At 50.4% G+C, this 115,343-nt stretch carries 93 protein-coding genes, 4 tRNA genes and 2 pseudogenes (1 of these 99 only partly in view); 47 read left to right on the top strand and 52 right to left on the bottom strand.

Annotated features, from left to right (window positions below; translation table 11 throughout):
* Nucleotides 1–616 precede the first annotated feature (616 nt).
* Complete coding sequence (locus tag C7W93_RS14080; RefSeq protein ID WP_108440835.1) at nucleotides 617–1,762, bottom strand: branched-chain amino acid ABC transporter substrate-binding protein; 1,146 nt, start codon at nucleotides 1,760–1,762, stop codon at nucleotides 617–619.
* A 742-nt stretch (nucleotides 1,763–2,504) separates the two neighbouring features.
* On the opposite strand from C7W93_RS14080, the gene C7W93_RS14075 reads away from it, so the two are divergent.
* Nucleotides 2,505–2,999, top strand: coding sequence for a prepilin-type N-terminal cleavage/methylation domain-containing protein (locus C7W93_RS14075; RefSeq protein WP_108440834.1), 495 nt, complete (start codon nucleotides 2,505–2,507; stop codon nucleotides 2,997–2,999).
* A 165-nt stretch (nucleotides 3,000–3,164) separates the two neighbouring features.
* Here the strand turns inward: C7W93_RS14075 and C7W93_RS14070 are convergent, their stop codons facing one another.
* Together C7W93_RS14070 and C7W93_RS14065 are read right to left on the bottom strand one after the other, a co-directional pair.
* Complete coding sequence (locus tag C7W93_RS14070; protein ID WP_108440833.1) at nucleotides 3,165–4,328, bottom strand: branched-chain amino acid ABC transporter substrate-binding protein; 1,164 nt, start codon at nucleotides 4,326–4,328, stop codon at nucleotides 3,165–3,167.
* Nucleotides 4,329–4,642: 314 nt separating this feature from the next.
* Nucleotides 4,643–5,788 (bottom strand): branched-chain amino acid ABC transporter substrate-binding protein, encoded by a 1,146-nt coding sequence (locus tag C7W93_RS14065; protein WP_108440832.1) that lies wholly within the window; start codon nucleotides 5,786–5,788, stop codon nucleotides 4,643–4,645.
* Between the two features lie 203 nt (nucleotides 5,789–5,991).
* On the opposite strand from C7W93_RS14065, the gene C7W93_RS14060 reads away from it, so the two are divergent.
* Nucleotides 5,992–6,501 carry an Lrp/AsnC family transcriptional regulator gene (locus tag C7W93_RS14060; RefSeq protein ID WP_108440831.1) on the top strand — a complete coding sequence of 170 codons (510 nt, stop codon included), beginning with the start codon at nucleotides 5,992–5,994 and terminating at the stop codon, nucleotides 6,499–6,501.
* A gap of 240 nt (nucleotides 6,502–6,741) precedes the next feature.
* Here the strand turns inward: C7W93_RS14060 and C7W93_RS14055 are convergent, their stop codons facing one another.
* The 6 genes from C7W93_RS14055 to folD all read right to left on the bottom strand — a co-directional run bounded on the left by C7W93_RS14055 (nucleotide 6,742) and on the right by folD (nucleotide 13,060).
* Nucleotides 6,742–8,061 carry a D-amino acid dehydrogenase gene (locus C7W93_RS14055; protein WP_108440830.1) on the bottom strand — a complete coding sequence of 440 codons (1,320 nt, stop codon included), beginning with the start codon at nucleotides 8,059–8,061 and terminating at the stop codon, nucleotides 6,742–6,744.
* Between the two features lie 251 nt (nucleotides 8,062–8,312).
* Nucleotides 8,313–8,747 carry a hypothetical protein gene (locus C7W93_RS14050; RefSeq protein WP_108440829.1) on the bottom strand — a complete coding sequence of 145 codons (435 nt, stop codon included), beginning with the start codon at nucleotides 8,745–8,747 and terminating at the stop codon, nucleotides 8,313–8,315.
* A gap of 46 nt (nucleotides 8,748–8,793) precedes the next feature.
* Entirely contained in the window at nucleotides 8,794–9,219 is a 426-nt protein-coding gene (locus C7W93_RS14045; RefSeq protein ID WP_108440828.1) for a DNA polymerase III subunit chi, read from the bottom strand.
* A gap of 20 nt (nucleotides 9,220–9,239) precedes the next feature.
* Complete coding sequence (locus C7W93_RS14040; protein ID WP_108440827.1) at nucleotides 9,240–9,881, bottom strand: glutaredoxin family protein; 642 nt, start codon at nucleotides 9,879–9,881, stop codon at nucleotides 9,240–9,242.
* Between the two features lie 220 nt (nucleotides 9,882–10,101).
* Entirely contained in the window at nucleotides 10,102–12,192 is a 2,091-nt protein-coding gene (locus C7W93_RS14035) for a M3 family metallopeptidase (RefSeq protein WP_108440826.1), read from the bottom strand.
* Between the two features lie 4 nt (nucleotides 12,193–12,196).
* Nucleotides 12,197–13,060: a bifunctional methylenetetrahydrofolate dehydrogenase/methenyltetrahydrofolate cyclohydrolase FolD gene (gene folD, locus C7W93_RS14030; protein WP_108440825.1), complete on the bottom strand. Its 864-nt coding sequence runs from the start codon at nucleotides 13,058–13,060 to the stop codon at nucleotides 12,197–12,199.
* 442 nt (nucleotides 13,061–13,502) lie between these two features.
* Here folD and gshA point away from each other — a divergent pair, with 442 nt between their 5' ends.
* The 3 genes from gshA (at nucleotide 13,503) to C7W93_RS14015 (ending at nucleotide 16,392) form a co-directional block, all read left to right on the top strand.
* Nucleotides 13,503–15,089, top strand: a complete 1,587-nt coding sequence (gene gshA / locus C7W93_RS14025; RefSeq protein WP_108440824.1) for a glutamate--cysteine ligase — start codon at nucleotides 13,503–13,505, stop codon at nucleotides 15,087–15,089.
* Nucleotides 15,090–15,263: 174 nt separating this feature from the next.
* Nucleotides 15,264–15,755, top strand: a complete 492-nt coding sequence (locus tag C7W93_RS14020) for a MarR family winged helix-turn-helix transcriptional regulator (RefSeq protein ID WP_108442119.1) — start codon at nucleotides 15,264–15,266, stop codon at nucleotides 15,753–15,755.
* 211 nt (nucleotides 15,756–15,966) lie between these two features.
* Entirely contained in the window at nucleotides 15,967–16,392 is a 426-nt protein-coding gene (locus C7W93_RS14015; RefSeq protein WP_108440823.1) for an organic hydroperoxide resistance protein, read from the top strand.
* A 211-nt stretch (nucleotides 16,393–16,603) separates the two neighbouring features.
* On the opposite strand, the gene C7W93_RS14010 is transcribed toward C7W93_RS14015, so the two are convergent.
* The 10 genes from C7W93_RS14010 to ybiB form a co-directional block, all read right to left on the bottom strand.
* Nucleotides 16,604–16,682: transfer RNA gene (locus C7W93_RS14010), tRNA-Ile, on the bottom strand.
* A gap of 146 nt (nucleotides 16,683–16,828) precedes the next feature.
* On the bottom strand, nucleotides 16,829–19,072 hold the full coding sequence (gene rpoD / locus C7W93_RS14005) for an RNA polymerase sigma factor RpoD (protein ID WP_370446497.1): 2,244 nt from the start codon (nucleotides 19,070–19,072) through the stop codon (nucleotides 16,829–16,831).
* Between the two features lie 672 nt (nucleotides 19,073–19,744).
* A complete protein-coding gene (gene dnaG, locus C7W93_RS14000) occupies nucleotides 19,745–21,541 on the bottom strand; it encodes a DNA primase (RefSeq protein ID WP_108440821.1) in 1,797 nt (598 codons plus the stop codon).
* Between the two features lie 11 nt (nucleotides 21,542–21,552).
* A complete protein-coding gene (locus tag C7W93_RS13995; RefSeq protein WP_108440820.1) occupies nucleotides 21,553–22,005 on the bottom strand; it encodes a GatB/YqeY domain-containing protein in 453 nt (150 codons plus the stop codon).
* A gap of 227 nt (nucleotides 22,006–22,232) precedes the next feature.
* Nucleotides 22,233–22,445, bottom strand: coding sequence for a 30S ribosomal protein S21 (rpsU, locus tag C7W93_RS13990; RefSeq protein WP_005665410.1), 213 nt, complete (start codon nucleotides 22,443–22,445; stop codon nucleotides 22,233–22,235).
* Between the two features lie 112 nt (nucleotides 22,446–22,557).
* Nucleotides 22,558–23,469, bottom strand: a complete 912-nt coding sequence (locus C7W93_RS13985) for a Wzz/FepE/Etk N-terminal domain-containing protein (RefSeq protein WP_108440819.1) — start codon at nucleotides 23,467–23,469, stop codon at nucleotides 22,558–22,560.
* 92 nt (nucleotides 23,470–23,561) lie between these two features.
* On the bottom strand, nucleotides 23,562–24,758 hold the full coding sequence (locus tag C7W93_RS13980) for an NAD(P)/FAD-dependent oxidoreductase (RefSeq protein ID WP_108440818.1): 1,197 nt from the start codon (nucleotides 24,756–24,758) through the stop codon (nucleotides 23,562–23,564).
* A 53-nt stretch (nucleotides 24,759–24,811) separates the two neighbouring features.
* The gene (locus C7W93_RS13975; RefSeq protein ID WP_108440817.1) at nucleotides 24,812–25,999 is read right to left on the bottom strand and encodes a YbdK family carboxylate-amine ligase; all 1,188 of its coding nucleotides are present in this window, start codon (nucleotides 25,997–25,999) and stop codon (nucleotides 24,812–24,814) included.
* 102 nt (nucleotides 26,000–26,101) lie between these two features.
* A complete protein-coding gene (locus C7W93_RS13970) occupies nucleotides 26,102–27,313 on the bottom strand; it encodes a cation:proton antiporter (protein ID WP_108440816.1) in 1,212 nt (403 codons plus the stop codon).
* A gap of 329 nt (nucleotides 27,314–27,642) precedes the next feature.
* Nucleotides 27,643–28,641 carry a DNA-binding protein YbiB gene (gene ybiB, locus C7W93_RS13965; protein WP_108440815.1) on the bottom strand — a complete coding sequence of 333 codons (999 nt, stop codon included), beginning with the start codon at nucleotides 28,639–28,641 and terminating at the stop codon, nucleotides 27,643–27,645.
* A 251-nt stretch (nucleotides 28,642–28,892) separates the two neighbouring features.
* On the opposite strand from ybiB, the gene C7W93_RS13960 reads away from it, so the two are divergent.
* From C7W93_RS13960 to C7W93_RS13945, 4 genes are all read left to right on the top strand, one after another.
* The gene (locus C7W93_RS13960; protein WP_108440814.1) at nucleotides 28,893–29,462 is read left to right on the top strand and encodes a sigma-70 family RNA polymerase sigma factor; all 570 of its coding nucleotides are present in this window, start codon (nucleotides 28,893–28,895) and stop codon (nucleotides 29,460–29,462) included.
* 106 nt (nucleotides 29,463–29,568) lie between these two features.
* Entirely contained in the window at nucleotides 29,569–29,760 is a 192-nt protein-coding gene (locus C7W93_RS13955) for a zf-HC2 domain-containing protein (protein WP_108440813.1), read from the top strand.
* A 51-nt stretch (nucleotides 29,761–29,811) separates the two neighbouring features.
* Nucleotides 29,812–30,837 carry a tRNA (adenosine(37)-N6)-threonylcarbamoyltransferase complex transferase subunit TsaD gene (gene tsaD / locus C7W93_RS13950; protein WP_108440812.1) on the top strand — a complete coding sequence of 342 codons (1,026 nt, stop codon included), beginning with the start codon at nucleotides 29,812–29,814 and terminating at the stop codon, nucleotides 30,835–30,837.
* 245 nt (nucleotides 30,838–31,082) lie between these two features.
* On the top strand, nucleotides 31,083–32,594 hold the full coding sequence (locus C7W93_RS13945; protein ID WP_108440811.1) for a DEAD/DEAH box helicase: 1,512 nt from the start codon (nucleotides 31,083–31,085) through the stop codon (nucleotides 32,592–32,594).
* Between the two features lie 110 nt (nucleotides 32,595–32,704).
* Here the strand turns inward: C7W93_RS13945 and gluQRS are convergent, their stop codons facing one another.
* The 9 genes from gluQRS to C7W93_RS13900 form a co-directional block, all read right to left on the bottom strand.
* Entirely contained in the window at nucleotides 32,705–33,622 is a 918-nt protein-coding gene (gene gluQRS / locus C7W93_RS13940; RefSeq protein ID WP_108440810.1) for a tRNA glutamyl-Q(34) synthetase GluQRS, read from the bottom strand.
* Nucleotides 33,623–33,702: 80 nt separating this feature from the next.
* Nucleotides 33,703–34,617, bottom strand: a complete 915-nt coding sequence (locus C7W93_RS13935) for a LysR family transcriptional regulator (RefSeq protein ID WP_108440809.1) — start codon at nucleotides 34,615–34,617, stop codon at nucleotides 33,703–33,705.
* A gap of 303 nt (nucleotides 34,618–34,920) precedes the next feature.
* On the bottom strand, nucleotides 34,921–35,709 hold the full coding sequence (cobA, locus tag C7W93_RS13930) for a uroporphyrinogen-III C-methyltransferase (RefSeq protein ID WP_108440808.1): 789 nt from the start codon (nucleotides 35,707–35,709) through the stop codon (nucleotides 34,921–34,923).
* 20 nt (nucleotides 35,710–35,729) lie between these two features.
* Entirely contained in the window at nucleotides 35,730–37,067 is a 1,338-nt protein-coding gene (locus C7W93_RS13925) for a sulfate adenylyltransferase subunit 1 (RefSeq protein ID WP_108440807.1), read from the bottom strand.
* On the bottom strand, nucleotides 37,067–38,002 hold the full coding sequence (cysD, locus tag C7W93_RS13920) for a sulfate adenylyltransferase subunit CysD (RefSeq protein WP_108440806.1): 936 nt from the start codon (nucleotides 38,000–38,002) through the stop codon (nucleotides 37,067–37,069). The genes C7W93_RS13925 and cysD overlap by 1 nt, the downstream gene beginning before the upstream one ends.
* Nucleotides 38,003–38,087: 85 nt before the next feature.
* Nucleotides 38,088–38,828: a phosphoadenylyl-sulfate reductase gene (locus tag C7W93_RS13915; protein WP_108440805.1), complete on the bottom strand. Its 741-nt coding sequence runs from the start codon at nucleotides 38,826–38,828 to the stop codon at nucleotides 38,088–38,090.
* 5 nt (nucleotides 38,829–38,833) lie between these two features.
* A complete protein-coding gene (locus C7W93_RS13910; RefSeq protein ID WP_108440804.1) occupies nucleotides 38,834–39,373 on the bottom strand; it encodes a DUF934 domain-containing protein in 540 nt (179 codons plus the stop codon).
* A complete protein-coding gene (locus C7W93_RS13905) occupies nucleotides 39,360–41,054 on the bottom strand; it encodes a nitrite/sulfite reductase (RefSeq protein WP_108440803.1) in 1,695 nt (564 codons plus the stop codon). Before C7W93_RS13905 ends, C7W93_RS13910 begins: the two co-directional genes overlap by 14 nt.
* Nucleotides 41,055–41,111: 57 nt before the next feature.
* Nucleotides 41,112–41,885 (bottom strand): sulfite exporter TauE/SafE family protein, encoded by a 774-nt coding sequence (locus C7W93_RS13900; RefSeq protein WP_108440802.1) that lies wholly within the window; start codon nucleotides 41,883–41,885, stop codon nucleotides 41,112–41,114.
* Nucleotides 41,886–42,255: 370 nt separating this feature from the next.
* Between C7W93_RS13900 and C7W93_RS13895 the strand changes: the two genes are divergently transcribed.
* Nucleotides 42,256–43,197: a CysB family HTH-type transcriptional regulator gene (locus tag C7W93_RS13895; protein ID WP_108440801.1), complete on the top strand. Its 942-nt coding sequence runs from the start codon at nucleotides 42,256–42,258 to the stop codon at nucleotides 43,195–43,197.
* A gap of 56 nt (nucleotides 43,198–43,253) precedes the next feature.
* On the opposite strand, the gene C7W93_RS25275 is transcribed toward C7W93_RS13895, so the two are convergent.
* Complete coding sequence (locus C7W93_RS25275) at nucleotides 43,254–43,376, bottom strand: hypothetical protein (protein ID WP_255419168.1); 123 nt, start codon at nucleotides 43,374–43,376, stop codon at nucleotides 43,254–43,256.
* A gap of 215 nt (nucleotides 43,377–43,591) precedes the next feature.
* On the bottom strand, nucleotides 43,592–45,187 hold the full coding sequence (locus C7W93_RS13890) for an MFS transporter (protein WP_108440800.1): 1,596 nt from the start codon (nucleotides 45,185–45,187) through the stop codon (nucleotides 43,592–43,594).
* Nucleotides 45,188–45,485: 298 nt separating this feature from the next.
* Between C7W93_RS13890 and C7W93_RS13885 the strand changes: the two genes are divergently transcribed.
* Together C7W93_RS13885 and C7W93_RS13880 are read left to right on the top strand one after the other, a co-directional pair.
* Nucleotides 45,486–46,829, top strand: coding sequence for a chloride channel protein (locus C7W93_RS13885; protein ID WP_108440799.1), 1,344 nt, complete (start codon nucleotides 45,486–45,488; stop codon nucleotides 46,827–46,829).
* The gene (locus C7W93_RS13880; RefSeq protein WP_108440798.1) at nucleotides 46,822–47,478 is read left to right on the top strand and encodes a class I SAM-dependent methyltransferase; all 657 of its coding nucleotides are present in this window, start codon (nucleotides 46,822–46,824) and stop codon (nucleotides 47,476–47,478) included. The genes C7W93_RS13885 and C7W93_RS13880 overlap by 8 nt, the downstream gene beginning before the upstream one ends.
* Before the next feature lie 29 nt (nucleotides 47,479–47,507).
* Here C7W93_RS13880 and C7W93_RS13875 read toward each other — a convergent pair whose 3' ends face one another.
* On the bottom strand, nucleotides 47,508–49,757 hold the full coding sequence (locus tag C7W93_RS13875) for a mechanosensitive ion channel family protein (RefSeq protein WP_108440797.1): 2,250 nt from the start codon (nucleotides 49,755–49,757) through the stop codon (nucleotides 47,508–47,510).
* A gap of 138 nt (nucleotides 49,758–49,895) precedes the next feature.
* On the opposite strand from C7W93_RS13875, the gene C7W93_RS13870 reads away from it, so the two are divergent.
* A complete protein-coding gene (locus C7W93_RS13870) occupies nucleotides 49,896–51,074 on the top strand; it encodes an ABC transporter substrate-binding protein (RefSeq protein WP_108440796.1) in 1,179 nt (392 codons plus the stop codon).
* 197 nt (nucleotides 51,075–51,271) lie between these two features.
* Here C7W93_RS13870 and panC read toward each other — a convergent pair whose 3' ends face one another.
* The 4 genes from panC to metG form a co-directional block, all read right to left on the bottom strand.
* Entirely contained in the window at nucleotides 51,272–52,111 is an 840-nt protein-coding gene (panC, locus tag C7W93_RS13865) for a pantoate--beta-alanine ligase (protein WP_108440795.1), read from the bottom strand.
* A 137-nt stretch (nucleotides 52,112–52,248) separates the two neighbouring features.
* Nucleotides 52,249–53,100 carry a ScpA family protein gene (locus C7W93_RS13860; protein ID WP_108440794.1) on the bottom strand — a complete coding sequence of 284 codons (852 nt, stop codon included), beginning with the start codon at nucleotides 53,098–53,100 and terminating at the stop codon, nucleotides 52,249–52,251.
* A 44-nt stretch (nucleotides 53,101–53,144) separates the two neighbouring features.
* Nucleotides 53,145–53,354, bottom strand: a complete 210-nt coding sequence (locus C7W93_RS13855) for a DUF3460 family protein (RefSeq protein WP_108440793.1) — start codon at nucleotides 53,352–53,354, stop codon at nucleotides 53,145–53,147.
* A 138-nt stretch (nucleotides 53,355–53,492) separates the two neighbouring features.
* Nucleotides 53,493–55,598 carry a methionine--tRNA ligase gene (gene metG, locus C7W93_RS13850; protein WP_108440792.1) on the bottom strand — a complete coding sequence of 702 codons (2,106 nt, stop codon included), beginning with the start codon at nucleotides 55,596–55,598 and terminating at the stop codon, nucleotides 53,493–53,495.
* A 218-nt stretch (nucleotides 55,599–55,816) separates the two neighbouring features.
* On the opposite strand from metG, the gene apbC reads away from it, so the two are divergent.
* The 6 genes from apbC to C7W93_RS13820 all read left to right on the top strand — a co-directional run bounded on the left by apbC (nucleotide 55,817) and on the right by C7W93_RS13820 (nucleotide 59,605).
* Nucleotides 55,817–56,908, top strand: coding sequence for an iron-sulfur cluster carrier protein ApbC (apbC, locus tag C7W93_RS13845; RefSeq protein ID WP_108440791.1), 1,092 nt, complete (start codon nucleotides 55,817–55,819; stop codon nucleotides 56,906–56,908).
* Between the two features lie 165 nt (nucleotides 56,909–57,073).
* Nucleotides 57,074–57,481: a DUF4399 domain-containing protein gene (locus tag C7W93_RS13840; protein ID WP_108440790.1), complete on the top strand. Its 408-nt coding sequence runs from the start codon at nucleotides 57,074–57,076 to the stop codon at nucleotides 57,479–57,481.
* 157 nt (nucleotides 57,482–57,638) lie between these two features.
* The gene (gltX, locus tag C7W93_RS13835) at nucleotides 57,639–59,093 is read left to right on the top strand and encodes a glutamate--tRNA ligase (protein ID WP_108440789.1); all 1,455 of its coding nucleotides are present in this window, start codon (nucleotides 57,639–57,641) and stop codon (nucleotides 59,091–59,093) included.
* Nucleotides 59,094–59,156: 63 nt separating this feature from the next.
* Nucleotides 59,157–59,232: transfer RNA gene (locus C7W93_RS13830), tRNA-Ala, on the top strand.
* Nucleotides 59,233–59,298: 66 nt separating this feature from the next.
* Nucleotides 59,299–59,374: transfer RNA gene (locus C7W93_RS13825), tRNA-Glu, on the top strand.
* Nucleotides 59,375–59,529: 155 nt separating this feature from the next.
* Nucleotides 59,530–59,605: transfer RNA gene (locus C7W93_RS13820), tRNA-Glu, on the top strand.
* A 166-nt stretch (nucleotides 59,606–59,771) separates the two neighbouring features.
* Here C7W93_RS13820 and C7W93_RS13815 read toward each other — a convergent pair.
* From C7W93_RS13815 to C7W93_RS13805, 3 genes are all read right to left on the bottom strand, one after another.
* Nucleotides 59,772–60,098: a hypothetical protein gene (locus C7W93_RS13815; protein WP_108440788.1), complete on the bottom strand. Its 327-nt coding sequence runs from the start codon at nucleotides 60,096–60,098 to the stop codon at nucleotides 59,772–59,774.
* A 102-nt stretch (nucleotides 60,099–60,200) separates the two neighbouring features.
* Entirely contained in the window at nucleotides 60,201–60,353 is a 153-nt protein-coding gene (locus tag C7W93_RS13810) for a DUF3309 family protein (protein ID WP_108440787.1), read from the bottom strand.
* 179 nt (nucleotides 60,354–60,532) lie between these two features.
* Nucleotides 60,533–61,048, bottom strand: a complete 516-nt coding sequence (locus C7W93_RS13805; protein ID WP_108440786.1) for a glycine zipper 2TM domain-containing protein — start codon at nucleotides 61,046–61,048, stop codon at nucleotides 60,533–60,535.
* Between the two features lie 635 nt (nucleotides 61,049–61,683).
* On the opposite strand from C7W93_RS13805, the gene C7W93_RS13800 reads away from it, so the two are divergent.
* On the top strand, nucleotides 61,684–61,863 hold the full coding sequence (locus C7W93_RS13800; protein WP_108440785.1) for a hypothetical protein: 180 nt from the start codon (nucleotides 61,684–61,686) through the stop codon (nucleotides 61,861–61,863).
* A 191-nt stretch (nucleotides 61,864–62,054) separates the two neighbouring features.
* Here C7W93_RS13800 and C7W93_RS13795 read toward each other — a convergent pair whose 3' ends face one another.
* The 3 genes and pseudogenes from C7W93_RS13795 to C7W93_RS13785 all read right to left on the bottom strand — a co-directional run bounded on the left by C7W93_RS13795 (nucleotide 62,055) and on the right by C7W93_RS13785 (nucleotide 65,762).
* A complete protein-coding gene (locus C7W93_RS13795; protein WP_108440784.1) occupies nucleotides 62,055–64,289 on the bottom strand; it encodes an NADP-dependent isocitrate dehydrogenase in 2,235 nt (744 codons plus the stop codon).
* A 303-nt stretch (nucleotides 64,290–64,592) separates the two neighbouring features.
* A pseudogene (locus C7W93_RS25110) lies at nucleotides 64,593–64,814 on the bottom strand (trans-aconitate 2-methyltransferase); the annotation flags it as partial.
* Nucleotides 64,815–64,850: 36 nt separating this feature from the next.
* Nucleotides 64,851–65,762, bottom strand: a complete 912-nt coding sequence (locus tag C7W93_RS13785) for a LysR family transcriptional regulator (RefSeq protein ID WP_108440783.1) — start codon at nucleotides 65,760–65,762, stop codon at nucleotides 64,851–64,853.
* Nucleotides 65,763–65,974: 212 nt separating this feature from the next.
* Here C7W93_RS13785 and gcl point away from each other — a divergent pair, with 212 nt between their 5' ends.
* The 5 genes and pseudogenes from gcl (at nucleotide 65,975) to pyk (ending at nucleotide 73,052) form a co-directional block, all read left to right on the top strand.
* Nucleotides 65,975–67,750 (top strand): glyoxylate carboligase, encoded by a 1,776-nt coding sequence (gene gcl / locus C7W93_RS13780; RefSeq protein ID WP_108440782.1) that lies wholly within the window; start codon nucleotides 65,975–65,977, stop codon nucleotides 67,748–67,750.
* A 57-nt stretch (nucleotides 67,751–67,807) separates the two neighbouring features.
* Nucleotides 67,808–68,587 (top strand): hydroxypyruvate isomerase, encoded by a 780-nt coding sequence (hyi, locus tag C7W93_RS13775; RefSeq protein WP_108440781.1) that lies wholly within the window; start codon nucleotides 67,808–67,810, stop codon nucleotides 68,585–68,587.
* Between the two features lie 58 nt (nucleotides 68,588–68,645).
* Nucleotides 68,646–69,551, top strand: a pseudogene (locus tag C7W93_RS13770) (2-hydroxy-3-oxopropionate reductase); the annotation flags it as partial.
* Nucleotides 69,552–69,842: 291 nt separating this feature from the next.
* Nucleotides 69,843–71,123 carry a glycerate kinase gene (locus C7W93_RS13765; RefSeq protein WP_108440779.1) on the top strand — a complete coding sequence of 427 codons (1,281 nt, stop codon included), beginning with the start codon at nucleotides 69,843–69,845 and terminating at the stop codon, nucleotides 71,121–71,123.
* Nucleotides 71,124–71,630: 507 nt separating this feature from the next.
* Nucleotides 71,631–73,052, top strand: a complete 1,422-nt coding sequence (pyk, locus tag C7W93_RS13760) for a pyruvate kinase (RefSeq protein ID WP_108440778.1) — start codon at nucleotides 71,631–71,633, stop codon at nucleotides 73,050–73,052.
* Between the two features lie 126 nt (nucleotides 73,053–73,178).
* Here pyk and C7W93_RS25105 read toward each other — a convergent pair whose 3' ends face one another.
* The 8 genes from C7W93_RS25105 to C7W93_RS13720 form a co-directional block, all read right to left on the bottom strand.
* A complete protein-coding gene (locus tag C7W93_RS25105; RefSeq protein ID WP_225869886.1) occupies nucleotides 73,179–74,312 on the bottom strand; it encodes a hypothetical protein in 1,134 nt (377 codons plus the stop codon).
* Entirely contained in the window at nucleotides 74,309–77,929 is a 3,621-nt protein-coding gene (locus C7W93_RS13750; RefSeq protein ID WP_108440777.1) for an ATP-binding protein, read from the bottom strand. Before C7W93_RS13750 ends, C7W93_RS25105 begins: the two co-directional genes overlap by 4 nt.
* Nucleotides 77,930–77,934: 5 nt before the next feature.
* Nucleotides 77,935–78,732, bottom strand: a complete 798-nt coding sequence (locus C7W93_RS13745) for a DUF4194 domain-containing protein (protein WP_108440776.1) — start codon at nucleotides 78,730–78,732, stop codon at nucleotides 77,935–77,937.
* A complete protein-coding gene (locus C7W93_RS13740) occupies nucleotides 78,729–80,171 on the bottom strand; it encodes a Wadjet anti-phage system protein JetA family protein (RefSeq protein ID WP_108440775.1) in 1,443 nt (480 codons plus the stop codon). Before C7W93_RS13740 ends, C7W93_RS13745 begins: the two co-directional genes overlap by 4 nt.
* Nucleotides 80,172–80,358: 187 nt before the next feature.
* A complete protein-coding gene (locus tag C7W93_RS13735; protein ID WP_108440774.1) occupies nucleotides 80,359–81,720 on the bottom strand; it encodes an 8-oxoguanine deaminase in 1,362 nt (453 codons plus the stop codon).
* Nucleotides 81,721–81,795: 75 nt separating this feature from the next.
* Nucleotides 81,796–83,556 (bottom strand): allantoate amidohydrolase, encoded by a 1,761-nt coding sequence (locus C7W93_RS13730; RefSeq protein ID WP_108440773.1) that lies wholly within the window; start codon nucleotides 83,554–83,556, stop codon nucleotides 81,796–81,798.
* Between the two features lie 87 nt (nucleotides 83,557–83,643).
* Nucleotides 83,644–85,038: a nucleobase:cation symporter-2 family protein gene (locus C7W93_RS13725; protein WP_108440772.1), complete on the bottom strand. Its 1,395-nt coding sequence runs from the start codon at nucleotides 85,036–85,038 to the stop codon at nucleotides 83,644–83,646.
* 429 nt (nucleotides 85,039–85,467) lie between these two features.
* Entirely contained in the window at nucleotides 85,468–86,406 is a 939-nt protein-coding gene (locus tag C7W93_RS13720) for a LysR substrate-binding domain-containing protein (RefSeq protein WP_108440771.1), read from the bottom strand.
* 539 nt (nucleotides 86,407–86,945) lie between these two features.
* On the opposite strand from C7W93_RS13720, the gene C7W93_RS13715 reads away from it, so the two are divergent.
* Both C7W93_RS13715 and hutH read left to right on the top strand, forming a co-directional pair.
* Entirely contained in the window at nucleotides 86,946–88,220 is a 1,275-nt protein-coding gene (locus C7W93_RS13715; protein ID WP_108440770.1) for a urate hydroxylase PuuD, read from the top strand.
* A 173-nt stretch (nucleotides 88,221–88,393) separates the two neighbouring features.
* Nucleotides 88,394–90,019 carry a histidine ammonia-lyase gene (gene hutH, locus C7W93_RS13710; RefSeq protein ID WP_108440769.1) on the top strand — a complete coding sequence of 542 codons (1,626 nt, stop codon included), beginning with the start codon at nucleotides 88,394–88,396 and terminating at the stop codon, nucleotides 90,017–90,019.
* 48 nt (nucleotides 90,020–90,067) lie between these two features.
* Here hutH and C7W93_RS13705 read toward each other — a convergent pair whose 3' ends face one another.
* The 3 genes from C7W93_RS13705 to puuE all read right to left on the bottom strand — a co-directional run bounded on the left by C7W93_RS13705 (nucleotide 90,068) and on the right by puuE (nucleotide 92,333).
* Complete coding sequence (locus C7W93_RS13705) at nucleotides 90,068–90,250, bottom strand: 4-oxalocrotonate tautomerase (RefSeq protein ID WP_108440768.1); 183 nt, start codon at nucleotides 90,248–90,250, stop codon at nucleotides 90,068–90,070.
* A 44-nt stretch (nucleotides 90,251–90,294) separates the two neighbouring features.
* Nucleotides 90,295–91,083 (bottom strand): class II aldolase/adducin family protein, encoded by a 789-nt coding sequence (locus C7W93_RS13700; protein ID WP_108440767.1) that lies wholly within the window; start codon nucleotides 91,081–91,083, stop codon nucleotides 90,295–90,297.
* A gap of 302 nt (nucleotides 91,084–91,385) precedes the next feature.
* Entirely contained in the window at nucleotides 91,386–92,333 is a 948-nt protein-coding gene (puuE, locus tag C7W93_RS13695) for an allantoinase PuuE (protein ID WP_108440766.1), read from the bottom strand.
* A gap of 246 nt (nucleotides 92,334–92,579) precedes the next feature.
* On the opposite strand from puuE, the gene uraH reads away from it, so the two are divergent.
* The 20 genes from uraH to C7W93_RS13595 form a co-directional block, all read left to right on the top strand.
* Complete coding sequence (uraH, locus tag C7W93_RS13690) at nucleotides 92,580–92,933, top strand: hydroxyisourate hydrolase (RefSeq protein WP_108440765.1); 354 nt, start codon at nucleotides 92,580–92,582, stop codon at nucleotides 92,931–92,933.
* Between the two features lie 444 nt (nucleotides 92,934–93,377).
* Nucleotides 93,378–94,367: an SMC-Scp complex subunit ScpB gene (scpB, locus tag C7W93_RS13685; protein ID WP_108442117.1), complete on the top strand. Its 990-nt coding sequence runs from the start codon at nucleotides 93,378–93,380 to the stop codon at nucleotides 94,365–94,367.
* Nucleotides 94,354–96,378, top strand: coding sequence for a 23S rRNA pseudouridine(2605) synthase RluB (gene rluB, locus C7W93_RS13680; RefSeq protein ID WP_108440764.1), 2,025 nt, complete (start codon nucleotides 94,354–94,356; stop codon nucleotides 96,376–96,378). The genes scpB and rluB overlap by 14 nt, the downstream gene beginning before the upstream one ends.
* Nucleotides 96,379–96,711: 333 nt before the next feature.
* A complete protein-coding gene (gene rimP, locus C7W93_RS13675) occupies nucleotides 96,712–97,200 on the top strand; it encodes a ribosome maturation factor RimP (RefSeq protein ID WP_108440763.1) in 489 nt (162 codons plus the stop codon).
* Nucleotides 97,197–98,756: a transcription termination factor NusA gene (gene nusA, locus C7W93_RS13670; protein ID WP_108440762.1), complete on the top strand. Its 1,560-nt coding sequence runs from the start codon at nucleotides 97,197–97,199 to the stop codon at nucleotides 98,754–98,756. The genes rimP and nusA overlap by 4 nt, the downstream gene beginning before the upstream one ends.
* A gap of 50 nt (nucleotides 98,757–98,806) precedes the next feature.
* Nucleotides 98,807–101,680, top strand: coding sequence for a translation initiation factor IF-2 (gene infB / locus C7W93_RS13665; RefSeq protein WP_108440761.1), 2,874 nt, complete (start codon nucleotides 98,807–98,809; stop codon nucleotides 101,678–101,680).
* Between the two features lie 261 nt (nucleotides 101,681–101,941).
* The gene (gene rbfA / locus C7W93_RS13660; protein WP_108440760.1) at nucleotides 101,942–102,331 is read left to right on the top strand and encodes a 30S ribosome-binding factor RbfA; all 390 of its coding nucleotides are present in this window, start codon (nucleotides 101,942–101,944) and stop codon (nucleotides 102,329–102,331) included.
* 155 nt (nucleotides 102,332–102,486) lie between these two features.
* Nucleotides 102,487–103,455: a tRNA pseudouridine(55) synthase TruB gene (gene truB / locus C7W93_RS13655; protein ID WP_108440759.1), complete on the top strand. Its 969-nt coding sequence runs from the start codon at nucleotides 102,487–102,489 to the stop codon at nucleotides 103,453–103,455.
* Between the two features lie 254 nt (nucleotides 103,456–103,709).
* Nucleotides 103,710–105,545, top strand: a complete 1,836-nt coding sequence (gene typA, locus C7W93_RS13650; RefSeq protein WP_108440758.1) for a translational GTPase TypA — start codon at nucleotides 103,710–103,712, stop codon at nucleotides 105,543–105,545.
* Nucleotides 105,546–105,768: 223 nt separating this feature from the next.
* Nucleotides 105,769–106,722 carry an aldo/keto reductase gene (locus C7W93_RS13645; RefSeq protein WP_108442116.1) on the top strand — a complete coding sequence of 318 codons (954 nt, stop codon included), beginning with the start codon at nucleotides 105,769–105,771 and terminating at the stop codon, nucleotides 106,720–106,722.
* Nucleotides 106,723–106,958: 236 nt separating this feature from the next.
* A complete protein-coding gene (locus C7W93_RS13640) occupies nucleotides 106,959–107,366 on the top strand; it encodes a hypothetical protein (protein WP_108440757.1) in 408 nt (135 codons plus the stop codon).
* Nucleotides 107,367–107,540: 174 nt separating this feature from the next.
* On the top strand, nucleotides 107,541–107,885 hold the full coding sequence (locus tag C7W93_RS13635) for a cupin domain-containing protein (RefSeq protein ID WP_370446458.1): 345 nt from the start codon (nucleotides 107,541–107,543) through the stop codon (nucleotides 107,883–107,885).
* 496 nt (nucleotides 107,886–108,381) lie between these two features.
* Nucleotides 108,382–109,380 carry a tRNA dihydrouridine(20/20a) synthase DusA gene (gene dusA / locus C7W93_RS13630; RefSeq protein ID WP_255419205.1) on the top strand — a complete coding sequence of 333 codons (999 nt, stop codon included), beginning with the start codon at nucleotides 108,382–108,384 and terminating at the stop codon, nucleotides 109,378–109,380.
* 135 nt (nucleotides 109,381–109,515) lie between these two features.
* Nucleotides 109,516–110,634, top strand: a complete 1,119-nt coding sequence (gene ribBA, locus C7W93_RS13625) for a bifunctional 3,4-dihydroxy-2-butanone-4-phosphate synthase/GTP cyclohydrolase II (RefSeq protein ID WP_108440754.1) — start codon at nucleotides 109,516–109,518, stop codon at nucleotides 110,632–110,634.
* Between the two features lie 160 nt (nucleotides 110,635–110,794).
* Entirely contained in the window at nucleotides 110,795–111,283 is a 489-nt protein-coding gene (ribH, locus tag C7W93_RS13620; protein ID WP_108440753.1) for a 6,7-dimethyl-8-ribityllumazine synthase, read from the top strand.
* Nucleotides 111,284–111,473: 190 nt separating this feature from the next.
* Nucleotides 111,474–111,956 (top strand): transcription antitermination factor NusB, encoded by a 483-nt coding sequence (nusB, locus tag C7W93_RS13615; protein WP_108440752.1) that lies wholly within the window; start codon nucleotides 111,474–111,476, stop codon nucleotides 111,954–111,956.
* Nucleotides 111,957–112,208: 252 nt separating this feature from the next.
* Entirely contained in the window at nucleotides 112,209–113,375 is a 1,167-nt protein-coding gene (locus tag C7W93_RS13610; protein ID WP_108442115.1) for a pyridoxal phosphate-dependent aminotransferase, read from the top strand.
* A gap of 110 nt (nucleotides 113,376–113,485) precedes the next feature.
* Nucleotides 113,486–114,178 carry a fumarylacetoacetate hydrolase family protein gene (locus C7W93_RS13605; RefSeq protein WP_108440751.1) on the top strand — a complete coding sequence of 231 codons (693 nt, stop codon included), beginning with the start codon at nucleotides 113,486–113,488 and terminating at the stop codon, nucleotides 114,176–114,178.
* Nucleotides 114,179–114,317: 139 nt separating this feature from the next.
* Complete coding sequence (maiA, locus tag C7W93_RS13600; RefSeq protein WP_108440750.1) at nucleotides 114,318–114,980, top strand: maleylacetoacetate isomerase; 663 nt, start codon at nucleotides 114,318–114,320, stop codon at nucleotides 114,978–114,980.
* A 188-nt stretch (nucleotides 114,981–115,168) separates the two neighbouring features.
* A protein-coding gene (locus C7W93_RS13595; protein WP_108440749.1) for an ABC transporter ATP-binding protein crosses the window boundary here: on the top strand, nucleotides 115,169–115,343 show its 5' end (the start). Its footprint extends 1,682 nt past the window's final position; the window shows 175 of its 1,857 coding nt (coding positions 1–175); it begins with the start codon at nucleotides 115,169–115,171; its stop codon lies beyond the right edge, outside the window.

Below are 115,343 nucleotides of genomic sequence, written 5' to 3'. Positions count from 1 at the left end.
TTTAGAAAAGGGGATTTACTAAATGTAGATCCCCTTTTTTTAATTATCAAACATGCAGAGCCGAAGTGCAGAAAAAGGTCGCAAGAGCCTAGAGAGATCGGCACATGTTTGCGCCACTTAGCCTTACGTTGGGACAGTTTACATCGTCATTTATACGATTGTATTTATCGCTAAATGGCGACTATAAACTCATACTACTTTGCCATCATGTGATCTTTCGATAAGAATTGCAACGATCTTTTTGCGTTGTCGGCGACCAGATCGCCCATAGCATTTATAGTTTCTTCCTTACCTAGTCGGACAACATGGCATCCCATTGCGACAGGATCGCTGTAGCAGAGGACGTTTAAAATATAGTACGTGTAGAGATATCGGGAAGAGAGCGGGGTAGTTGTGCGCGACAGAGAGTGACGTATCAAGTGCGTAGTGCAGAGAAACTGACCGAGGCAAGTGCGACGCTAAATATTACTCTCTGCAAAGATATAGGGGCAGAATAAATTGTAAATCTTATGAGACATTCTGACGTGATTTTAATCGTTCCAGCCCTTGAGCTGAGACGATTAAAAACCACTATAAAACTATGTGCAAAGATGATTGTGATTAATCATCTTTGCATTTATTTTGTCACGCCAATGATGGTGCGTTGTCCTGCTTTGTAAGTGTACAAAGTTAACGTCGCATTTTTCATGTCGCCTTTAGTATCGAAAGAAATGGTGCCGGTAACGCCTTTGTGGCTGATCTTTGCCAATGCAGGCAGATACTTTTTAGGATCGGTTGAATTCGCTTTTTGCATCGCATCGACCAACGTCATCAAAGCATCATAAGCATACGGTGCATAAATAATGACCTCATGGCCGTAACGTTTTTTGAACGCTGCTTTATATGCGTCAAGCGCCGGTTTGCCAGCTTCTTGAATCCCGCCAGCCTCAGCACAAACGACCTGATCGTCTGAAAGCGCATCGCCAGCTAGCTTCGGCAATTCGGTCGTACAAATTGCATCGCCGCCCATCAGTTTTGCAGTAATCCCCAACTGTTTCATTTGACGCAGCATCGGGCCAGCGCCAGCGTCCAGACCGCCGAAGAAAATCACATCAGGCTTCTTGGCTTTGATGGCCGTCAGGATCGCGCTGAAGTCGGTTGCCTTGTCATTGGTGTATTGCGTCGCCACGATATTCGCGCCTGCCGCCTTGGCACCTTTAGTGAACTCTTGCGCCAGGCCTTGACCGTAGGCGGTGCGATCATCGATCACCGCGATGTTTTTAGCATGCAGCGTAGCAACCGCATAACGTCCTAAAGCGCCACCCAATTGGCCATCATTTGCGACCACACGGAAAGCCGTATTAAAACCTTGTTGTGTGTATTTTGGATTGGTCGAAGCCGGTGAAATTTGCGGAATGCCGGCATCGTAATAAATCTTGGATGCAGGGATCGTTGTACCCGATTGCAAATGCCCCACCACCCCTTGTACTTTCGCATCAACCAGCTTTTGCGCAACCGCAGTACCTTGCTTAGGATCGCCCGCATCATCTTCTGTCAGCAACTCAAATTTAATTTTCTTGCCACCGATGATAATGCCCTTAGCATTTAATTCTTCCACCGCCATTCTGGTGCCGTTTTCAGTGTCCTTGCCGATGTGCGCTATAGGACCTGTGATAGGGCCAACGTGCGCCAGCTTGACGACCTCTTCCTGCGCAAATGCGCTGCTGGAAAATACCAGTGCAATTACGGCGGACAAAGGAATTAAGTGTGTTTTAAATGACATGCGGTTCCTCCTAAGGATTTTAAATTTAAGGTAAATGATTTCAACGCTGTCGTAGCCGCTTATGGGTTATCTCGGTCGTAATAACAGTCGTTCGACTTTATTGAGCACGCCATAGCGTACAACAATTTGCTTGCGAAGGGGATTGTAAATGACTACGGAATTAATTTCGAATTTTGCTTTTAGTCGGCATAAAAAATTTCGTGAATTGTTGATAGTCGCCATCAGAGAGCCCCGGCTAGATTGGCTGTGCGCGTTGTTTGTATTCATTTTCATAGTGATAAAAATTTTATTATTCGCGCTCATTTTTTGAATATTTTAGCCTGATAAAGATACGAATTTTACTTAAGATAAATTTAATAATTAATCTCGATGAGTATTTTTAGATAGCGTAACACTACCAAAATGAGAGAACAAAATGGCGATTAATGCGCGAGTAAGTAATTACCCTAATAAATTCTTAATACCGCGATTTGGCGATTAGTTGCGTATATAGTTCGCCGACGTTAAAGCGTGGCGACTCAAATGTCGTCTCAACAGTTCGGCTCTTATAGCTTGAGATTGGTTGTGAGATTTTTGTTGTTATACAACGGATTGCCGTCGGTTTGAGGGTGCGGCGTCTAACCAGACAAGAATCTGAATTTAGTATTTTTCTGCTTTTTTTATTTATCGTCTATTAGCTGCAGGTGCGCAATTCTTTTTAAGAATAGCGACTTTTTTCTGATGGAAAAACAAGGGATTATGTATGAAATTTGCGCACTTTAAACGGCAGGTAGAAAAGGGCTTTACCCTGATTGAATTGATGATCGTCGTGGCGATTATTGGGATTCTGGCTGCTATCGCATTGCCTGCTTATCAGGATTACACCGCAAGGGCTAGATTTGCAGAAGTCTATGCCGTTGTCGGTCCGTATAAAACTGCCGTAGCTTTATGTCAGCAAATGCGGGGAACTGTGACAGGATGCAGTTCTGGTCTCCTAGGTATTCCGGCGAGAACCGATGTGGCTACTACACATGTCAGCTCTGTGACTGTTACTGATGGAGTAATTACAGCAACGCCAACCCCCACAACTAATAAGCTGTCTACGCTGATACTGACCCCACTATTTGTGCCAGGAGCCGTTACATGGAATAATAATGGTACGACTAAGTCGGGATGCCTAAGTCCTCAAGCAGCCTCTGATGACGAGGGTGTCAAGGTTCCGGCTCTTTGTGTGGCAGACGTCGCACCGGCTCCATAGCGCCGGCAATAAGCCTACAGTCCTTCATTGAGCAATACTGATGTTATCTTAGGCGGCTTTATTTGCGTTGCATTCTTGGACGTGGGTATTGACACTGATTAGCTTAGATTTGTATCAAGCTTTTAAACGAATTCTCTTGATTCAAATTTGAGCTATTTTAAGATTCTATTTAGTAACCATCACCACTGTGCGTTGACCATTTCTAAAAGTATAGACGGTCAACGCACCATCTTTAATATCGCCATTAGCATCAAACGCAATTTCTCCTGTCACACCTTTGTGATGGATTTTGGCTAGTTGCGGTAAATATTTTTTTGGATCGGCTGAATTTGCTTTTTGCATTGCATCCGCGATTGTCATCACAGCATCGTAAGTGTAAGGCGCATATTGTTTTATCTCGTTGTTGTAGCGTTGCTTGTAGGCGGCTTTGAATGCATCTAATTTTTTCTGTCCCGATTTTTCTACACCACCGGCTTCGGCGCATATTACTTGATCGTCGCGCAGGCTAGCTCCCGCTAATAGGGGTAGTTGATTGGTACAAATTGCATCGCCGCCCATCAATGGTGATGTCATTCCAAGTAGCTGCATTTGATGCAGCATCGGACCGGCGCTTGCATCTATGCCGCCGAAGAAAATCAGATCTGGCTTTTTGCTTTTAATGGTGGTCAGGATCGCATTGAAGTCGGTGGTTTTGTCGCTGATGTATTGCGTAGTCACTATGGTGAGGCCAGCAGCTTTGGCGCTTTTGATAAATTCATCCGCCAGACCTTGTCCATATGCGGTGCGATCATCAATCACCGCAACATTTTTTGCGTGGAGATTTTTTGCCGCATAGCGCCCCAGCATGCCGCCAAGCTGTCCATCGTTGGCGACTACTCTGAATGTTGTATTGAATCCCTGTTGCGTATATTTGCGGCTGGTAGCGGAGGGCGAAATTTGCGGGATTCCTGCATCGTAATAAATTTTGGAGGCCGGGATCGAGGTTCCTGATTGCAGGTGGCCGATGACGGCTTTAACTTTTGCATCGACAAGTTTTTGTGCAGCGGATGTGGCCATTTTTGGATCGCTGCCATCATCTTCCGATTGCAGCGAAAATTGTATTTTTTGTCCGGCGAGGAAGATGCCTTTGGCATTCAATTCTTCAATTGCCATCCTTGCGCCGTTTTCATTGTCCTTACCCATGTGGGCGACAGGGCCGGTCAGTGGCCCGACGTGGCCTATTTTTACGAGTTGTGTCGATTGTTCCTGCGCTGAGTTGTTGCCGGATGCAGTAATGAGCGCAACCGCGATTGTGGTCATTGATGGTAATAATTTGAACTTCGTATGCATGTATTTTTCTTTCAGGATAGAGGTGGGCGCGATGAATATAATGACAAAGGGGCTAGCGCTGTGCATCCTAAAGGTTGCAAATAAGGGGTAATCAGCTGTTAACGGTACGCTTTGTCGCAGCAGCGTTATTGGACTTGTTGCTTCAGTCTGTTGCAGCCAATGTATGTGATTCGTCAGCTTTTAAATAAGCTTTAGCGCGGTGTTTATAAGATGCGCTGAGGAAGAAATAGATCGAGAAATAGAAAAGCGCTCCGACAATAAAGTCGGAGCGCTTTTATTTTTCCAGCTGTAATTTTGCTGGATTTTGCGGCTAATTACTTAGTCACTGTCAACAAAGTACGGACGCCTTTTTTGTATGTGTACAAAGTCAACGAACCATCTTTAATGTCGCCTTTAGGATCGAAAGCGATATTACCTGTTACACCTTTGTGGCTAATTTTAGCCAAGAAAGGCAGGTATTTTTTTGGATTGGTTGATTTGGCTTCTTGCATAGCCTGTACCATCGTCATCAATGCATCGTAGACATACGGTGCGTAAATGACGACGTCTTGATTGAACTTCTGTTTGTAAGCGACTTTGAAATCTTCTAGCGTTTTTTTACCTGCATCTGGCACACCGCCCGCTTCGGCGCAGACAACGTCATCGTCTTTCAGGCCATCGCCAGCCAATTTAGCCAACTCTGTAGTACACAGGCCATCACCGCCCATGAACTTGGCATTGATGCCGAGTTGATTCATTTGACGCAACATCGGGCCACCAACCGCATCCATACCGCCGAAGAAAACCAGATCAGGTTTTTTGGCTTTGATCGATGTCAGGATGGCGTTGAAGTCAGTTGCTTTGTCTGTTGTGAATTGCGTTGCGACAATGGTTGCACCATTTTTCTTAGCGCTCTTGGTGAACTCTTCAGCAACACCTTGGCCATAGGCTGTGCGATCATCGATCACAGCGATATTTTTGGCTTTAAGTGTTGATACTGCGTATTTACCGAGTGTGCCGCCCAATTGGCCATCATTGGCAACCACGCGGAATGCGGTGTTAAAGCCTTGTTGGGTGTATTTCGGGTTGGTTGCAGAAGGTGAAATTTGTGGGATGCCAGCATCGAAGTAAATCTTGGATGCAGGGATCGTTGTACCAGAGTTCATGTGGCCGATTACGCCATTAACGTGGGCATCGACTAGCTTCTGGGCAACAGTGGTGGCTAGTTTAGGATCGGATGCATCATCTTCGCCATCTAGTTCAAATTTTACTTTTTTTCCGCCAATCATGGTGCCTTTGGCATTCAACTCGTCAATCGCCATTTTGGCGCCGTTCTCGTTGTCTTTACCAATGTGCGCGTTCGGGCCAGTAAGTGGACCAACGTGGCCGATCTTGACGACTTCTTCTTGTGCGAATACCGAACCAGCCAGGGCAAGTGCAATAGCGCCGACTAATGGAATCAATTTGGTCTTGATCTGCATGAAATTCTCTCCTGAGGATTTAAAATAAAACTAAATATTACAAAGTCACACACAATATGTGTCTGAACCTTATCCCTCCGTTTGCAGCTTATTAGGTTGCTGCGAACATGCAAACGGTACATCATAAAAAACAGTTCGCAAAGAGGTTTTATGCGTTTTTTCAATCCCTTACCCTCCCTTTATGAGCAAACAACACCAACTATATGAGCAAACAACACAACCTTGATAAGGTAGATCGCAAGCTACTCAATATGCTGCAGCGCGACAATCAAATTCCCACCCGCACACTCGCCGATAAAGCCCATATTTCCCAGCCAACTTGCCTGCGACGTATCCGCGATTTGCGTGAGGCAGGAATCATAAATGCCGATGTCGCTTTAGTTGATCCATTTGCACTCGGTTACGGGATGCTGGCTTTTCTCGAAATATCACTAAATAATCAATCCGATGAACACATGCAGGAATTCGAATTACGCATGAATAAAGAGGTTGAGGTTATGCAATGCTATTTCGTTTCAGGTGATTATGATTATTTCCTGGTGGCGCACGTGATTGATATGGAGGCGTATTATCAGTTCGTCAGAAGGGTCATTTCAGGGTCTGGCAATGTTCGTCACTTTCAATCTCGATTTCCTATGAAGCGGGCTAAATTTGTCACTCGCGTAGCGTTTGATGAAAAAGCCGCGACGATTCAAGTACGTGCAGAAAAATAAGCCGGTGCTCGCTGACGCCCATTAACTGGGCGTTCCATGTTGAAAACAGCACCATCTATGCGCTTATCCGTATTTAAACAATATTAAAGCAATATCTGGACCATGATTCGGTGCCGGAAAATGGATACAAAAAAAGACTACGGCTGAGATATCAACTGTAGTCTTTTTTGTTTTTGTCAGGCCTGAAAAAGGTATCCAGTGCCAGCGCTGTTGTGCTGACATTGGAATGCCTTGCGTTGCTTAGGCGGCTTGCGTTTCACGTGGTTGTATCACCGTTGCAGGCCTTTGACTCGGCACGCCGGTAAAGGCGAAATCGACCTCCGGCTGGCGTCCAGCCATGATTTCGGCAATCGCCCGACCAGATCCGCAGCCCATGGTCCAGCCGAGCGTGCCGTGGCCGGTATTGAGGAATAGGTTGGCAATTTTGGTCTTGCCAATATAGGGCACATTCGACGGCGTTAATGGCCGTAAACCGGTCCAGTAGGTCGGATTGTCGTAATCGCAGGCGTCTGGGAATAATTCACGCGTACGACGCGTAATTGCCTCGCAGCGGGTGGTGTTCAGTTCGCGGGTATATCCGTTCAATTCGCAAGTTCCGGCGACGCGCAGGCGGTCGCCAAGGCGCGATACCACTAACTTGTAACCATCGTCAGTCAATGAAACCGTCGGGGCAGCGTCGGGGTTAATTATTTTATAGGTGGCTGAATAACCTTTGCCCGGATAAACCATTAAGTTGATGCCGAGCGGCTTCAGTAGTTGCTCTGAAAAACTTCCCATGGCAACGACAAAAGCATCGGCGTGCAAGACTTGGTGGCGACCATCAGCACCAATAATTTCGACGCCGGTAATTTTGGCGTTGGCGCCGCTGCCTTCAGTGATCAGCCGGGTAATCGTGGTGTTGTATTGAAACTTCACGCCTGCTTCTTCTGCTTTGCTGGCTAGTCCGGTGGTGAATTTATAGACATCGCCGGATTCGTCATTGTCGGTATAATCGCCGCCGACAATTTTGTTGCGGATGCTGGCCAGAGAAGGTTCGATTCTAACCACTTCGTCGGCGCTGATGGAGTTGCGCGGGCAACCTAAGTCGCGCATCAGTTTAGCCGCAGGCAGCGAGTCGTCGAATTCTTTTTGGTTTGTATAAAAGTGCAGAATGCCGCGTACCAGATGATCGTATTCGATCCCGGTTTCAGCGCGCACGGATTGCAACGTCTGGCGGCTGTATTCGCAAATGGCGACGATTTGGCGAATGTTATAAGCGGTACGCGAGGGCGTGCACTCGCGCAGAAAATTCAAGGCCCATTTCCATTGCAGCCATTCCGGGCGAAAGCGATAGAGTAACGGAGCGTCTTCTTTGCCTAGCCATTTCAATACTTTTAATGGTGCCTGAGGATTGGCCCACGGCTCAGCATGGGATACCGAAATCTGACCGCCATTTGCAAAACTGGTTTCTTGGGCAGCACCTGATTGACGCTCAATCACTGTGACGTCGTTGCCTTCCTTGTTGAGGAACCATGCTGATGCAGTGCCGATAATGCCGGCTCCCAATACGATTACTTTCATGCTAAATCTCCGAATGTTAGGGCTTACGCAAAAGTGCTCCGAAAGGCCATATTTGCTAGCTATTCCTTCGCGATGACCGCTCTTACCGATACTCAGGCGCGTTGCAAGTACACTTTTGCGTAAATCCTAGTCCTTACGAAGTAGCGTTATTGTAAGAAGTTCTGGATTGTTTATGTACTCAATATTGCTATAAAATTTTTCTAAAAAAATCATATTTATTGATATTTTGTTTAATAAACAAAGTATTTTAATTATTTTGTTGTATTTTGAAATTTCGACAATTCCAGTGAGATTGCTTCGGAAATGACGTCATTCAGGGTGTCTTGCAGAGTGTTTTTGATCTGCTGGGCCATTCCGTCGACCACCGATTGCAAAATGCCGGAAATACTCTCGCGCAACCGTTGTTCGATGATCAAATTGATTCTTTCTTGCAATTGTTCCAACACTTTTCCATGCATTTCACGTTGCAGTTTTTCCCAATCCTGAGGACTTAATGTGCTCGTGGACGCTAACGCTGGCGGCATCGTTTGGGCGCTGTTATCGATCTCTACAAACGATTGAGTATGGACGTCATCATCCATGTCCGCGACATCGCTTGCCTGCCAAACTTCGTCTACGGTAGGGATTTCTACTGTCGCAATGACTTCGGTGAGTAGAGGAATGCCAGCGTCGAGCTTGTGATCCATAGACTGTTCTCCTGCGGTCTGGGTGTCTGTTTCTTGGCCTAAGCGGCTAGGCATTGTTTGCAACGAAGTGGGTTAGTGGATATCCACGTTGCTGATAAAAACGGTAGCGATCGCGACTATCTTTCTTGTCAGTCTCATCGAGCGAGACGATTTCAAACATGCGTTCGAAGCGGGCGAAATGGGTGGGGGTGGTGCCGGACAAATTAATTAACACCTGGTGATGCGGCAATTCGACGGTGTTGTTGTCGGTCAGAATGATGGGCGTCTGTATGGCGGCTGGATCTTCTGCTTTTACGTGTGGCAAAAAATCGTGCTCGGAGAACGTCCATAGCATTTGATCCAGTTTGGCCAGGTCATTGGCGCTGCTGGTAAATATGACGATTTGATTTTTTGCTGCGCGGGCTTTGCGTACAAGCCGACAGGTGTATAAAAACTTGTCAGGAATATTCGTATGAAAATCGATATGCGTCATAGTGTGCTGAGGTCTGCTGCTTAAAATTGAAAGCCAGGCGGCGCGTTCCCGGTGGCGGGTAATTGTTGGCCGCTAACGGTATTAGCTTTGTTTTTAGAGGGACTGCCGGTGGCGGGGCTGCCTTTTGTCGTTGCGGCAACGGGTGCTGCCGCCGCGGCCTGTCCGTTGCGGTACGAAGGAGGTAGCTGATTGCTTGCCGGATAGCCGGCTGTGCTTAAGGCTTTGTTCCATACGCTTGCTTCATAGCCATTTTCATTACTACGCCCTATGCGTAGTAATGGAAGTTGGTTTTCGCCGCTGATGGCTTTTAAACGCGCAAGATCTTCATTGGTGCTGATTGTTTTTTCGCTAAATGGAATGCCGCGACTTATAAGAAGGTTTCGTCCGTCGTCGCAGGGCAGACATTTTGCTGATGTGTATAACGTGACCGGGTTGTTCTTGGTGGTCTGCGCCAATTCGTAGGGAAAACCGCTTGCGTCGGCATCACTTTTGGTGATCAGTGATATTTTTTCTACGATTTTTCCTGATGGCGGAGGGCTATCGCTATAAGTAATCTGGCCGTTTGGGCCGATCGATTTATAGAGTTCCGCTTGCGCGCTTGGTGCGATTAACAGGCAGAATGCCAAGCTGGTGATTGAAAATACAGATGCAGCCAGTTTCATCTAATTTTCCTTATATGAAGAGTTGCCGACCAGTTATTCGCTGCGTATTCACCACGGAGCAAGGATTGCGCACGTTGTTAGCATGGTCACTAAAATGCTGCTAATAATCAAGATATCGGCGGGGTGCAAACAGGATACGCCGTGCGATCTTATTTGTGGCCGCACGGCATACTCTTATTTACCTAAATATCCCCTTTGGCGTTACCAATTACCCTCGTGATCAGGCTGCCATACCGCTGTGGCGCAGCAATGCATCAATATTAGGCTCGCGTCCACGGAAAGCTTTGAATGATTCCAATGCCGGGCGTGAGCCGCCAACTGCCAGGATTTCGCGTTGAAATTTGCTGCCAGTCTCGGCCGATACTACATTACCGCCATCGGCGATCTCTTCGAAGGCGCTATAGGCATCGGCAGACAATACTTCGGCCCATTTATAGCTGTAATAGCCTGCCGCGTAACCGCCCGCAAAAATATGCGAGAAGGAATGCTGAAAGCGATTGAATGGCGGCGGCGTCAAGACGGAGATTTGGGCGCGAACCTGATTGATCAGTTCTTGCACTGTTTGCGTGCCATACGCATCGTATTTGTCGTGCAGATGCATATCTACGAGCGAAAACTCTACTTGACGCAGAGTTTGCAGGCCAGACTGAAAGTTTTTGGCAGCCGTCATTTTATCGAACAGTGCACGCGGTAAAGGCTGACCGGATGTCGCTTCGGCGGTCATGTTTTGCAGCACATCCCACTCCCAGCAGAAATTTTCCATGAATTGTGAGGGTAATTCAACCGCATCCCATTCGACGCCAGAAATGCCGGATACGCCGATTTCATCGACTTGCGTCAACATGTGATGCAGGCCATGGCCAAATTCGTGGAAGAGTGTGATGACTTCGTCGTGCGTAAATAACGCAGGTTTGACTTTTCCATCGACAAGGGCAGGGGCCGAGAAATTACAGGTCAGATAGGCAATCGGCGTTTGAATAGCATCGCTATTTTCCAGACGTCGACGAGCGCGTGCATCGTCCATCCATGCGCCGCCGCGTTTGCCTTTGCGCGCATACAGATCGAGATAAAACTGACCTAATAGTTTGCCTTCTTTTTCAATCTTAAAAAACTTTACATCAGGATGCCAGACAGGGGCCGCATCAATGCTGATGTCGACTGAAAATAACTTCTGCACCAGCGCAAATAAACCCTGGACGACTTTTGGCTCAGGAAAATATTGTTTTACTTCTTGCTCAGAAAAAGCATAGCGTTGCTCGCGTAATTTTTCAGATGCGTATGTGCTATCCCAGGCTTCCAATGATGCAATACCCAACTGGTCTTTGGCGAAGCTGCGCAATTCGGTTAAATCTTTTTCGGCGAAGGGACGCGCGCGCTGGCCCAGATCTTCCAGAAAGTCGATGACTTCTTGTGGGGTTTGCGCCATTTTCGGTACTAACGACAGTTCTGCGTAATTCTTCAAGCCTAACAATCTAGCTTCTTCGTTCCGCAGTTTCAGGATATCGACAATATTTTGCGTGTTATCCCAATCTGCTTTGCTGCCAAGTTCAGATGCTTTGGTAGCATTGGCGCGATAGATTTTCTCACGCAGGTCGCGATTGTCGGCGTATTGCAGAATGGGGAAATAGGATGGGAAATGCAGCGTAAATTTATAGCCTTCTTTGGCATCTTGCTGTGCCGCTGCCCGAGCGACCTGTTTGGCGTCATCCGGTAAGCCTGCCAGTTCGGCTTCGTCGGTAATGAATAAAGCGTAGTCGTTAGTAGCGTCCAGCACGTTTTCAGAAAATTTGGTGGTCAGCGCGCCGTATTTTTCTTGAATATTGGCGAAACGAGCTTTGTCTGCGTCGGCCAATTCAGCGCCGCCTAGACGGAAGTCGCGCACGGCGTTGTTGATAATTTTCTGACGCGCTGGCGATAAATCGGCAAATTCGGCGCCAGACTTAAGGGCTTTGTATTTTTCGAATAGTGCTAGATTTTGGGACAGCGAGGTCCAGAATTCGATCAATTTTGGCTGATTTTCATTGTAAGCAGCGCGCAATTCCGGGCTATCCATTACCGCGTTCAGATGCCCCACAATGCCCCATGCACGTCCGAGTTTTTCAGTGGCGTTTTCGAGCGGCGTCACAAAAGAAGCCCAGGTCACCGCGGCGTCCGGCGCTTCCAGCTGCTTCACGACGACGGTCGCCTGCTCAAGCAAATAGGCAATCGCGGGCGTGACGTGTTGCGGCTGAATTTTGTCAAAACAGGCTAGGCCGGAAAAATCCAATAGAGGATTATCTTGTGGAAGCAATGTTGCGGAAATGGAGGTCATGAATTTAGGTTCTTTCTGCGGCTTCAATCGTATTGACCAGAAGCATGGTGATGGTCATCGGCCCGACGCCGCCTGGCACCGGGGTGATATAACCCGCAACTTCTTTGACGTTGGCAAAGTCCACGTCGCCACACAGTTTGCCTTCGTCATCGCGATTCATGCCGACATCGATGACGACAGCGCCCGGTTTGACCATGTCAGCGGTGACAATATTGCGCTTGCCAGTGGCAACGACCAGAATGTCTGCTTGACGCGTGTGGTGACCGAGATCGCGGGTCTTGGAATTACAGATGGTGACTGTCGCGCCAGCTTGCAAGAGCAACATGGATTGCGGTTTGCCGACAATGTTCGATGCACCGACCACCACTGCATGCGCGCCACGCACTGGAAAATTGATCGACTCAAGCATTTTCATCACGCCGTAGGGTGTGCAAGGGCGGAATAGCGGTTGCCCGGTCATCAGCAGACCGGCATTGCTGATATGGAAGCCGTCTACGTCTTTTTCGGCGGCAATCGCTTCAATGACTTTATTAGCGTCAATATGCGCAGGCAAAGGCAATTGCACCAATATTCCGTTGATTTTTGGATCGTGATTCAGGGCGTCAATGCGGGCTAGCAAGTCTGACTCAGTCAGATCGGCATCGTATTTTTCTAATACTGAATAGAGACCGTTATCTTCGCAAGCCTTGACCTTATTGCGGACGTAAACCTGCGATGCCGGGCTGTCTCCGACCAGAATTACGGCCAGGCCAGGACGCTTACCTTGCGCGGTGAGCGCAGCGGCGCGGATGGCGACATCGGCGCGTAATTGTTGCGAGAGAAGATTGCCGTTAATGAGTTGTGCTGATGAAGTTGATTGAGCTGACATAGTGGGGAAGGGTGCAAAAGCAAATTAAAACAAGATTATAAAGCTTCGACAGGCTTGAAAGTCTGTTGGACTGCGATTCCTTGTCCTTGGCAGCCCTCTAAATAGAGGTTGTACTGCGATTTTGTTGTCATATAGTTTTGATTAGGTGCATATCAAAAAACGATCAAATGCATCGAATAAACGACATTTTGGCGGTTATTTATAAAAATAAATTCTGCGTTTAAACCTGAAATACCTATCCTACCTAATCAATCTTTGCTTTTGAGGAGCGCTATGGATGGTTTGATTCGTTTGGGGGTTTGTTGATGGATGACGATGGCGTTCTGTCCGCCGACGCACTTTTGTATTTTCGGCTATTCTCGCGTACTACAGCAGTACCTGCATCCTATCGACGCGAAAAAAAACAATAGGCACGAGGGACAAAATTGAAAGGAATATCGAATTGACTGATTATTACACCCGTCGTCTGGCGCTACTCGGACAAGATGAGCATCGTGCTTTATTGACTAAAGGCTTGCGTGGAATCGAGCGTGAAACATTACGTGTCAAGCCTGACGGTAAATTGGCGTTAACGCCCCATCCGCCGTCCTTAGGTTCCGCATTGATGCAGCCGCAGATCACGACTGATTACTCGGAATCGTTGCTAGAGTTCATCACACCGGCCGAAAACGACATCGCGACCGTGATGACTGAACTTGATACCATCCATCGCTTTGTGTATACCCAGTTGGGCGATGAAATGCTGTGGAGTGATTCGATGCCATGCGAATTGCCAGACGAGGAACAGATTCCGATTGCCTGGTACGGCACGTCGCACATTGGCACCTTAAAGCACGTTTATCGGCGCGGTCTAGCCTTGCGCTACGGCAAGCGGATGCAGTGCATCGCTGGCATTCATTACAATTTTTCTCTGTCTGAAGCCGTTTGGCCGCTGTTACAACAAGTGGCGGGCGATCCTTGCACGGCAAGATCTTTTCAGTCCGATGGCTATATTGCGCTAATCCGCAATTTTCGTCGGTACAGCTGGTTGCTAATGTATTTGTTTGGAGCTTCCCCGGCACTTTCTAAAAACTTTTTGGCTGGGCGTCCACATAGTCTGGAAACGTTAGACGATGACACGCTTTATCTGCCGTATGCCACCAGTTTGCGGATGAGCGATTTGGGCTATCAGAGCAAAGCGCAGGCAAATCTGACGCCGCATTACAACAATCTTGACAGCTACATCAAGAGTTTGTCGCGCGCAGTTAGCCAATCGTATCCTCCCTACGAAGAAATCGGCACTCACCGCGATGGTGAATGGATCCAAATTAACACTAATATTCTGCAGATCGAAAATGAGTATTACTCCACTATTCGACCTAAGCGCGTCATTAATAGTGGCGAACGACCGATACAGGCCTTGTCCGCGCGTGGAGTGCAGTACATTGAAGTCCGTTGCATGGATATCGATCCATTTGAGCCGACTGGGATCAGCCTCGAAACTGGCCGCTTTCTGGATGCCTTCTTGCTCTTTTGCGCGCTTGAAGAAAGCCCGTGTACGACCGATGACGAAAGTATCGAAAATGGAGAAAATTTCTCCAAAGTGGTAAAAGAGGGCCGACGCCCTGGATTGGAATTGCAGCATAACGGTGCCCCGATTACCTTGCAGGCATGGGGATTGGCGCTACTTAAAAAAATCGGCGCCGCAGCAGTATTGCTAGATGCTCAGCGTGACGATAATCAACACGCAGATGCACTGGAGCAGCAACGCCGCAAGTTGCAAGCACCTGAACTGACACCATCCGCACGCGTATTGGCCGCAATGCAGGAGCATCAGGAAACATTTGCGCAATTTGCGTTGCGTCAGAGTAACGTACATGCCCAGCAGTTTCGCGCGCGTCCACCTAGCCCGGAGGAGCATGCCTACTTCACCGAAATGGCCGCAAAATCATTAGACGAGCAAGCTCAGATTGAGCGCACCCAAATAGGGGATTTTGATACGTTTGTCGCAGCCTATCGTGCCAGTACTCTGGGAAATATGAGCGTTTGACGTTTGGTAAGGAACGCCCTTCGCGCGATTGATGTAAGAATCGCCTGAGGGGCATTTTATTAGTGTGGTTTTACAAGCTAATTTACGCAGGGTTTGATGAGGGACGATTTTAATTTTTAATACTTGCAATTAAATTGTTTGCAATTTAATTTTGTGCAGTATATTATTCAGGCTATGGAAACGCACAACGCAAATATCATTGATAACGATCTGTCTGACGCGGTATTCGGTCCAGATAGTTTGTTGTTAGATAATCAATTATGTTTTGCGCTATATTCTGCTTCGTTAACCATGACCAAGATTTATAAGCCGTTGTTGCAACAGTTGGGCATTACTTATCCACAGTATTTGGTAATGCTGACATTATGGGAGCGTGATGCAGTCACGGTTTCGGAAGTGGGTGAGCGTTTGTATTTGGATTCGGGCACACTCACGCCGTTGCTAAAGCGGCTTGAGATTGCCGGTTTGGTCCGACGTCAACGGGCCGCCAAGGACGAGCGTCAGGTGATCGTTAGTCTGACTGCAATGGGTGATAGTTTGCGGCACCAAGCGCAAACTATTCCGCAGCAGGTCAGCTGCAGCGCGCAATGTTCGCTGGACGAATTAAAAGCGCTAACAGGCCAGTTGCAGCGTTTGCGTAGAGCAATGGCTAGCAATATTACTTAATTGTGTGAGGTAAGGCAGTAGAGCAATTTGATATTTTTTCTATTAAATTGTGTGCAATTTTATTGTGTAATTTATGACGAATAATCTGCTCAAATATGCGTTGCAGTGTAAGGTAGTTGTTAGTATCCGTATTCTCAGTAAAGCCAGCTGACGAGTTTTAACGGATTTTCTCAAGCGGCCATTTAATGTAATTTATCTAAAGGAAATTATTATGTCAGTCGAAAAAATTCTATTTACAGCTACAGCCACAGCAACTGGTGGACGTGATGGTCGTGCTGTTTCACCAGACGGCATCGTTGACCTAAAATTAACCACTCCGAAAGAACTCGGCGGTGGTGGCGGTAATGGTACTAACCCTGAACAACTGTTTGCAGCAGGCTATTCAGCTTGTTTTATCGGCGCAATGAAATTTGTGGCATCACAAGACAAAATCGCGCTGCCAGCTGACACTTCCATCACTGGCCTAGTAGGTATCGGCCAAATACCGGGTGGCTTTGGTATTGAAGTCGAATTGAAGATTTCGATTCCAGGTATGGATAAAGCCGCGGCACAAACATTGGTCGATAAAGCGCATCATGTATGTCCTTATTCAAACGCAACCCGTGGCAATGTCGACGTCACGCTGACATTGGTTTAAGTTAGATCGAGACTAACTCCCGTCTATTTTCTGAGGCTATGAAGCGATTTGTATTTGGATTGACGGCGGGGCTAAATAAGCAAAAAGCGCGTTACTGTGAAGTAACGCGCTTTTTTTATGGGTACCTACCTAATTTAGGATTAGTAGGTCGCTGACGAAAAAAGAGTTACACGCCTCAGGCCTGTAACTCTTTAAATGTATTACTTAATTCTGGTGGCCCCCCGCAGAGTCGAACTGCGCACCAACGGATTATGAGTCCGCTGCTCTAACCAAGCATGAGCTAGGGGGCCGATTTCCTACTTAAACCGTTTTTGCCACCGGGATTGATCGGCACCATAGTTCTTAAGCGGATCAGCATTGTAGAAGAAATTCCGCTTTGAAAGCAACTATTGTTATAGTTGCTTTGTAATAATATGGTGCAGAAGCAGTCGCTAGCTTAGTTGCCTTCCAGGAAGCTTTTTAGCTTATCGGAGCGCGAAGGATGACGCAGTTTGCGTAATGCCTTAGCTTCTATTTGACGAATACGCTCCCGCGTTACGTCAAACTGCTTACCGACTTCTTCCAGCGTGTGATCAGTCGACATTTCGATGCCGAAACGCATGCGCAGCACTTTAGCTTCGCGTGGCGTCAGGGAATCAAGAATATCTTTGACTACGCCGCGCATGGATGCATGCAATGCTGCGTCAGCCGGTGCCAGTGTATTGTTATCCTCGATGAAATCGCCCAGATGTGAATCGTCATCGTCACCAATCGGTGTTTCCATCGAAATTGGCTCTTTGGCGATCTTCATGATCTTGCGGATCTTGTCTTCAGGCATTTCCATTTTGATCGCCAATGTTGCCGGATCAGGCTCTGCACCTGTTTCCTGCAAAATTTGACGAGAAATACGATTCATTTTATTGATCGTTTCGATCATGTGAACCGGAATTCGGATAGTCCGGGCCTGATCCGCGATTGAGCGGGTGATAGCCTGGCGTATCCACCATGTTGCATAGGTCGAGAATTTATAGCCGCGACGGTATTCAAATTTATCTACCGCCTTCATCAAACCGATGTTGCCTTCTTGAATCAGATCCAGGAATTGCAGGCCACGGTTGGTATATTTCTTGGCGATCGAAATAACCAGACGTAAATTGGCCTCGGTCATTTCACGCTTCGCCATACGTGCTTTTTTCTCGCCAGCACCCATCTTCTTGTTAATGCCGCGTAGATCAGGCAATGGCAAGACGACCCGTAATTGTAGGTCGATCAGACGTTGTTGCAATTCTTTTACTGCAGGTACATTACGGCTCAATACAATGCTGTACGGATGGTTTCCGTTGACTTCGCCGTCAACCCAGTCCAGATTGGTTTCATTGCCAGGAAATACCTTAATGAAATGCAAGCGCGGCATGTCACATTTGTTGACTGCAACGTCCAGAATTTGGCGCTCAATTTTGCGAACTTCATCTACTTGACCGCGCAATGTGTCGCATAATTTCTCAACTACCTTTGCGGTAAAGCGAATGCCGAGCAGTTCGTTTGAGATAATTTCTTGTGCCTTGACGTAAGGCTTAGAGTTATAGCCGTCCTTTTCAAAGGCTTTACGCATTTTGTCGAATTGCGTCGAGATGGTTTCGAACTTGGCCAGCGCATCGCGCTTGAGTTGCTCAAGTTGTTCTGCCGAGAAGCCAGCTGCGCCGGAATTGCTGTTGGCTTCTTCCTCTTCGGCTTCTTCCTCGTCGTCTTCTTCGTCTTCGTCTTCGCTATCGTCGTCAGAACTTGCCGCAACTGTAGTCGCAGTTAAGGCCTCATCCGTTGCGTTTAAATCAACTAAGCCATCAACGATTTCATCAATCTTGATTTCATCTTTTGCGATTTTTTCCGCCGCCAGAATGATTTCGGCGATTGTTGTCGGGCACGCGGAAATCGCCTGGATCATATCCTTCAGGCCATCTTCGATACGCTTCGCAATTTCGATTTCGCCTTCGCGTGTCAGCAACTCGACCGAACCCATTTCACGCATGTACATGCGGACCGGGTCGGTAGTACGGCCGAAGTCGGAATCAACAGTTGACAGTGCGGCTTCAGCGGCAGCTTCAGCTTCATCATCGCTGGTAACAGTTGCCACGTTATCTGACAAAAGCAGCGTTTCTGCATCAGGAGCATGCTCAGAAACCGCAATACCCATGTCGCTAAACGTACCGATGATGCCTTCGATCGCTTCTGGATCGATGATGTTTTCGGGGAGATGATCGTTGATTTCTGAATAAGTAAGGAAACCACGTTCCTTACCCATTTTAATCAGCGTTTTGAGCTTTTGACGGCGCGCCTCAAGTTCTTCCTCAGACGCTTCCGTGTCTGAAGAAAATGCATCTTTCAGCAATGCTTTTTCTTTTGCTTTCCGATCTTTGGCCTTAGCCTTGTCGACAGCTTTAAGCTCAGCACGCTCAACTGCATTCAATGCAGCGATTTCGTCGTTCTCTGGTTGAAATTCTTTTGGCTTGCGACCACGACGGCCCGGCACCTTGACCGAAGGCAAGATGTAGCTGGAGGTGTCAATCGCCGCGAGCGTAGCGGCATCGGTCGTCTGGCTAACGCCTGATCCGATCATCACGCTCATGTCCTTTGGGACAATTGCTTCAGGAACGATGTTTTTAGGCGACTTGACGACTTTGAGTACGGGTTTCTTGTTTGTCACAGGGGCTTTCGATTTCTCAGATACTGGCTTCGCAACAGTTCTTGATGCACTTTTTTTCGTGGGCGTTGCAGCCGCCTTGGAAACTGCCTTGGGAGCAGCGTTGACGGCTACTTTAGGCGCTAGTTTTTTGGTGCCAGACCGAATAATGCTTTGGCCCGGCGATTTTCCTGCCGTATTACTAAGCGACTTGGTAACGGTCGTTTTGGTGGGTTTTACAGTTGAAGAGTGCGCGGCTAACTTTGTCGCTATCGGCTTCACTGTTTTGGTGGAAATTATCAGGGGTTTCGCGGGTTTCTTCATTTGCGTTCGCCATGGAATCATTTACCAAACTGGTTACACTAATCTGCGCAATACCTTATGATGCTTTCGTGACTCTCAATTAAATCGCAACTTACACTCAGACATTTCTCTTGAGCTTCAGTTGCCATCGAGTTGCCAATGGAGCGACCTGCGCGCCATTCCTCAATTTTGTTAATAACACTTCAAAACATTCCAAACTCTACAATTTAGCCCCTATTACATGGGGTTAAGATGTTGAATCTAAAGCCTTTAATTGTAGCATATGGAGATGCTTTTCTCCAATGCAAGAGCCCATCCTCTAGGATGATTTTTGCTGGCTTTTGTTGCTTTTAATGTCAATATTGTGGCGTTCCGACTTGTTCTATCGCACTATTAACGTTGCGCCAACTCCGACTCAGCCTGTCGTCGCAACTGCTCTTGCTGCACGGTTATCTCACGATAGCGATTGCGCGCCTCATCGGTCCCTAATCCTTTTGCTGCCAATTGGGCTAATTCTGCCTTTAATGTCTGCATCTTAGTCTGTCGAATCGCGTCAGCCAATTCCATTCTGGCAGTTTCGATTTCGGATTCTGCTTCTGCTGCAATTTCAGCAATAAGGGACTCGAATTCCGGGCCGCCTTCCCGCAGATGTTCGGCCAAGGAGGCAAAGCTAGCCTGAGCGCCCATGCTTTGACTTGCTTCGATTAACTGCGCCAGCATTTCGGCGCGGTCTGGTGCAAAGTTAGCTACGGCAGCCAATGCGGCTTCGTCCAATTCCGATGTCAGTGCCGGATGGGCAACCATCAGGCGAATAATTTGCCGTTCTAGTCCGACTGGCGCCGGGCGATTGCTGCGTGGCGGTGCTTGTCGAGCGCGTGCAATCGGCTTTGCCAGATCAAACAATGATTCAATTTCTGCCGCCGTTGATTGAGTTAGTTGCGCTAATCCACGCACAATCTGCAATCGTAGCGATGATGGTGGCATGATTTGCAACATTGGCTTGGCATCGAATTGTGCGCGTGCACGGCCTTCCGACGTATTTAAATCGACCTCTGCGGTGACTTCGTTGAGCAAAAATTGTGATAATGGCATCGCATCATGAATTTGACGTTCGAATGCTTCTGCGCCCAATTCGCGAACATAGCTGTCGGGATCATGCTCTTTAGGTAAAAACAAAAATTTGATAATTTTGTTGTCGCTGGCGTGGGGCAGGCAGGCATCTAGCGCTCTTCGCGCAGCCCGTCGTCCCGCGCCGTCGCCATCGAAACTAAAGATAACTTGATCGGTTTGGCGCAATAGTTTGTTTACATGCGTTGGCGTACAAGCAGTGCCCAAAGTGGCCACCGCCTGCGGAAACCCTAATTGCGCCAACGCTACTACGTCCATATAGCCTTCTGTCACCAATACATAACCGGCGTCGCGAATTGCCTGACGTGCCTCAAATAAACCATATAACTCGCTGCCCTTTTGAAATAGGGGTGTTTCTGGAGAATTCAAGTATTTAGGTTCGCCATGATCCATGACCCGCCCCCCAAAACCGATAACCTGGCCTTTGGTATTGCGGATAGGAAACATAATGCGATCACGGAAACGGTCATAGCGTTTGCGGTTGTTACCTTCTTCGTCCGTGCGATCAATGACTAAGCCGGATTCGACTAGCGCAGTGACTTCGTAATCAGGGAAAACGGTACGTAAGCTGTCCCAGTTGTCTATTGAATAACCAAGTCCGAATTTTGCAGCGATTTCGCCGGTCAATCCGCGGCCCTGGAGATATGCCACTGCATTCGGTGCGGAGCGCAAATTTTGTCGGTAGAAGTCGCAGGCGATGGTCATCGCTTCTGACAGGGCGAGGTTTTGCGCCTGATAGGCGGCGCGCTGTGCTGGTGGAATTTTATCGTCATTTTCCGGCACGACCATGCCGACGTTTTGGGCTAGATCTTTGACTGCCTCGACGAAGCCGAGGCCGGAATACTCGATTAAAAATCCAATCGCTGTTCCGTGCGCGCCACAGCCAAAGCAGTGATAAAACTGTTTGGTCGGACTAACTGTAAAACTAGGTGATTTTTCGTTGTGAAACGGACACAAACCCATGAAGTTTGCGCCGCCTTTTTTGAGTTGAACATAGCGGCCCACCACGTCGACGATGTCAACGCGGGTCAGTAAATCCTGAATAAAGGATGGTGGGATCACGCCGGCTTAAATTAAGCGTTTGCTGACAGGGCGATTTTGACCAGCCCGGATACTACGGTCAAATCGGCGCGTCCTGCTAGTTTTGGCTTTAGTATTGCCATCACTTTACCCATGTCTTGCGGACCTTTGGCGCCACTGGCGCTGACCGCTGCGGCAACTTCTGCATGAATTTCTGCGTCAGATAATCCTGCTGGCATGTATGCGGTAAGAATAACGAGTTCCGCTTTTTCGATATCGGCCAGATCCTGGCGATTGCCAGCCTCAAATTGCGTGATCGAGTCTTTGCGTTGTTTGATCATTTTTTCAATGATGGCAAGAACTAGCGTATCGGTTAAGGTAATTCTTTCATCGACTTCTTTTTGCTTCATTGCAGCAGTGATCAGACGAATTGTGTTGAGTTTCGCTGTCTCTCTGGCACGCATCGCGGCCTTCATATCTTCTGTAATTTGCTCTTTGAGGCCCATGTGAATCTCCAGATAAAATCAATATAGGATTTGCGTAAACTGCCCGGCCGCGGAATGCTATCTTGCCGGATCGGCGAAGGATTTATAAGACTAATGAGTCTTTTAATCTCCTTGCCTTGCGGAAGTATTCTGCGTAAGTCGCAGTTAAATGGGAAAACCCGCTGCGGAACAACACCGGAGCGGGTTTGTAATTCTTGTCTTTGCACCGCAACATGTGCGGTGAAGAATCAGTACAGCTTTTTCGGCAATTGCTGGCTGCGGATGCGTTTGTAATGACGCTTCACTGCAGCTGCTAGCTTGCGCTTACGTTCAGCTGTCGGCTTCTCGTAAAACTCGCGTGCGCGCAACTCGGTCAATAGACCTGTTTTTTCGATGGTGCGCTTGAAGCGACGCATGGCGACTTCGAACGGCTCGTTTTCTTTAAGACGAATTGTGGTCATGTAAATTCAAACCATTGTTAAATTGGGAAGAGGGCGATTATAGCAGGCGAAAAGAATAAAGGGAAGTTATCTAACCGCCTGTGTGTAAATGTTAGTGTAAATGTGGCAAAGCTCACACGGTTTTCTTAGTTTTTTTCCAGTCGCGTAGAAGTGCCAGGGCGATGCCCAGTGCTGCGCCTAGCAATACACCGATGGGAAGAAAGACTGAAAGTTTCGGAAAGTAGGGCCGATCTGGCACAAATACAGCATCAATTACCGTAGTTGGGTAGGTATTCGATGGCAGCAATAAATCGGAGAGCAGTGTGCGCTCCGTTGTCAGATCTTGTATTTGTTGCTCCTGCTTTGCCAGTAAGTCTACTGCGACAATATGCGGGGCAAAATGACCGTCCGATTTCGGTTGCCCCATGCTGGCTATTATTCCCTGTAAGCGCGTGCGCTGTGCTTGCGCGTCTGCCATCTGCGTGAGGTTGGCTGCGACCCGCGTATTCACATTTTTTAATATTGGTGCCATGCGCAGATCATGTAGAGCAATTAGGGATCGGGCAACGGCGTTCAAATATTTTTTAGCATCTTGAATGGAGTAGGCTGAAAGGCTTATTTCAATGAAATTGGTGTTTTTGACGACCACTCCTTTAAGGGATTGGCGAAATAACGCCGTGTTTTTGTCAGTGCTTTCATCCAATGGCAATCCTGATGCCGCAAGCGATTTATCTTCCAGATCGCGCTGATTCAGACGTTCCACTGTTTGTGCTGGCGGTTCCACCAACACGGTTTGAATTGAATCTTTGGTGGGGGTAGTCAATGGCATTTGACCGATTTGTAAAGTTGCTGTCGCTCTCCATTTTGACGGAAGAGTGAGCCGTAGTCCCACAGCGACAACTGCGCCCAATGCGATGCATGTTACTACGATTATCCATTGACGTTTAAGCACGCCCCCGAGTTTGGCTAAATCTAGGAACTCTGCTGTTGCATCCGGAGAGGATTTATCGAAGATAAAGCCATTTTTTGATGGTTGGTCTGACATGGTGTATCTCTTTCAAGTGCGGTAACGAATAAATCTCACTGCAACTGTAGCAGTTTGTACAACATCAATATGTTTAAGTTTGTAACGTAAGGTTAAAGCGACAAGCCTGCTGCGGTCGCAGATGCCCAAGCCCATTGAAAGTTGTAGCCACCCAGCCAACCTGTGACATCGACCGCCTCCCCAATAAAGTGTAATCCTGGGACTTTGTTGACCATCATGCTTTGTTGGGATAATTCTCGGGTATCTACTCCGCCTAGAGTAACTTCGGCCTTGCGGTAGCCTTCGGACCCACTTGGTACGATAGCCCAGCGATTGATCGAATCACTCAATTTTTTCAGAATCCGGTCAGGAGTATCCGCGATTCGGGCGGCAGGATCAATGCCATTTGCTTCTAGCAGGCCAAGCGCCAGTCTATTTGGTAGCCATTGAGACAATAAATTACCGAAATTCTTTTTGATGGAGGTTTTGCCCTCTATCAGCGTTTCTGCGATGTCCAGTTCTGGCAATAAATTCAAGCTCAGAGGTTGGCCAGATTGCCAAAAACTCGAAATTTGTAGAATTGCCGGGCCGGATAAACCGCGATGCGTGAACAACAAATCTTCTTTGAAATAGCCGCGTGCCTTCTTCTCTCCGGCCACGACCTCAACAGGCAAGGCGATCCCCGCCAATGGGGCAAAGGGCTGCCATCCATGCGCATCGAATGTCAGGGGCACGAGGCCGGGGGTTGGGGCAATCATCTTTAAGCCAAATTGGTGTGCGATGCGATAAGCGAAATCGGTGGCGCCGATTTTTGGTATCGATAGACCACCTGTGGCAATCACGACGTTATTGGCCAGTATTTCACCTGTACCAGTATCAATTCTGAATAAGTCGCCTTCTTTTCCGATACTGGCCACGCTGCAAGGCATGCGCCAGCTAACGTTACCGAGTGCGCATTCTGCTTTTAGCATGGCAATAATTTGTTCTGCGGAATCGTCGCAAAAGAGCTGACCTTTATGTTTTTCGTGATAATTGATGCGATAACGTTTTACTAAGCTAATAAAATCTTGCGGACTATAACGCGACAGGGCGCTTTTACAAAAATGCGGGTTCTGCGATAAATAGTGTTGGGGGGCCGCTGCAGCATTCGTGAAGTTGCAGCGACCACCGCCAGAAATCCGAATCTTTTCCGCCAGTTTGGTTGCGTGGTCAAGTAAGACCACTTTTTTACCGCGTTGGCCTGCCACTGCTGCGCACATCATGCCAGCGGCCCCTGCGCCGATTACGGCGACATCAAATTGTTTTGCCATTAATTGTTACTTAACCGTTGTTTAAATATTACGTTAAAGCAGATAAAAGAGAGTTATTGAAAGTAAGGTGGAGGTGTTTCCCCCATCCATAATTCCGAGGAAAGTCGCATCATGTCATTCAAAGAGCCGCGTTGCGTGAATGTTTTTCGCAGCCAGTCGGCGTCGCTGAGGCGCGCAGTTGCCATATGACTCAAACGTTTCAGCGTTGATCGTTCGGCGTCATTCTGAGTATAGCGCTCCAGATCTTGCAAATGTTTCAGCAAATGGTCATATATTGATTGTTTGGATGACATCGCCAACGTTTCACCATGTATTGCGTAAGAGCCGTTCAGTCCATAGCGGCTAGCCTCAAAGCGATTGAACTCGTAGAGCAGATAAAAATCATCGCTGATCACAAACGGGCGTTCAGTCAGTATCCAACGTGCCAGCAATTGGGCATAGCATCCTAAATGCGCGGCATGCTCAATGGTCAGCGGGGTATCGCAAACACGAATTTCGACTGTGCCGTATTCCGGCTTGGGGCGAATATCCCAGTAAAAATCTTTCATGCTGTCGATAATGCCCATCTGCAGCAACTCGTCGTAATACCGTTCAAACTCTGTCCAGCGGTGGCTGACCGGGGCCGTGCCGGAAAGTGGAAACGCCCGTACGACGTTACTACGCGAAGATTCGAATTGCGTATCTGCGCCTTGATAAAATGGCGAAGCGGCAGAAAGTGCAATGAAATGGGGCACAAATCTTGAAAAAGCGTGCGTTAAATACATCGCATCGTCGCCGTTAGGCACGCCAATGTGAATATGCTGGCCGAAGACAGTGAAAGACTTGGCTAGATAGCCATATTTTTCATGCAAGTGATTAAAGCGCTCGCTTGGCGTGATGCGTTGCTCGTTCCAGTGCTGAAACGGATGCGCACCGCCGCCGGAAACGTCGATATTGAGATATTGCGCACCCTTATTGAGTGCAGAGCGCAAACCTTTCAACTCTTCAATCAAGGTCGCTACGCTGGTGTGGATGTCAGAATTAAGTTCGATCATTCCCTGCGTTACTTCTAACTTGATTTGTTTTTGCAGCTCGCGTGGCTCAATCCACGTTAGTAAATCGACAGCATCACTCGCCAGGTTGTAATTGCGTCGGTTGACCAGTTGTAGTTCCAGTTCGATGCCCATCGTAAAGGGCGTCGAAGAGGTAAAGGGCAAAATAGCCGGGGTTTCCAGCGTGCTTGTGTCTGCGCTATCAATCATGTTTTCTCCGCTGGCCTGCTGCTGCCAATGATTTGCGGGCTGATGCGAATGGCGCAAGTATTGCTATTTTGCGCACCGGGGGTTTTCGCATCAGTCCGATAGTTAAATTTCGCGTCCGCTCTCACCCGATTTAATTAACGCAAATTGCGTCGCTATCGGTCCGCATAATTCCAGCACGATCAGACAACCGGCCAGTAAGGGCAGGACATCTGCCGTGGTATGAGGATAAAGATAAGAAATAGTCTGCATCAAACCCAGACCTGCCTCGGTCATGGGCAATGTGCCTAAGGTGATCAACGCCGCTTGTTTCCATTTCATCCGCGCAAAATGGGCGAAGGTAAAGACCCCGCACGCCATCGCCAGAAAGCGCGCACCGATTAAGACGACAACCGAGAGGCCCACCATCGACAAGTCCGAGAGGCGGATAGAAGCGCCGACGGTGACAAATAACATGACAATGAATAACTCATTGGCGACCCCGAACTCTAATTCCATCAAATCGTACTGATGGTCGAGATTCTTGGACATGATGGCAAACACCAGCATTGTCAGTAATACCGGTAATTGCAGCGCATGGGCAGCACCAATGGCCAGCGAGATCACAGCGATGACGAGTACGAATTGGCGACTCGGCTGCCGGCCCAGCAGGCGCGCCAATGGGATCATCAGCCGATACGTCACATATGCCAGCAATATCGATCCCACGAGCGAATACGCGGTATGTGCCAGCATTGTGATGAAGGGCGTTGTGCCTTCATGTGCAATGACTGGCAGTAATGCATACGCCACCAGGATCGCGACAAAATTATTTAACGCCGTCATCGCAGCCAACCGTCTCGTCACTTGACCCTCAGCCTTCAAATCCCTGACTACCACCATGATTACAGCCGGTGCCGTTGCGATGGCGAGCACACCACCTAATAATGCGAGCACGGTTGAGGTGCCGATCCATATTAGCGCACCGCTTACAAACACAAAACATAAGGCTGAACTCAGCATCACAGTTGCCAGCAACCATTTTTCGCGGCGCAGCCAACCGATGTCTACGTAACGTCCAAGTTGATACACGACCAGTGCGACCGCAATATCAGCGAAAATATTTGCCAGTTTGAGAACATCGCCGGATAACAGATCCAAGCCGCCGACGCCCAGTATGAAACCGACCACTAAGTAACCGGTAATCCGGGGAACCCAAGGCGTTTTTGTCGCGATATAGCCGCCCAGCAACCCGAATAGCAGCAAGCTGCCAAACAATAACAGTGCATTCCACTGAAGAGGATCTGCTAGGGCAAAGGATGGAAGAGCCCAGTCCATGGATACTCCCTAAGGTTAGTTTTATTGATCTTGCTGTGCTTGCCATAACCGTGCAACCGTAGATGGTATCGGTTTTGTCGGTGCGAATAGAGTGTGGCGCAAGAAGTTGATTGAGAGGAAAAACGACATAAGACTTAAAACAGAATTACTCTGAATTAATAAAGCGTAGGTTAGCGTGATCTCCTGTTGTGAGTAAATTGATAGCGTTGACTTTACCGCATGTAATAGCTGTCTTAGCCTAACACGAGTAGTGCGCTTTCATACCGGCCAGATTATTTGCTCGTAATTTGTCAGCTAAAGATCGGTTTAGTTCCGTTTATCGATGGCGTTTAATGGCTGGGTTGAGCGGGATTTTGCCGCAGTTTCAGCGTTTTGCAAACCTCTTTGCAGTGCGCCACCTGTTCTGCAATTGGTTTCGGTACCGAGATATCTCCCTTTAAAACCTGTGTTATCCAGCGTGCCGTGACGGCAGCATCTCGTTGTTCCGGCAGCGCCGGGATTTCTTCGGCGACGTTTTGTTTTTCTACTAACGTAGTGTGTGTTCCGGTGTGAAACCATTCAATTTGCTGCGCTCTTTTTGCATTTGCAACCGTTTCACCCTCGGTACCACGCATCAGAAAAACATCGCCGCGTTCTGCTGCCGCGGTGGTTTTAAAATAGGTGCCCAGCATCACGAGATATTCTGGATGCGTATAAGAAGTCAGGCGCAGCGCCGGTTTGCTGAACGGTTGCATGATTTTGACTAAGGTATGCGTCGAATTGCGCACGCCCAATATCCGGCGCATATCCAGCAAACGCGACATTTTTGGGGCTAATGCGGTAATCGGCATAAAAGCTGGTTGTTGCCGTTCGAAGCATTGCATCGCATGCTCGACGTTAGTAGAAAACGTATGTCCAAGCGCAGTAAAAATTTCTGCTGTTGCGACCCGGCCTGTATCTGTAAGCACACCATGCACTAACGTTGGGATGCCTTCGCGTGCCAACAGCAGCGCTAGTAATGGCGTTAAATTGGCCATATGGCGGGCGCCGTTGTAAGTGGGGATGACAACCGGCGCGTAAATCGATGCTGCGTCTGGGGTTGATAAAGGCGCAAAAGAGGCCTCAGCAGCATCGAGAAAACCGGCGATTTCATCGACTGATTCTCCTTTAATACGCATTGCTAGCAAAATGCCGCCCATCTCCAGATCAGATACCCTTCCGTCCAGCATTGCCGCATATAAGTCGTGTGCGTCGGAGCGAGAAAGGCTGCGAGCGCCATCTTTGCCGCGTCCGATCTCTTTGATGAAGCGGGCAGCTATAAATGGGTCCGTAGATAAGGTATTTTGCATATAACAATATTGCCAATAGTAGATTGCGTAAAGATTAACGGTCGAAGTATCTGAATTTTACTGCTTCGTAGATTCGACCTCTCAACAGTCGGGTAGAATCGTCGACAGTCTGGTGCCGTTGGCGATGCGCTCAGCGGCTTTGATGCCTGATACGCTAAGCCGATTTATCCGCATAATAGCGGTATTTCTAACGTTAGCCGCACCGCTTGTCTTTTTGGAAGCATTTTTTATACTAATTTGCTGGATTATTTATGGCAGTTGACCCTCGTGATCTTCAAGCGCTACGCCCCCAGTTAGTCAGGTTCGCGCAACTTCAATTGCGTAATACGAGTCTGGCGGAAGATGCCGTTTCGGAAACTATTGTTGCCGTGATGGAGCATCCGGATAGATTTCAACAGCAATCTTCGTTTAAGACGTATGTCATCGGCATACTCAAACATAAGTTAATTGATCAGTTACGGCGCGGTAAGCGTGAAGTGCAGTTCACTGACGATGTCTATGACGAACGTAGCGACGCCGAAATGGTGGATGCGCTTTTCACCAGTAAAGATCATGCGGTAGAGGCTTTGCCTGACTGGGGCAGCCCAGATAGGACACTTGAGCGCAAAGAGTTTTTTGATATTTTGCAGCTCTGTATTGATAAATTACCAGCCAAGACAGGACGCATTTTTATGATGCGCGAATGGCTCGAGCTCGATACCGATGCCATCTGCAAAGAACTGGATATTACCAGCGCCAATGCCTGGGTTCTTCTCTATCGCGCCCGCACGCGTTTGCGTGAATGTTTACAAATGAACTGGTTTGGTGTGCAGCCTGGTTAATATTATGGCAATAAAGGTGGCAAAAATAGCCTATCCTTTATTTAATGTAATTTTTTCGGTCTTGCGACGACTACACTTTATGACCTTTTAGCCGGACCAATTACTCATGCCACGTCATCGTTTATTTCCTACCTGCCGAGAAACGCAAAGCCTGCTATCTGAAGCACAAGATCGCAGACTATCGCCGTTGCATCGGGCGCGCGTGCGGGTCCATTTATGGACTTGTACTGCGTGTACGCGTTTTTCGCAGCACATACATTTTTTGCGTGATGCGATGCAGCGCTTGGGGAAAGATTAAAGCGAAGACACTTTCCATTACAATGCTGGATTGTAAAAACTCATCCCTACCATGATCGTTCTCGGCGTTGAATCCTCCTGTGATGAAACTGGCATAGCTTTATACGACACGCAGCGCGGGCTGCTTTCGCACGCATTACATTCACAAGTGGCGATGCACGAACAATACGGCGGAGTCGTGCCAGAGCTTGCATCGCGAGATCATATCCGTCGGGCCATTCCTTTATTGCAACAAGTTTTGGCGGAAGGCAATACTCAGTTAAGTGAAATCGATGCCATTGCTTATACTCAAGGGCCTGGGTTGGCAGGCGCTTTGTTGGTTGGTGCCTCCGTTGCTTGCGGTCTGGGACTGGCATTAGACAAGCCGATGTTGGGCGTGCACCATTTAGAGGGCCACCTTTTGTCGCCACTGCTGGCGTCTAATCCACCGAATTTCCCTTTTGTTGCCCTACTGGTTTCCGGCGGACATACGCAATTAATGAGAGTTGATGGCGTCGGGCAATATGCGTTGCTGGGCGAAACTTTGGATGATGCGGCTGGCGAAGCTTTTGACAAGTCAGCCAAATTACTCGGCCTTGGCTATCCCGGCGGACCAGCGATATCGCGACTGGCAGAATTTGGCGATCCGTCGGCGTATCAATTACCGCGGCCTATGTTGCACTCCAAGAATTTGGATTTTAGTTTTTCTGGCCTCAAAACAGCCGTACTCACCTTGGTAAAAAAACAAACGTCCAATATTTGCGAGCAAGATAAAGCCAATATTGCACGCGCTTTTGTAGATGCGCTGGTCGAGGTGTTAGTCGTCAAATGTCTCGCTGCATTAAAACAAACTGGCCTCAATCGCTTAGTGATCGCCGGAGGGGTCGGTGCCAATCAGCAATTGCGTGAGGCCTTAAATGCTGCGGCAGTGAAGCGCCGATTCAAAGTGTTTTATCCCGAGTTGGAGTTTTGTACCGACAATGGTGCGATGATCGCATTTGCCGGTGCAATGCGCTTGCAACGTAAGCCAGAAGCAGCGCAACGTGACTATGCTTTTAATGTACGACCGCGTTGGCCGCTAGATCAACTGGGTATCTGAACCAACACGAGGAAAAGTGGCAGCTAGGCGTATAATGCTGGACTGTAATGCAAAAGTGTGCTGTTCTAACGACAGTTATACACCCCTATCGCTTCAGCTTGGATACGGTCAAACGGTTGCTCCAGAACCTTTGGCCTGATGTAAAAGTTGACACGAAATCACGAATTCATTGAAAGCAATAGTGCCAGCGCCTGTCGGTATCGATTAACGATTCAACGATTTAGCGCGCAAGGCCGCCAATTACCATGCCTGACACTCAGTCTGAACAGCAACAAGAAAACCTCCTTGCGTCCGATGCCGAAGCATCTGCGCCCCCACGTTTTACAGATTTTGGATTGTCGCCAGACATTCTGCGGGCGCTGAGCGATCAGGGTTACGTCCATCCAACGCCGATTCAAGTCCAGGCCATTCCTATTGTCCTGCAAGGCCGTGACGTCATGGGTGCAGCACAAACCGGAACTGGCAAAACAGCAGGATTTGCACTGCCGATTATTCAATTATTACTGGCGCATGCCAATACCAGCGCTTCTCCGGCCCGGCATCCTGTGCGCGCTTTGATCTTGACGCCGACCCGTGAGTTGGCCGATCAGGTCGCAGAAAACGTTAAAGCCTATTCTCGTCATACCGCTTTGCGCGCCACGGTGGTGTTTGGCGGAATTGACATGGCACCGCAAACTGCGGCATTGCGCTCTGGTATTGAGATAGTGATCGCTACGCCAGGACGACTGCTAGACCATGTACAGCAAAAAACCATTAGCTTGTCGCAGACCCAGATTCTGGTGATGGATGAAGCTGATCGTATGCTCGATATGGGGTTTCTGCCTGATCTGCAGCGCATTATTAACTTGTTGCCGAAAGAACGTCAAAGCCTGATGTTTTCGGCAACGTTTTCGACTGAAATTAAAAAGCTTGCAGGTAGTTTTCTTAAAAATCCGGTCACAATCGAAGTCGCACGCAGCAACGCGACGGCTGATAATGTCACGCAAACCATGTATCGGGTCGAGGATCAGGCCAAGCTGGATGCCGTATCGTTTATTATCCGTGAGCGCAATTTAAAGCAGGTAATCGTTTTTTCGAATACTAAAATCGGTGCATCGCGTTTGGCGAAACATTTGGAAAGCGAAGGCGTCAATGCTTCTGCAATCCATGGTGATAAGAGTCAAAACGAACGGATGGCTGCGCTAGAAGCCTTCAAGCAAGGTGAGATTGAAGTATTGGTTGCGACCGATGTTGCTGCCCGGGGTCTGGATATCGCCGAGTTGCCTTGCGTCATTAATTTTGATTTGCCATATAACGCCGAAGATTACGTTCACCGTATTGGCCGTACCGGTCGCGCTGGTGCTTCAGGCGATGCCATTTCTTTGTATACCGATAAAGACGAACGATTGTTGGTCGATATCGAAAAAATGATTAAGCACAAATTTGTGCGTGCCGAGTTGGTTGGCTTCGCACCGAAACCAAGGGTTGCCGAACGTGAACGTTCACCGCGTCGGGATGATAGCGACTCTCGTAGCAACACTCGGACTGACACGCGGTCACCAGATACCCGTTCGGGATCGACCGATCGCAGTAATCAACATACCCGCAGCGCCTATGCATCGTTGCCGCGCAAGGAAAAAATAGATCCGTGGTTTTTGAAGCCTTACGAGCCGACTTTGTCCTCTGTCGAGAGCGCGCAAAATAGTAAGTCGGTTGCTACCACGACCAGATCTAAAGGCAAGGTTGCAGCTTTATTGGGTGGTATGCCGAAGCGTTAAAGATTCGCTTTCTGGTGATTGCATAGATCAATCACCAGTTTTACGTTCTTTCTCACACTCATTGCTGTCGAAAAAATAGGAATGGTCTGCATTCTTCCGAATATTGACCCTTACTGCAATTGTATTGGCCGTTCAACGCGCCGTTGGTTTTCCCACGCGGCCACGGCCAGCGGCCAAAATGCCTCAATCGACGTCACATACCCGATTTCCAATCCTAAAAACCATGCTGCTTTAATCAGAGTTTGCAGGGCTTGCGTCAAATCCAGCGGTTGTGCACCATTTTGCTTAGATAGTTTCTCGCCGCTGGCGTTGGTGATGACTGGTACATGCAGATAAACGGGGGTTGGCAAATGCAGTTGCCGTTGCAAATAAATCTGTCTTGCCGTTGAGTCCAAAAGATCGGTTCCGCGCACCACATGCGTGATGCCCTGCGCTGCATCATCCACCACCACCGCTAATTGATACGTCCAAAATCCATCCACACGTTTCAGTACAAAATCGCCCACCTCAATTGCCAGATGTTGCTGTATCAGTCCTTGCAATCTGTCTTCAAAGCGAATTAGTTCAGCTGGTTGCCCGACTTCCGGCACCAGCAAACGATAGGAACGCGTTGCTTTGCCAACTGGTAAGCCGGCACGACAAGTACCAGGATAAACCGCTTCGCCGTCGGTTGTAATACCCACGTGAGAGTCGACTATTTCGCGACGGGTACAGCCGCAGGGATAGGCCAGTCTTCCCAGTTTATCGAAGGCGTCTTGATACAAATAACCCCGATTACTTTGGAATTCTACTGCCCCGTCCCAATGCATTTGCAAGGTCGTCAAGGCATTCAGGATTGCATCGGCGGCGCATGGGGCAGTGCGCGCCTCATCCACGTCTTCCATTCTTACCAGCCAGGCTCCCTGATGCGCTTTGGCATCCAGATAACTTGCCATCGCGGCAACTAGAGAGCCATCGTGTAATGGTCCGGTAGGCGAGGGGGCAAAACGTCCGATGTATTGTCCGGCGCGTTGGTTTGTATAGGGCATTTTGAGTTACTGCGTAAAAATAAGAACGTCTAATAATCGTAGAAATCTGGTGTAAACATCATTATCTGATATCAATTTAACTATCCAAGTAAGCTATCAAGCGTAGCGGGATTATCCAATTGACGGATAAACCATTTAAGAGATTTTCCTAAAACCGGTGTTCGCCATGCGATTTGGGCTCTGACGCCGGGCTTTGCTTCGCATGTTTCTTTTTCAATCAACGCGCCGGAAGCAAAATATGGCTCAGCCAGACGTCGCGGCAAATGACCGCACCCCAAACCATTCAGTTGCGCTTGTAATTTTGCAGGAATTGACGGCACTGTTAACGTATCTTGTCCGATCAGCAAACCTGAAGTCATGCTAGGCAAAACGCGCCCTGTGTCACCGACCGCGATGGCGCGATAACGTTGAATCATGTTGGCGGTTAAGGGTTCTTTTATCGAAGCCAGAGGATGTTGCGGCGCAACTGCGAAGGCCCAGTCGATAGTGCGTAGCTGACGGGTTTGAAAATCGCCGCTCATGCGGATATGGTCAGGACCATCGAGCGGCGCGCCAATGGCGAGGTCTGCGCGATCGCTGATCAAGGCTTCCCACACGCCCGAGAGCGCCTCATGCGAAATACGCAAACGCGTACCCGCATTTTCGCGATCGAAGGCAGCAATTAGCGGCATCAACGCTTCAAAAGGCACGATGGTATCGATAACGATGCGCAGTTCAACTTCCCAACCCGTCGCAGCGCGCTTGACTCTGCGCTCCAGATCTTGCGCCGCAAGCAATAAGTGCCGCCCCTCGGTCAATAATTGCAGACCGGCGACCGTCAATTTTGCGCGATGACCGCTGCGATCAAAGAGCAGGACATCAAGATCCTCTTCCAGCTTACGAATACTATAAGTCAGCGCCGACGGCACGCGATTTAAAGCAATAGCGGCTGCGCCGAAACTGCCTTTGCGATCAATGGTATCGAGGATTTGTAATGCTTCCAGCGTTAAATTCATAAGCCGAGGTGTACGCCAGTATCATTTTTGGACATTTATTGCATGATATAGGGAAAATAAGAGCGGCTGAAGCGATGATTAAAAAGCGAAGATTATTTTGATGATCTGAGCAATTGATAAGACCGGATTAGATTGTTAATAATGTCATAGTTGCATTAATAGGTAATGCAGTACTAACGTAGCAGGCATACTGCTATAAGTAAAAAAGCCCACCGGATTAACCGATGGGCCGCCCCCGGCTTGTATCAACGGAGCGCTAACGTTATTAGCCATCTACGAACCGAAATAAATCCATCACCACTACTAAGCAACATTCTGCGTATCAGCCTCGTCCAAATACGCCAAACCCCGCCCAACACGCGAAGCCAAGGCCTGCCCAATCATCACCAACACTGGCCCCTCGCACTGCGCCAAACCACTCTCCAACTCATCCAACCGCAACCGCAATATATTCTGATTCGCACGACTACAATTTTCCACCACAACAACTGGTGTAGAGGCCACCCGTCCTTGTGCCAGCAACCGCTGCGCCGTAGCCGTAGCTTCACGCCCACCCATATATTGCACCAACGTATCGCAGTCAGGAATAACAGTTTGATCAGCCTCGCCAGGTGCAGTGCTAGACGTAAAAAACGCTACACTACGCGAAACCCCACGTTTAGTCAGCGGCTGCTGCGCCGAAGCAGCGGCAGCCAGCGCAGCAGTAATACCGGGCACAACCTCAACCTCAATTCCAACATTCTCCAACGCACGCAACTCTTCATCGGCCCGACCAAACATCATCGGATCGCCACCCTTAAGCCTTACCACAACACCAAATTTCCGAGCATTGTCGATCATCTGCTTATTAATGAATTGCTGCGCAGTGGACAACTTCCCACAACGCTTTCCCACAAGAATTTTGATCGCCTGCGGGCATAGCGCCAACATTTCTTCCGTCACCAACGCATCATGCAACACCACGTCTGCCTGCGCTAAAATCCGCGCGCCACGTACCGTAATTAAATCAGCTGCACCCGGCCCGGCCCCAACCAGATAGACTTTGCCGAGACCCTGAGAGCCAGAGGTAATTGTCGTAAAAGAGGATTGCATATGCGCGTCTTTACAATACTTTAGTCGAAACGAATCATGCCAGCAGCAACAGTCTGATGCGTCACTTCATCAATCAGAATAAACGCCCCGGTTGCCCGCACCGCATCGTAAGAATCCGCCGCAATCGGCTGCTGCACATTCAACGATACACGCGCAATATCATTCAGCTTCAAGGTTTCAGCCGAGCGACGTTCCTGTGTATTGATATCCAGCAGCGTATCGATTTTAGTAATCCGTGCGCCAGTCTGCTTAGTTGTATGTTTGATCCAGTATTTACGACGCAGATCGAGCGCATCTTCCGACAACCAGCAAAGATCGGCGCTGACAGTTTTCAGCAGCGTCGGTGGACGCTCAACCGATGCCAGCATGTCACCGCGTGAGATATCCAGATACTCTTCCAGCAGCAGTGTCACGGATTGGCCGACCACCGCCGATTCTAGTGAGCCTTCCAATACCAAAATGTCTTTTACTGTCGCACTTTGACCGCTAGGTTGAATCGTCAGCTTGTCGCCTTTGCTAACCTTGCCTGCTTCAATACGCCCCATATAGCCACGGAAATCATTGGCTTCATGGCCGTTGTGACGCGCCACCAATTGCACCGGAAAACGGAACGGTTCATCGTGCGCATCTTCATACACACTCAACGATTCTAGCAACGCGATCAATGTCGGGCCTTTATGCCAAGGCATTTTATCGCCAGCAGTCACGACGTTATCGCCAGCTAGCGCGGACAATGGAATGGCGTGAACATCGCGCAGACCAAGTTGTTGCGCAAATTCCTGATAGGCCCCAACGATGCGGTTATAGACCGTTTCATCGTAGTTGACCAAATCCATTTTGTTCACAGCAACGATCACGTGCTCAATTTGCAGCAGATGCGCGATGGTTGAATGGCGTTTGGTTTGCGTCAGCAATTCAACGCTGCCGTCGTCACCGAGTTTGACCTTGGAGACATCGACCAGAATGATGACCGCGTCCGCAGTCGAAGCGCCGGTGACCATGTTGCGCGTGTATTGCTCATGCCCCGGCGTATCGGCAATGATGAATTTGCGCTTAGGCGTAGCGAAATAACGGTACGCAACGTCAATTGTGATGCCTTGTTCGCGCTCGGCTTCCAGACCATCGGTCAGTAATGACAGATCGATTGTGTCGCCGACGGTGCGCTTATGTTTGGCGCGTGACATTGCATCCAGCTGATCGGCAAAAATGCCTTTGCTGTCGAACAACAAACGGCCAATCAATGTACTTTTGCCGTCATCGACTGACCCGGCAGTAATGAAGCGCAGCAGGCCACGTTCTTGCAGAGGATGCGCTGTTTTTGCGGAGACTGGCTTATTTTCAGACACTACGGCATTCATTAGAAATATCCTTCTTTTTTGCGTTTTTCCATCGATGCTTCTGATGTCTGGTCGTCCATGCGGGTGGCGCCACGTTCTGTAATTTGCGTGATGGCAGTTTCTGCGATGATGGCTTCTACTGTCGCTGCGTCAGAGGCGACCGGGCAGGTGCACGAAATATCGCCAACCGTGCGGAAACGGACTTCGCGCAATTCGACTACTTCGCCATCTTTGGCAGGTGTCAGATCCGTCAGCGGTACTAGCAAGCCATTACGCGGAATCACCTGGCGCATATGCGCGAAATAAATCGGCGGCAGCTCAAGTTTTTCACGAGCGATGTATTGCCAGACGTCGAGTTCGGTCCAGTTTGAAATCGGGAAAACCCGCATGTTTTCGCCCGGATGCACGCGGGTGTTATACAAGTCCCACAGCTCTGGGCGCTGGGCTTTTGGATTCCATTGGCCGAATTCGTCGCGGAACGAAAAGATACGTTCTTTAGCGCGGGCTTTTTCTTCATCGCGGCGGGCCCCACCGATACAGGCGTCGAACTTGTGTTCAGCGATGGTTTCCAGCAACGTCACAGCCTGAGCAGCATTGCGCGAGTCGGTTTGTGGATTGCGCAGACGCACGGTACCGCGTTTGATCGAATCCTCGACGGAGCCTACGATCAGGCGCTCGCCCAATTCGGCGACTTTTTTGTCGCGGAAGGTAATCACTTCTGCAAAGTTATGGCCGGTATCGATATGCACTAGCGGGAACGGAAATTTGCCAGGACGAAACGCTTTTTCGGCAATGCGCAGCATCACGACCGAGTCTTTACCGCCAGAAAACAGCAGCGCCGGATTGCTACATTCGGCAGCAACTTCGCGCATGATATGGATGGCCTCAGATTCCAGCCAATCAAGATGGCGGTCACTGGCGTTATCGAGAAAAAGCTTTTCTACAGCAGTATTCATGATGTTGTTTTATCTCTTAAATAATGATGATGCATTCTGCAAGTATCGCGCGTCTACTGGCGGGCGGGCGTAGGGATCGATCTGATTAAGCGATTGCTTTAATCCGGATCAATTTGCCGTCAACGACATGCAAACCGCATTCTTTTGACTCTGGATTTTCCCACCACCAGCGACCGGCGCGGACATCCTCGCCCGGCTGAATCGCGCGAGTACAAGGCTCGCAACCGATCGACGGATAACCCTTGTCGTGCAACGGGTTGTACGGCACGTTGTTGCTGCGGATATATTCCCAGACGTCTTCCTCGGACCAATCTGCCAGCGGATTGAATTTGGTCATCGCGTGGGCTTCATCCTGCTCTTGCACGTGCAGTTCTGCGCGTGTTTGCGATTGGCTGCGGCGTTGGCCGGTGACCCAGGATTTATTGCCGGAAAGCGCACGATTCAAAGGTTCGATCTTACGAATCCGGCAGCATTCTTTACGCATATCGACACTGTCGTAAAACGCATTCAAGCCGTTTTGCTCAACATAAGCGGCCACCGCTTCTGGCTGCGGGCGGAAAGCTGTCACGTCGTAGTCGTAGGTTTCTTTGATACGGTCGAGCATACCTAGCGTTTCAGCATGCAGGCGGCCGGTTTCAAGGGTAAAGATGTTGATCGCCAGCTTGCTACGCAAAATCAGATCGGTCAGCACCATGTCTTCTGCGGCGAGGCTGGAGGCAAAAACCGCTGGCGTATATTCGCTGGCGATTTTCTCCAACGTCGCTTTGGTAGCCGCAATCAGATCAGGTAATGCCAGGCTGGCATCGGCAGGGACGGTAGTAGACATGATCGTTATCCCTGAACCACAGGCTGACGGTTTACGCGACGGAACAGCGGTGTTTTTTCATCCCACGAGGTTTGATATTTTTCCGAGAAATCGGTTAAACCTTTTAACGCATCGTGGATGTTTTTGTCGGCGCGAACTGCATACGCATCGAAGCCTACGCGCGACATATAAAATAATTGGTCACGCAACACATCGCCGATGGCGCGCAATTCGCCTGCATAGCCGTAACGGGTACGCAGGTTAAATGCGATTGAATAGCCGCGACCATCGGTAAAGATGGGGAAATCGACGGCGATCAATGCAAAGTGCGCGAAGTCGTCTTTGATGGCTTCGGGACGCGCATTACTGCTCAGCCAGACGCCTAAATCGGCACGGCCTTCGAGCGCGGCGCGCTGTGCTTCCCAGACGGTCAACGGGACGATGACTTTACCGGCTGGTATGGCGACGCTGTCAGCAGTATCGCCTTCCGCCAGACGTAGAACGGTCCAGTCATCGGTGACGACGCTACGATTTTTGATAATGTTAATTGATTCAGACACAAGCATCCTCCCCAGTTGGTTGTGCAGCTTTGATAGGTGTCGCATAGACGTATTCTTTGAACGGAGCGACGCCAAGCCGCTGTACGGTATCAATGAAACGCTCGTCTTCGGTCCGTTGCTGCACGTAGACAGCCAGCAGACGCTCAATCACTGTCGGCATTTGATGTGCCGAGAACGATGGGCCGATGATCTTGCCGATACTGGTGCTGTTACCTTGCGCACCGCCGATGGAGACTTGATACCACTCTGCACCGTCTTTATCGACGCCCAAAATACCGATATTGCCGACGTGATGATGACCGCAGGCGTTGATACAGCCGGAGATATTCAGTTCGATATCGCCAATGTCATGCTGAAAATCGATGTTGTCGAATTTCTCGGCAATGGCTTGCGCAATCGGGATCGATTTAGCGTTTGCCAGTGAGCAGAAATCACCACCCGGGCAGCAGATAATATCGGTCAGTAAACCAATATTTGGCGTAGCCAGTCCTTGCGCCTTGACGGCATTCCACAGTGTGAATAATTCAGAAATCTTTACGTCTGCCAGCACCAGATTCTGCTCATGCGTCACACGGATTTCACCGAAACTGTAACGGTCGCACAGGTCCGCAACAAAATCGAGTTGGTCGGCTGTGATATCGCCCGGCGGTACACCGGTCTTTTTCAACGACAGAATAACCGCTGCATAGCCACTGACTTTGTGTGCCTTAACGTTGCGTTTGATCCAGTTAGCGAAGCCTTTGTCGCTGGCTTTCAATGTTTCGAATTCTGCGTCGGTCGCTGGCAATGTTTCATAGGCTGGCGCTGTGAAATATTGCGCGACGCGTTGCAATTCTTCCACAGTAAGCGTGCCCGGACCATCTTTAATATCCAGCCATTCGGCTTCAACCTGACGCGCAAATTCTGGCGCACCCAGTGCTTTTACTAAAATTTTGATACGCGCTTTGTAAATGTTGTCACGGCGACCATGCTGGTTATAGACGCGCAGGATGGCTTCCATATAGGTCAACGCGTGCTGCCATGGCAGATATTCGCGAATTACGCTACCGATAATCGGGGTACGGCCCATGCCGCCGCCAACCATGACTTTAAAGCCGATTTCGCCAGATGCATCTTTGACCATCGTTAAACCGATGTCATGGACAGCCGTGGCAGCACGATCTTCTTCCGAGCCATTAATCGCAAATTTGAATTTACGTGGCAGGTAGGCGAATTCTGGATGGAAAGTGCTCCATTCACGCAGAATTTCAGCATACGGACGTGGATCAATGACTTCATCAGCGGCTACGCCAGCCAATTCGTCAGACGTAATGTTACGAATACAATTACCGGAAGTCTGGATCGCGTGCATCTCGACCGTGGCCAGTTCCGCCAGAATATCCGGCGATTCTTCTAGCTTGATCCAGTTGTACTGAATGTTTTGACGGGTCGTAAAATGACCGTAACCTCGATCGTATTTACGCGCGATCGTCGCAAACATACGCACTTGTGCCGATGCCAGCAGGCCGTAAGGAACCGCTACGCGCAGCATGTACGCATGACGTTGCATGTACAGGCCATTTTGCAGGCGCAAAATGCGGAATTCATCTTCAGCCAATTCGTCAGACAGGCGACGTTCTACCTGACCGCGATATTGGGCGATGCGTTCTTTGACAATTTGGTGATCGTATTGGTCGTAGCGATACATCTTTTATTCCTAATCTGGTGTGGTTTTGCAACCACGTCTCTAATATAAGTAAATATTTTAAAAAACCAATTTGATAGCCACGCTAGTAAGCGTCACTGCTAACAAGGCTCGTAAAATTTTCTCAGGTACTTTTCGTGCAGCCAAAGAGCCTAGTGTAATCCCTGGAACCGAACCGAGTAGCAGGGCGCTCAATAATGCCCAGTCTATCGATCCCAACCACCAATGCCCGGCAGCCGCAATCGCTGTCAATGGCACCGCGTAAGCGATGTCTGTACCCGCAACTTCCGCCGGAGTCAGGCGAGGATACAGCAGCACCAGCAACGTAGCGCCAACAGCACCCGCACCAATCGATGAAATCGTCACCAACGTGCCGAGAACCACGCCAGCAACAATCGTCGCAGTCGCTAATTTGGTCCCGCTGAGTTGTTTTTCTGGATGCGCATTTAGCCAGTGCTGTAGTTTACCTTTAAATAGCAAAGCAATCACGGTCAGAAATACCGAACCCGCAATCGAATAACGAATAATCTGGCCCATTTCAGGGCTGACTGTGCCGAAATGTTTGAGGGCGAGCGCAGTAATAATCGCGGCCGGTAAGGCACCCAGACATAATTTACGGACAATATCCCAGCGGATATTCCCGCTATAGCGGTGGGCAAACGTCCCCGCAACCTTGGTTGCAGACGCAAACGCCAGATCAGTGCCCACCGCAACGCTAGGATGGATGCCGAACAGCAACGTCAGCAAGGGCGTCATCAGGGAACCGCCACCAACACCGGTCAATCCGACTAGCAATCCCACGGCAAAGCCGCTCACTACATAAGATAAAGTCATATAGGCCCATACAGAACAGTCTGAATCGTAATAAACTTCTTGTTTATTCCCAACTACATAGTATTTATTTGCTTATATTCACATTTGATATATACAAACACAAAAAACGTCCATAAAAACGCCCCCAGCTGCGTTAGCCGGCCTTGTTATATGGCGACTGCCTCAGTTGGCACGCCTCGGGGCGCGCTTTTACGGACGTTTTTGAAGTGTGAGGCTTCGTTGCTCTTGCTTGCTGTACTGGCTTGCAGTATCGGGGATGTGTGTACTGCTGCGTTGTTTCGGGTGGTCTGTGTAATTTTGATAAGTAGATGTAATCGTTGTGTACTGTAGTTTATTTAAAACACGTTGGACAAAAAAGTGAAGGGCACGCATGAATCTCCATCAGTTCCGTTTTGTGCGCGAGGCGGTGCGGCAAAATTTTAATCTGACCGAGGCGGCTAAGGCGTTGTATACGTCGCAACCTGGGGTGTCGAAGGCCATTATTGAGCTTGAGGAAGAGCTTGGGGTGGATATTTTTACGCGTCACGGTAAGCGGATACGCGGCCTGACGGAGCCGGGGCGACAGGTGTTGAAGTCGGTTGAGGCCATCATGTTGGAGATCGAGGGGCTGAAGCGGATCGGGCAGGAATATGCTGCGCACGATAGCGGCAGTTTCACTATCGCTACTACGCACACGCAGGCGCGGTACTCGTTGCCTAAAGTGGTGCAGGCGTTTACGTTGAAGTTTCCGAAGGTTAGATTGTCTTTGTTGCAAGGAAATCCGCGTCAGGTGGCTGACATGGTCCGCAACGATCAGGCTGATCTGGCGTTGGCGACTGAGGCGATTGCAAATGCGGAAGGCTTAATTACGTTGCCATGTTATCAATGGGAACATATGGTTGTGGTGCCACCAGAACATCCTTTATTGCAATCCAAAGCAATTACTCTGGAAGAAATCGCGGCGTATCCGCTGATTACTTACGATAGTGCTTTTGCCGGACGCAGCAAGATCGATCATGCGTTTTCATTACGCAATCTGAAGCCGGATGTATTGCTGGAGGCGATTGATGCCGATGTCATCAAAACTTACGTTGAACTAGGGATGGGTGTTGGGATTATTGCTGGAATGGCATTTGATGCTGAGCGCGATACCGGGCTGCGGGCGATTAAGGTTGGTCATTTGTTTGGCACCAATGTCTCGCGGGCGGCAGTCAAGCAAGGGGCTTATTTGCGCAGTTATGTGTACACATTTATTGAGTTGTTAGCGCCGACGATGAATCGGAAGCTGATTGAACAAGTCATGAATGGTGAAAAAGATATGTATGAGTTGTAAAAAATGCCAACATCGCGTCTTGGGGACGCGCTGTTGGGGAGGGTGATGCAGCAGGATTAATAGCGGTTCTCGTGATAAGGGCGCTCGTAATAACCACCACGTGCCGGGACGACGATACAACCCGCTAACATGGTGCTGAGAAGCGCGCCTAACACTGCCAATTTAAGTAGCTTTTTCATGTTTTATCCTTCCTAGTTGAATTTCCAGGTAATCAGGATGCCATCGGCTTCGTCGCTCATGTGCAACGAGCGTGTGTTAATTGTAAGCGCATGTTAGACATGCGCTTAAGTGCTTTGCCGGGCTGGAAATGTAATTAGTGCGGGAGGTGTGACGAATAAAGCGACCGGGGAAACGTTGGAAATCTCGTCCGGTCGCTTAATCAGTTAGTTAGTCGTTATTCACCGACTACGGCCGGTTCAGGTTGCAGATGTAACGTTACTTTCGGCACCCGGCTAACGAGTCCGATAGCGATGACAGTCACGACCACCGCCACGCCTACGCCTGCATGTATCGATCCGATTAGCCCATCGCGCGCTGCCTCTATTAATAGCTGACCGTTGTGACCTGCATCCGCCAATTGTTTTAGAACAGTCATTTGTGTTTCATGACTGATCAGAATTTGCGGGTCGCTAAAGCTGGAGAGCCATTGTTCTGCCTTATCGCCTTCTAGCGCTTGTCGTACGCTGCCAGCGTATAGGTGATTGATAAGCGTACCGGTGATGGCGGTTCCCAGCATGCTGCCGATCATGCGCAGAGATTGCAACAACGCGGTGGCGATCCCCAGATTTTCACGGCCAGCTTCTTGTTGAATAAATACGGTCAGATTTGGCAAGATGAAGCCTAATCCTAGTCCACCCAGCAGCATGAACACGGCGATCACGCCATGCGAGGTCCAGCGATTTGATATCACGACGCCCAGGCACGACAATGCCAGCAGAATAAAGCCGATATACAACATGATCATCGGGTTTTTGATACGGGTGATAATCCGACCGTTAGAAATGCTGCCGATCATAATGCAGGCCACCAACGGGGTAATTAACAAACCGGCTTCTTGCGGTGACAAGCCAAAACCGCCCTGATACAGCAACGGCGCAAAAAACATCAATGAAAACATCGAAAAGCCGCTAAGCACCGATAGCAGGAATAGCGCCGACAATTTCGGATGGAATAATAGATCGAACGGCAGGATCGGCTGCGGCGCGTGATGTTCCCATTTCCATAGCGCAACGAACGAAGCAATACTGGCGAGCAGCAGTGCCAGCATCCCAACCGTCAAGCCATGCTTGGGGAGCATTTCGACGAACAATTGCAAGCAACCAAGCGAGGACGTAATTAGTAGCGCGCCCGGCCAGTCGAGGCGGATCTTGGCGTCAGGATCGGTATGACGCAGATGCGGCAAATACTTCCACACAAAAAATAGGGACAATAGACCGACTGGCAGATTTACAAAAAATACCCAGCGCCAGCCCCAGTATTGGGTTAAAAATCCACCGAGCGATGGACCGACGGCAGTCGCGATACCGAACGCGGTGCTCATCATGACTTGCCAGCGCAAGCGGACCCGGGCACCGGGGAATAGATCGGGGATGCAGGCAAAAGCAGTACCGACCAGCATGCCGCCCCCGATTCCCTGCGCGCCACGCCCAATGACTAGCCATAGCATGCTGTCAGCCATACCGCACAGGATTGAGGCGGCAGTGAATAAGATAATTGAGACAATGACAAATGGCTTACGACCGTAATAGTCGCCAAGTCGGCCGAAGATTGGGACGGTAATAACCGAGGTGAGGAGATAGGAAGTGGCAACCCAGGCGTATAAATCGAAGCCTTTGAGTTCGGCCACAATAGTGGGTAAAGCGGTGCCGACGATGGTGGAGTCTAGCGCTACCAGCATGATGACGAACGCCACGCCCAGCATTGCCATTAAAGATTCACGAAAAGGGAGTACTTGCTCGCTCGAGTGTGCGGCGGCAGAATGAAGAGCCATTGTGATGTAGTGATGAGGCCATTGAGCTGAGTTGCTAACAGACGCCCGAGAAGGTGATTTGCGGGCAGTTGCAGCAAATTCTTTTGTTACTCAATGGACACAGCGGAAATTATTTGTAGACTGAGAATCATACGCGGAATCTTCCCTTTTTGCAGAAGTCCTGCCTTTATCTGGTAGTTAAGTACCAATACAAATACAAATAAATGGCAAGCCTTGCCCCGTTAATCTTTGCAGATTCGCGGTCATAAAGTCATGCGCACCCTACAATAATTTATAATGCCGCCTTTGACCCCATTAAATGAACCTGCTCCCAACAAATATATCTGGTCAGACGCTGCGTCATTTACGGCGCGTATGGCGTAAATTTGGCATTTTATGGTTGGGTGCGGTATTGGTCGGTTTGGTCGCAGTGTTGTATGCGCGCCTGATTGATGCTGGTTCCGAGATTTTTCGTAGTATGCAGCAGGCCCATTTCTGGTTGCCGATTATTATTACGCCGTTGGCTGGGGTCTTGTGTGTCTGGCTGACGCGGCGCTTTTTCCCCGGTTCAGAGGGTAGCGGAATTCCGCAAGTCATCGCCACACTGGAAGAAGACACCACGCAGCGCGGTTTGTCGCTGTTGTCGCTGAAAATTCTGGCGGGGAAGATCGGGATTTCTTTTATGGCGATCCTTGGCGGTTTCACGATAGGGCGCGAAGGACCGACAGTGCAGGTCGGTGCGGCGTTGATGTTTAATTTGCGGCGGCTATATCCGCGTGCCAGCGCCGCGCTCGAACGGCGTTTGATTTTGGCTGGGGCAGCCGCAGGATTGTCAGCCGCCTTCAATACGCCATTGGCCGGGATCGTCTTTGCGATTGAAGAGTTAACCCGCAGTTTTGAGCATCGCGCCAGCGGCGTCGTTATCACCGTGATTATTTTTGCCGGTGTTGTCGCCCTTGGCCTAAATGGCAACTATACCTATTTCGGCACCATCCAGATTGCTGGCGGTCTGACTAATATGCTGGCAGTGGCGGTGGTCGTAACAGGTTTGGTGACGGGCGTTGCTGGCGGCATTTTTTGCTGGTTGCTGCTCAATACAGCGCGCTGGATACCCACTAAAGTACAAGTTCTGCGACGCGATCGGCCGGTGGTGTTCGGCGGTTTATGTGGTTTAGTAGTCGCGCTGATTGGTGTCGTAGCCGCTGGAACTACTTTTGGCAGCGGCTATTTTGAGGCTAAGAGTTTACTAGCGGGCGATCATTTACCTGTGCTGTATCCCTTTTTAAAGATGGCGTCGATGGTTGGCTCTTATCTGCCCGGCATTCCCGGCGGTATTTTTGCACCATCGCTATCGATTGGTGCTGGCTTTGGTAACTTGCTGCATCTGTTATTCGATAACACCTCGTTGCAGATGTTGATTGCGTTGGCGATGGTCGGTTATCTGGCTGCAGTAACGCAGTCGCCGATCACGGCTTTTGTAATTGTGATGGAAATGATTAACGGCCATGCATTGGTGATTTCGCTGATGGCAACTGCTTTGATTGCCAGTCGGGTATCACGTTTTTTTGCACCACCCTTATATGACGCACTGTCAGAGCGCTATCGACTGGCTTGTGCATCACAGATTGTTTTACCGGATTTAAGAAAGTCAGAAAATGGTTAAAAATGATATGGCGGAGTATTACGCCAAACGCGCCGCTTCGTATGAAGAGATTTACACCCGCCCAGAACGTCAAGATGAGTTGTTGACGCTACAAGTGCGCGTGCAAGAACTGCTGGATGGCCATGATGTGCTGGAGCTTGGCTGCGGTACAGGATTCTGGACAGAGCAGTTGGCTGCTTCGGCAAAATCCGTGACGGCCACTGATATCAATCCGGAAGTGATGAAATTGGCACAGGCGAAGGGTTTCCCGCCGGAGAAAGTGCATTTTGCTTTGGCCGATGCTTTTAATCTTCAGCTTGACCGTCCTTACACTGCGGTCTTTTTTGGTTTCTTGTGGTCGCACATTGCGCGCGAAGATCAAAACAGATTTTTGACGCACATGCGTGAAAAGTTGGGCTCGAATACATTAATGGTAATGCTGGACAATAGTTATGTTGAGGGCAGCAGCACCACTATCGCGCGCACCGATTTGAAGGGAAATACGTTTCAGCATCGGCGTTTGCCGGGCGTTCCTGACGGTGATCGTTATGAAATTTTGAAAAATTTCCCTAGCGATAGTAATTTGCGCAAGCGTCTGGCGTCGGATACGCGGGATTTGCGGATTTTGCGGATGGAGCATTATTGGTTGTTGAACTGCCGCTTGAAATAATGCTTTCAGTCGGCAGCCCTTGACGGGCATCACGCCCCAGGCTGATGGTTCAACTCTTGATTGTCAGTCGCTGCAAGGGACGGTGTGGGTGCCGGGAAGTTTGCCCATTCATTAGCAAATGACACCGTCGTAGCAGCGTCAAATTTCCCCTTGATACGTAAATTGAAAGCGCGCACTACCTCTGACTGCATTTGGGGTCTGGTGCGAAAGGCGGCGGTCAGGATCGCGCCGTGCAGATCGAAGCCATTTAAGCCGTAAATCTCGATAGGTTGCAGCAATAAACGACGCAAACGTGCGTCTTTCATCATTTCTGCGCCGGTTTCGCGCATTATCCGCAAAGCATCGTCGATGCTCGATTCCAGTGTGACGTGCAATTTCAGTGCCGCGTAAGCATATTCCCGCGAGTCATTTCTGACCGCGATGATTTGCGAGAAGGGGACACTGTGGACCGAGCCGTTGCCGTCGCGCAGACGGACCGTGCGGATCGACAGATGTTCTACCGTGCCCGCGTGACCGTTACCGACATCAACCCAGTCGCCGACGGACATCGAGTCTTCGATCAGGATAAAGATCCCTGTGATCACGTCTTTCACCAGCGATTGCGAGCCAAAGCCGATAGCTAGCCCGACTACGCCAGCGGATGCCAGAAGCGGCGTGACGTTAATCCCTATATTGGCTAGCGTGGTGATAACGGTGACGGTCAGGATGACTAGCAGCGAGGCATTGCGCAATAACGGCAAGATAGTGCGCATACGGGTGCTGGGACTGCGCCCGTAACGGCCGCTGCGGGTAGGGCTGATGGCTTCCTGAATCGCAGTATCCAGCAATATCCAGGCTAACCACGCTAGCGCCAGTGTCAATCCAATCTTGCCCACGGCGGCTAAAATCAAGCGGCCGATCAGGGTCGCGTTGGCGAAATCCAGTAATGAGTGCCCCCATATCCGCGTCAACAACTCAAAAAATCCTATCCACATCACGATTTGCAGCAGGCTGAAAATAGCTGCTTTCAGGCGCAAGATGTAGGGGGATTGACGGCGTAAAGACGTGCGTTTCTTGCCGCGACCGATGCGCTGTAATACCGTACCGACAAAAAACATGCCGACTAATAGCGCAGCACTGCTCAATGCATGATCAAGCGCTGCCGTGCTGCTGGCGGGGCCGACTAACGTTGCAAGGCTGACGCCGCCAGCCAGCAGCAAGATCGGGTATTGCCATAGCGACGCGATAATCTCCAGCGTTTCCATACGGGCCCGATGGGCGGTGCGTACTTCCAGCGAACGATTGCGGATCAAGTGCGCGATCGGGCGTCTGAAGCGCAACGCGAAGACGACGCACAAGATGGCGGCGATCAGGTTGGCAGAGGTGGCGACCAGCGCTGACAAAGCGCCGCCGATGATGGGATATAGCTTGGGATTATTGATCGCATCGCCGAGCCAGCCAGCAAAACCAATCAGATACAACAATTTCCAGGCACGCCGCCGCAAAATATGGATCGCCACGCTACGATGTCCGCTGTAAGAGAGCGAAAAAATGATGGCACACACGGCTCGGAATACCTTTGCACCAATCATGGTGTAAAGCAGCACAGTAGCAAGGGCGCGGCCCAACGACGGTTGTAAGCTCAGTACGACGGCGATTTCCACCAGCAGCGCTAGTACCGATGGCACGATATGACGCAAGATGTAGATCGATAATTCTTTTAGATTTGGATCGGTGGAGAGCTCTTCCTCCACACCAAAATGTTGGCGCACCCGCTTGCCCACGTACTTCAAAGTCAACGCAACCAGCGCGAACAAGGCCAACATCTCGATGAAATGTATCAACATCGACGATGGTGGTTCATCGGTATGTCGTGACAAGAGGGTGGAAAATTCCTGCTCGGCCCGAGCGAATTGCTGCAACCAATATTTTTGCGGGGCGACGACCTGATCGTAATGCGACTGCACCGCGTCGAGGCTATCGGCAATTAAGCCGATTAGTCCCTTTTGTGCTGGCTGCGGCGTTTTACTTTGTTGTTCCGCCTGTTGCAAGGCGACGACTAATGCGTTAGCGGCAGGATTTGCCTGTAATGTTTTGGCTAAGGCGCTGCTCAGCGTTGATGGGGGATTCGATGCATTTGCGGAACTGGCGGAGGCGCTAGCGCTATCGGTAGCAGACCATGCCGGAAGGGCGCCAAATAGGCTGAATAAGAAGCAAGCGATGAGCAACCGCTGCACAATAGATCGCAGTTTGGTTGGCACAAAGGATCGGGCCAGCGCGCCAAAGCGGAGTGAACTCATGGTGGCATCGCAAAAGTCTTAAAGTAGTGATGTTACCGCAGCTGCCACAGATGCAGACTGCCGATATCGGTATTCGTTTGGCAATGTGGCAAACTGTGCTTCTCCTGATCATTTTTGTTCCTTTCACTGATGAAGCACATGAAAAATCCTTCTACCCGTCTCTTTTTTAATCGCTATAACAACATTATTTTTCTTCCTCTCGTACTCCTCGCGGGATCAGCGCAGGCGCAGATAAAAATTGGGGTAGATATTGCGATGACCGGCGCTGCTGCCGCGATAGGCGCACCCACCAAAAACGCCATTCTGCTGTGGCCGAAACAGATCGCAGGGCAACAGGTCGAGTACATCATTCTGGATGATGGCTCCGACCCGACCAATGCCGTGCGCAATGCCCACAAACTGATCAGCGAAGATAAAGTCGACATTATTGTCGGCCCCAACACTACGCCTAATGCATTGGCGTTACTGGATGTGATTGCCGAGGGCGAAACGCCGATGGTGGCATTGGCGGCGTCGGCATCGATCATTGCGCCACCGGATGCGAAGCGTGCATGGGCTTTCAAAATGCCACAAAACGACTCGCATATGGCGACGATATTGACGCAACATATGGCGGACAATCAAGTGAAGACGGTCGCCTTTATCGGTTTTGCCGACGCGTATGGCGATAGCTGGTGGCGTGAGTTTTCACGGTTGGCCGAGCTGCGCAAGATAAAGGTGGTTGCCAGCGAGCGCTATAACCGCAACGACACCAGCGTCATCGGGCAAACTTTAAAAATCATGTCGGCGCAACCTGATGCCGTGCTGATCGCCGCTTCTGCCACGCCCGCAGTATTGCCCCAGAGAACGTTGGTTGAACGTGGTTATAAAGGCCGGATTTATCAGACCCATGGGATTGCTACACGTGATTTTCTGAAGGTCGGTGGCAAGGATGTTGAGGGTACTTTTTTCCCAACCGGCCCAGCGGTGGTTGCCCGACAATTGCCGGATAGCAATCCGATCAAGAAGACCGCGATGGAATTCACACGGCGCTATGAAGCAGCGTATGGCCCCGATACGATGACGCAGTTTGCTGCCGATGCGTGGGGTGCGTATATGTTGATTGCCAACGCCGTGCCGAAAGCATTGACCGTCGCCAAGCCGGGGACCAAGCAATTTCGGGCAGCGTTACGCGATGCGCTGGAGCAGACGCACAATTTGACCGTTCCGCAAGGCGTCATCAATATGAACCCTAACGATCACGTTGGTCTGGATCAGCGTTCCCGGGTAATGGGGCGGATTATTGGGAATAAATTTACTTATGCGTATGGCGGCTAAGATCGGATGAGTCCGATTGCGCAGCTCTTGCGTTGTTAAAGCGTGGGAATTGGGTGAATACCGGGGAGTCAGTCGGGGATTTGCTGCGGGCCGCTAGGATGGCTAAAACAGCCACATTTTTTAAAAATGTGGCTGTTTTCGTTATTGGATTCAATGCGATAACAAAGAAACTGAGCCAAGAAACTTGGCAAAAAAACTTAAATTTCCAAATTATCGATTAAACGTGTGATGCCGAGTTTGGCGGCGGCGAGAACGACTAATTCCTCGCCTTGCACCAATTCAGCTTCCGTCACCATTTGCAGATTGCTGCGCTTGCGAATCGAGATGTAATCTGGCTGCCAGCCGTTTGTACGGAGTTGCGCCATCGCCTCTTGTTCAAGCGCGGCGATATTTCTCTGGCCGTTGCGGACTTCTTCAGCAACCTGCGTCAAGGTCCGGTACAACCTCGGCGCTTCCGCACGTTCTTCTGGCGATAAATACATATTGCGCGAAGAGAGGGCTAAACCATCGTCGGCCCTAAAAGTCTCTGCGGCGATGATATCGGTCGGCAGCGCAAACTGTTTCGCCATATTCCGAATGATCATCAATTGTTGATAATCTTTCTTACCGAAGACGGCGACGCGTGGCTGAACGCAGGAAAACAACTTCATGACTACCGTAGTGACGCCGGTAAAAAATCCTGGCCGAAACTCACCTTCAAGGGTATTACCAAGATCATCCGGTGGGCGGATGCGGAATTCTTGCGGCTCTGGGTAGAGGTCTTTTTCGGTCGGTGCAAAGAGGACGTAAACGCCTTCTTTTTCTAATTTCTCAACGTCTGCGGCAAAAGTACGCGGATATTTGTCGAAATCTTCATTCGGACCGAATTGCAAGCGATTCACAAAAATCGATGCCACTACCGGGTCGCCATGACGTTTGGCTAGTCGCATCAGCGATAGATGGCCTTCATGCAAGTTGCCCATGGTCGGCACGAACGCGGTGCGCAATTGACCGCGCATTTGATCGCGTAGTTCTTCGATGGAGGAAATGATTTTCATGGAGAGATCAGTGGTAAGTATTCGATATCAGGAGTGCGAGGGCAGCGGCGCAATCGTTCGCTACGCGCTGGCAAAATCAGCATCGGCTAAGCAAGTTTGCCTACATGCCGGGATTGCGATGATGTTTAAGGGAATTATCAAGATGGCGAATAAGCCAGGCGCACATAAATAGGCGCAAAAGGCTCAGCCTGCGTGATTTCGATCAGCGTTTCTTTGGCCAGTTCCAGTAAAGCGATGAAATTGACGACCAATACCGGCACGCCGCGGGCAGGGTCAAATAACTCTGCGAACTCGACAAATCTGGCCGATTGCAAACGTCGCAAAATCCCGGTCATGTGTTCGCGCACGGATAATTCTTCGCGGCTGATGATGTGATGTTGCGTCAGTTTGGCGCGTTTGATCACGTCAGCCCAAGCCGATTGCAGATCGATCACGTCTACTTCGGGCCAGCGCGTGACGATACTTTGTTCGATATAAATTTGGGTGCGGACAAAATCGCGGCCCAATTGCGGGATTTCGTTGATTTCTCTGGCCGCCAATTTCATTTGCTCGTATTCCAGCAAACGGCGCACCAATTCTGCACGCGGATCTTCGGCCTCTTCGCTATCGGTCTTTCTAGAAGGTAACAACATCCGCGATTTGATCTCAATCAGCATGGCTGCCATCAGCAAATATTCGGCAGCTAACTCTAGATTGGTAATGCGGATTTGGTCGACGTATTCCAGATATTGCAGTGTGACCTGCGCCATCGGGATATCCAGAATATTGAAGTTTTGCTTGCGAATTAGGTATAGCAAGAGGTCGAGCGGGCCCTCAAATGCTTCGAGAAAAATTTCCAGCGCATCCGGCGGAATATACAAATCCGTCGGCATGCGGAACAGCGGTTCGCCATACAGACGTGCAAAAGCGACACCGTCGACGACGTTCGGTGTCGAATCGGCCTGTCCTGCAACGGCAATTTGGGCAGCGTCGGAGAGATTTTGCGTCATAGTCTGCTGGCAACTAACCTATGGTGCAGGGAAACCGATGGATTTTAGTGCTCGTTTTGATAGACGTAAGGCTGTTGGTCAACCCGTGAATTCTTGGTGCGGAGTTGGCTATCGAGATCAATCGGGGATTTGTCCCACAAAAGTGCCCGGCCATCCAGCTGCGATTGCTCTAGTGCAGGATTCTTTTCTTTCAGTTCGTTGATGAACTGGGTAATCTCGGATTGATAGCCGACAAATTGCTTAGAAAACTTCATGGTGGTGATCCTATTTGATAACGCCGCTGATGGTGGCGCTATTTTATGTCATTTCTCATAGCACCGAGCCGTTTGTTGCTGCGGTGCGGAATTCGCCGGGCTAGGCCCGGCGAACGGTGATGTGATGCTATGTGATGGTTATCGAATGCGCATGCCCGGCGTAGCGCCCGGCCATGGATTAAGGATGTAAATGCCCGGATTGGCTTTCTCATCCGCAGCCGACGCCGCCAATACCATGCCTTCTGAAATACCGAATTTCATCTTGCGCGGTGCCAGATTGGCAACCATGACGGTCATTTTTCCGACTAATTCTTCTGGTTTATAGACTGATTTGATCCCGGAAAAGACATTCCGCAAGCGACCTTCACCTACATCCAGCGTCAAACGTAGTAATTTATCCGAGCCTTCAACGTGTTCGCAATTGACGATAGTGGCGATCCGCAAATCGACTTTAGCAAAATCGTCGATGCTGATTTGTGGTGCCAGTTCTTCGATGGCCGAGTCGGCTACCTCTGCATCCGTTGTTTCCAGCAAGGGCGCGTCAGTTTTCAACTCAGGGGCATCGAATAAAGCGTCCAGCATTTTAGGCTCGACCCGCGTCATCAGATGCGCATAAACGTTAATCTTATGACCATCAGCCAGCGGCGTCGCGATATCGGCCCATTGCAGCGGATTGATTTGCAAGAAAGTTTCGACTTGTTGCGCCAAGACCGGTAAAACCGGTTTCAGATACAGCGTCAATATCCGGAACGCTTCCAGTAAGCGGCTACAGACTTCGTGCAATGCAGCGGTCTTGCTCGGATCTTTCGCCAGTTCCCACGGTTTGTTGGCGTCAACGTAGGCATTGACGATATCGGCCTGATCCATGATGGCGCGCAGGGCTTTGCCGTACTCGCGTCCCTCGTACAGGTTTTTGATGTCGGCTGAGACTGCACGCAGATTTGTCAGGAACGGATCGCTGTTTGTAGCCCAGGCAGTGCTGACCTTGCCATCGAATTTTTTAGCGATGAAACCCGCGGCACGGCTGGCGATATTGATGTATTTGCCGATTAAATCAGAATTCACGCGGGCAACGAAATCGTCAGGATTGAAATCAACGTCTTCTACTTTGGCGCTGAGTTTGGCGGCGATGTAATAGCGCAGCCATTCTGGATTCATGCCGATGTCGAGATAGCGCAACGGTGAAATACCTGTGCCGCGTGATTTTGACATTTTTTCGCCGCTGACGGTGATGAAACCGTGCACGAATACGTTATTTGGCACCTTGCGCCCGGCAAATTTCAGCATTGCTGGCCAGAACAGGGTATGGAAATAGGTAATATCCTTACCAATGAAATGGTATTGCTCGGTAGTTGGGTCGGCCATGAAGGCGTCGAAATCGCGCCCGGTTTTGTCGAAATAATTCTTTAGCGATGCCAGATAGCCTATAGGCGCGTCTAGCCAGACATAAAAGTATTTACCCGGTGCGTCCGGAATTTCGATGCCGAAATACGGCGCGTCGCGGCTGATATCCCAGTCGCCTAAGCCGCCATCGCCTTCCAGCCATTCTTTGGCTTTATTGGCAACTTCCGGCTGCAAACGATTATCTTCTAATGCCCATTGCCGCAGAAAGTCGACGCAACGTGGATCGGATAGCTTGAAAAAGAAATGTTCCGACGATTTCATGATCGGGGTTGCGCCCGACAAGGTCGAGTACGGATTTTTAAGGTCGGTCGGCGCATACACCGCGCTACAGTTTTCGCAAGAATCGCCGTATTGATCCTTGGTGCCGCATTTTGGACACTCGCCCTTGATATAGCGGTCCGGCAAGAACATATTTTTGACCGGATCGAAGAATTGCTCGATGGTTTTGGTCGTGATCAATTCGGCATCGTCGCGCAGGCTGCGATAGATTTCTTGCGATAGCGCATGATTTTCAGCGCCATCGGTCGAATGCCAGTTGTCGAACGCGATATGAAAGCCGTCCAGATATTCTTTGCGTCCGGCGGCGATATTGGCCACGAATTGCTGCGGCGTGATCCCGGCTTTTTCGGCCGCGATCATGATCGGCGCGCCGTGCGCATCGTCGGCGCCGACAAAATGGACCTCATTTCCTAGCATTCGCTGAAACCGTACCCAGATATCGGCCTGGATGTATTCCATGATGTGGCCGATGTGGAAAGCGCCGTTGGCGTAAGGCAGGGCGGTGGTAACGAATAACTTGCGCGGCGTGTGCAGAGGAGAAGGGCTCAAAGTGGTGCTCATTTAGCGATGCTGGTTAAATAAAACAGTGATTTTAGCAGTGACGACGCTTTTGCTGATGCCGACGTTGCAAAGAGTGTGGCGTTAGGGTCACTTTTCTTGTTGTGTCAATACTATTTAATTGCCGGAAGCGATGGGGTTTTCTGCGTTGGATTTTGGCCGGTTGCCTGCGCCCATCCGACGATTTAGTTTAGACTTGTTCAACCAACAGAGGAGAAATAATGAGCATTACGATTGAAGAGGTCAAGGCAGCGTTGTCCGGTGTCATTGATCCGAATACCGGTAAGGACCTGGTTTCTAGCAAATGCGTAAAAAACGTCCAGTTAGATGGCGCGAATATCGCATTTGATATCGAACTGGGCTATCCCGCCAAAAGTCAGTTTGACCTGATTCGTGCGGCTGCCGTATTGGCAGTTGCGCCGCTTGCAGGCGCTGGCGGCAAGGTTAGTCCGCATGTTTACTCAAAAATTCAGACGCACGCTGTTCAGCGCGGCGTCAAATTGATGTCAAATATCAAGAATATTATCGCCGTGGCCTCGGGCAAAGGCGGCGTCGGTAAATCGACTACGGCTGTCAATCTGGCGCTGGCACTGGCCGCTGAGGGCGCGCAAGTCGGAATTCTGGATGCGGACATTTATGGTCCGTCGCAACCGATGATGATGGGGATTAGCGGTCGTCCGGAAACCAAAGATGGCAAAACCATGGAGCCGCTGGAAAACCACGGTTTGCAAGTTTCCAGTATCGGTTTTATGGTCGATCCTGATGAACCGATGGTCTGGCGCGGCCCGATTGTGACGCAGGCGTTGCAACAATTGCTGGATCAGACCAACTGGCGCGATCTGGATTATTTGATCGTTGATATGCCGCCGGGTACTGGCGATATTCAATTGACGCTGTCGCAAAAAGTCCCGGTGACCGGCGCGGTCATCGTCACGACGCCGCAGGATATCGCTCTGCTGGATGCGCGCAAGGGTTTGAAAATGTTTGAGAAAGTCGGCATTCCTATTCTGGGGATTGTCGAAAATATGAGCACCCATATTTGTTCTAACTGCGGTCATGCCGAGGCAATTTTCGGTGCCGGTGGTGGTGAAAAAATGTGTGGCGAGTATGGCGTTGATTTCCTCGGCGCGCTGCCGCTGACGATGTCGATTCGCTCTCAGACTGACGCTGGCAGGCCTACCGTGGTCGCTGAGCCGGATGGTCCGATAGCACATATCTACAAAGAGATTGCGCGCAAGATCGCTATTAAGGTGGCGGAAAAAGCTAAAGATATGTCTAGTAAATTTCCAACGATTGTTATCAAAAACGATTGATAGCGTCTCAGGGCCTTAGCGTGACGGGCACAGTCAGTGTTTTATGACTGATGCTATGATGCAACGGCTAGATTTGACACGAGATTGACATGCGCCTGACATGTTATTGATACATGATTGACGTACCATTTACTTAATCAGAACAGAAACTTAAAGGCTATTTAGATGAAATCAAAACTGTTAGCGGTACTTTTTAGTGCTTCGATGTTGGGTGTCGGGTTTGTGCCGCAATTGGCGCATGCAGCCTCTGTTAATTTTGTCGAGCCTGCGGATGGCGCGGTAGTGACGAGTCCTTTTACTGTCAAATTCGCTGTCAGCGGGATGGAAGTTAAGCCTGCCGGAGATATGGCTCCTAATACCGGTCATCACCATCTGCTGATCAATCAAGGGCCAATCAAGGCTGGTGAGACTATTCCCGCCGATGCGCAGCATCTGCATTTTGGCAAAGGTCAAACTGAAACAAGTGTGACACTGCCGCCGGGTAAATATAGTCTGACGATGCAGTTTGCGAATGGCTTGCATCAATCGTATGGTCCTGAGTTAAGCAAGACTATTAACGTTACTGTCAAATAAATACGGATATAAACGCACATGCTGCGTTGTTGGCCCGATTGCTTGTTGCACTAACTACAGTGCAATCGGGTTGCCAGTTCCCTCAGTCGGGGCAACGCGGTAAAATGTGGTTTTCATTGATAGCGGCTTTGGCAATCCAAGGCCGTTTTTATTTATCATGACCGCAGCTACTCCTGTTTCAACTTCCACCTCTGCATTAACCCCCGTCAGGACCCGTTTTGCGCCTAGCCCTACTGGCTATCTGCATTTGGGTGGTGCGCGCACGGCATTGTTTTCATGGGCCTATGCGCGCCATTTCGGCGGCACTTTTATATTGCGTGTCGAGGATACCGACCTTGAGCGTTCGACCCCGGAAGCAGTCGAGGCGATCATCGAAGGCATGCAATGGTTGGGTCTGGAGCATGACGAAGGACCGTATTTTCAGATGCAGCGCATGGATCGCTATCGTGAGGTGATTGCGAAGATGCTGGTCGATGGCACTGCTTATTACTGTTATTCGTCGCCGGAAGAAGTCGAAGCAATGCGCGAAAAAATGCGCGCAGCTGGCGACAAGCCGCGTTACGACGGCACTTGGCGTCCAGAGCCGGGCAAGACTTTGCCAGCAGTTCCAGCTGACCGCACTCCCGTTGTGCGCTTCAAAAATCCATTGGATGGTGAAGTGAGCTGGGATGACGTCGTGAAGGGCACGATTACGATTGCCAATCAGGAAATGGATGATTTGGTCATCGCCCGACCAGACGGCACGCCGACCTACAATTTTTGCGTGGTCGTGGATGACTGGGATATGCAGATCACGCACGTTATTCGTGGCGACGATCATGTCAACAACACCCCGCGCCAGATCAATATTCTGAAAGCCCTGGGCGCAACTTTGCCGCTGTACGGACACGTGCCGATGATCCTGGGCGCGGATGGCGAAAAACTCTCTAAGCGTCATGGCGCAGTCAGCGTGATGGATTATCCAGCGCAAGGCTATTTGCCAGAAGCGATGCTGAATTATCTGGCGCGTCTGGGCTGGAGCCACGGTAATGAAGAAGTGTTCTCAATGGCGCAGTTCTGCGAATGGTTTGATCTGGATCATTTGTCCAAATCACCAGCCCAGTTCAATCCTGAAAAACTGGCGTGGGTAAATAACCACTACATCAAGCTGGCCGACAATACGCGTCTGGCTGAGTTGGTGCGGCCATTGATGGAAAAAGCGGGTGCCGATTTTACTAGTGGATCTTCGCCGGTCCCGGATTTGGCCAAGGTCATCGCGTTATTAAAAGAGCGCGCTAACACCACGCACGAAATAGCGACTGCGGCAATGCTGTTTTACCGCCAGCCTGCGCCTGATGCAGCGCTGCTGGAACAACACTTTAACGCCGTTGCAGATGCTATCAAACCGGCGCTGACCGATTTTGCTGGGCGTTGTCAGTCGGTGGAATGGACCAAGCCAGCATTGGCCGCCATGATTAAGGAAGTTTTAGCAGCGCATACGCTGAAAATGCCACAAATCGCTATGCCATTGCGCCTGATGATTACCGGTCAGTTACAGACGCCAGCGATTGATATGGTGCTGGAGTTGTTTGGTCGTGAAGTGGTACTAGAGCGCTTGCAGAAATATCTTTGATAAATATTCAAAACGGGATTGTCAGAGTTGGAATAACTTTGCTATAATTCCGCTTCTTCGCAAGGGGGTATAGCTCAGCTGGGAGAGCGCTTGCATGGCATGCAAGAGGTCAGCGGTTCGATCCCGCTTACCTCCACCAGCGTAAGCAGGTGGAAGTAGCAGTAAATAGTAGTTGTAGTACCACTAGCAGTACGGACAGATTATTGTCCCCATCGTCTAGAGGCCTAGGACATCACCCTTTCACGGTGAGTACAGGGGTTCGAATCCCCTTGGGGACGCCAGGATAAAACAGTCGCATCAGAGTGATGCGACTGTTTTTATTTAGACCGCATAGGTCGGGCGTGCTGCAAGCAGCAGTCAGCACGAAAGTGCAAAAGTAGTAAAGTGCAAGCGAAGTTAAGTGGCCACGCGCGCATAGCAGGACGGACAGATTTCTGTCCCCATCGTCTAGAGGCCTAGGACATCACCCTTTCACGGTGAGTACAGGGGTTCGAATCCCCTTGGGGACGCCAAGTTAAAAAGCCCGCATCGGTTGATGCGGGCTTTTTGCATGTGGGCTGATGATTGTATAAGTGTATTCGCGCACAAGCTAATCAATGCCGTATCCAGCCAGCTTCAATTCTCCAGTGACCAGATTTGAAGCCTCTCACTGGACTGCATCAAAAAAATACCAAAAAATTAATTCATTTCTCGGTCTTCGCGACGGTCCCGCACGCGCTGTGCATGTCGCATATCCTGATCGAAGTTACTTTTTGCTTCGCGTCGGCAGTCCATCGCATCTCTGCCGCGCATTGCTCTGCAATCATTCATCGACTGCTGATAGGCTGCGGCAGCTTCTCTTTTCATATTTTCATAGCGGGCACGCGGCCCCATGTCTTCTCTATGCCAGCGCTGAGGGTCGTTCATCTGAACGTTTTCGAATCCGTACCCGGCAATGACTGGCGCAGCAAAACTGCTTGTTGCTGCTATGGCGCATATGAACGCCAGAATAACTTTCCTGACCATGAATCTCTCCTTTTGTATTATTGGCTATCGGCGATGCGCTTTCAGCCATGAAATTGATCCATGCCGAACGTATCCCGGCTGGATCGATTTTCCATTTCGTCTCTATAAGCGCCCGGTGAGCAGCAATACAATAAGGATGATAACGATCACGCCCGTGATACCGCTTGGGCCATAACCCCAACTGCGGCTGTGTGGCCACGTTGGTAATGCACCAATCAATAACAGGATCAGAATAATCAGAAGAATGGTGCCCATTGCTTTACTCCTTGACGGTTGGTTGCCGGTCTGCAATGTCAGGCGGATACCTGACATTTTTACTACAAGCGCAAAAGCTATTAACGCTGCCGTAACGCTTACAAATTTTTCTTATTCTTTTTGAAGCAATAGCAGCCAAAGTTCGTTAATCGATCGACTTCAGCCGCCATCATCCATCATCAATACCGTGATATTTGCCCGTTATCCACGCGAACGCGGTCACCCACGCGCAAATCTCCGGGATTCGATAGCGTAATAGTTTGATAACCGTTATCGTTCATGCGAATACGCACGTTATACGTCGCTGGACTTTGGTTATTGCGCTGCTCGACTTGATTGCCGACCGCAGCACCCCCAACAGCGCCCGCAACAGTGGCAACAGTGTTCCCTGTGCCATGACCAATTTGATGCCCCACCACGCCGCCTAATACCCCGCCGACCAGCGCCCCAGCTATCCCGCTACTTCTATTTTCGCCAGCCACGACGTCAATGGCTTCAACTACGCCGCCACCGTTATACGATTGCCGGTAGGATTGTTGATTCGGCTGAGAGTATTGCTGCGAATATTGATTGGGCGGATTGTTTGCGCCCCGGTAGGGTTGGTTGTCGTAAGGACTGACGCAACCGCCAAGTAAAACTACGCTACCGACAGCCATCGCCATTAGTATCTTTGTTGATTTCTGGGTGATTTTCATGACACTTCCTAAAAGTGACTTTCCTGTGCTTGCAATCGGTTACCTATCGTGACCAGGTAATTTGTTCATTTCTCGTCATCTCCGTGCATTGGGGAGTCAACGTCATTTAAAGAGAGTAGGAGTGGATTGTCGCGATCTCGTCAATACTATCAATGTATGAAAAGATAGATCAGCGCTAAGGCGATGGCAGGAACACCAAGCAACCATGCTAAAAAATATTTGCCCATGAAGCGATCCTCTCGAAATACTAGTGAGTCAAAAGATCCGCTATGTACTTTTCAGTTTCCTCGAAAGTCTTGATAGCAGGTCCGTAATTAACTTTTCAGAATATCTATGTTGCAGTCAACTATAGAGAGAACGTCATCTTTTTTCTATCGGACATGAGCTGATAGTGTTGTAGGAATCGGTGAAGTAGGCAGGCCCAAAAAGGTGACTTTTATGGAGGTTGAGCTTCCGTTAGTCCTACATCGGTGCCCGCCGATGTCCTATACGCAGCAGTGGGATAGCTGGATATGATGCGTTATTGCAGGGAATGCACGGTGAATCGCTTGATTTGCTGACTACCCTTCAGGCAGCACGCAACGCTTCCAGAAATGGTATCTGGATAACCGGCCCACACATTAAAGGAGAGTTAAATGTTTAATAATAAAAGCGCACTACTCATGCTAGCCGTGTCTAGCCTCACGGCGTTGTTGGTTCTCAGCAAACAAAGGCTTGCTCGTGCGCAAGCTGATCAAAGCTCGCAGAAAAAAGCGCTGACAACATGGGAAGGCGAGGGCGGAAATCTTCCCGGCAAGCCGGTTGAGCCGAGATAATTTACGGGAAATCGTGGGATAGATTTCGATTGAAAGGCGATACGTAGCCTCAAAAGTGTGGCGTTTCGAAAAGCAAAGTGAAAAAAATCCGGCAAGCCTAAGCTTGCCGGATGGTATTACAGGATTGTATAAATCCTTGCGCAGCGCAGTATTGCTACAGTATTTACTACTGCATATTTATTACATTACGCTCAAACGTTTGCAGCGCTCAATGCAGTATTGAAGGTCGTGCTAGGCCGCATAACTGCTTCAACTTTCTTCTCATCGAGAAGGAAGTAACCGCCGATATCCACAGCTTTACCCTGTACCGCTTTCAACTCTTCGGTAATAGCCTGCTCATTTTCAGTGAGGCTCTTGGCTAATGGGGCAAAATGCGCCTGCAATTGCGCATCTTCAGTCTGTGCCGCCAGCGCCTGTGCCCAATACATCGCCAGATAGAATTGGCTGCCGCGATTGTCTAGTTCGCCAGTGCGTGGCGAAGGTGATTTATTGTTCTCTAGCAGTTTGCCAGTCGCATCATCGAGGGTTTTTGCCAGGATCGTCGCTTTGTTATTGCCGGTTTTAATACCGACATCTTCCAGCGATACTGCCAAGGCTAAAAATTCACCCAACGAATCCCAACGCAGATGGTTTTCTTCTACCAACTGTTTGACGTGCTTCGGTGCTGATCCGCCCGCGCCGGTTTCAAACATCCCGCCGCCTGCCATCAGTGGCACAATCGACAACATCTTAGCGCTGGTGCCCAGTTCCATAATTGGGAACAAGTCCGTCAGATAATCGCGCAAAATGTTACCGGTGACCGAAATAGTGTCTTTGCCGCGGATGACGCGCTCCAGCGTGTAACGCATGGCACGGACTTGCGACATGATTTGAATGTCAAGGCCGGTCAGGTCGTATTCCTTCAGATAAGTCCTGACCTTCTTGATCAACTCAGCTTCATGCGGACGGTACTCGTCTAACCAGAAAATCGCTGGCATACCCGACAAACGGGCGCGGTTCACGGCCAATTTGACCCAGTCGCGGATCGGGGCATCTTTAACCTGGCACATACGCCAGATATCGCCTTCTTCCACGTTTTGTTCCAACAGCACCGTGCCGTCAACATCAACAATCCGTGCTACGCCATTGGCTGGCACTTCAAAAGTTTTGTCATGCGAGCCGTATTCTTCCGCTTTTTGCGCCATTAGCCCGACGTTCGGCACTGTGCCCATCGTGGTCGGATCGAATGCACCGTTGGTTTTGCAGAAGTTAATCATTTCCTGATAAATCCGGGCGAACGTGCTTTCCGGAATAACTGCCTTGGTATCTTTCGGACGGCCATCCGCACCCCACATTTTGCCGCCCAGACGGATCATGGCTGGCATTGATGCATCCACGATCACATCGTTAGGCGCGTGCAGATTGGAGATACCCTTAGCCGAATCCACCATCGCCAGTTCTGGACGGTGTTCGTGGCAGGCGTGCAAATCTTTGATAACTTCGTCGCGCTTCGATTCTGGCAGCGTGGCAATCTTGTCGTAAACACTGCTCAAGCCGTTATTGGCATTCACGCCCAGCTCTTCGAACAGTTTGCCGTGTTTAGCGAAGGCTTCTTTGTAGAAAATCTTTACCGCATGTCCAAAAACGATCGGATGCGAGACTTTCATCATCGTCGCCTTCACGTGCAAGGACAGCATCACGCCGGTTTCGCGCGCGTCTTCCATCTGCTCTTCGTAGAACTTGCACAGCGCTTTCTTGCTCATGAACATGCTGTCGATGATCTCGCCTTCGAGCAGCGACACTTTATTTTTCAAGACGACGGTTGCGCCATCCTTGGTCACCAGTTCCATCTTGACATCGCAAGCCTTGCTCATCGTCATACATTTTTCGCTGGCGTAGAAATCGCCACCGTGCATGTGCGAAACGTGGGTACGCGATGCAGGACTCCATTTAGACATCGAATGCGGATTCTTGCGCGCGTAACGTTTCACCGCAGCCGGGGCGCGACGATCGGAATTGCCTTCACGCAACACTGGATTAACCGCACTGCCCAATGCCTTTGAATAACGCTTTAAATTTTCTTTTTCTGCGTCGGTCTTAGGATCTTCAGGGAAGTCAGGGATCGCGTAGCCGCGTGCTTGCAGTTCGCGAATCGCGTTGATCAATTGCGGAATTGAGGCGCTGATGTTTGGCAGCTTGATGATATTTGTTTCTGGTTCTTGTGTCAGAAGGCCCAACGCAGCCAGATTGTCCGGCACTTTTTGCTCTTCAGGGAGGATGTCGGAGAACGCGCAAAGAATCCGCGCTGCTACCGAAACGTCGCTCTTGACGACATCGATGCCGGCTGGTGCGGTGAACGTCTGGATGATCGGCAGAAAAGCATAAGTCGCCAACAGTGGCGCCTCATCAGTAAGGGTGTAAATGATCGTTGATTTACCGGTAGTCACTTTAATTTCCTTGCAGTTGGTGGAGCGGAGTTATTGGTGTGGCGATACGACAGTTTTTGCACCGTATTAGTGCTTCCTGTTGCCAGCGGCCAATGTTATTGGCCGCTGACTTCATCGGGAGATGGCCATTTCATGCAAGCAATGCTTCATCACGTGAAAAGCTATATCACCAAGTGGTAGATTTTATGCGCTCTTTGGGTTGAGCGCTCGACATTTAGCAAGCGCAGCCCTTAAAGTCGCTGAAAATCGTTCCACTTTGAAGGGAGATTGTCCGCACCCTAAGAGTCTTGACTGAATGTCGGCTTACCGCGTAGCGATAATAAACAGTCTTGGAAAAGGTAAAAGGACGGTTCCGTCTGCTAATGCGGGATAAATTTCCTGCAACGCTGCTTGATAGCGTTCCAGATATTCACCTTGCTCTTCTTCATTGAGCCGCGACAAAAACGGTCTTAAGCCACTTCCTTTAAACCACTCCACTATTGCGGCCGCACCACCCGGCAGGGCGTGGTAATAGGTCGTCCGCCAGAAAATGGATGTGCCTATTACATCCGTCGTAAATAACTAGTTGCTTTGCGTCCAATACCCCGGCTGCGCATAGGTTTCCTTCAGTCGATCAATAAAAAACCGGGTTTTAGCCGGTAAATGCCGTTGTTGCGGGTACACCGCCATGATGTCGTAATGCGGTAATGCAAATTCATCCAATACCGTGATCAGTTCGCCGGAGGCTAATTGCGACTGGATTTCCCACGTAGAACGCCAGGCCAGGCCTAAACTTTCACTCACCCAGCGATGCAGCAATTCGCCATCGTTGCAATCCAGATTTCCTTCAGCTTTGATAATGATTGGCTTGCCGCCTTGCTGAAAGTACCAGCCGCGTTGCTGGCCGCCTTGTAAATTAAAGGATAAGCAATTGTGGTGAGCAATATCGTCCAGCGTTTCAGGGATGCCATTTTGTGCGAGGTATTGCGGCGTGGCGCAGACTACGCGGCGATTTCCCGCTAGTTTTACGGCGACGAAATTCGGGTCGATGGTGCCGCCGATACGGATGCTGATGTCGTAGCCTTCACGCACCAGATCAACCACGCGATCGGTCAGATTGAACGAAATTTTTACCTCTGGATTGGTGGCGATAAATGCAGGGGCGTGCGGTGCGACATGTTTTCGGCCGAACGCTGCTGGCGCGGATACCACCAGATGGCCGGTAGCTTTGTGGCGGCCTTCGGAAATAATTTTTTCGGCAAAATCCAGCTCCGCTAACAATTTGCGGCAATGATCCAGAAATACCGTGCCTTGCTCGGTCAGCGTTAAATGCCGCGTCGTGCGGTGCATTAATTTCGTCCCAAGCCGTTTTTCCAACGCATCGATGCGCCGTCCCAGCATGACGGGCGTGATGCTTTGTTCCAGCGCGGCACTCGCCAGACTACCTTTTTCGACCACGCTAACGAATGCCTCAATTTGTTTCAATTTGTCCATATATCCCTCCAATTGCGTACTTTACTGCTTATTCGATATAAAAAGTATGGAATAAACAGACAGTTTGTCTTCTTATCAAACATAAAGTTTGCTTATAGGATGTGCTTCATCAACTGTAATTCGCTTCAAAAACCGTAATCCCAGCATCAGCAACGCCGTAGCAAGACCAGAGCGGCACTGACCAATCATGCATTAGCTATCCCGGAGGCACTATGGCAAAGATGAGAGCAATTGACGCGGCAGTACTTGTATTAGAAAAAGAAGGCTGCTTGCAGGCGTTTGGCGTACCCGGCGCGGCCATCAACCCGCTTTATTCTGCGATGAAAAAGCACGGTGGCATCAAGCACGTATTGGCACGCCACGTTGAGGGCGCCTCACACATGGCCGAAGGTTACACCCGTGCCGCCGCTGGCAATATCGGCGTGTGTATCGGCACCTCCGGTCCTGCTGGCACAGACATGATTACTGGTTTGTATTCTGCGCAGGCAGATTCAATTCCTATTCTGTGTATTACCGGTCAGGCACCGCGTGCACGTTTGTACAAAGAAGATTTTCAGGCCGTCGATATTGAGTCGATCGCCAAGCCGGTCACAAAATGGGCGGTAACAGTGCGCGAGCCAGCGCTGGTGCCACGCGTATTTCAGCAAGCTTTCCATTTGATGCGTTCAGGCCGCCCCGGCCCTGTATTGATCGATTTGCCATTTGATGTGCAAGTCGCTGAAATCGAATTCGATCCAGATACGTATGAGTCGTTATCGGTCTATAAACCGAAAGCTTCCCGTGCCCAGATTGAAAAAGCCCTGACTATGCTGGGCGAGTCCGAACGGCCTTTGCTGACCATTGGTGGCGGTGTCATCAACGCCGATGCTGCCGATCTGGCGGTAGAGTTTGCCGAGTTGACCGGCGTTCCGGTGATCCCAACGCTGATGGCATGGGGCGCAATTCCCGATGATCATCCGCAAATGGCGGGCATGGTGGGTTTGCAAACCAGCCATCGCTACGGCAACGCAACGATGCTGGCGTCTGACTTCGTTTTGGGTATTGGCAATCGCTGGGCCAATCGTCATACCGGCTCGGTTGAAGTATTTACCAAGGGCCGTAAATTTGTACACGTGGATATTGAGCCGACGCAGATTGGTCGCGTATTTGGTCCGGATTACGGGATTGTTTCCGACGCTAAAGCTGCATTGACGTTGTTTATTGAAGTCGCAAAAGAACTGAAGGCAGCGGGTAAATTACCGGATCGCTCGGCTTGGTTGCGTGAGTGCCAAGAGCGTAAACGCACACTGCAACGTCGTACGCATTTTGAGAATGTCCCGGTCAAGCCGCAACGTGTGTATGAAGAAATGAACCGTGCATTCGGTCGCGATACTTGCTATGTGAGCACAATCGGTTTGTCGCAAATCGCCGCAGCGCAATTCCTGCACGTCTATCACGCCCGGCACTGGATTAATTGCGGTCAGGCCGGACCGTTGGGATGGACTATTTCTGCGGCGTTAGGTGTGTGTGTCGCTGATCCAAAGCGCGAAGTCGTCGCGATTTCAGGCGATTACGATTTCCAGTTCATGATCGAAGAATTAGCCGTCGGTGCCCAGTTCAATCTGCCGTATCTGCATGTCGTCGTTAATAATTCCTACCTCGGTTTGATTCGTCAGGCGCAGCGCGGTTTTGAGATGGATTATTGCGTTCAACTGGCGTTTGAAAATATCAACGCGCCAGAGCTGAACGGTTACGGCGTCGATCACGTCGCCGTGGTGGAAGGTCTGGGTTGCAAGGCGATCCGTGTCACCGATCCAAATGCGCTGCAAGACGCCTTCGCGCAAGCAAAACGCTGGATGGCCGAGTTCCGTGTGCCGGTAGTGGTCGAAATCATTTTGGAGCGCGTCACCAACGTTGCGATGGGTACTGAAATTGACAATATTAATGAGTTTGAAGATTTGGCAACGTGCCGTGCCGATGCGCCTACAGCAGTAAGTTTGCTGGACTAATTGTCTTACGCCACCGTCTGCATTGTTTGCCCGATTAATTAAGTTGAGGAGAAAAGTATGACAAAACTAGCCGCCAATCTCACCATGCTGTTTACCGAATTACCTTTTATAGAGCGTTTCGGCGCAGCAGCTAAAGCCGGATTCAAAGGTGTCGAATTTCTGTTTCCGTACGCGTTTCGTGCAGAAGAAATCAGCGATAAATTACAGACGCATGGTCTAGAACTGGTCTTGCACAATTTACCAGCCGGAAATTGGGAAGCAGGCGAGCGGGGCATTGCCTGTCATCCAGATCGTGTCAGTGAATTTAAAGAAGGCGTAGACGAAGCGCTGCGTTACGCCAAGGTGCTAGGCGTGAAGCAGCTCAACTGTCTGGTCGGCATTACACCGTCTGGCGTCAGTGCAGAAACTGCCGAAGCCACAGTCGTCAGCAATCTAAAATTTGCTGCCGATAAATTGCAAGAAGCGGGCATCCGTTTGCTGATCGAACCGATCAATACTTTCGATATTCCCGGCTTCTATTTGAGTGGAACGCAGCAAGCCCTGGACCTGATCAAGGCAACCGGCTCAAAGAATATTTTTGTGCAATACGACATCTATCACATGCAACGAATGGAAGGCGAACTCGCCAATACCATTAAAGCCAATCTCGACTCAATCGGTCACGTCCAGCTAGCCGACAATCCAGGTCGCTTTGAGCCCGGCACAGGCGAAATTAACTATCGTTTTCTGTTCGCGTTTTTAGATGGAATCGGTTACGACGGCTGGATCGGGTGTGAATACAAGCCGAAGGCAGGCACCAGCGAAGGCCTGGGCTGGCGCGCAGCGCACGGGGTTTAATCGTAAAAAATCCATCAGCAGATCGCTGTAAAAACGCTGAATTTAAAAAAATCGCAAGACATCAAGGAGCATCATCATGGCAAAAGTAGGCTTTATCGGATTAGGTATCATGGGCGCGCCAATGGCGGACAATCTGCAACGCGGCGGCCACAAGCTATACCTGCATGACCAAAAAAATCCACCAGCAGCATTGATCGAAGGCGGCGCAACAGTCTGTACATCCGGCGCAGAAGTCGCCAAGCGCGCCGACATTATCATCGTCATGGTGCCAGACACCCCGCACGTTCAAGCGGTATTGTTCGACAAAAACGGCGTAGCAGAAGGCCTGAGCGCAGGCAAAGTGGTCATCGACATGAGTTCAATCTCACCCATCGCGACCAAAGAATTCGCCAAAAAAATCAACGCACTAGGCTGCGAATACCTGGATGCCCCCGTGTCCGGCGGCGAAGTAGGTGCCAAAGCCGCATCGCTGACAATCATGGTCGGCGGCTCGGAATCCACCTTCAATGACGTCAAACCATTATTCGAACTAATGGGTAAAAACATCACGCTAGTAGGCGGCAACGGCGACGGTCAAACCACAAAAGTAGCCAACCAAATCATTGTCGCCCTCAATATCCAGGCAGTCGCCGAAGCCCTGCTATTCGCCTCAAAAGCAGGTGCTGACCCAGCCCGGGTAAGACAAGCCCTCATGGGCGGCTTCGCTGCATCAAGAATTCTCGAAGTCCACGGCGAACGCATGGTGAAGCGCACCTTCAATCCAGGCTTCCGCATAGAGCTACATCAGAAAGACTTGAATTTAGCATTGCAAGGCGCAAAAGCCCTAGGCGTCTCATTACCCAACACTGCCATGGCACAAGAATTAATGAACACCTGCGCCGCCCACGGGATGAGCGGTCTAGACCATTCCGCCCTGTGCCGTGCAATTGAAATAATGTCAAATCACGAAATTGCCAAAGCATAAATTCAAAATAGGGCGCAAAATCGGGAACAATTAAACAAACCAATAACAAAAAAGACACCAAGGCTGCGCAGTTGACGTCAGGCGCAGCCACAGTTGAAGTTGTTCTTGAAGTGGTAGCTGCGGTCGCCTTTTCTTGGGTTACTTTCTTTTGGCGGGGGCGCCGAGCTGAAGCAAAAGAAAGTGACTGGCTGTCGGGCCACCCCCCGACAAAGCATCCACGGAGCACAAACCGTTTCAATAATCACCACCCAAACAAAACCCAATAACAACTCCCCCTCAAGGTCACCCAGAATGTCCACCCCACCATTCACCCCCCGCGATCTCCTTCTAAAAATGTACCAAAGCGCTGTAACCGCAGTCAGCGCCGAAAAATGCCTTCCCCCCTTCCTAGCAAAAATCACCCCGCCGACCAAAGGAAGAACCCTGGTAATAGGTGCAGGCAAAGGCGCCGCCGCCATGGCCAAAACAGTAGAAGACCACTGGCAAGGCGACATAACCGGATTAGTCGTAACCCGCTACGGCCACGGCGCAGATTGCAAGCGCATAGAAGTAGTCGAAGCCTCCCACCCAGTCCCGGACGAAGCAGGCCGCCAAGCCGCCTCCCGCATTCTGGAAATGGTGCAAGGACTAACCGAAGACGATCTGGTTTTGTGCCTGATCTCAGGCGGCGGCTCCGCATTGCTAGCCTTGCCAGCCCCAGGCCTGACGCTAGAACAAAAACAAGCCATCAACAAAGCCCTGCTAAAAAGCGGTGCAAACATTTTCGAAATGAACTGCGTCCGCAAACATTTATCCGCGATCAAAGGCGGTCGATTAGCATTGGCGTGCGCGCCTGCACGCGTTGTCACCCTAATGATCTCGGACATCCCGGGTGATGATCCCGGCATCATTGCCAGCGGCCCCACGCTAGCCGACCCAACGACCTGCGCCGACGCGCTAGCCGTCCTGAAAAAATACAAAATAACCATTCCAGAAGCAGTCTTGCAGCATCTGGAAACAGGTGCAGGTGAGAGCGCAAAACCCGGCGATCCCCGGCTGGCACGTAATCAACATTTTGTAATTGCGACTGCGCAAGATGCGTTGGACGCTGCGGCTGCTACGGCGACAGCAGCTGGGCTGACACCGTACATTTTGTCCGATGAAATGGAAGGTGAGGCACGGGATATCGGCTTGGCACATGCTGCTCTGGCGCGTCAGATTGCGCGCCGGGGGCAGCCGTTTAGCAAACCATGCGTGGTGATTTCTGGAGGAGAAACTACGGTTACTGTGCGTGGCAATGGACGTGGTGGGCGGAATGCGGAGTTTTTGCTTAGCCTTGCTGCCGCGCTGGATGGGTATCCTGAGATTTATGCGCTGGCTTGCGATACTGATGGGATTGATGGGTCTGAGGATAATGCCGGGGCGATTTATCAGCCGGATTCTATACGGCGGGCGGGGGAATTGGGTTTGTTGCCTAAGGTGATGTTGGATAACAATGATGGGTATGGGTTTTTTGATGCGTTGGGGGATTTGGTGGTTAGTGGGCCTACTCGGACTAATGTTAATGATTTTCGGGCTATGGTGATTTTGTAGAAGTTTGTTAGTGCGGGGGTATTGGGTTTTGATGCAGGGGGCTCCGTGGATGCTTGTCGGGGTAGCCCCACAGCTAGTCACTTTTTCTTGCTTCAGCGAGGCACCCCCGCAGAAAACGCAATCAAAAAGAAGGCGACCGCAGGTATCGCTGCCCTTCGGATTCCCAGATGTTCCAGCTGTTTGCCGGGTCGAGAAATCAACTCGCTTCGCTCAAACATGTTTCCCGACAAACCCCGTCAAACAGCTGAGACATTTGGCAGCGCTACATGACGGGGCAGATCAACTGCAACGTCAAAGTCCAAGTGGCTGCGCCTCCAAGTTCAAGAACAGCGTCAAAGGTGGCTGCGCCTGCTTCAAAGGCCACTTTGATTGCTTTTGCAACTGGTGTGATGTCGCGGAGTTATCTTAAATAATAGTGAGTTGGATTTAAAAAATGTTGTGCGGGATAAGATGTTCCGCTGACTTTTCAGTTTAATCCGTTTTGTAGTCCTCTAAAGAAAGTGTCCCATGCGACGTCAACGTAACGCAAAAATTGTAGCTACGCTCGGTCCAACCAGTTCTAGTCAGGAAATGATTCAGACTTTATTTGAAGCTGGTGCTGATGTATTTCGATTTAATTTTAGTCATGGTAGTCATGCGGACCATCAGGAACGTCATCGGATTGTGCGTGAAATTGAACGTTTGGTTGGGCGGCCTATTGCGATTTTGGCTGACTTGCAAGGACCTAAATTGCGGATCGGGCAGTTTGCTGAGGGTAAAGTAACGCTGCATGCCGGGCAGGAATTTGTGCTTGATCGCGATACTAGTCTGGGTAATACCCAGCGGGTTTGTTTGCCGCATCCTGAGTTGTTTGCGGTCATCACTGCGGGACAGTCTTTGCTGTTGGATGATGGGAAGTTGCGATTGCAGGTGCAGGATAGCGATGGGCAGCGGATTCGTACGCGGGTGGTGAATGGCGGTGTGCTGTCGGATCGCAAGGGGGTTAACGTGCCGGATGCGGTGTTGCCGATTCCTGCTTTGACTGAGAAAGATAAACGTGATCTGGCGTTTGCGCTTGAGTTGGGTGTGGATTGGGTTGCATTGTCGTTTGTGCAGCGGCCGGAGGATGTGCTGGAGGCTAAGGCATTGATTGGCGACCGCGCCTGGGTTTTGTCCAAGCTGGAAAAACCGGCTGCGCTGGATCAGCTTGATGCGATTGTTCAAGCGTCTGATGCGATCATGGTAGCGCGTGGCGATCTGGGTGTGGAGCTGCCGCCGGAGCGTGTGCCGGGTGTGCAAAAACGTATTTTGCGGGTGTGTCGTCAGCATGGAAAACCGATTGTTATCGCCACGCAGATGCTGGAATCGATGATCACTATGCCTGTTCCAACTCGGGCTGAGGCATCGGATGTTGCCAGTGCCATTTATGACGGTTCGGATGCGGTGATGTTGTCGGCTGAATCGGCTAGCGGTGCGTATCCGGTCGAGGCGGTAGAAATGATGAGTCGCATCATTGCTGAGGTGGAGCAAGATCCGCTTTACCGCAACATGCTGGATGCGCAACATCAAACGCCATTGCCGAATCGTGGCGATGCAATTTGTTCAGCGCTGCGTGATGTCACCCGTATTGTCGGGGCAAAAGCTACGGTGACTTATACAAGCTCTGGACATACTAGTTTACGTGCAGCGCGTGAACGTCCGATTGCACCGATCGTCAGCATCACGCCGAAGTTGGCAACCGCCCGGCGACTGGCGATGGTATGGGGCGTCCATTCAACGATCAGCGATCAGGTACATAACGAAAGCGAGATGGTAAAAGCCGCGTGTGAAACCGCATTCAAGGAAGGCTTCGCAGAAATCGGCGATCAAATTGCGATCACCGCTGGCATGCCGTTTGGTGAACCGGGTAGTACTAATCTGTTGCGATTAGCAGAAATCTGGCCGCAATAAAGGTAGGATTGAAGCAGGCCGACATAGGAACGCTATGACTTGCATTGATGGATTTAGCAGTCTAAGTTGATTGATCTTTCTTTGCGGGGCGAGGCCGATGTCGGAAGTAAAACAAACTTGCGTAGATCAGGCAATTTCCTGATCTACGAATTTTGAGATTGTATGTAAGGCCGGTATCAGAATATTGTCTGCGTATTGGCATCCGGTGCGCTCGACTTTCTTTTGTATGTTTTCTGGTGAATGACCACCCCCATTTCGAAGTGCTTCAAGCATTGGCGCGTAGCCCGGTTGCCATGCTTCCAGGGCGATAAATGAGTTTTTTAACGTTTGCAAAATCCCCATCCCCGCATAATCCAAATCACCCCAGAACCAACTCGACAAGTTGTTATCGCCGCCATCTTTGTATAACCAAGCAGCAAATTTCCCCGTTGCTGCGGATGATAAATCACCTTCTACCGAAAAATACAAGGAGCTGCCGGAACGTAACCGTAAGCGCTTCGCGCTGCCTTTGAATCCTGCCGCAAAGATGATCGCTAATCCAGAAAATCGTCCGTCAGCTTCTCTGATTGCTTGCTCAAAAGTGGTTTGGTTTTCTATAAACAGCACACTGTCATAGCCTTGCTTTGGCAAGAATACCTGTAACTGCACGGGCATTAATGGAAATGGACATTCTTCCAATCCCAGAATAATAGCGACCAGTTCTTGTCGCTTATCTAATATCTTCGATTTGGTCCAGAATAGTTCTGCTGAAACCTGTCTGAGAAGTAAAGGGGCGTTTGCTAACGCTGGCAACATGTTTAGCCGTTCCACGATTTCGTCCGCTGATCGATCGGAAATTTCGATCAAAGAACGTGCGACCTGCTGCTTGATATCATCTGATGCATGGAGTTTGTTACGCACCGCTTCGCGCCATAGTTCAGTAGCGCTGACGATTCTTTCAAGTCGTCCCGTCGCCTCGCGCAATCGTTCGATATGAAGATTTAGCAAGCGGGGCTTGCGTTCATAATCGGCTTCAGGCGAGGTTGACTTCGTTAGTTTGATCTCAAACCAACCTTGCTGCGCCAGCCAGGCAAGATGTGACCAAAGGATTTCTCTTTCGGTCTCAAACTCTGCAGCGAAGAAAGTCGGCCAACTTTTACTATCCAATTTAAAGGCGTGTGTTGACGGCTTTCCCTTCAGCACTTCGTCGTCCAGACGATTTACCAACTTATGCAGCAAGGCTTGCATAGCGGGTTTTTCTAGCCAAAGTGGCGCACTCAAGCGATACGCTCCGCCGCCTCAAATGTGATTTGCGCTTGCTCGCGTACTTGCGTACGACGCAATTCCCACAGTTCACGCAATTTGTCGGAGCGCAGTTCGCGTTCATCGGCTTCGGACACAAAACCGACTTCCCCATTGCCTTCCGCTTCGGTGCGGCTAAAGCTCCATTCGCGTGAAAATTCTGGCTTGATTGCACCAGCGTGTTTTGTTGGCATTGCGCAGATTAACTGCATGCCAAGATGATCGCGCAGGAATTTTAGTACGTCGCGTGCGCGTCCTTCATCCATTTTCGCGAACGATTCGTCGTTGACCAGCAGGCGCAGACTTGCGCCTTTTTCAAAGCGTTTCAGGCGGTTGGTGACAACGGCTGCGTGAATGATATAAGCCGGTGTTTCTAGCTGACCGCCAGAGCCGGTGCCCCATTCTGATAGGCGGACCTGCGCGCCGGTATCTGATTCTTTATAGATTTCGTAACGACGATAATTGCGATAGTCGGCTACGCGTTGCAATTCTTTGACGGCGCGATCTTCATCGTCCGATAGCAGTAATTGCACCAGGCGGTCACGCACGATACAGTTTTCCGGGCTTAGGTCGGTGGTGCCGAATAAGTCGCTGGAATCGTGTATTTCCGACATTTCAGATGTAGCGCAAAAGAAGTCGTAATAAGCTTTGAATTCCGGTATCCATTCGGACCAGTCGATGCGAAATTTGTCTGTGCCAAATTTGAGCTTATCGAGTTCGATATTCAGTGTGCGCAACGTGCGTACGCCGGTATCGACGGCGTTGCGGATTTCGTAGCAGAACTGCTTGGTGAAAACGTCGTTGAAAGACGATTCGGCGGTGCGTAATTGCGAGAGATTTTTGATCAGACCGATATCTTGCTGGCGCATCAACTGTTTGCGCACACTGGATTGCAGCGAGACCATCAATGGATACGTCGGCGAAAAATCGCCATCTCGGGCGTCGTCGGTGTGGGTTATTTCAAAGCGTTCATCGATACGTGCGTGGGTATGATATTCGCCCAAGGCATTGCGGACATCACCGTAGACTTGCCAGCTACGTAATTTTTGTTGCTCGACTTGTTTTGATCCTTGCGCCGCCGAATATTTTTTCTCGTCGATCCAGGTACTGATTTCATCGGTTATTGCCGTCAGCGACAAGCTGGCGTTGATCAGGCACAGATCGCGTAATTTGGCAGTGTCGATGTCCACTTTGGCTTGCTTGGCGGCCATTCCGGCGGTCACGTTCGTGACAAGGTTTTGTTGACTTTTTAGTGTATTTTCGTAACCGCCGATGGTTTTGTTGCAAGCAACTTTACGGTCATTGAGCGCTTTAATTTCGATGTTTAACGCTTCGGCTTCATCTTCGAGTTTGCTGACCTGACTTAAATCAAGTCGGCTTAAATCCTGACGCGCCGCATCGATGTCGCGCACTGAACGTTCCAGATCGCCGATAGCGACAAACGATGGACATTGTAGTTTGCCCATCAAGGCCAGCGCGCCTTGGAAGTCGCGTAGTTGCGTGCGGATTTGCGTCAATTCCCGTTCGGCGTCTGCGTGTTCCAGTTCAGCGCGTTGCTTGGCAAGTCGCTTGGCTTCCTGACCGAAAACCAGCGTTGCGGCCATGTCGATGGTGAACATGGTGCGGGAGCCGCTGCCTTTACCATCCTTAGTCAGGCCACGTGGCGTATCGCGCAAGGTCTCGGTATCGTTGACTTTGACTACCTGACCGAATTGTTCGTGCAAAAATGCGTGCGCGACGGGATGTTCTGCGCTGAGTTCATGCACGATCGAATCCGTAGGCGTGCGTTCTGTTTTTAGATGCTTTAGGCAGAAGCTGCCTTGAATAACGTGCGCACGTAGTTTGCGGTCACGGACAAAATTGATGGCTCTGGTTTCCCAATCCTGATCGACGACCAGATTGTAGCGTGCACCGCCCAGATAGCCTTCAATTGCCGGTTGCCATTCGGCGGACATCGGCTCAATCAGATCGCACAATACCTGCACCCGCGCTGCACCTAGTTCGGCGCGAAATTCTTTCAGTGCGTGGCGAATATGATGCGGATAGTCTGCGCCGCCTTCGGCTAGATTGGCCTTGCGGGAAGCGGCGTCTTTTTCGTGCCGCTGCGCATGCGTTTGGCTTTCGCCAAGGTGAGCGATTTGGGTATGCAACGCAGCGACGAAACTATTTTCGGTACCAGCCAGCGTGGCGTGCAACGTACGTAATGCGACATCGACACCAGCAAAATCACGTACCAGCAATAAGGCTTTTAGTACGTCAACTTCTTCCATCTGTGCCAGCGAATGAATACTTTCCAGCTGCTCTCCGATATCGAGTGCGTCGACAGCGGATAACGCTAATACAACTTGCCGTGCGGCGCGGACGATGTCGGTCTGTTCGGCGGGCAGTTGCATGCCAGCGACATTGCGTGCGGCATTTTCCAGTTGTTGTGCTGCCAGCGCGTTGCCATGCAAATTGTTAAAGATGGTCCTGATTTTGCTGTTGCAGTCGCTAATATCGTTGAGCAGACGCTTCTTTTGATCGGCGGCCGGTATCCCCATCATTTGGGCATGTATTTGCGTCAGGCTGCGGCCTTTGGCATTGCTATCATCCTCTAGTCGGTCGGCGGCGATACTTTCTTCTGCGATCAGGCTCGTGACGTTTTTTATCACATTCATCGCGACGTCTAGCTGACGCTGATCGTCGCGCAGTGCGAGCGAAGATACCAACAGTTGCGACTGGGTTGCCAACTCATGCGCACGGGCCGTTGCACTGACCGTCTTTGCCAGCGTATCGAGGCGTTTGACGTTATCTGTCAGGCGTTCGCCTTCTTTGCGTAAGGCGTTAACATCGCGCATCAACTTGCTGATGTCGCCAATCCGCTTGTTTAAGTCGGATGTATCTAGCTCCAGAATTTGATGTTTGACCAGATCGTTCACACTGCCGATTGGCCTGTGTGCAATCGATTGACTCCACGCTTTGGCAGCGCTTTCAGCTTCGTTGAACGAGACCGATTTTTGCCCACGAAAGCGGCCGTAAAGTTGGCATAGATATTCGCGTTTGCTGTCACGGAAGTTGATCACGTTGCGATATCTGGCGGCTAGATGATGTTCGATTTTTTCGACGGCGACGACGTGCATACCGCCATCCAATTCACGTGAAGTCAGATCATCCAGACGCAGCGCGACATCGTCAATGATGAGTAATACCATGCGTTCGGTGACCGCATTGCGACGTTCGCCTGTGCCGTCAACGCGGGCAGCAGCAGCGACCAGCGCGGTAAAAGTTTTGCCTTCTTCGCCTTCGCTAGGCTGGAATACGGCGGCGATATAACCATGCGCGCTAGGGCGTGCATATAAGTTGTCTTCGGCACCGACAATGTAAGAGGCGAGGGTACGTTTAGTCTTGCCGTTACGGGTGCTTTGGCTGCTTTCGTCCTGCCCCGGATTGTAGCTAAAAATGTTTTGATAGACCGCTGTCATCACCGTTTGCAGCGCATCCAGCATGGTCGATTTGCCAGAACCGGTGGGGCCGGTCAGCAGCGTCATGTTGCCCATTGGATATTCTTGCGTGGTCAACGCGCCCCAGTTCACCAGGATTAATTTTTCCAGCTTCATTCAGACTATCCTTGTTGTTCTTCGGTGATGATGGCTTGCGCTGCTGTTTGCTCGAGTATTTGCTCAGCTTCAGTTACATCAGTTACATCAGCTACATCGTCGATATTTTCTGCATTTTCTATATATTCTGCATCTGCATCTTCCGTTGCAGTTTGCGGCATCAACGGTTGCTCGGCGTCTAGCGCGGCTTCCAGCATATCGTCGCTAATGATGCCTAATATCGTCGGACGAATTGCCAGCAATGCATCTTCGTCATCCATGCTGAAAGTGGCGGCGACGCGTATCAATCGGTGACGCTTTAGGTCGCTTAACAGGCGTTGCCGCTCTACCGAATTTGCCGGTAATGCGCGCTTTAACTGAGTTTGTAAGGTCGCTGATAATTCTTCAAAGCGGATCAATACTTCGCCCGCATCGGTCAGGCGATTGCCGCCTTCCGACAATCCTTGTTGATACTGAAAACGTAAGGTGAGGGCTGCGGCAACGAAGTCTGGCGACAAGCGCGCACGCAGGCCCGGCACTGGTTCCATGCCATCGTCTTGCAGACCCGGCACGTCTGCCCCCGGTGCATATAGACGAAAGAATTCGCTTTTTACATTGTGCTCCAGACGAAATCCGCCGAGCTGGAAGTATTCGCGCAAACAGGTTTCGATACGCCGTGCGTCATCGTAAAGACGTTGTTCGACGTTATCTTCTTCGCGGACGACGATGCCAACGGAAAACAGACGACCGACGATATCGCGGAAGCGTTCCGGTGGCGTATTGTGCAAGCGCAATTGCGCTTCTAAGGCTTCGTGCAGGTTCATTTTTTCATTTCTATTTGATAGTCATCACCGGCGTAAAAGTCGTTCCACAATTTATTCGGCAACTTGGTGATCTTCAGCGACGGATCACGCGCGCCGCGTATAGCTTCTACCATTTGCATATTGTTGAGGACATCGGTGGTGGTGGCTGTTGGCAGCGATGACAGGCGGATCGGGCGGTCACGCAGGCGCAATTCGGCGCGGATACGTTGCACGACGTCGTCGTTCGATAACGCAAAAGCATCTGCTTCGGCACGATATAGCGCTGCTGCCAGACGCGCATCGCGTGATACTTTTGGCTGCGCTGTGACGGTCAGGGCTTTACGACGTTGTGAGATGGTCCGCAACTTGAAGGTTGCCGGATCAAGCAGCCGTATTTCAGCTGGCGCCAGCGTCTGACCGATGCGCGCTAACAAGGCGTTTTGTGCATCACCACTCAAACTGGCAGTTTTGGCGATGGCGGCGGTGTAGGCCTGACGGGTTTGGCCGCCACGCAACATCAGCGCTTGCTGGACGATGCTGGCGGCGCGTTGCATGTACACGCTCATGGCTTTGATCAGCTCAGGATGTTTGGTGGTGCAGGCAGCTTCGACCATTTCTTCGATACGTTCCAGCATCCAGTCGACCGTCGATGCGCCAACCCGTTCTTGCATCGCCCAGCGTGCGATATCGTTGAGCTGCGCCTCTAAAGCGCGGGATTTTGCGTCATCCAGACTATGCAATTGTGCAATCACATCCCGAATCGCCTGACGATGGCGTTCGATGCTGTCAGCCGTAAGTTGCTTTTTGAATTCCTTTTCAAAACGATCAAGGAATTCCATGAAGTTATCCCACGGCGTTTGCGATGCTTCCAGCATCAATCGGCGTACCAGCTCCTGAAAGTAATCCACGCCTTCTGAGATATCGCTGATGATTTTTTCTGCATATTCGTAAGCATCGACTAAATCATAGGCGTCGATGTTGCGCAAAGCGGCATTCAGCGCGTTCCGGCAACTGCGGACATTGCGTTGGCGGGTACGGGCGCTACGGCGGTCAAGTGCCCAGAAGGCCTCGGCAAATAGTTTGCCAGCGCGGGAAAAACGGTAAGCCGTTACAAGGCCAGCACGGTCGCCGAAGGTTTCCAGCCAGCCATCGCTATGCAGGGCGCGCACGACCGCGCTGGTGCTTTGCTGATCGTCGGCATTGTCGGGAATCAGACTTGGTAACGTGGACTCGTCCTCGCTATCGGCTTCGTCTTGCCGGGCTTGTGCCAATAAATGTCGCGCATCTTGTACCACCGGCAATAAAAGATCGCGCAAGCTGTCGCGCGTCAGGTTTTGGCCGTAGTCGGCGCTGGGGCCGTGCAGGCGCTCGTACAAGGTACGCAAACAGGCGACGACGACTGTACGGTGCTTGCCTGCGATGGGTCTGAAAAAATTGAGTCGATCTGATTCAAAAAACAAGAGTGGTGCCTGCGGAAAATTGCGAAAACAAGAATATATAGCTTTCGCCCTTTTGATGGGCAAATTTTTACTGCCTTAGAAGGCGCAATTGTCGTTTGAGTGGTGAGAGTATGAAAGGGTGAAGTGGTGCAAATTTAGCAATAAAAAGTGAGGCAAAGCGATAACCGCCTTGGCTCACCGCAGAAATTTAGCGCGCAGCTTCTGCTAATTCCCTAGCTAATGTATTGTGTCTTTCGAGCACATTACCTAAATCGATCGTCGTCAATTGACCTTCGCGTACCACAATCCGACCATTAATGATGCTATAGGCAACATCAGACGGCGTGCAGAATACCAGTGCTGCGACCGGATCGTGCCATGCACCGGCAAAGCGCACCTGATTCAGATTAAACATCACCAGATCGGCTGACATGCCGGGTTTGAGTGCGCCGATATCATCCCGATTCAAGACTTTAGCGCCGCCCAGTGTCGCAATTTCCAATGCTTGGCGTGCGGTCATGGCATCTGGTCCAAAACCGACCCGTTGCAGCAGCATGGCTTGCCGTGTTTCGCCGAGCATGTGCGCGCCGTCATTCGAGGCTGAACCGTCAACGCCTAAGCCGACAGTGACGCCGGCGTCGATCATTTTGCGGATAGGTGCAATCCCGGATGCCAGCCGCATGTTGGAGCATGGGCAATGCGCAATCCCGGTGCCGGTGCGGCCAAACATATAAATGCCATCGTCATCAAGCTGGACGCAATGCGCGTGCCAGACATCGTGCCCGACCCAGCCGCAATCTTCGGCATATTCGGCTGGCGTCATGTTAAATTTTTCACGACTGTAGGCGATATCGTTGACGTTTTCGGCCAGATGCGTATGCAGGGAGACGCCATGATGGCGGGCTAGCACGGCTGATTCGCGCATCAGATCGCGCGATACAGAAAATGGCGAGCAGGGCGCGACGACGATGCGCTGCATGGCGTGACGTTGTGCGTCGTGATAGGTCTCAATCAGGCGCTGGGTATCTTTGAGGATCGCGGCTTCCTCTTCGACAACGCTATCTGGTGGCAGACCGCCCTTGGATTGGCCGACGCTCATCGCACCGCGTGCTGCATGGAAGCGCATGCCGATATTGCTAGCGGCTTCGATGCTGTCGTCGAGCTTGCAGCCGTTCGGATAAATATATAAATGGTCGCTGCTGGTGGTGCAGCCCGACAGGATCAATTCTGCCATCGCCGTCAGCGTGGAGACTTGTATCATTTCCGGCGTCAAATTGGCCCAGATCGGGTACAGATTGGTTAGCCAGTTAAATAGCTCACCATTTTGTGCCGCAGGAATCACGCGGGTCAGACTTTGATACATGTGGTGATGGGTATTCACCAGACCGGGGATCACGACATGATTGCTGGCATCGATGACTTCATCGGCTGTGCCCGGCAAATCGGCGCTGTTGCCGACTTGTTCGATGACGTTGTCGCGGATGAACACTGCACCATTACTGATTTCACGACGTTGGTCATCCATGGTGACCAACACGCGGGCGTTCTTGATGAGTAAGGTTTTGGACATGGTTTACTGACTATAAAAGGACATGCGCCAGACGGATTTTATGTCAATCCGGCTGACGTAATATCCGGCTCTGGTTCAGGACTTTGGGATAAAGTTGCGCAGGAAATCCAGCAAGATTTGCGCAGATACTTCAGCGTCGTCGGCGGTCATTGTCTCCATTGGATTGTGACTGATGCCGCCATTGCCGCAGCGGGTGAATAACATCGCAACGTCGGTTGCTTTGGCAATCGCCATGGCGTCGTGTCCCGCGCCGGATGCCAGCATGAAGGGACGTACACCGGCGCGTTCGGTGGCGGCTGTCAGCTGCGCCATCAGCCACGGTGCGCAAGGGACTGCTGACGCAGAAACCATTTTTTCAACGCTGCTTTCTACGAAGCGACGTTCGCAGACGGCGTCGATAAATGCCAGCACATCATTCACCGCCGCGTCGCGGATTGCATCATCGGCAGCGCGGATATCTAATGAAAACAGGCAAGCGCCGGGGATGACGTTGGTAGAGCCGTTGGGTACTTGTAATTGGCCGACGGTGCCGACTAGTGAGGCCTGTTGATCTTGGGCGCAGCGTTGCTCGACATACAGCACAATCTCGGCAGCGGCGGTGGCAGCGTCTTTGCGCATCGTCATCGGTGTCGTGCCGGAATGGCTGGCGACGCCTTTTAGCTGCACCAAGTAACGGCAACTTCCGGCAATAGAGGTGACGATGCCGACTGGCAGATCGCGTTGCAACAGCACCGGTCCTTGCTCAATGTGGACTTCGACATAGCCCAGTAAGTCATCTGGGTTACGTGCTAACGATGGAATCAGGGAGACGTCATGTCCTGCACTTTCAAGTGCGGCACGCATGCTGATCCCATCGCGATCCAGATTGTCTAATAGGGTCATGTCGAACTGACCGATGACGGCGTTGCTGCCGAGAAAGGTACTCTTGAAGCGCACGCCTTCTTCTTCTGAAAATCCGATAACTTCCAGATGGAACGGCAGTTTTTCGCCGTGTTCGTGCAGGTGTTTGATGATCGCGATGGGCAGCAAAATGCCTTCGCGCCCATCGTATTTACCACCGTTGCGCACGGTGTCGTAATGCGAACCGGTGATCAGTGTTTTGGCGTGCGGATTGTCGGACAGATAGCGACCAACCACGTTGCCGACGGCATCGATACCGGCGGTCATACCCGCTTCGCGCATCCAGTCGGCGATTTGTGCTGCTGTGCGGCGGTGGGCGTCGGTCATGTAGGCGCAGGTCAGGCCGCTGTCGTCATCGCTCCATGCGCCGATGATTTCGGCCCAGCGCATGACGGTTGCGCCCAGTGTCGGTGTATAGCCTAGCAAATCGTTGGTGCGCATTTCGGCGATTCTGCCGATCTGGCGCAGCGCTTCGGCTTGCTCGTCGGCAACTTGATTTTTTAGACGACGGCTGAAGGCGGCGATGATGGCGCTGCGCGATAAGCCTTGTCCATCGGCACCCTTGACAGCCAGGATGAACGGGAACGTGAATTTGGTGTTGTAGGCGGCGTTTAATTCTTGCAGTCTGGCGAATTCTTCCGCGCTGCAATTGTTGAGTCCGGCTGTGGCTTGTTCGCCAGTGGACTCCGCTGTTAACTGGCCGGAGATCGCGGCTTTGCCCGCCAGCTCGGGATGGGCGCGAATCAGGCCGAGCTGCTCTTCATTGCTGGCGTTGCGGACGATATCTTGCATCGCCAATTTGAGCTTGGTAATGTTTGAAAAAGGCCGTTCTAGCGCAGCGCGTTCAGGTATCCATGGAGAATGCTCGTAAATGCCGTGCAGAGTGGCGACGAAGCTATTGGCGTCGCAACCGTTGAGTTGTTCCAGAGTGGTCATGGTCTGTGTCGGCGCGTCCCACGCGCCTGCTCCTTAAGTGAAATCATTGACGGGTGGGACCCGTTTATTGACCGTTGCTGCCAGGGTTTAATGATCCGAACTTTGCGCAGCTGCCACAGCATAGTCGCGGGCGCTGTTTGCATTGCCTGCACCATTAAAGAATAGATTTAACAATACTGCCATGGCGGATGCCAGCAGGATACCGCTGTGCAGAATCGTGGATAAAAAGGCGGGCATTTGGTTGAAAAAGGTGGGGGCGACGATGGGGATCATGCCTGCGCCAATACTGACGGCGACGATGAACAGATTATTCCGATTGCCGACGAAATCGACTTTGGCAAGAATCTTGATACCGGTTGCAGCCACCATGCCGAACATTACCAAACCAGCGCCGCCAAGGACAAATTGTGGAATCGAAGCTGCGACGCTCGCCATTTTTGGGAATAGACCGAATGCCATCAGAATCACGCCAGCGGCAGCGCAGACATAGCGACTACGCACGCCAGTGACGCCGACCAGACCGATATTTTGAGAGAACGAAGTATAGGGAAAAGTGTTGAAAATACCGCCAATGATGGAACCAAGACCATCTACACGCAAGCCACGCGCTAAGGTTTTGTCGTCGACTTTTTTGCCAACGATCTCACCCAGCGCAATGAACATTCCGGTGGATTCAATCATGGTGACGATCATGACCAGACACAGGCTGATGATGGAGCCAAGATCGAATTTTGGCCAGCCATAGTGAAATGGCTTAATCAGCGCGAACCAGTCTGCATCGCCCAGACCATAAAAGCTGATTTTTCCCATCGTTAAGGCGATTAAAAAGCCGATAACCATGCCGATCAGGACTGAAATATTGGCGATAAAACCTTTGAGGTATTTTGTGATGAGCAGAATCGAGACTAAGACAATCAGCGCAATTCCCAGACTAGTCGGTGAGCCGTAGTCGGGATTGGGGATTTTGATAAAGACGCCGTCGACCAGTTTGCCGATTACAGGTTGGCCGCCCGCCGCCCAGTTTATACCGATCCCCATTAGCGAAATCCCGATAACGGTAATCACGGTGCCGGTCACGACTGGCGGGAAAAATCGCATCATGCGACTCATGTAGGGCGCTGCGAACATACAAAAGAAGCCGGAGACGATCACCGCACCGTAAATGTGCACGATGCTGAGGTCGGGATTGCCTGCCATGGCGACCATGGGCCCCACAGCCGCGAAGGTGACGCCCATCATTACCGGCATTCTGATACCGAATTTCCAGAAACCAAGACTTTGAATCAGCGTCACCAGTCCGCAGCAAAAAAGGTCGGCGCTGATCAGAAAGGCGATATCACTTTTGGCCAGATGGAGCGCGCCGCCGACTATCAATGGCACCGCAATCGCGCCCGCGTACATGACCAGCACGTGCTGCATGCCGAGTGCGGTGAGTTTGCTTATCGGCAGTTTTTCGTCTACAGGATCGGTGGTAGTGGTCATGGTTGTCTCCAGGTTCTCGGATTTTTTTGAGTTTGTTTTGTGGTACACAAATAGTGCAAGAATGCTGCAAAACATAATGCAAAGTACGTTGCAAACGACGCTGCAAAAAGTGTTGCAAAAGGTGTTGCAAGATTCACGCCAAGTAATTGCCGGATGGCTTTGTTGTTATCGGCGATGCTGCGCTTATTGTGTGGTCCGATACTATAGGGTTCCTTCGAGTGTGATATACGCAGGAATTGATAGTTGATTTCAGTATGTGAATATATGGGGCCGAAATGCGTCTATCGCTATTAGCGTCTATTTATGTGAGCTGAGCGCGCCATGCAGAGTGTAATCTTGCGCTTGGGTGATCGCATCGATATTGATTGAATTCCGTTATGTCATGCACGGGATCAAGCCGACTTGTACTTGCAAGTCGGCTTTTTTGATTTATTTGATGAGCATGGATTTAGCGACCTGGTTAACCTGTTCACGCAGCCATTTATGTTCGGTCGCCTGATGCACGCGTTCGTGCCACAGTTGATAAAAACGCATTGGGGGAAATTTAATGGGCAGCGTAAAGCTTTTTAGGGCGAGATTTTTCTCATAAAACTGGGCAAATTGTCGGCCTGTGGTCAGCACCAGATCGGTTTGCGCTGCCATATATGGCAGCATGCCGAAATAGGCGGATTCGACTACGACGTTGCGGCGCATATTTTGGCGATCAAGAAAAGAATCGATGATGCCGTGATAGCCAGGTAATACTTGCCATGGGGCAACGTGTGGCAGACTCAGATAATCTTCCACCGTCATGGCATCTGGCGCGGTGCGTTTGGCATACGCGCTGTCGGCACGCATCAGGCAAACGATGGGATCGTCAAATAATTTGGATAAATGTAAATGTTGCGGCGGTTCATCCCAGTTGGCAATGACCAGATCGAGGTCGCCGTCGGATAGCAGGCGCACGTAGTCGGTTTCTGGCCCAAGGGCGTGAATGACGATGCGGCTTTTTGGGGATTCTCGACGCATTCTGGAGACGACTTCCAGAAAAAATGGCGTGTTCATGTAATCCGGGGCGGCGATGTGAAAGGTCCGCGCTTCGTCTTGCGGTACAAATGCGGTCTTGTGGACGAATAGACGTTCTGTCTCATCCAGTATGCGTTTGGCGGGTTTCAGCAGACTTTCACCGTGCTGCGTCGGTACCATTCCGCGTGCGCCGCGTACCAACAGCGGATCGCCGGTCAGCTCGCGCAATTTGCGCAACGATGCTGAAATCGATGGTTGCGGCTGATTCAGCTTTAGCGCTACGCGCGATACGTTTTTTTCGCAGAGTAACAGATAGAGGATACGGATCAGATGAATATCGAGATGGTCGGGAAGTTTGGACATGGTGTCTCCGGTGATATCGCGCTATGTCTACATCCTTGTTCCACGACTGCTTTACCAGAATGAATTGCAGTGCCTGGGCTTTCGGCGGAATGTAACTAGTGCTGTTAGAAATACATTTTCTTTATTATTAGGTATCGTATATTCGCATTTGTATATGAATATACGTATGTCAAATATACGTCAAATTCAATATTTTTAAAGCCGAACCCGTTTATCTTTCATGAATCCGCGGCAATCTGCGTCGGAGTGTTGTGCATTTGCAGCACTTCAGGGCTAGAGCAGCTTCGGCAAAAAGAATGTGACTGGGTTAACGTAAAGTACATATTGCGGCGCACAATACAGTGTGGAAAAGTTGCTGAAAAGAGTAGTTAAATAAGCGTCAGCGCAAGTTGTAAAACGCAAGTCATCGTGGTCGTAGCGGAGCTGTAATTGCTAGGAATTAGCTAGCAATTATTAAGTTCGCGGCCTGGTTTGAGGGGGTGTCCCTCTCTCGTCTGCAGTGCCCGCAGTGGCGGACGAGTGTAAATCGTGAGGAAGACATGGATGCAATGTTGGTGTCGTATGGAGTTGAATGGCTTAATTTACTGGTGCGCTGGCTGCATCTGATCACCGGTATTGCGTGGATCGGTGCCTCCTTTTACTTTGTATGGCTGGATAATTCGATACGTCCGCCGAAGCCGGGTTCTGATCTGGCGAATAAAGGTGTATCCGGTGAGTTGTGGGCGGTGCATGGCGGCGGCTTTTACAATCCGCAAAAGTATCTTGTCGCCCCTGCGGAATTGCCGGAGGAGTTGCACTGGTTTAAATGGGAAGCTTACGCGACCTGGCTGAGCGGCTTTGCGATGCTGTTCATCGTTTATTATTTCAACGCCTCGGCGATGATGATTAATAAAGAAGTCGCCGACCTTAGTTCATGGCAAGCCATCGGCGTTGGTCTGGGTACGTTGGTCGTTGGCTGGACGGTCTACGATTTGCTGTGCCGCTCGCCTTTGGGTAAACGCGACGGCTTGTTCGGCATCGTCATGTATCTGTTTATCGTCGCGGCGGCGTATGTTCTGAGCCATTTATTGAGCGGTCGCGCTGCTTATATCCACGTCGGCGCGATGATGGGCACGATGATGGTGGGGAATGTGCTGATGGTAATTATTCCCGGTCAACGCAAATTGGTGGAAGCCATGCGCGTCGGAAAATCGCCTGATCCGATTTACGGCAAAAAAGCCAAGCAACGCAGCGTACACAACAACTATTTCACATTGCCGGTGCTGTTCATCATGATCAGCAATCATTACGCAATGACGTATAGCCATGCTTATAACTGGTTGATACTGGCAGCGATTATCGCCGCTGGTGCGCTGATTCGTCACTTTTTCAATCTACGCCATGCTGGTCGTGTGTCGTGGGGTTATCCCGCTGCCGGTCTTGCCTTATTGATCGCGGTGGCGATTGCGATTGCACCACGTCCAATGCCGGCTGCTGCGGTAGCAGTGGCGACGCCAACTGCACCGATAGCACAGGTTACTGGTGCGATAACGCCGGCGGCAGCGTCGAACGTTCCGGTAGCAGATATGGAACATATACAGGCGATTATTACGCAGCGTTGCGCTACTTGTCACTCGGCGCAACCGACGCAGCCCGGCTTTGCGACAGCACCGGCGGGCGTCATGTTGCAGACGCCGGAGTTGATTCGTCAGAATGCTTTCAGGATTTATCAGCAAGCGGTGCAGTTAAAAGCCATGCCGCTAGCTAATTTGACGCACATTACCGACGAAGAACGCGCAATGATCGGTACGTGGTATCAGGCTGGCGCCAAGTAAGCGTTGAGGCCAGGTAATGATGCAGTCATGACTTGGCGATCGCAGTTTAGCGCTGCGTCAATCTCTCTCTCTAAATATCACACAGCATAGAAATCAGGGCTACAGCGACGGTGACGTCGCTGGCTTCCTGTTGTCTGGTCGCGTGCTGAAATAACCCACTATTGAAAGTTACTATGACAACTCTCACCATTGATGGCTTTACTCTCACCGCAGCGCAGGTTATGAGCGTCGCCCGTGCACCGCATGTCAGCGTCACGCTGGCAGACTCTTCCCGCGCTGCATTGAAAGAAAGCCGCGATTATATTGAGTCGACCTGGATGCATGACGATGCGCCGATGATGTACAGCTTTAATACCGGCGTCGGTTTGCTCAAAGATACGCGGATCAAGGTCGAACACATTGCGCTGTTTCAGACGCAATTGATCAAGGCCCATTGCGCCGGTATTGGCGAGCCATTTTCCGAAGAAGTCAGCCGCGCCACAATGTTGCTGCGCGCCAATGCGTTTGCCAGTAATTACTCCGCGCCGCGGGTTGAAGTGGTGGACCGGTTGCTGGCGTTTCTGAACGCCGGGATTCATCCGATCATGCCGCAAAAAGGTTCGGTCGGTGCCTCCGGCGATCTGGCGCCGTTGTCGTATCTGGCCGCCGCGATTGCCGGGTTTGATGAGGCCGAAGTCATGTATCAGGGCCAGCGCATGCACGCGCCCGCCGCGATTACGAAGGCGGGGATCAGTCCGGTGAAATTCGATTTGCAGGCTAAAGATGCATCGGCGCTGATCAATGGTTGCACGGCCTCGCTTGCGGTTGCGGTGCTTGTCGCGCACGACGCTCGCAATTTGCTGACCGATGCGTGTTTGTCGCTGGGCCTGACGCTGGAAGCGATGCGGGCCGAGATGGCGGCCTTTGATCCGCGGATTCAGCAAGCCCGTCCGCACGCCGGTCAGATCAAAACGGCGGCGGTCGTACGCAAATTACTCAAAGGCTCGACCCGCACCACGCATGCCGCCCGTGCAGTGCAGTTTCCGGAAGAATCACGTCGTACCGATATTCCTTACAGCCCCCGGATTCAGGATGTGTATTCGTTGCGTTGCGCGCCGCAAGTGTATGGCCCGGTCTTCGACGCACTCGATTACATCGACAATATCGTCGATAAAGAGATCAATTCGGCGACCGATAATCCGTTGATTTTCGGCAAGGATGGCGGCGGTTTCGAGATCATTTCCGGCGGCAATTTCCACGGCCAATATTTGGCACAGGCGATGGATTTGATGGCGATGGCGATCACCGACCTGGGCAGTATTTGCGAACGTCGCGTGGCGCGTTTGATCGATCCGACCCTGTCATGGGGCTTGCCGCGCAATTTGATGAGCGGCGTGCGCGGCGTCAACACCGGTTATCCGGTGGTGCAGTGTTCGCTAAGTTCGCTGGTGATGGAAAACCGCACATTGTGCATGCCGGGCAGCGTCGATAGCATTCCAGCCAAGGGCAACAGCGAAGATCACGTCTCCAACTCGACCTGGTGTGCGCGCAAGGCAGCGACGGTGGTGGCGAATACCCAGTACATTATCGGCGTAGAAATGTTGCTGGCAGCGCAAGCATTGACGATGACCGAAGCATTATTGCCAGAGTTCGTGCTGGGTCAAGGAACGCAAGCCGCCTACGATGAAATTCGTCGCCAGATTCCGGCGTGTCTGGATGGCGATCGCTGGTTCCATGATGACATTTTGATGGCGCAGTCGTTTGTGGTGAGCGGTTCGGTACGCGACGCGGTGGCGGCTAAAATTGGTGAATTTGTATAGTGTTTGAAATCGGCGCACAGTCTTTTAAAGGGCTGTGCGCTTTTTAATTTAGTCCGACCAGAGTTTGCCAGCGGTCGCCCAATTTTCGCGTTTGACATCCTGAATAATGATGTCGACCGATGCTGGGCTACACGCTAATGTTTTGCACGTGGCTTCGGTAATGGCGACGACCAGCGCACGTTTTTCTTCGATGCTGCGACCTTCAAACAATTGAATATTAAATGTTGGCATGTTGTTCCTTCAGTGTGTAGTACGACTATCAGTTGTACTGTCGGTTAAGTTTGATAAGTTGGATCTAGTGCGTTCAATTTACGTAGCAAAGCAGGCCATTCCAGCACGCCTTCCGGGCTGCCATCGCCGATCAATTGGTCACGGGTTTGGCGGCAAATCGCAACAGATGGCATGCTCAGTCGACCGTTTGCTGCTTGCGCCTTGAGTTGTATCGCGCAGGCTTTGTCTAGCGTATCCATCAGCACAAATGCTTCAGCCACCGTGCGACCACAAACCAGACTGCCATGATTGCGTAATAGCATTGCCGGGTGTTGCCCCAGTTGCGTGATTAGTTGTATTTGTTCGGACGGTGTTAGCGTCAGACCTGAGTAATCGTGGTAACCAATTTGCTCATAAAAACGCAAAGCATGTTGCGATAGCGGTAGCAAGCCTTCGGTCTGAGCGCTTACCGCAATGGCATCGACGTTATGCAGATGCATGACGCAAACGGCATCAGGCCGCGCCATGTGCACGGCCGCATGAATCGCGAAACCGCTGACATTCACACGATATTTACTGCCTTCGAGAACGTTGCCTTGCAAATCGATTTTCACCAGATTCGTCGCGCATACTTCATCAAAGCGATAGCCGAAGGGATTGAGTAAAAAATGGCCGGGCTGATCCGGCACTGTTGCCGAAATATGGGTATAAATCGTATCGTCCCAACCGTTGAGAGCGCACAGCCGATAACAGGCCGCCAGATCAACCCGCACTTTCCATTCGGCGCGACTGATCGGCAGCGCGGGTTTGGAGGGCGTGCCTTTGATGTGGTGATGGGCGAAATGTGCTTCCATAAAAGTGCCGCTTATTTTATGCGGCGTTCCGGTAGGATTGTCGTAATCCTGTGGGACGCCTGGCGTTTGACTTTCGGACTAATGCAAGTTCAGGTACATAGCAGAACTGACGGCATCCCGCTGTGATTTTGTGTGGCACATAAACGTGTAAAGCGCACTGCGTTTCGCTCGATTATAGTCATAACCCATTGATGTGGTGTTGCGTTTTAACGACTCGCGGATGATGTGTTCATCAGTGCAGCAATCGCGCTGTATAAGCCATACAGTTAAGTTGTGAGCTGTCTGGATCGGTCGGAAATCTATCAGAATGGGTGAGTAGCGCGCCAGTGATTCGCAATGTCGATACGGCGCGCAATCCAGACCCGGTCATGCGACTGAACATAGTCTAGAAAGCGCGCTAACGCTGCAGCCCGGGCTGGACGACCAACCATGCGGCAATGCAAACCGATGGACAGCATTTTTGGCTGATTTAATCCCTGCGGATCGCCTTCTTGATAGAGGACGTCGAAAGCATCTTTCAGGTAGTCGAAAAACTGCGTGCCAGAGTTAAACCCCTGTGGTGCGGCAAAACGCATATCGTTGGTGTCTAGGGTGTACGGAATGATCAGTTGCGGTTTAGTGCTGGTTGCGCCGTTTGGATCATTAATAGTGACTTGCTGCCAGAACGGCAGATCATCGCCGTAATTGTCGGCGTCATAGCTAAAGCCGCCATGTTCCATGACTAGTCTGCGGGTATTAGGGGAATCGCGGCCGGTGTACCAACCCTGCGGCGCGCTGCCGGTCAGGTCTTTGATAATGCTGACGGCTTCTGCGATGTGGGCGCGTTCGGTGGTTTCGTCGATATTTTGATAGCTGATCCAGCGCAAACCATGACAGGCAATTTCGTGGCCGAGTTGCTGGAAGGCTGCCGTAGCTTCCAGATTGCGTTGCAAGGCGCGTGCTACGCCAAATACCGTTAGCGGCAATTTGCGCTCTTCAAACAGGCGCAGCAAACGCCACAGGCCTGCGCGTGAGCCGTATTCGTATAACGATTCCATACTCATATGGCGGGCTGGGAAGCTTTGTGCGCCAACGATTTCAGATAAAAAGGTTTCGGAGCCGGCATCGCCGTCCAGCACGCAGTTTTCGCTGCCTTCTTCGTAATTGAGTACAAACTGCAAGGCGACACGGGCTTGATCGGGCCAATGTGGATGGGGAGGGGTACGGCCGTAGCCGACCAGATCGCGCGGATAATTGTTAGGCTTGTTCATGGCGTAGTTTTATATCTCTTATTTGATGTGCGTGTAAGAACCTGCGCAAATTCTGCCGCAGCGTCGGTGATTGCGGCCGGATAAACTGGCTTCCGAATGCAAACGCGTGACTGATCCTTATGGATGATGCTTGGATTATGGTGCCTGATGTCATGATTAATATATGCCGGATAATATATTGACCTGCATTCTGCGGTATATGATTTGATCAGAAATCGCCTCTCAATGTCGATATAAGGAAAAATAATGGGGAAGCTAAGTACGCATGTGTTGGACATCACGCAGGGAAAGCCTGGCGTTGGGGTGAAAATCTCACTGCACCGGGTTAATGCTAACGGCAAAACGCTGTTGAAAAATGTGGTGACAAATGCCGATGGTCGCTGTGATGTGCCATTGTTGCAGGGTGAGGAAATGCAGGCAGGGCAATATGAGTTGGTTTTTTCAGCGGGCGACTATTTCGCCGCGCAAGGGGTGGTGGTTCCTGCGCCGCGTTTTGTGGATGAGGTCATTCTTGCGTTCGGCATTGCGGATGCGGGGCAGAATTACCACGTTCCTTTAGTTGTATCGCCATGGTCCTATTCGACTTATCGCGGCAGTTAGTTAATTGGCAATATATTTGGTACGTTCAAGATTGGACGTGCGGCGGTATGGGCATTAATATTGCCCCTGTCGATCAGTTCTTTCTGATATCTTCCCCCTAGGCCACTCGGCCTTGGGAAGCGGTAAATAACCAACACCGTCAAAAATTCGATATATCCGTTGCAAAAGCTTGTGTTAAACTCTGCGCAATATCTTTTGCAAAATAGTCTGGCTGCTTCTTAAATTGCCGATTACACCGAAAGAAAAGAGTAGACCGGCGCATGTAGACGATAACCTCGCCTCACCGCCAAGTCTTCTGGTCCCGCCCAATTTTGCACCTCCTCTGACGGGCGTCGGACAGCAGTATCAATGCGTTTCAATTTGATCAGGTCGCAGACGGCACAATGCCGATGTTGGACCTACTTTCCGCACATTTTTAATAAAATTTTAATAAATACGTCGTACATGGATATTGTTGAGGCTAAGAAAGTCCTCGAAACAGCGCTACTCTGTGCCCATGAGCCGTTGTCGATTAACGACTTAAAGAAACTCTATGTGGCGCATGACGGCGTTGAAGGTGAAGTCGACGCGACAACGATCAAATTGATGCTGGAAGAACTGCGCACCGACTGGGTGGATAAAGGCATTGAGGTTGTTTGTCTGTCGACAGGCTGGCGTTTTCAAAGCCGACCAGAGATGAAGATGTATCTGGAGCGCATGAATCCGGAAAAACCACCGAAATATTCACGTGCCGCCCTTGAAACTCTCGCGATTATTGCCTATCGTCAGCCTGTGACCCGCGGTGATATCGAAGAAATTCGCGGCGTAACTGTCAATTCGCAAACTATTAAGATGCTCGAAGAGCGCGGCTGGATCGAAGCCATTGGTTACCGTGATGTGCCGGGTCGGCCAGGACTATTTGCTACTACCAAACAGTTTTTAGATGATCTTGGATTAACGTCGTTGGACCAGTTGCCGCCGTTACAGCAAGTCGCTAAAAACGATATGCAAGAAGGTACGTTGCTTGAATTGCAGGCATTGGAAGCCGATATTGAAGCAAGTCTCGCGGCAGATCGCGAAGCTGTTGTCAGTCAGGATAGCGAGACGACCGCAGATGCTGCTATACCGGATGAGGCCGAAGCCAGGAATGAGGCAGAGGTTAGCAATATTAATGACGGCACCGAACACAGTGATTTATCTGCCCCGGTTGAAGACCCGGTTCAGGCAACTAGCGAAAAAATGGCGGCACACGCACCAACACTAGAAATACCAGAAGCAACTCCTGAGCATGCGGTGGGCGACATGGATGTCATGTCAGATGAACTTGCGCACACACAGCCGGCTGAATTGTCAGTTGCACCGAATGAAGTTTTTACCAACGACCCTACGCCTGAATCAGCTGATGATGTCAAGCTCGGTCCGCACAACTACGATCTAAATAATGAATCCACCTAGTTCCAATGACGCGCCGATAGTCGACGCCGCTGCAAACACCCCCGAGTCGAAGCCGGCCAGAAAACCGAGAGCCCGTAAAGTTGCTCCGGTCGCCCCGGTCGAAACGCCATCGGCGGTGCAGGCAAGCGTTAAAGAAGCCAGCGTTGCCGAGTCGGCTGTTGCCAAGGAGCCGGTCAAACGTGCGCCGCGCAAGAAGCCTGCGGCAAAAGAGCTAGTGATTGAGGTGGCGCCTGAAACGGCTGCTCCTGTTGCACCAAAAAAACGCACTACCAAGCCAAGAGCCAAGACTACGCCAGTATTTGAGCCGGTCGCTGAGGCAGCTTCAGCCGCCCCGATATCATCGATAGATGCGCCAGCAGGCGGTGCGACTGAAGCGAGTTCTGCAGCAGAAAAGCCGGTTCGCCGTGGTGTTCGCGGTCCCCGTGCATTGCGTAGCAATCGCGCTGCACGTGCTCAAGAGTTGGCATCTCAAGCGCCGTCGGTTGCCCCTGCGCAAGCAGTTGTAGCGGTTGAGGGCGCTGAGGCTTCCGAGCCAAATGGCAATCGCGATACGACTGTTGTGCCAGTGAGTACGCCGCGTACTGACCATAACGAGCGCAATGGGCGCCCAGGTGGTCGTAACGAAGGTCGGACACCGGGGCGTGATGGTCGCAATGGCAATAGTCTGAATAATACGAATTCGCGTGATCGGCAGCAGGCTAAAAAGCCGCACAATCAACCAGCTCGTCCAGGTCAGAAGGGCCCTCAGGGCGCTCCCCGGATCGCTGATGCAGACGATATGTTCTCGTTTGTGACATCGGAAGATTTCGATGATTTGGTGACGGAAGATGAGGCCGGTGAGCGTGCAGGTGGCCGTAATGCCCCGCAAAAAAATGTACGTCGCGATTTGACAGCTGAAGACGATGCACCGAAATTGCATAAAGTGCTGGCGGATGTCGGTCTGGGTTCGCGTCGCGATATGGAAGAGTTGATTATTGCCGGCCGTGTATCGGTAAATGGTGAGCCGGCCCATACTGGTCAGCGTATTTTGCCGACCGATCAAGTGCGTATTAATGGCAAATTGTTACAACGCAAGATTTCCAAGCGCCCACCACGCGTGTTGGTATATCACAAGCCGTCGGGCGAAATTGTTAGCCATAACGACCCGGATGGCCGTCCTTCCGTATTTGATCGTTTGCCGAATATGAAAGCAGCCAAGTGGCTGGCAGTTGGTCGCCTCGATTTTAATACCGAGGGATTGTTGCTGTTCACGACTTCTGGTGATTTAGCCAATAAACTGATGCATCCGCGTTACAACATTGATCGCGAGTATGCAGTACGTACTCTGGGTGAGTTGGAACAGGGTATGCGTCAGAAATTGTTGGCTGGCGTAGAGCTTGACGATGGCACTGCACAATTTTCAAAAATTGCAGATGGCGGCGGTGAGGGTATCAATAAATGGTATCGAGTAACGATTGGCGAAGGTCGAAATCGTGAAGTGCGTCGTATGTTTGAGGCAATTGGTCTGACTGTTTCACGACTAATTCGTACGCGCTACGGTGCCATGACGCTACCTCGCGGCCTGAAACGTGGTCGTTGGGAAGAGTTGGACGAGCATGCTGTGCGCGCAATGATGGCAGCCAATGGTCTTGAAAAAATAGCAGCTCCGGGTGCGGGTAATAAAGGTCGTGATGAGCCAAGAGAGCGCGATCGTGAGCCAAATGGCAATCGTGCAAGCAGCAGCTATCCCCAAAATCCGGGTCAAGGCAGAGGGCCAGGGCAGGGACAAACTTACGGACAGCCGCGCCAGAATCAGGGACGCGGTCCAAATCAAGGGCAGGGACAAGGTCAAGGCGCGGGTGGACGTTCTCAGCCTCCGCGTAGTCGGCAGCCGGATCCTCTGCAAACTGCGCTTGGCTTTCCGGATGCAGGGCAGCGACGCAACAACACGCGTCCTGCGCGTCCCGGCGGCAGAGCGCCTGTTGCCGGGCATCAAGGTTTGCCTGGCTTGCCGCGCCGTCGACCACGTTAGGTTGGCTTGAACTACATCTGCCTGATGACATATAGGTATTCAGGCAGACCCTAAGTAATACTGATGATTGCGGTTAGAAGTTGTTATTCGGTTACGGTTAATGTGTTATTTAAAACTTGTCGCTGCAACAAAAGACGGTTTCCGCATTGCGGCAACCGTGCTAATCGCTTATACTTTATCAGTTAACAAAAGTCATTTCGCAATTGCTGTCGTGGAAGGCTGCTTCAATAACAAGTAATAAGAAGATGGGCTGATGCCCATTTTTTTTTTGCCAAACATTTGTTGCATGCTTTTTAGCATGATGGTTGCGTAGCTATTTAATGGAGAGTCGCCTTGCAGTTGCTGGAACTGATTGAAAAAACCGTTGTGGGCATGGATTATGAGCTCGTAGAACTCGAAAAAGCCGCGGGTGGTCTATTGCGCGTTTTTATCGACGTTACTATGGAAAATGCTGAGCAAGGCGCTATCACGGTAGAAGATTGTGAAAAAGTAACGCATCAGTTACTGCACGTTCTGACCGTCGAGAATGTTGTCTATGAGCGGCTTGAAGTGTCATCTCCGGGGCTGGATCGTCCGTTAAAAAAATACGTCGACTATCTGCGTTTTACTGGCAAAGAAGTGATTATCAAGTTGCTTTTGCCGATGCCCGGTGCAGCGCACAGAAAAACCTTTCAAGGTATTTTGCTGGCGCCGGATGGCGATAATCTGAAACTTGAATTTGAAGCAAACGATGGGTCGTCAGCGCTGCTGGATTTTACGCTCGCTGATGTCGACAAGGCACGCTTGGTGCCGCAGGTGAATTTTAGGAGTCGCAAAGCATGAGTCGCGAAATTTTATTGTTGGTCGATGCGCTCGCGCATGAGAAAAACGTCGACCGAGACGTAGTGTTCGGCGCGCTCGAGCATGCACTTGGTCAGGCTACCAAGAAGCGTTATGAGGGTGATGTTGATATTCGTGTGTCGATTGATCGTGAAACCGGTGAATTTGAATCGTTTCGTCGTTGGCACGTTGTGCCGGACGAAGCAGGTCTGCAATTGCCTGATCAGGAAATTTTGCTGTTTGAAGCAAAAGAACAAATCGACGATGTCGAAGTGGATGATCATATTGAAGAGCCAATCGAGTCTGTTGAGTTTGGTCGTCGGTTTGCCCAAGATACTAAACAGGTAGTCCTGCAACGAATTCGTGACGCCGAACGCGAACAAATTCTGGCTGACTTCCTTGAGCGTGGCGATTCATTGGTAACGGGTACGATCAAGCGCATGGAACGCGGTGACGCTATCGTTGAGTCCGGCAAAATTGAAGCACGCCTGCCGCGCGACCAGACTATTCCTAAAGAAAATCTGCGTATCGGTGACCGTGTTCGTGCCTTTATTCTGCGAATCGACCGGAATGCGCGTGGCCCACAAGTCATTTTGTCGCGTACCGCACCGGATTTCATCAAGAAGTTGTTTGAGCTTGAAGTTCCAGAAATTGAACAAGGTTCGCTAGAAGTTAAATCGGCTGCGCGTGACCCTGGTGTGCGTGCAAAGATTGCTGTTTATACAAGCGATAAGCGGATTGACCCGATCGGTACTTGCGTAGGTATGCGTGGTTCACGTGTACAGGCAGTTACTGGTGAACTGGGTGGCGAGCGTGTGGATATCGTGTTGTGGTCGGAAGATCCTGCGCAGTTTGTGATTGGCGCACTGGCCCCGGCAAATGTCTCGTCTATCGTCGTCGATGAAGAAAAGCACGCGATGGATGTGGTTGTCGATGCTGAGAATTTGGCTATCGCAATTGGTCGCGGCGGTCAAAATGTACGCCTCGCAGCAGAGTTGACCGGTTGGCAAATCAACATCATGACAGCAGAAGAATCTGCAGATAAGTCAGCTGTTGAAACTGCCGCAATCCGCGCACTCTTCATGGAAAAACTGGATGTCGATCAGGAAGTTGCTGACATTCTGGTGGAAGAGGGCTTTGCCAGCCTGGAAGAAATCGCTTACGTGCCGATTACCGAAATGTTGGAAATCGAATCGTTTGATGAAGAAACTGTCAACGAGTTACGTAACCGTGCACGCGATGCATTGGTGACAGAAGCGATTGCTTCGGAAGAAGGTCTGGAAGGCATGGAAGATGCGCTAGCCAACTTTGAAGGCATGGACCGTGTTGTTGCCGGTAAGTTGGGCTTGGCGGGTGTCAAGACTCTGGCAATGTTTACCGGTCTTGCGTATGACGAATTTGGTGCGATTCTGGCTTTGCCAACTGACCGTGCCCGTCAATTGATTAAAGAAGAATTTAAAGATGTGACCGACGATGAGATGAAACTTATCGATGCCAAGTACGATGATCGTGCCAAAGCCTTACAGGCTAAAGCATGGAATACCGCGGAAGTCAAGTGATCCGCGAGGTTCCAATGTCGTCTACCGCGCCACATAGAAAAGAGGACTGAATGGCGAGTAATAATGTAGCCCAATTTGCCACCGAGCTGAAGATGCCTGCAGATTTGTTGTTGGCGCAGTTGCGTTCAGCAGGTGTCCCAAAAGATTCGACTGACGATGCCTTGTCAAAAGAAGACAAGGATCGTTTGTTAGAACACCTACGCCGTTCGCACGGCGCGGTAACCGATGGCGAGAAAAAGAAAATTACGCTGACCCGCAAGGAAACCACTGAAATCAAGCAGGCTGATGCGACGGGAAAATCGCGCACCATCCAGGTTGAGGTGCGTAAGAAGCGTACTTTTGTCCAGCGCGACGAACCTGCGGCGGAAACGTCAGAGGTTGCAGTCGAGCCGGTGGCATTGGTGGTTGATGAAGCAGAACTGGCCCGTCGTGCAGAAGAAGCGCGTCGCCAAGCAGAATTAATGGTCCGTCAGGAAGCAGAATTGCGCGAAAAACAAGAGCATCTGGCAAAGCTGGAAGCTGAAAAAGAAGCACAGGCAAAAGCAGCCGAAAAAGCCGAGAGCGAAGCTAGAAAAGTTGAAAGCGAAGCTAAGAAAGCTGAAATTGATGCCAAGAAAGCTGCTGTTGCAGCTGCGGCACCGGTTGCCTCCTCAACTCCGGCAGCCGCACCAGTGAAAACTGCTGATCACGCGGAACAAGAAGAGAAGAAGCGTGTGGCTGCTGAAGAAACTAAGAAAAAGGTTGCGGAAGCCGCAAAGGAAGCTGCCGAAAAAGCAGCTGCGACTGAGCGTGCCCGTAAAGCTGTGCAAGATGAAGTAGCCCAGATCAAGGCAATGATGAATGCGCCTCGTCGCGTCATCAAAGCACCTGAGCCTGTTGCTCCTCCGGTGGTTGCGAAAGCAGCGCCAGCAGGAACACTGCACAAGCCTGCCGATAAAAAGCCTGGTGAGAAAAAAGACGATAAGAAAGTTGTCGTCGACAAGAAGTCGATTAAATCTGCGAATGTGTCTTCGACCTGGTCGGATGATGCTAAAAAACGCGGTGCCGGCATCAAAACCCGTGGCAACACTGGTGGCGGTCGCGATGGTTGGCGGAGTGGTGGTAAAGGACGTCGTAATTCACATAGTGATGATCACGAAACCAATTTCCAGGTGCCGACTGAAGCAGTGGTTAAGGACGTGTATGTTCCTGAGACCATTACCGTTGCCGAACTTGCCCATAAAATGGCGGTTAAAGCATCGGAAGTTATCAAGCATTTGATGAAGCTTGGCCAAATGGTCACCATCAATCAAGTGCTGGACCAGGAAACTTCCATGATTTTGGTGGAAGAAATGGGCCATACCGCACATGCTGCCAAGGAAGACGATCCAGAAGCATTGTTAGTCGATGGCGAAGAGCAGGCCGATGCAGAATTGATCTCCCGCGCACCGGTAGTGACTGTCATGGGTCACGTCGACCATGGTAAAACATCGTTGCTGGATTACATTCGTCGTTCTAAAGTTGCATCTGGCGAGGCTGGCGGAATTACCCAGCATATCGGGGCGTATCACGTAGAAACATCCGGCGGAATGATTACATTCCTGGATACGCCGGGCCATGAAGCATTTACGGCAATGCGGGCACGTGGTGCAAAAGCGACTGATATCGTCATTCTGGTTGTCGCCGGTGATGATGGCGTGATGCCGCAAACGAAAGAGGCGATTGCCCATGCGAAAGCAGCTGGCGTCCCACTGGTTGTAGCTGTCACCAAGATCGACAAACCTGGTGCCAATATGGATCGGGTTAAGCAGGAATTAATCGCAGAACAAGTTGTGCCTGAAGAGTACGGCGGCGATGCACCGTTTGTAGGTGTTTCTGCTAAAACCGGTGAGGGCATTGAAGCCTTGCTGGAGCAAGTATTGCTGCAGGCCGAAGTGCTGGAACTGAAAGCACCGGTCACCACAGCAGCACGTGGTCTGGTGGTTGAAGCACGACTCGATAAAGGACGTGGTCCAGTTGCAACTATATTGGTGCAGTCCGGTACATTGAAGCGTGGTGACGTGGTTCTGGCCGGTTCGGCGTATGGACGTGTCCGTGCGATGCTGGATGAAAATGGTAAGGCAATCAGCGAAGCTGGTCCTTCTATCCCTGTTGAAATTCAGGGTTTGACCGAAGTGCCGGTCGCTGGTGAAGAAGTCATGGTTATGGTCGATGAGCGCAAAGCGCGTGAAATCGGTCTGTTCCGTCAAGGTAAATTCCGCGACGTTAAGCTGGCTAAACAGCAAGCTGCCAAGCTGGAAAACATGTTTGACCAAATGGCCGAAGGCGAAGTCAAAAATCTGCCGATGATCATTAAGACGGACGTCCAGGGCTCGCAAGAGGCATTGGTACAGTCGTTGCAAAAACTGTCGACCAGCGAAGTACGGGTTCAAGTGGTCCATGCCGCAGTTGGTGGTATCACCGAATCCGACGTCAATCTGGCGCTGGCCTCGAAAGCGGTCATCATCGGCTTTAACGTCCGCGCTGATGCGCAGGCGCGCAAAATGGCTGAAGCTAACGGCGTCGATCTCCGTTACTACAACATCATTTACGATGCTGTAGATGAGATCAAGGCAGCGATGTCCGGTATGTTGTCACCTGAGAAGCGTGAGCAATCTCTGGGTCTGGTTGAAATTCGCCAAGTTCTGCTGGTCAGCAAAGTTGGTGCGATTGCAGGTTGTTATGTCCTCGAAGGTGTGGTCAAGCGTGGTGCTTCGGTACGACTGTTGCGCGATAGCGTGGTCTTGTGGACAGGCGAGCTGGATTCGTTGAAGCGCTTCAAGGATGACGTTAAAGAAGTCAAGTTTGGCTTCGAGTGCGGTCTGACGCTGAAAAACTTTAATGATATCAAAGAAGGCGATCAACTCGAAATCTTTGAAGTCGAAGAAGTTGCACGGACGCTGTAATCGTTAGAAAAATAATGCGGACATGTGCAGATGAGCGCACATGAAAGCAGGTATGAACAGGGGAAATCGGGCGTAATGCCCGATTTCCTTTTGCAGTATTCTTAGGACTTACGCAAAGCATTTCCAGTAACGGTTATCACATGGCTAACACAATCTGTATTGCCTTCACCTGCGAGTGTTGGCAAACGGATTTCCGGAACAATTTTGCGTAAGTCCTAATTCTGTTATCAAATTAGTGAAAGATGTGGTTCAGTAGAAGATATGGCTAAACATAGTAAATCCATCCCAGGACGCGGTCTGCGCGTTGCCGATCAGATCCAGCGCGATTTGTCGGAAATTATCGTATTCGAACTTAAAGATCCGCGTGTTGGCATGATCACCATCACTGAAGTGCAAGTGACCCCTGATTATGCGCATGCAAAAGTTTTTTTTACGATGCTCAATGACGATCTAGAGGCGATTCGTAATACCGTCGCTGGCCTGACGCAGGCGGCTGGTTTTTTACGTAACCAACTAGGGCGGCGTCTCACGATTCACACGCTACCGGCATTGCATTTTCATCATGACAATTCGACTGCTCGCGGTGCGCATATGTCGCAATTGATCGATTTGGCAAATGCGACGCGTGCCAAAGACGATAGCGAGGATTAAATCGTTCGTCTGATGCCTTAAGTTACCGTTCAAAACACCATCAAAGCCACTTGATAAGCTGGCGAGTTAATCGACAATGTATTTATCCGCGTCTTTCAATTCATCCGGCTTCGTCAAGTAAGTTTGCCATTGCCACACTCAAAAGTACTCTATCCATGGCGTCACTCTCGCCCAAAAAAATTCGTGTTCCTCTCAACGGTGTTTTATTGCTGGATAAGGCAGTGGGCTGGTCGAGTAATGATGCCTTAATCAAAGCCAAGCGCTTGATGAATGCCACAAAAGCTGGACATACGGGCACGCTAGATCCGTTTGCGACGGGGGTGTTGCCGCTCTGTTTTGGCGAGGCGACGAAGTTTGCGCAGGATTTGCTTGATGCCGATAAGACTTATCAGGCCGTGATCCATCTCGGATTGACTACAGCCACCGGCGACACAGAAGGGCCTATTCTCGAGACTCGAGATGTAGATATCACAAAAGATCAGATTGATACTGTACTAGCGCAATTTCGCGGTGATATTAAACAAGTTCCGCCGATGTATTCGGCGCTCAAGCGCGATGGCAAACCATTGTACGAATATGCGCGTGCTGGCATTACGCTGGAGCGTGAAGCGCGCGATGTGACGATACATTTGCTTGAATACGTTGACTATAAGGCCCCCTATCTGACCGTGCGCGTGGTGTGCAGCAAAGGAACCTATATTCGCGTGTTGGGCGAGGATATTGGTGCGGCGCTCGGATGTGGAGCACATTTGCAGGCGTTGCGACGGACCCAGGTCGGGCATTTGCTGCTGGCCGATTGCATCACGTTAGACACGTTAATAGCGACACCCGAAGCTGAGCGTGCAGAATTGTTAGCTTCCGTTGATAGTCTTTTGTTATCTTTTCCTGAAGTGGTTTTGCCGGAAGCTTTAGCGCAACGTTTTTTGCAAGGCCAACGCTTGACGCTTGTGAAGGAAGGGGTCTCACCTCCGACCACGATAGGCCGGGTACGGGTATATCGTCAAACTGCCGAAACCACGGATGGCGGCGACGGCGTACCGCGTGAATTGCTTGGCACGGCTCAGTTACACGATTACGGCGTATTGGCGCCGGAAAGACTCGTTTCGACAGTGCCAAAAAAATAGCTAGTCTGGCTGCGTGATTTGCCTTGTATTCCTGTTGTCTTGTGCCAACAATGATAGGGTTCTTGCGCCCCTCAACTCTTTGAAATTACTGGGTTTTTGGCGATTTTTGCACTGCATCATGTTATAATTCTCGGCCTTCCGAATTCCGCTGCATTTACCAGGCCTCTCAGGGTTTGTACTGCGCGGGCTTTTACCGCGCACTTGCTGCGTTAATTACCGAATTCCTTACTGAATTCCTCTATATCCATAACAATATGTCAAACACAAAACGCGCTATCCGCAACATTGCCATCATTGCTCACGTCGACCATGGCAAAACTACCTTGGTCGACCAACTTTTGCGTCAATCCGGTACTTTCCGCGACAACCAACACGTCGATGCTCGCGTGATGGATTCGAATGATATTGAAAAAGAACGTGGTATCACGATTCTGTCAAAAAATTGCGCAGTCGAATATAACGGCACCCATATCAACATCGTTGATACCCCGGGCCATGCTGACTTCGGTGGCGAAGTTGAACGCGTGCTGTCGATGGTTGATAGCGTATTGTTGTTGGTCGATGCAGTTGAAGGTCCAATGCCACAAACGCGCTTCGTAACACGCAAAGCGCTGGAACTTGGCCTGAAGCCTATCGTTGTAGTGAACAAGATCGACCGTCCGGGTGCTCGCCCTGAGTGGGTCATCAACGCAACTTTCGAACTATTCGACAAGTTGGGCGCGACTGAAGAACAACTCGATTTCCCTATCGTCTATGCTTCGGCATTGAATGGCTACGCTAGCCTGGATTCGGATGTCCGCGAAGGTAATATGACGCCGTTGTTTGACGCTGTATTGCAGCACGTTCCTGCGCGCGAAGATGATCCAGATGGTCCTTTGCAACTGCAAATTACTTCGCTGGAATACTCGTCGTATGTCGGTAAAATCGGCGTTGGACGTATCTTGAGCGGCCGTGTTAAAGCCTTGCAAGATGTTGTTATCATGAACGGTCCTGATGACAAACCAGTTAGAGCGCGTATTAACCAGGTTCTGACTTTTAAAGGTTTGGACCGTGTTCTGGTTGACGAAGCACTGGCCGGTGACATCGTTCTGATCAATGGTATCGAAGAGATCGGTATCGGTACGACAATCTGCGCGCCAGATGCGCCGAACGGCTTGCCTATGCTGAAAGTCGATGAGCCAACGCTGACTATGAACTTTATGGTGAACAACTCGCCATTAGCCGGTCGTGAAGGCAAGTTTGTGACTACCCGTCAAATCCGCGACCGTCTGGATCGCGAATTGAAGGGCAATATGGCCCTGCGCGTAGTTGCTGCTGAAAACGATGATTCGACATACGAAGTGTCAGGCCGTGGTGAGTTGCATCTGACTATTTTGATCGAAAACATGCGTCGTGAAGGTTTCGAACTTGCTGTTTCGCGTCCTCGCGTTGTGTACAAGATGGTTGACGGTGTACGTCAAGAGCCGTTCGAGAATTTGACAGTCGATGTCGAAGAAGCGAATCAAGGCGGCGTCATGGAAGAGTTGGGTCGTCGTCGTGGTGATCTGCAAAACATGGAACCGGATGGTAAAGGTCGTGTACGTCTGGAATATCGTATTCCTGCGCGTGGCTTGATCGGTTTCCAGGGCGAATTCATGACATTGACACGCGGTACTGGCTTGATGAGCCACGTGTTTGACGAGTACGCCCCCGTTGACAATAGCAAGGGTGAATTGGGCGGTCGCCGCAATGGCGTGTTGGTTTCTCAAGATGATGGCGCTGCTGTTGCATACGCTATCTGGAAACTGCAGGAACGTGGTCGTATGTTCGTCAGCCACAATGATCCAGTGTATGAAGGCATGATTATTGGTATTCATTCACGGGATAACGATCTCGTCGTGAATCCGATCAAAGGTAAACAACTGACAAACGTGCGTTCGTCCGGTACGGATGAAGCGGTGCGTTTGGTGACGCCTATCCAGATGTCTCTGGAATATGCGGTTGAGTTTATTGAAGACGACGAACTTGTCGAAATCACACCGAAAAGCATCCGTTTGCGTAAGCGTTATTTGAAAGAGAATGACCGCAAAAAAGCTTCTCGCGACGCGTAATATATTAAAGCAGCGCATTTAGCTGGTACATAATGTGCCAGCGTTAATGTGGCACTAGTAACATCAACCCGTTAAGTTTGTAAGGCTAACCGCCATACAGATTTGACGGGTTTTTTACGTCTGGAATGGGGGAAGTGAACGTATGGTTTGCGCAGCTTCGGCAAAATTTTTAGGATAACGTTAGACTAAATGTTTTTATTTAACGAAGAGCGATGCCATGACGATGACTACACGAAAGTTAGGTAATTCCCCGTTGGCAGTTCCACCTCTGACATTTGGCGGGAATGTATTTGGATGGACTATCGATGCGCCAACTGCATTCACCTTGCTAGATAAGTTGGTCGATGCGGGGCTGAATTTTATTGATACCGCAGATGTGTATTCGCGTTGGGTGCCCGGTAATGATGGTGGAGAGTCCGAAACTATTATCGGCAACTGGCTTAAGCGCAGTGGCAAGCGCGAGCAGGTCATTATCGCGACCAAGGTCGGTATGGAGATGGGAAAAGATAAAAAGGGACTGAGTAAAGCCTATATCCAGGAAGCGGTCGAAGCCTCATTGCGCCGCTTAAATACAGATTATATTGACTTATATCAATCGCATGAGGATGATCCTTCAACGCCGTTGGCAGAAACCTTAGGCGCGTATGCGCGTTTAGTTGAACAAGGTAAGGTACGCGTCATTGGTGCTTCAAATTATTCCGCCGAGCGACTGCTGGAAGCGGTGACGATAAGTGAGCAGCAGGGCTACCCAAGCTATCAGTCGTTACAGCCGCAATACAATTTATATGAGCGTGCTGGATACGAACAAACGATGGAACCCTTTGTGTTAAAGCATGGTCTCGGCGTGATCAACTATTACGCACTGGCCAGTGGATTTTTAAGCGGAAAATATCGCAGTGAAAAGGATCTTGGAAAAAGTCCTCGTGGGCAAGCCGTAAAACGTTATCTGGATGCGCGTGGCTTGCGCATACTTGATGCGCTTGATAGCGTCGCATTGCGGCTTAACGCCACGCCGACTCAGGTTGCATTGGCTTGGTTAATCGCCCGCCCCAGCATCACCGCGCCGATTGTTAGCGCCACCACATTAGCGCAGGTAGATGATTTGATATTAGCGACCAGATTGTCGTTGGATGCAGCAGCCATAGCTCTATTGGATCAGGCCAGCGCGGAAACCTAAGCGGTAAGACGTGGTGTACTTGTGATCGTGCGATTGCATAGATGGCAGCAAAGACGCCGTGCCAAAGCGTGTTGCATTGCCATGAGGAAGTGTGCATTTAAAACGAAATTATTTTTTGAATTGATGAGCGTAAAATAACGTTCTTTATGGCAACTTAACCATAGCCTTGATTGGTTGCCATAGCCATCCATGATGAGTAGTCGTTTCAAACATCACACTTCAAATCGGTGAGCGCAATGAATCCAATTCCTTTTGAAAAAGTCGCATTTCTTGAAGCCAAAGCAGTGCTGGATAATGCCCCCTCGCTCTCCAAAGAAGAAAATTGGGCCGCCAAACGTCGCATGGAAGGTCCTGCTGATTTCAAGTTAAACGAGGCAACATATCATTGGGTGCTAACGCTACCTACCGAGGTATGGCCTCTGTGGTTAATGAAGAATTTTCCGAGAATTGCAAATCAGTTTGCCGAAGCTTGGAGAAAGCCTGATACCTGTGAAGGGCTGTTTGTACAGCTTTTGCTGGATCAACGCGGGACGCGTAAAGGTTTTCCTGTAAATGTATCGCGCGAGATCATGGCGTTAAAGTTATATTTCGATTCGAAGCCTGTGACCACGATGGGTAGGCGAGCGGACGATATAAAAAGATAGGTCGGTAAAAACAGGACCTATGATTTTTGCAATCTCGATATATCTACTTAATTGTGGTTTTTTTGAAGTTTTTAAACCTGCCTGCTTAGCTAAACAGCAGAAAAATACTGCGGTTAGGTTTAAAGTTTTCCGGTTCTAATCAGTTCTTCAAAACATCCTCCAGCAACTATTTTCATGAGTATTTTGGTTGAAAAATGCTCAACTGGAATAACTTCAAATCCGCCACAACGCAAAAATATGATCGGAAATAATATGGAGCGTGAAGAGTTTGCAAACATTCTTCTCAATGAAGGATTTGCAGAGGGCATCGTTGTGGATAAAGAGTCCAATGGATTTCTCGATTCCCACGTACATCCCTTCGAAGCGAAGGCGCTTATTCTCTCGGGTGAATTAAGTCTTCGGGTAGGTGACACGGAGCAACTGTATCAGCCGGGCCAGGTGTTTCACCTGCCTGCAAATACATTGCACTCGGAGCGTTATGGTTCGGTGGGTGTGAGTTATTTGGTCGGGCGGAAGTGACAACGCGGTACGAGCAAGCATTCCTTAAAAGTCATCACGATAGGCAATGAGTAGTTGCATGCAAATATTGGATGTTTGCGCGTTAAGCCTATTATTAACGTAACCATGCTCCTCTAATTTGACGAGAAACGCGATACGGTTTCCGGTTCCTATATCAAACTGCTGCACCATCCCCTTTATCCTGTATGCATCTGTCAATCACTCTCATCAGAGTGAGACCGGATATAATGCGTCCATCCCGATATTTAATTAAGCGCACCTGGTTAAACGCAATTCATCGCTCTTTTGTGCCGGCTTGCGTATCAAACGTCTGTGTAACTGTCGGAAGTCCTCTGCGTCATACTTGAGCGCGCCAACGTTTCCCTGTTTTTGTCATTGAAGCCATGTCTGTCGCAATGTTGGTGCAACGAGACATGATATTAAAACGTGAATCTAAGTGAATAACGAATTACACCAAAATGCGACGATTAGCCCAGTAAATACTGGAAAATCAAGTATCTACGGCGGCCGCAAAATCTCCGTTGCCCCCATGATGGATTGGACGGACCGGCATTGCCGACGTTTCCATCGTGAAATTACCCGCCATACCTGGCTTTATACCGAAATGGTAACGACCGGTGCTTTATTGCACGGCGATGTGCCGCGTCATCTGGATTTCAATGATGAAGAGCATCCGGTAGCCTTGCAATTGGGCGGTAGTGATCCTGCCGATCTGGCGAAAAGTGCCAAACTGGGCGAGCAATGGGGCTACGATGAAATCAATTTGAATTGCGGTTGCCCGTCTGAGCGCGTACAAAAGGGCGCTTTTGGCGCTTGTTTGATGGCTGAATCGAGCTTGGTTGCCGATGGCGTGAAAGCGATGCGCGACAGTGTCAGTATTGATGTGACGGTCAAGCATCGGATAGGGATCGATCAGATTGAGTCTTACGATTTCGTGCGCGATTTTGTCGGGACGATAGCCGATGCGGGCTGTAAGACCTTTATTGTGCACGCACGCAACGCGATTTTGAAAGGCCTGAGTCCTAAGGAAAATCGCGAAATTCCTCCTTTGAAATATGCCTTTGCGTACCAGTTAAAGCATGATTTTCCGGAGCTGGAAATTATTATTAACGGTGCCATCAAAACGACGGCTGAAATCGATCTTCATTTACAGCACGTGGATGGGGTGATGCTGGGGCGTGAGGCGTATCACAATCCTTATTTGATGGCCGATTTTGACGCTCGTTATTATGCCGATGCCGAAGCAACGCCGAAATCGCGTGCCGAAGTGCTGGCTTCTATGATTCCCTACATTCACCGTCAGCTAGAGTTGTATGGGCGCGATGGAAGTGGGCTGCGCCTGAATAGTATTACGCGGCACATGTTAGGTTTGATGGCCGGTCTGCCGGGCGCGCGCGGTTTTCGGCAAGTATTATCCGACTCGAAAAAGTTAGCTTCCGGGGATCCTGCATTGTTATTGGAGGCGGTGAGACGGATGCAGCCGTTGGCGGCCTGACCGATATTGCCATATGCCACGCCGTCGCAGTCGTCATATAGCCTCCAAGGTAGGGTAAATCTATTAAAATAGCGGCCTAACCTCAGATTAAATCTAGGCTCCGGTTTCAACTTGAGCCTATTTCAGGGCAAAAATATGTCAATTGCAACAACAGAAGAAATCATCGCCGAACTACGCGCTGGCCGCATGGTTATTCTGGTGGATGAAGAGGATCGCGAAAACGAAGGCGATTTGGTCCTGGCCGCAGATTTTGTCACGCCGGAAGCGATTAATTTCATGGCGAAGTATGCCCGTGGACTGGTTTGCCTGACTCTGACAGAAGAACGTTGCGCCCAGCTGGATCTGGGGATGATGACAAGTCGCAACGGGACGGCATACGGCACCAATTTCACTGTTTCCATCGAGGCGGCAGAAGGTGTCACTACCGGTATTTCAGCAGCTGACCGCGCTCGCACTATTCAGGCTGCGGTTGCTAAAAATGCTAAAGCCAGCGATATCGTCCAGCCGGGACATATTTTTCCGGTGAAGGCCAAAAAGGGCGGCGTGTTGATGCGCGCTGGCCATACTGAGGCCGGTTGCGATTTGACGCATATGGCGGGATTAACGCCAGCTTCGGTGATTTGCGAGATTTTGAAGGACGATGGCACCATGGCGCGTCTGCCCGATCTGCTTGAGTTTGCCAAAGAACACAATCTCAAGGTCGGTACGATCGCTGACCTGATTCACTATCGCAGCCATCATGAAAGTGTGATTGAGCGGCTGGCGGAACGTACCACCCAGACTGCGCAGGGAGTTTTTAAGACAATTGCCTATCGCGATACGCCAAGCGGCGGCGCACATCTGGCGTTATTGCACGGTGTTCCTACACCGGATGTAGAGACGCTGGTACGGGTGCATCAACCGGTCTCCATACTGGATTTGCTCGAAACGCAGGCGACTAATCATTCCTGGAATATGGCCTCGGCGCTAGCAGCCATTGCAGCCTCCCCGTGCGGCGTAGTAGTGCTGCTGAACTGCGAGCAATCATCCGAGCAGATATTTGCCAAGTTTGCGGCGCTAGATGCGAATTGCGAAGACGGTAAGGCAGCGGTGCCGCGTCTGGATTTGCGGACTTACGGTATCGGCGCACAGATTCTGAAGGATCTCGGCGTCGGCAAAATGAAATTGCTCGCAAGTCCTAGAAAAATGCCTTCAATGGCTGGATTCGACCTGCACGTGACCGGTTATCAAAATAAACCGAATGGTGAAGGTTAAAAAAGCATAGCTGCGTTGCGCAGGTCTTTTAAGGGGCCAGTGCAGATAGCGTGAAAATGCTATTGGGATGCGACCATTCGGTGATTGTTTCACAGTGTTATTGTCAGTAATAAAAGTAATTCAAATGATGCTCAAAGCGCGCTGCGCATAAAGGAAAACTATGACAGTCGGAACTTATGAACCTAATCTGGACGGCGTCGGTTTGCGAATCGGTATTGTGCAAGCGCGTTTTAATGAAGATGTCTGCCATGGCTTGCTATCAGCGTGTTTAGGCGAATTGAAACATCTGGGTGTCGTCGATGAAGACATTCTGCACGTCAGTGTGCCGGGTGCGTTGGAAATCCCGTTGGCCTTACAAAAATTAGCTGAAACGTTGCAGTTCGATGCATTGGTTGCCATCGGCGCGGTGATTCGTGGCGAGACTTATCACTTTGAATTGGTCTCGAACGAATCCGGCGCGGGTATTAACCGTGTTGGCCTTGAGTTCGGCATCCCCATCGCCAATGCTGTGTTGACGACCGAAAACGACGAGCAAGCCGAAGTACGGATGGCGGAGAAGGGCATTGATGCCGCCCGCGTAGCCGTCGAGATGGCAAATTTGACGATTGCCTTGGAAGAACTGGCTGAGTCATCCAGCGACGAAGAATAATAGGCAACGCAAGGATTACATTAGTTGCTAGAGAAGTATCGAAATAGATGGCCGCTATACATTATTAAGTCATCAAAATAAGCGTCATAACGCGTAAAAAAGAGTGTAAGTTGCGTATCAGCCGTATTAGCCGTGCGTATTTAAATGGTTTACCGCCAACCGTGAGGTTGGCACACAAGTCGGAAAATTTATGACCAACAAATCCCAAGAGCATCCTAAGCACGCCAACCCAAGCAAAAGCCGTACGCCCCGTCATCGGGCGCGCGAATTTGCCTTGCAAGGGTTGTATCAATGGCTGTTGAATAACGAGGATGTGTACGACATCCAGGCCAATATCCGTGAGGCGCATGGATTTGATAAAGCGGATGCCGAGCATTTCACCTCGCTTTTATTCGGCGCGATCAAGGATGCGGCTACTTTGCGTGGGGAACTGGCACCGTTGATCGATCGCAAAATTACCGAGCTTTCGCCGGTTGAGCACGCGGTATTGCTAATTGGTGCGTTTGAATTGCAAAACCATCTGGAAATTCCTTACAAAGTGGTGATCAACGAGGCGGTTGAGCTGACCAAATCATTCGGCGGCATTGATGGTCATAAGTACGTCAACGGCGTGCTGGACAAATTTGCCGCCAAAGCACGGGAAACTGAAGTTAACGCCGGTCGCCGTTCTTAATACCAGGCCGCTAGTGCCTGTAGCCTGAGTGATACCTTTCGGTCAGATAACGAAGGTTATCTACCGAGCCACCGCGCTGTGGTGCGCAAGTTTGGAAGATATTGAATTTCAGAAGCCCGCACACCACCGCCACACCGAGTGCGCCTGGTAAACGTGCCATACGTCTGCGGCAAGTTTGGCTTCAAAAGCACGATTGGTCTGCCCGACTATTTAGCATCGCACCATCCTACTTCTGTATGTAAAGACGTCTCAATGAACCTCACAAATCTGGCTTCGCGCCTTGATAATATCGCTCTTTTTCACGTCATGGAATTGGCAAAAATGGCCGCGGCGCTTGAGCATGAAGGCCGTCATATTATTCATATGGGCATCGGCGAGCCCGATTTTACGGCACCGCAAGGGGTAGTCGATGCCGCCACTGCAGCGATGCAAGCTGGCAAAATGCAATACACGTCAGCCACGGGTTTGCCTGCGTTGCGCAGCGCGATTTCTACGCACTATCAAGAGGTCTACGGCCTGAACATTGCGCCGTCGCGGATTGTTATCACCGCTGGTGCATCTGCTGCTTTGCTGCTGGCTTGCGCTGCTTTGGTCGAGAAGGGGACCGAGATCTTGATGCCCGATCCATCGTATCCTTGCAATCGCCATTTTGTGGCAGCGTTCGAAGGTTCTGCGAAGATGATTCCGAGCGGTCCTGCGGAACGTTTTCAGCTTTCCGATGCTGCCGTGCAGGCGCATTGGGGGGAGGCTACACGTGGGGTATTGCTAGCATCGCCGTCGAATCCAACCGGTACGTCGATTCTGGCAACGGAACTGGCGAAAATCGTTGCTACGGTGCGTGCCCACGACGGGTTTACCATCGTGGATGAAATATATCAGGGTCTTACGTATGATGCGGCGCCGTTCTCCGCGCTGTCGCTTGGCGACGACATCATTGTGATCAACAGTTTTTCCAAATATTTCAACATGACCGGCTGGCGTTTAGGGTGGCTGGTGCTGCCGGAAGCCCTGGTGCCGCACGTTGAAAAGCTGGCCCAGAATCTGTTTATATGTGCGTCATCAATTGCTCAGCATGCGGCTATCGCGTGTTTTTCACCAGCATCGATCGCCATTTATGAGGCCCGCAAAGCCAAGTTTAAACAACGTCGTGATTATCTGGTTCCTGCATTAATCGCGCTGGGATTCAAAGTGCCGGTGATTCCGGACGGTGCGTTTTATGTGTACGCCGATTGCAGTGATCTGAGCGATAACGCTGATCGATTGACCAAAGAAATTTTGAACGAAGTCGGCGTGGGCGTGGTGTCCGGATTGGATTTTGGACCTTACACCGCGTCTAATTACATTCGTTTTTCGTACGCGACTTCGATGGAAAATTTGCACGAAGCGATTCGCCGTTTGGCAACTTTTTTCGGAAAGTGATAGTCCGCAGTGCCGATATGCGTCTGAGTTTCAGTAACCTATCTGCACTGCAAATGTAAACAGCTTCACCATCAGTATCAATCACATTCATGACATCAACGGAGCGTTCTATGGAATTCGTTTTTACACAGCCGCAAGCTGCCGTGCCAGTTGAGGGCACTAGTCAATTATTCCCTGTGCATCGTATTTATTGCGTCGGGCGAAATTATGTAGAGCATGCAAAAGAGATGGGAAACACCGGTCGCGAAGCGCCATTTTTCTTTTTGAAACCAGCGGACGCCGTCTTGCCCATCGCGGATGGCAGTATCGGCGAAATGGCTTACCCATCGCAGACTAAAGATTTGCACCACGAAATTGAGCTGGTGGTAGCGCTGGGTAGCGGCGGTAAAAATATTCCCGCTGCCGAAGCGGTAAAACATATTTACGGTTACGCCGTGGGTCTAGACATGACGCGCCGTGATTTGCAGGCAGAAGCTAAAAAACTTGGCCGCCCTTGGTGTACCGGTAAAGGTTTTGATCAATCTGCGCCGATTTCGACAATTCGTCCGATCAGTGCCACCGGTGAAATTGCGCAAGGTCCGATCCAGCTCAGCGTCAATGGTCAGCCGCGTCAAAAAGGCGATATCAACCAATTGATTTGGAGCGTCGCAGAAACCATCGAGCAGCTGTCCAGCTTCTTTGAACTGCGCGCTGGCGATCTGATTTTTACCGGAACACCTGCAGGCGTTGGTGCCGTAGTCGCCGGTGATCTACTGGAAGGCAGCGTTGAAGGTGTCGGTGAATTGCGCTTGCGTCTGGTGTAGTTTATTAGTTTTAAATGTGCGTACTTTTTGTGCATTAAGTGTTTGAATTGCGTTAGTCATTTAATCGCATGATGCCCTGCCGGGTGATTGTTTACCTGGCCGGGCAATGACCGTTTGTCGCCAGTTCGTGGGGAAATTAATGAAGCTTTATAGTTACTTCCGTAGTTCTGCCTCTTATCGGGTGCGTATCGCACTTAATCTTAAAGCGCTGCCTTCTGACATCATTCCAGTGCATCTTTTGAAGCATGGTGGCGAACAATTAAGTCCTTTATACCGTCAACTGAATCCAAGCGGTCTGGTGCCGACATTTGTGGCGGATGACGCAGAGTCGGGCCGGGCAGTCCTGACGCAATCGCTGGCCATTATCGAATATCTGGAGGAGGCTTATCCAGGCGTTGCATTGTTGCCGAAGACGCCGATTGATCGCGCTTTTGTGCGCAGTATCGCGTTGCTCATCGCTTGCGATATCCACCCGATTAGCAACCTGCGGGTATTGCGTTATTTGTTACGAGATTTAAAGGTAGATGAAGAGGCCAAGAATCAATGGTATCGACATTGGTGTGAGCTGGGCCTGACGGATTTGGAAACAACGCTTGCCGCTGATCCGCGCGTGGGCAAGTTTTGCTTTGGCGACACGCCGACACTGGCAGACTGTTGTCTGGTGCCGCAAATATTCAATGCAGAGCGACAAAAATGTGATTTGTCGGGCATGCCGACATTGATGCGTATTGTCGATAATTGCCGCCAACTTGACGCATTTATCATGGCAGCACCGGGAAACCAGATCGATGCCGAGATCTGAGCACCAGCACAGAAAACATAACAACACGTAATGCGTGATACTAGCCAATTGGGTTTTCTACTTTGAAGGGCGAAGACGCCAGCTGTGGCGTCTTCTTTGCCTTCTGTCACACGTGATTTTCAATTATCGCAACCTATCGACTGGTCTGAGAGGCGCTATTTCTACAGATTTTATCTTGGAGCATTTGCATGTTTAGTCTGTTTGAAAAACTGATTCATCCCTATCCCGATACCGTCATCGCACCGCCGCCACGCGGCTTTGTTGCGTTCGTCTGGGCGTGTACCAAAGGCTTACGTCGCTATATTATTTCCATGACTTTGCTCACCGCAGCCATCGGTGCATTTGAGGCCGTATTGTTCGCGA

The sequence above is a fragment of the Glaciimonas sp. PCH181 genome (genome assembly GCF_003056055.1).
In the GTDB taxonomy this organism is placed as follows: domain Bacteria; phylum Pseudomonadota; class Gammaproteobacteria; order Burkholderiales; family Burkholderiaceae_D; genus Glaciimonas.
The sequence above is the reverse complement of the archived record's forward strand: the minus strand, read 5'-3'. Positions and strand labels throughout refer to the sequence as shown.

Coding starts and splice junctions, on each gene's coding strand:
- C7W93_RS14080 (WP_108440835.1), bottom strand. CDS start 1,762: ATGTCATTTAAAACACACTTAATTCCTTTGTCCGCCGTAATTGCACTG.
- C7W93_RS14075 (WP_108440834.1), top strand. CDS start 2,505: ATGAAATTTGCGCACTTTAAACGGCAGGTAGAAAAGGGCTTTACCCTG.
- C7W93_RS14070 (WP_108440833.1), bottom strand. CDS start 4,328: ATGCATACGAAGTTCAAATTATTACCATCAATGACCACAATCGCGGTT.
- C7W93_RS14065 (WP_108440832.1), bottom strand. CDS start 5,788: ATGCAGATCAAGACCAAATTGATTCCATTAGTCGGCGCTATTGCACTT.
- C7W93_RS14060 (WP_108440831.1), top strand. CDS start 5,992: ATGAGCAAACAACACAACCTTGATAAGGTAGATCGCAAGCTACTCAAT.
- C7W93_RS14055 (WP_108440830.1), bottom strand. CDS start 8,061: ATGAAAGTAATCGTATTGGGAGCCGGCATTATCGGCACTGCATCAGCA.
- C7W93_RS14050 (WP_108440829.1), bottom strand. CDS start 8,747: ATGGATCACAAGCTCGACGCTGGCATTCCTCTACTCACCGAAGTCATT.
- C7W93_RS14045 (WP_108440828.1), bottom strand. CDS start 9,219: ATGACGCATATCGATTTTCATACGAATATTCCTGACAAGTTTTTATAC.
- C7W93_RS14040 (WP_108440827.1), bottom strand. CDS start 9,881: ATGAAACTGGCTGCATCTGTATTTTCAATCACCAGCTTGGCATTCTGC.
- C7W93_RS14035 (WP_108440826.1), bottom strand. CDS start 12,192: ATGACCTCCATTTCCGCAACATTGCTTCCACAAGATAATCCTCTATTG.
- folD (WP_108440825.1), bottom strand. CDS start 13,060: ATGTCAGCTCAATCAACTTCATCAGCACAACTCATTAACGGCAATCTT.
- C7W93_RS14020 (WP_108442119.1), top strand. CDS start 15,264: ATGGAAACGCACAACGCAAATATCATTGATAACGATCTGTCTGACGCG.
- C7W93_RS14015 (WP_108440823.1), top strand. CDS start 15,967: ATGTCAGTCGAAAAAATTCTATTTACAGCTACAGCCACAGCAACTGGT.
- C7W93_RS13995 (WP_108440820.1), bottom strand. CDS start 22,005: ATGGGCCTCAAAGAGCAAATTACAGAAGATATGAAGGCCGCGATGCGT.
- rpsU (WP_005665410.1), bottom strand. CDS start 22,445: ATGACCACAATTCGTCTTAAAGAAAACGAGCCGTTCGAAGTCGCCATG.
- C7W93_RS13985 (WP_108440819.1), bottom strand. CDS start 23,469: ATGTCAGACCAACCATCAAAAAATGGCTTTATCTTCGATAAATCCTCT.
- C7W93_RS13980 (WP_108440818.1), bottom strand. CDS start 24,758: ATGGCAAAACAATTTGATGTCGCCGTAATCGGCGCAGGGGCCGCTGGC.
- C7W93_RS13975 (WP_108440817.1), bottom strand. CDS start 25,999: ATGATTGATAGCGCAGACACAAGCACGCTGGAAACCCCGGCTATTTTG.
- C7W93_RS13970 (WP_108440816.1), bottom strand. CDS start 27,313: ATGGACTGGGCTCTTCCATCCTTTGCCCTAGCAGATCCTCTTCAGTGG.
- ybiB (WP_108440815.1), bottom strand. CDS start 28,641: ATGCAAAATACCTTATCTACGGACCCATTTATAGCTGCCCGCTTCATC.
- C7W93_RS13960 (WP_108440814.1), top strand. CDS start 28,893: ATGGCAGTTGACCCTCGTGATCTTCAAGCGCTACGCCCCCAGTTAGTC.
- C7W93_RS13955 (WP_108440813.1), top strand. CDS start 29,569: ATGCCACGTCATCGTTTATTTCCTACCTGCCGAGAAACGCAAAGCCTG.
- tsaD (WP_108440812.1), top strand. CDS start 29,812: ATGATCGTTCTCGGCGTTGAATCCTCCTGTGATGAAACTGGCATAGCT.
- C7W93_RS13945 (WP_108440811.1), top strand. CDS start 31,083: ATGCCTGACACTCAGTCTGAACAGCAACAAGAAAACCTCCTTGCGTCC.
- gluQRS (WP_108440810.1), bottom strand. CDS start 33,622: ATGCCCTATACAAACCAACGCGCCGGACAATACATCGGACGTTTTGCC.
- C7W93_RS13935 (WP_108440809.1), bottom strand. CDS start 34,617: ATGAATTTAACGCTGGAAGCATTACAAATCCTCGATACCATTGATCGC.
- cobA (WP_108440808.1), bottom strand. CDS start 35,709: ATGCAATCCTCTTTTACGACAATTACCTCTGGCTCTCAGGGTCTCGGC.
- C7W93_RS13925 (WP_108440807.1), bottom strand. CDS start 37,067: ATGAATGCCGTAGTGTCTGAAAATAAGCCAGTCTCCGCAAAAACAGCG.
- cysD (WP_108440806.1), bottom strand. CDS start 38,002: ATGAATACTGCTGTAGAAAAGCTTTTTCTCGATAACGCCAGTGACCGC.
- C7W93_RS13915 (WP_108440805.1), bottom strand. CDS start 38,828: ATGTCTACTACCGTCCCTGCCGATGCCAGCCTGGCATTACCTGATCTG.
- C7W93_RS13910 (WP_108440804.1), bottom strand. CDS start 39,373: ATGCTTGTGTCTGAATCAATTAACATTATCAAAAATCGTAGCGTCGTC.
- C7W93_RS13905 (WP_108440803.1), bottom strand. CDS start 41,054: ATGTATCGCTACGACCAATACGATCACCAAATTGTCAAAGAACGCATC.
- C7W93_RS13900 (WP_108440802.1), bottom strand. CDS start 41,885: ATGACTTTATCTTATGTAGTGAGCGGCTTTGCCGTGGGATTGCTAGTC.
- C7W93_RS13895 (WP_108440801.1), top strand. CDS start 42,256: ATGAATCTCCATCAGTTCCGTTTTGTGCGCGAGGCGGTGCGGCAAAAT.
- C7W93_RS25275 (WP_255419168.1), bottom strand. CDS start 43,376: ATGAAAAAGCTACTTAAATTGGCAGTGTTAGGCGCGCTTCTCAGCACC.
- C7W93_RS13890 (WP_108440800.1), bottom strand. CDS start 45,187: ATGGCTCTTCATTCTGCCGCCGCACACTCGAGCGAGCAAGTACTCCCT.
- C7W93_RS13885 (WP_108440799.1), top strand. CDS start 45,486: ATGAACCTGCTCCCAACAAATATATCTGGTCAGACGCTGCGTCATTTA.
- C7W93_RS13880 (WP_108440798.1), top strand. CDS start 46,822: ATGGTTAAAAATGATATGGCGGAGTATTACGCCAAACGCGCCGCTTCG.
- C7W93_RS13875 (WP_108440797.1), bottom strand. CDS start 49,757: ATGAGTTCACTCCGCTTTGGCGCGCTGGCCCGATCCTTTGTGCCAACC.
- C7W93_RS13870 (WP_108440796.1), top strand. CDS start 49,896: ATGAAAAATCCTTCTACCCGTCTCTTTTTTAATCGCTATAACAACATT.
- panC (WP_108440795.1), bottom strand. CDS start 52,111: ATGAAAATCATTTCCTCCATCGAAGAACTACGCGATCAAATGCGCGGT.
- C7W93_RS13860 (WP_108440794.1), bottom strand. CDS start 53,100: ATGACGCAAAATCTCTCCGACGCTGCCCAAATTGCCGTTGCAGGACAG.
- C7W93_RS13855 (WP_108440793.1), bottom strand. CDS start 53,354: ATGAAGTTTTCTAAGCAATTTGTCGGCTATCAATCCGAGATTACCCAG.
- metG (WP_108440792.1), bottom strand. CDS start 55,598: ATGAGCACCACTTTGAGCCCTTCTCCTCTGCACACGCCGCGCAAGTTA.
- apbC (WP_108440791.1), top strand. CDS start 55,817: ATGAGCATTACGATTGAAGAGGTCAAGGCAGCGTTGTCCGGTGTCATT.
- C7W93_RS13840 (WP_108440790.1), top strand. CDS start 57,074: ATGAAATCAAAACTGTTAGCGGTACTTTTTAGTGCTTCGATGTTGGGT.
- gltX (WP_108440789.1), top strand. CDS start 57,639: ATGACCGCAGCTACTCCTGTTTCAACTTCCACCTCTGCATTAACCCCC.
- C7W93_RS13815 (WP_108440788.1), bottom strand. CDS start 60,098: ATGGTCAGGAAAGTTATTCTGGCGTTCATATGCGCCATAGCAGCAACA.
- C7W93_RS13810 (WP_108440787.1), bottom strand. CDS start 60,353: ATGGGCACCATTCTTCTGATTATTCTGATCCTGTTATTGATTGGTGCA.
- C7W93_RS13805 (WP_108440786.1), bottom strand. CDS start 61,048: ATGAAAATCACCCAGAAATCAACAAAGATACTAATGGCGATGGCTGTC.
- C7W93_RS13800 (WP_108440785.1), top strand. CDS start 61,684: ATGTTTAATAATAAAAGCGCACTACTCATGCTAGCCGTGTCTAGCCTC.
- C7W93_RS13785 (WP_108440783.1), bottom strand. CDS start 65,762: ATGGACAAATTGAAACAAATTGAGGCATTCGTTAGCGTGGTCGAAAAA.
- gcl (WP_108440782.1), top strand. CDS start 65,975: ATGGCAAAGATGAGAGCAATTGACGCGGCAGTACTTGTATTAGAAAAA.
- hyi (WP_108440781.1), top strand. CDS start 67,808: ATGACAAAACTAGCCGCCAATCTCACCATGCTGTTTACCGAATTACCT.
- C7W93_RS13765 (WP_108440779.1), top strand. CDS start 69,843: ATGTCCACCCCACCATTCACCCCCCGCGATCTCCTTCTAAAAATGTAC.
- pyk (WP_108440778.1), top strand. CDS start 71,631: ATGCGACGTCAACGTAACGCAAAAATTGTAGCTACGCTCGGTCCAACC.
- C7W93_RS13750 (WP_108440777.1), bottom strand. CDS start 77,929: ATGAAGCTGGAAAAATTAATCCTGGTGAACTGGGGCGCGTTGACCACG.
- C7W93_RS13745 (WP_108440776.1), bottom strand. CDS start 78,732: ATGAACCTGCACGAAGCCTTAGAAGCGCAATTGCGCTTGCACAATACG.
- C7W93_RS13735 (WP_108440774.1), bottom strand. CDS start 81,720: ATGTCCAAAACCTTACTCATCAAGAACGCCCGCGTGTTGGTCACCATG.
- C7W93_RS13730 (WP_108440773.1), bottom strand. CDS start 83,556: ATGACCACTCTGGAACAACTCAACGGTTGCGACGCCAATAGCTTCGTC.
- C7W93_RS13725 (WP_108440772.1), bottom strand. CDS start 85,038: ATGACCACTACCACCGATCCTGTAGACGAAAAACTGCCGATAAGCAAA.
- C7W93_RS13720 (WP_108440771.1), bottom strand. CDS start 86,406: ATGTCCAAACTTCCCGACCATCTCGATATTCATCTGATCCGTATCCTC.
- C7W93_RS13715 (WP_108440770.1), top strand. CDS start 86,946: ATGGATGCAATGTTGGTGTCGTATGGAGTTGAATGGCTTAATTTACTG.
- hutH (WP_108440769.1), top strand. CDS start 88,394: ATGACAACTCTCACCATTGATGGCTTTACTCTCACCGCAGCGCAGGTT.
- C7W93_RS13705 (WP_108440768.1), bottom strand. CDS start 90,250: ATGCCAACATTTAATATTCAATTGTTTGAAGGTCGCAGCATCGAAGAA.
- C7W93_RS13700 (WP_108440767.1), bottom strand. CDS start 91,083: ATGGAAGCACATTTCGCCCATCACCACATCAAAGGCACGCCCTCCAAA.
- puuE (WP_108440766.1), bottom strand. CDS start 92,333: ATGAACAAGCCTAACAATTATCCGCGCGATCTGGTCGGCTACGGCCGT.
- uraH (WP_108440765.1), top strand. CDS start 92,580: ATGGGGAAGCTAAGTACGCATGTGTTGGACATCACGCAGGGAAAGCCT.
- scpB (WP_108442117.1), top strand. CDS start 93,378: ATGGATATTGTTGAGGCTAAGAAAGTCCTCGAAACAGCGCTACTCTGT.
- rluB (WP_108440764.1), top strand. CDS start 94,354: ATGAATCCACCTAGTTCCAATGACGCGCCGATAGTCGACGCCGCTGCA.
- nusA (WP_108440762.1), top strand. CDS start 97,197: ATGAGTCGCGAAATTTTATTGTTGGTCGATGCGCTCGCGCATGAGAAA.
- infB (WP_108440761.1), top strand. CDS start 98,807: ATGGCGAGTAATAATGTAGCCCAATTTGCCACCGAGCTGAAGATGCCT.
- rbfA (WP_108440760.1), top strand. CDS start 101,942: ATGGCTAAACATAGTAAATCCATCCCAGGACGCGGTCTGCGCGTTGCC.
- truB (WP_108440759.1), top strand. CDS start 102,487: ATGGCGTCACTCTCGCCCAAAAAAATTCGTGTTCCTCTCAACGGTGTT.
- typA (WP_108440758.1), top strand. CDS start 103,710: ATGTCAAACACAAAACGCGCTATCCGCAACATTGCCATCATTGCTCAC.
- C7W93_RS13645 (WP_108442116.1), top strand. CDS start 105,769: ATGACTACACGAAAGTTAGGTAATTCCCCGTTGGCAGTTCCACCTCTG.
- C7W93_RS13640 (WP_108440757.1), top strand. CDS start 106,959: ATGAATCCAATTCCTTTTGAAAAAGTCGCATTTCTTGAAGCCAAAGCA.
- C7W93_RS13635 (WP_370446458.1), top strand. CDS start 107,541: ATGAGTATTTTGGTTGAAAAATGCTCAACTGGAATAACTTCAAATCCG.
- ribBA (WP_108440754.1), top strand. CDS start 109,516: ATGTCAATTGCAACAACAGAAGAAATCATCGCCGAACTACGCGCTGGC.
- ribH (WP_108440753.1), top strand. CDS start 110,795: ATGACAGTCGGAACTTATGAACCTAATCTGGACGGCGTCGGTTTGCGA.
- nusB (WP_108440752.1), top strand. CDS start 111,474: ATGACCAACAAATCCCAAGAGCATCCTAAGCACGCCAACCCAAGCAAA.
- C7W93_RS13610 (WP_108442115.1), top strand. CDS start 112,209: ATGAACCTCACAAATCTGGCTTCGCGCCTTGATAATATCGCTCTTTTT.
- C7W93_RS13605 (WP_108440751.1), top strand. CDS start 113,486: ATGGAATTCGTTTTTACACAGCCGCAAGCTGCCGTGCCAGTTGAGGGC.
- maiA (WP_108440750.1), top strand. CDS start 114,318: ATGAAGCTTTATAGTTACTTCCGTAGTTCTGCCTCTTATCGGGTGCGT.